The organism is Leptospira neocaledonica, assembly GCF_002812205.1.
Taxonomy (GTDB): Bacteria; Spirochaetota; Leptospiria; order Leptospirales; family Leptospiraceae; genus Leptospira_B; species Leptospira_B neocaledonica.
Map to the genome: position 1 here is coordinate 125,105 of NZ_NPEA01000008.1, position 115,343 is coordinate 240,447.

Consider the following 115,343-nt stretch of genomic DNA (forward strand, 5'->3'; position numbering starts at 1 on the left):
TTTCGATCATTTGTATCGGACCTTCCAATTTTTGGTTTTAGGTATACTCTCCTTTTTAGTATCCTTTCTCATCCTGATCGGATATCTAATTTTCTGGAGACCTTTACAATTCGTTTTCGGATCTAAAAACCAAGAATAGACCGGTGAAAAAGTTCAAAATATACTGCGACGGTGCTTCTAAAGGAAATCCGGGACCTTCTTCGATTGGGGTGGCGATTTACGAAGGAGACACGGAAGTCCACTCCATCTCACGTAGGATCTCCGACGGAACCAATAATGTGGCCGAATGGGCGGCACTGGAAGCTGGTATAGAATATTGCCTCTCCCAAGATGCGGACGAGGTTACGGCATATCTAGACTCCGAATTAGTAGTAAAACAACTGAAAGGGGAATATAAGGTCAAATCCCCTCACCTGCAAGTTTCTAAAGAAAAAGTCAAAGGCCTCACTTCTAAACTCAAACTGTTCTCTATCCATCATGTCCCCAGGGAGAAAAATAAAAGAGCAGATAAACTAGCCAATCTAGCTTTTGAATCTTAAACTGACCTCCTTGTTAGAGTTCAAACACCTGATACTCTTTGGGCTCCGTGAACTCCCTGCGAAAAAAAAGGTTTTCCTCTTGGGATTCCTCTTGAAAAATTCCATGCATGGGCCGTACGAAAATCCTAATTCTGTTCCTACTCTTATTCCAAACCTGTAAGGCCAGTATCTTGGACAAAATGAAAGAACTACAAAAAGAAGGAAAGTATTTAGAACTTGCAATCCTCTGTAACGAACATGCTGACGAAGAATACAAGGAGATCTGCAATACGGCTTGGGATGAAACAGGAAGAAGAATAGATCAAATCCTTTCCCAACAAGCAGACCTTCCCTTCTTAAGAGTTTCTGTAGACGAAAAAACCAAAAAGCAGGTAGAAGAGATTTTTTCTAAGAATCCTGCGCTCAAAGACCGTTATCTACCGATTTGGAAGAAGATCGTCCAGGAATGATGAACCCTGATCCGAAACAACTCATCTCACAAATCCCTTCTCCTTTTCTAGAGGATCTATTAGAGATCAGTAGTACCATACGAAATCACGGAGGAGAAGCATACGTAGTTGGGGGAAGTGTCCGCGACCTGATCTTAAACAAAGTGCCTCATGAATACGATCTTGCAGTTTCCGTTTCACCGGAAGAAGTGCAGAAAATTTTCAAAAGAACTGTCCCTACCGGGATCAAACATGGAACCATCACAGTATTATTTCAAGATAGATCATACGAATTAACTACATTCAGAAAAGACGAAGACTATATAGACGGAAGACGACCTGAGACAGTACAATTCGGCGTAAGCCTAAGCGAAGATCTAAAAAGGAGGGACTTCACCATGAACGCCCTTGCCTTGGATCTTCAAAAGAAGATCTTAGTAGATGAACATTCCGGATTAGAAGACATTCAAAATTCTTTAATTAAGACCATCGGAAATCCGGTCTCCAGATTTACGGAAGACGGACTTAGGCCGGTTAGAGCAATTCGATTCGTTTCCACGCTCGGATTTAAAATCCATCCGGAAACTGCAAATGCGATAGAAACATGCAAATTAGTCACAGCGAAGGTTTCCCCGGAAAGAATACATGATGAATTTTTAAAAATACTCAAAAGTAAAAATCCAATCGGAGGATTAGATCTATTAAGAAAATATAAAACTTTAGAATTATTCACCAAAACAAAATTGTATTCGGCAGACTGGGAAAAACATAAAAACGGATTTTCCAAATTAGTCCAAACGACTGAAAAAGTAAAACTGGCCTATTTCCTAACTTCTTGTTTTTCGGAACAAACATGGCTCGGCGACTCGAATGTATTTTTTAAAGAACTTAGATTTTCCAACCAAAGGACAAAAGATTCTCAGTTTCTTGTAAAAACCTTGTTTTTGCTCATCCAGCAAAGAGAAGGATTAAAAACTTCAGCAGGACTCCGTACCCACTTACTTCATCCGGTCGCACAATATGCAGGCAAAAAAGAACTTTGGGATTGGTGTTTAGAACTTTCACAACTTTGGTCCGCTTTTTTAACCGAAGAAGCATTTTGGCTCACTCAAGCGGAACAAGAATGGACGAAGAATCCTCCACTTCTGCTCTCTGATCTGGTCATAGATGGAAATCTAATCCGGGAGAAATTTCCGGACCTTCCAGCGCCCAAACTAGGAGAAGTACTACGCTCTTCCTTACTTTCCGTGCTCCAAGATCCGAATCTAAATTCAGAGAAACTTCTTCTGGAACTGATCCGTAAATCTTTGTAAATTAAGATAACGGTCGAAGTTACTACAAGACCCACCTCAATTTTCCCTGCCAAAACCTCGCCTCATTCAAAATATCTTCTACTTTGCCTAGTCTTTCAGCATCCAAACTTATGCTTATTTTTTAAGCACTATGCCGATATAGAAAAAATAGCCCGAAATATATATAAACTCTAAACATCAAATATTGGATTTAGAATCGTTTTTAAGCCTTATTTAGTCTCTTTGCCTATTTTTATCGTATTGGCACGCTAGTTGCATAGTTAGGAGCATAGGAGATTTAGGAGAATGATGAGAAAAAAAACAGTCAACCTCATTGCTACCTTTACTCTGGTGACCGCCTCTTCGGTTTTTGCCCAACCGAAAAAGGATACACCGGACCCGAAGGCAGCTCCGGCTGCGGCGGTAAAAGCCGAGCCAGTAGAAAAGAAATGGTACGACGCGGTGGATTTTTCCGGATTCGTGGATGTGTACTACATGTACAACAACAACCCGTTACAAGGAAATGATATCGATTCTACCAGAGCTTTCGAGACCAACAACAAGAACTTCGCAGTGAACGCAGCTGCCTTAGCGGTTCAGAAAACTGCCGAGAAGGGAAGCCCTTGGGGATTCCGAGTGGATTTCCAAAACGGTTTGAATAACCCGTACCAAGAAGGTCTTTATAGCACTGTTAACGGTGTATATAACTACAACCTATTAAAGCAAGCATACATCAGTATGTATTTCCCTGTATTGAAAGGGATGACACTGGATATAGGAAAGATGGCAACTCATATTGGATATGAGGTGATCGAGTCAATGGGTAACCCTAACTACTCGATAGGGGCCATCTTCCAAAACACGATCCCGTTCATTCATACCGGTGCTCGCTTAACCACACAATTTACAGACAAATGGGCTGGAACCTTTTATCTGTACAACAGTGGTGGTGGTACTGGTTATTTATCTCCTACCGAAGCAAATTTGACCACATCAGGAAAAAATACCTTCGTAGAAGGAGCTACTCAGCATAAAGCGGTTGGAACTCAGTTAAAAGGACAGATTATCGAAGATAAACTTTCCATTACCTGGAACACATTGTACTCTCAAGATGGAAGCCAAGGTGTAATTAATCCATGGGAAGGTTACTATCTGACTTCCGTTGGAGAAGGTGCTAACATAGCTAACTACGCTCCAAGAGCTAAGTACAATAAAGACTACTGGTTCATGAACCATGCGATCATTTCGATCACCCCGCATGAAAGAATTACAATCGACTTAGACTATACTTGGAGTGAAAAAGCTGGAGGATTTGCAGTTAATAATGCTGTTGCAGGAAACAAAGAAGCTGCTGCTGCAAACGCTGACGGATCAGACCCGTACACTATCGAGAAAATTTTAGGTGGTGCTGTAAATACTAGTAATACTAAAGCTTCCTATAAAGCTTACGGATCCTGGATTAAGGTTAAAATTAATGAAGAGTGGGGAGTTAACTTCCGTTTCGAGTACATCGACGATAGTAAATACAACACTCAGTTGACTACTTTCAACCCTTTCAGAAATGCAAATGCTTACTTGAGCCAATCTCAACAACAGGAAGACGCGGCTTTAGCAGCAGCTGTTAAAGCTTCTACTCCTGCTCTTGCTGGGCTAAGCGACAATGAAGTATTACAGATCTTGAAACCGAAAGATTATACCAACTACGGAGCAACACATTATGGTTCTTATAAGACCTTTACTGTGACTCCAGTTTGGAACTTCACTGAAAATCTTTTGATCAAGCTTGATATGAGAAGAGACTGGGCGAACGGATATCAATTCGTGAACTCATCCGGTGAAAAAAGTAAAGATCAATACGGTTTAACCTTAGGTATCGTAGCTAAGTTCTAATCCAGCTTAGATAACGATCTTTAGAAAAAAAGAGCGTCCGAACCGGGCGCTCTTTTTTTATCTTTATAGAAAATGGAAAAAATCGAAATCAGGAAAGAAGAAGGGTAACTCTCAGAAGTCTAAATCGGATTGCCCTGACATGGCAACCAATTGTCTTCTAAAAGAATGAGGAAGGATATTCCAACAGGATCTAAAAGTTTTTTTCCAAAAGCCTGTATCCGCTTTTTTCAGTTTTGCCTTTAAATGTTCGCTCATCTTCAAGACCCTCTTAAGATTTTTAGAGTGAAAAAACCTGAAAAAAATTTCGAGGTAGAAGGGATTTTTTGATTCGAAATTTCAAAAATCTATCTAAGAAATTGTTGGTCCTGTAGATAGATTTTTATGATTTATACGTCGGATAACAGATCCCTTTTAAAGCCCTGCCCTTCTGCCTTAGCTATTATGCTACTAAAACTCCATAAACGATAATGCCTATCCCAACTAGATTCGCGGTGACACCTATTCCACCTAGGATCTTTCCAAGAGGAGGATTTTCCTTAAATTCGTCTTTGATCCCCTGGAGCCAGTCTACAGTGTCTTTTAAAGCGATAAATCCAGAAGAAACGGCAAAAGAGATCGCCCCGACTAAAGCAGTCGTTTCCGAAAGAGGAGCAAGTTGAAACGCAAATACTAAACCAAGGATCATAGCGCCTTGCATCAATGGTCCGATATGCGCAGCCTGCAAGTATCTGGAAGGGAATTCTGCTTTCATTCTAGCGAATGCATATGCAAATCCTGTCAAACTTCCGTATGCTAAATTTAAAACTCCGGTTAGAATCAAAATTTTTTCGGGTACATTCATGGTCATCACCTGTATCTATATTTTGGTAAAGTGCATATCGTTTAGTCGATTAGAGTCAATTCTGTTTTCATGATTCACGAAAAGAAAATAAAAAAGGCCGCGTGAACAGCGGCCTTTAGATCAGTCGATTTAAATTATGAATTAACGTTTCTTTTTGGTAAGGGCTTTTTTCTTTACCTTCTTACTTCCGTTCCTATGTGCCGGAGGAGCGTCTTGAATATCCTCTTCATCATATAGCGAAACGTATGCTTCCGGATGAAGTTCGAATGTTTCTGCTCCCGCGGCCTCATGTTTTCTATCTCCCACTAAGACTAAATATAGAGAAGGCAGAACCGTCAGTACCAGGAATAAGGCGGAGAATAAGCCTCCTACGATTACCGTAGCCAAAGGCCTCTGAACATCCGAACCGACTCCGGACGCCAAGGTAGCTGGAATTAGTCCGAGTAAAGCGAGTAACATCGTCATTAGCATTGGTCGCAATTGAATCACAGCTGCTTGTGTTACTGCTTCTTTCGTGGTTAAAGTCGGCTCGTCTCTCAAAAGATGATTTGTCCTGGAAACAAAAAGTACTCCCGACATGGTAGCAATCCCGAATAAGGAGATAAAACCTACCCCACTGGATACGTTAAAATAATACCCTCTAAATAGAAGCGCATACATTCCTCCCACTAAGGAGAGAGGCAAACAGGCTAAAGCCACATATACATATTTTAAATTTCTATAAAGTAAGAACAATACTCCAAAAATGATCGCAATAGTTACAGGAATAACGATCGCTAGTTTTTTACCTACCCGAGCAAGGTTCTCATACTGTCCGCCGTAACGAACCTCGTATCCTTCCGGAAGTTTTATTTTCTGCTGCACTTTTTTACGAAGTTCGTTCACGAAACCACCTTGGTCTCGACCTCTTACGTTTGTTCTTACGGTAATGGTCCTTCTACCTTCCTGGCGAAAGATCATAGTAGGTCCGTCTTCTAATGTGATCTTCGCTAATTGAGAAAGAGGCACCCTTTCTCCCTTAGGAGAAATGATCGGCATCGCCTCTATCGCTCTTTTAGAAGCTCTGTAATCCTTGGAAAATCGAACTACGATTCCGAATCGAGCAGGTGTTTTTGGAGGAATATCGGAAGGTCCCTCATACAAGGTGCTGATCCTTTGCATTCCGATGGCAGCTTCTACCATCTGTTGGATATCGCTTACATTGATCCCATAACGGGCCGCTGCTTCCCTATCAATTCGAACAGTTAACTGTGGACTATCCGCCTCTTGCTCTATTCCGAATTCGCTCGCTCCTGGCATATCCTTTACAATATCTAGGATTTCTTCCGCAAGTTTACGCATCACTTTTAAGTCTTGGCCGGATACGAATACCGCAAGGTCCGCAATGGTACCCATAATCGCTTCCGACAAGTTATCCATGATCGGTTGAGAGAAACTGATCCTTGCACCGGGAAGAGTAGCCTCCAGATCGTTTTTCATTCTAAGGAGAAGTTCCTGTTTGGTGATCCTTTCCTTCCAATCGTCGTAATCTTTCAAACTTACGAGAACTTCCAATCTGTTCGGAGGAAGAGGATCCGTTCCATCGTCGTTTCTTCCTAACTGAGAAAGTACAACGCTTACCTGTTCATTTTTATAGATCGTCTCCCGAATTTTAGGCATAAATTTACGAGCTTCAGGGAGAGAAATTCCTACAGGGAAAAAGATCCTTAGGTTAAATCCACCTTCGTCCATCTCAGGGAGGAACTCGGTCCCAAGCTTATATCCGCCTATCCCCAAAAGTATGATCACAACGGTAAAAGCACCGATGACTACCCTTCTAGATCTTTCTACTAAATAATCTATTAAGGTTTTATAACGTTCTTCGATCCATCCATAAACCGGGTTATGCCAAGCGATCGGTCCAGGTTTTTCCGATTCGAAATATTTGCGGAACATAAAAGTCATCAAAACCGGTACAACAGTCATAGAGAAAATTAAAGCTCCGAAGATCGCGAAGGAGATGGTGAAAGCCATAGGTTTAAACAGACGACCTTCAATACGTTCGAATGAAAAAATAGGCAAATACGCAAGTATGATGATCAGAATGGAAAATAAAATTTCAGTCCCGACCTCGGAGCCGGACTCGGCTGTAAGTTTGATGATTCCCTTACTTTTATCACTAGGAGTGGCGTCCCTATATCTTCTCATGATATTCTCTACCATGATCACGGCACCATCTACAACGATCCCGAAGTCGATAGCCCCCAAGGACAATAAACTTGCTGGGATCCCGGTTATATTCATGAGAAGAAAGGCGAATAATAAGGCGAAAGGAATGGTTGCCACTACTACAAGAGAAGCCTTTGCACTTCCGATGAAGAAGATTAGTACCAAGCTTACGACCATCACTCCTTCTAAAAGAGTTCTTCCAATGGTGCGTAACGTATAATTTACAAGATCACTCCTGTCATAGGTTGTCCTGAGTTGTACCCCTTCAGGAAGATAATTCTCATTAATTTCTTTTACTTTTGCACGAATCCGATCTCCCATCTCATTGGGATCCCCCCATCGACGCATGGCCACGAGTCCCTGAACGGAAGAATCTATATCCATGACCTGATTATCTATACGAACAGTGTAACCTAAGACCCCACTCGGAATAGGGTGAGAAATTTCCACTGTAGCCAGGTCCCGAACAAATACGGGGACTCCGTTCACTGTTTTTACTACGATATTTTCTATATGTTCAGCTTCTCGTATTGCGCCCAAAGAACGGATAGGAAAACCTTGCTCACCTTGTAAAAGAAGATTCCCGCCAGTATTTAAGTTATTCACCTGAACCGCTTGGATTACATCGTTTATCGTAAGTTTATAACGTACTAATTTATCGGGAGAAGTTACTATATGAAATTGTTTAGGCAAACCTCCGAATGTAACCACGTCCGCGATTCCAGGAATAGATAACATCTTTGGCATAACAATCCAGTCTTGGATCGTTCTTAATTCCATTTGAGTGTGATTCCCGGATGATTCGACTACATACCTGAAAATTTCTCCTACAGGAGAACTCATAGGTCCTAGAGCTGGTTGGACTTCCTCCGGAATATCCGCATCCGCGACCCGTTCCATAAGTCGCATCCTCGCAAAATAATCGTCTGTCCCGTCTTCGAAAACGAATTGGAATACTACAAGACCATTGATAGTTCTGGAACGACGTACAGCTACTTTGGGAATCGCATTCAATACTCTTTCGATAGGAAGAGTTACTCTTTCTTCTACTTCAACAGCAGCTTTTCCCGGAAATTTTGCAATCAAACGGACTTGAGTATCCGCGATATCCGAGTAGGCTTCTTTTCGAATATCTGTCCAAGCCCAAACTCCTAAAACCGCTACAAAAGCTGAAGCGATAATAGTGGGAACCCTAAACTTGAGTACGGACTCTATGAGTTTATCTATCATTAGTATGACCTCGTATCAAAGAAGTAACCTAATTGAATGAGAAGCTGTGGATTTTTGTAATCTCCACTTCCTACTCCTCCCCCAACTTGTAGAAAGAAATTTCCGAGAAGGAAATCATATGTAAGTCCTACATATCTTTGGTTTAAAGTTACCTTCTGTTTGTCTCTACTCTCATATTCCAGGAAGGTGGCTAAATTCGGATTCTGCTCAGCTATATAAGAGCGAATGATCAGATCTTCAAATGTAGGATTCCTATGTTGGTATCCTGGAAAATCGCTGCCAGTAGGATAAGAAGTTTGTCCGCCTCGTCCTAACTCAGGAGCAAAAGGATCTACTTGGAATTGCCCTATTACTACAGAAACGCTATGTGCAATAACGGAAGTTTTCCAAAAACTAAAACCTAGATCCGCCTGCCATCCCCACCAATGAGGTCCCCAATGACCGCCGGACCCGCGTATTACGATATCTTTATAATAATATCCCAAATTAAAGTTAATACTTCCGGGAGAACCTATACTCGCCCCGTAAACGAAGAAGTTCGTAGATTTAGGAAGAGCTTTCTGAGTAAGCTCGTCTTTCTCTTCCTCTCCGAATTTGGTCTTACGATCGGCATCTGGAGACCATTCGGGAGAAATATCCTCACTCTTATAATCCTTCTTCTTTTCCTCCGAATAAACGGAAGAAACAAAAGAAAATAAGAATATTATAATAATAAAACTTAGTATTCTTTTCATAGAGATTAAAATCCGAAACTAAGTCCTTTCAAGAGAATGGCCCCTTCTACAACCACCTTGTCACCTTTGGTCAAACCTTCCAGAACGTTCACTCTTTCTCTTGTGGAAATCCCGAGCACAACTTCTCTTCTGAAAAATTCATGAGGAGTTTCTTCTACGAAAACGTAATTTTTGCTTTCTACAGTTACTACAGAATTGAAAGGAATAACAACCGAATCGCTTCCTGTTTCTTCTGGGAATCTTACGGTTGCAAACATTCCAGGTTTTAATCTATAACCTTCGTTTTTGATCGCGATCCTGACTTTTACAGTTCTAGTAAAAGGATCCACGTTATCTCCCAATGCTTCGGCAGTTCCGGCCCATTCCTGGTTCGGGAAGGAGTTGAACACCACCTTAACCCTTTTCCCTTTTTGCAGACTGGAAAGTTGGGATTCTGGAACGTCAGAAATAATCCAAGCTGTTTGACCGGCCGCTTTTTTGATCATTGCAGGGTTTAAACCGACTGCCCTCAATTTTCCTTCAAACTCCGCGAATTCGGCCTCGTCGTTGTTTACTTCAGTCTCTGCTTCGATCAGATCTTTTTCAGTCGCTACTCTATGTTTGAACATATCCTTGATACGATCTAAATTTTTACGGGATCTATTCAGACTATTCTTAGCATGAACATAGCCGACATATAGGTCGTTCAATTCCGCAGATTCAAATAATACGATTTGTTCAGAGTCGGATACGGAAGGAGATGTAGTGGCAATCAATCTCGCAGGAGCTTCTACAGTTACAAATTCTCCAGGTTTGCCGATCTCTGCACTTCTAATGATCTCGAGGCCAGGACTATTTTCTTTAAACTCGATCCTTTCACCATGATCATGGACAATTGCCTTTTGAGGTCGAGGCGGAGTCTTCTTCCCACCTTTGTTTAACGTAAAAGAAACGATGGAAACGGAAATAGCCGCCACCAGAACGATTAATAAAATTCTAAGTTTGTTAGATGATGGAATCATTTCGAGCCCCCTTCCTTAGCACCACCGGATTCTCCGTTGGATTTGTAACTTGGGACTATCAGCCCCGTTCCGACCGAGTAATTTACTCCTTCGATCGCTTCCATCCTGTCTGTTTGGAGGCGTAACATTTCCACGATACTAGATCTGTATGTTTCGAAGAAGTCGGCGAATTCTAAAATGGATATATAACGTTTTTCGTAACTAAGGATCATATCCTCCGCTAAATCAGCGTAGTCCTTAGTATAAGTATTTCTGAATTTTCTGTAGAGATCGTCTTTTGCTTTAGCAGTTGCCAAGGCAACGCTTACATCGTTCTCCACTTCCAAGATCAGGTTTTTCAATTCTTGTTTTCTGACTTGGATGGATTTTTCGGCAGCCTTGATATTCCCTTGGTTCCTATCGAAAATTGGAATATTCAACTGAGCAGTAATCCCCCAATAGTTTTGGAAGGCCGTTCCTCCTCTGTTGTACATCGGACCGAACGCAAGATCAGGAATTGCATTTGCATGTTGTAATTCCAGGTTAGCTTCTTCGTATCTTAATGCTTGGACTGCCTTTTTCAGGTCAGGTCTGTATTCCCTGGCCTTAGCAAGCATATTATCTAATTTTAATCCTTCCATGGATGCTTTTTCCACGAAGTCCAGATCTAAAACAGGAACGATTGCTACAGCTTGATTTTTATATGTGTCTTCGTTGAGTAAAACTCTTAGATCCGCTTCCTTCTCCAGGACTTTAATCCTAAGATCTTCTCTTTCTTTTCTTAAAAAGAATAGAAGTGCTTTTAAACGTAAAACTTCAGACTGAAGAACCGCTCTTCTTTTATGGGCGAGTTCCGCTGAATTTACGGTTTTTTCCAAGGCGATCAGACTTTTGTCGTAAAAGGCAATCGCGTCTCTATAATAATGAATAAAGTAGAAGGTCCTACGGAGTTTAGTGATCAGCGCTCTTGCAAGATCGTAAAACTCCTGCTCGCTCATCTTAGCACTTAACTCTGCTACACGAACACGTTTGTCTATCTTACCACCAAGTAAAAATACTTGTTGGATCTGCACCACAGTTTGTCCCGATCTTGTAAAATCGAAATAACGTTGTGTAGGCTCCGCAAAAATACTCTGATCCACGAAAATATTCGGGTTCGCATAGAGACCTGCTTGTTCTATACCCGCTTTTCTCGCGTCGATATTAAATTTAGAAGCAAGTAATAGAAGGTTATTCTTCCAAAGCAGTTCTTCCGCTTTGGCAAGTTCCAAATGAACTTGTGTCCTTTCCTGATCTCCCGAAGCCGCCGCGATCTTTGCATCCGTATACAAAGTTTCACCGATCCCGGGAGCACCACTCGGGGTCGAATCCGGCTGAGAAACGGTCTGATTCGTCGCCCAGACCAAAATTAGAAACGTTAGTATCTTTTTATTCATAGTTGTACGAAGTTATCCCTGAAGATAGCTTTTGCTTATGCAAGACTCCCCTATGGAACGATGCCAATAGACCTATGGCGCGAAAACCGTTCCGAAGTAATATAAAACCGATTAAGACAGGCTAGGTGGAGGGAGATTTGTTAGAGAAAAATGGAGAAGTCGGTCCGATCTGTATTGGCCGCTTACAAATACGATCTTAGAATCAAATGTAGGTGGAGTCCAAGGATAGCTGGATGATGCATCCGCAATAAAGTCAGCAAGCCTGCTGTCTCTTTCTCTTGCTTGTGTGTAAACAAGTCCTTCGGAGTCCGTTAGATCAGATTCAAGGGCGGTGGAAATGTTTTTCTTTGTTTGGGATAAAGAAATAGCACGGCTCTCTAGGTCTTTATCCACCCATTCCAAAGTAGAACAAAAGACTACCAGAGCAATCTGTAAGAAGATCAGCAGAATGTAAGGTATGCGCCGCACTATTATGCCAAATGAATATAGACGGTTATTCCGTCAAGATTTCGAAATTTTTTAGCCTGAAAAGATAGATAGATCGTTTAGTATAAAATAACTACCTAAATTATATATTAACGCATAGGATCCGGAGGAGTATGAGTAACTTTGAGTACCGCCCCTCTCGAAAATAGAATTTTAATTTCTTTATCCGGTCTTGAACCTTCTGCAAATTTAGAAATGGGCCTATAATAAAGCCATTCTTCCATACCAGGGGCCCAGCTATTTACTGTCCTTCTCTCGTCCGGTTCTCCCAGTTTCGTTTTTACAAATAGTTTATTTTGACTCATCAAAGATCGGATTAATTCGGACCGAATAAAAACGTTTGAAGAAGCTTCTAATGCATTCGGGTCTGCATTCTGTCCCAATAAACTTATGTCTGCATCCGGAATGGATTTGAGTACAAATTCCTTACACTTCGTATCATCCGCGAAAGTCTCCATACATTCGGAATATAATTGTTTCGGACTCTTATTTTCTTTATTCGATGCAGGGAAAAAATAAGCGCAGTGAAAAAAAGAGAATAAACAAAATGTGAATACGTATATGGACTTCATTTTCTTTTTCTCCGGCTAGTCTTCCTTTCAGAACCTCCGCCTCCGGAAGTCACAGGCATTGCTTCTGCTGCGGGATTTTTAGGTTTAGCTCCTTGCAATTCTTGGAAGCCTCCTGTTAGTTCCTGTCCTACTTTTTTATACTCTTTTTTCTCTTCAGGCAACTGAGTTTTTTCGGTAACTTCTACACGAAGTAAGAAGCTAACGATCTCATATTTCATGTTCTCGATTGCTTGATCGAATAAACGGAAACCTTGTAGTTTATATTCTACAAGAGGATTTTTTTCTCCGTAACCTACTGTCCAGATACCTTCTCTCAAATGGTCCATGGAGTATAGATGTTCTTTCCAACGATGATCCAGAATATCTAAGAAGATATTCCTTTCTAAAAGTTTCCAAACATCACCGCCAATTCGATCCGCTTTTTCTTGGTAGAAACTTTGAGCAGCATTATTCAAAGAATCGAAAATAGCTAGTTGAGGATTTTTTGATTTTTTAATTTCGTCTTGGTTCACTTTCCAAGGAAGTCCGAGACCTTCGAACCATTCCTTTAGAACGTCCCATTCCCAACCGTTAGGATTTCCGCCTTCACAAGTGGTGACTACTTGGCCTTCGATCATTTCTTCTAAGAAACTTTTTGCCTGTCCGGTTACGTCTCCACCTTCCAGGACCTCGTTTCTCATCTTATAGATAACGATCCTTTGGCGGTTCATCACATCATCGTATTCGAGAAGATGTTTACGAATATCGAAGTTATGGCCTTCTACCCTTTTTTGGGCTCTCGCGATTGCGTTAGACACCATTGGATGCTCGATCTCTTGTCCTTCCGGCATCTTAAGTCTTTCCATGATGCCTGCGATCCGATCCGATCCGAAAATCCGCATTAGATCGTCTTGTAGGGAAAGATAAAATCTACTGGAGCCAGGATCTCCTTGACGACCGGAACGACCCCTTAGCTGATTATCTATCCTTCTTGCCTCATGCCTTTCGGTTCCTAAAATATGAAGACCACCTGCTTCCAGAACTTCTTCGTGGTTTTTTCTCCAAATTTTAGCACTGGTTAAGATATCGTTTGCCTTGGATTTTTTTGTCTGAGAGTCCAATCTTTGAGAAATAGATTCCGCTCTTTCAAAATCTGCGCGAACTACCGCTTCTTTAAACTCGCTGATTACAGGATCTGATTCTTTCCAAGACTCCAGGCTTTCTTTAAATAACTGAGCCCCACCTAGAACGATATCAGTTCCTCTTCCCGCCATATTGGTAGCGATGGTAACCGCTGCAGGTTTTCCCGCGTTTGCGATGATTTCTGCCTCTTTTTCGTGGAACTTTGCGTTTAATACGTTATGCGCAATTCCAGCTTGAGCAAGAAGTCTTGCGAGAACCTCTGATTTTTCGATAGAGATAGTTCCCACAAGCACAGGTTGTTTTTTGTCTCTACAATCCTTGATCTCATTTAAGATAGCAGTGAACTTTTCTTTTTCAGTTCGATATACTCTATCAGCTGCATCCTTTCTTTGAACAGGAACATTTGGAGGAATTACGATCACATCCAAATTATAGATCTTATGGAATTCTTCCGCCTCAGTGTCTGCTGTTCCAGTCATACCGGAAAGTTTTTCATATAATCTGAAATAGTTCTGAAAAGTAATACTTGCAAGTGTTTGCGATTCCCTTGCAATCGGAACTCCTTCTTTTGCTTCCAAAGCCTGGTGAAGTCCGTCGGAATACCTTCGACCAGACATCAAACGACCGGTGAACTCATCTACTATAATCACTTCTCCGTTTTGGACCACATAGTCCACGTCTCTCTGGAAAATTTTATGAGCCTTTAATGCCTGGTGAACGTGATGAACTAAGTCAACGTTTTGAGGAGCGTATAAGTTTTCGATCCCAAGGATTTCTTCCACATGAGCCACGCCCTTTTCTGTCATCAGGGTGTTTTTGGCCTTCTCATCCTTCTCGTAATCCTCACCTTCGATAAGTCTAGGAATGATCTTGTCTATGCGAGTATATTTGTCGGTGGATTCGTCGGAAGGACCGGAGATAATGAGTGGAGTCCTTGCCTCATCGATCAAGATAGAGTCCACCTCGTCCACGATTGCAAAAAAATGAGATCTCTGTACTTTATGATCAATATGAGAGACCATATTATCTCTCAGATAATCGAATCCGTATTCGTTATTTGTTCCGTATGTGATGTCGGAAGAATAAGCATTCTTACGATCATCATGCTCCATATCGTGTTGGATAATCCCAACGGATAATTCCAAGAAATCGTAAATCGGTTTCATCCAATTCGCGTCCCTTCTTGCCAGGTAATCGTTCACTGTTACCACATGAACCCCTTTACCGGCGAGTGCGTTCAGATAAATTGCCAAGGTAGAAGTTAGGGTCTTACCTTCTCCGGTTTTCATCTCGGAGATATTTCCCCAATGAAGAGAAATTCCTCCCATCATCTGCACATCGAAATGGCGCATCCCTAATTTTCTTAAGGCAGCTTCTCTTACGGTAGCAAATGCTTCCGGAAGAATATCATCCAAGGTTTCTCCCTTAGCGAGTCTTTCTCTGAACTTTCTAGTTTGGGAAGAAAGTTCAGAATCGCTGAGAGAACGCATGGACTCTTCCAAAGAATTGATTTGGACTACAATTGGAGTGAGTCTTTTGAGGTCTCTTTCGTATTTACTTCCGAATAAAACCCTGAGTAATTTCTGAATCATGTATGCACCATCAACCGTTTCGTCTTATAAATAGTCCCGGGAACTCGGGACATTGGATAGAATATTATAAATCCAAAATTCCTTCAAAGAGAGCTCTTCCGGCTCTTTCCATCTGAGACCTAAGATCTTCCGTTTCGGGTCCGGGAATCCATCCTGCTTTTTTAATAAACTCAGAATGTATATTCTTCCAGACGCCTAACATATTCTCTGTTACTTCCAGATGACATTGGATACCGAATGCACGATTCTCAAATCCAAACATCTGGTTAGAATAAAAACTTCCTTGTAATAGATGATCCGCACCTTTCGGGATCTCGAATACATCCTCATGCAAATGGAATGCGGGAAAAGTAGAAGTTCCATTCAATTTAGAAAATGCGGGATGAGAAGGATTTACCAATTTCACGTCGGAGAATCCTACTTCCGGCCCCTTCTCCCCTTCATATACCTTAGCACCTAAAACGGTTGCTAAAATTTGAGAACCCAAACAAATCCCGATCACCTTCTTGTCTTTCATAGATACCAAGTGGGATGCGAGCTCCAGCCAAGGTTTAAAAAATTTATGCTGGTTATGATCATGAACCGTTTGAGGTCCGCCTAAAAATACAACAAGATCGAACATTTGATGAGCGGCCGGAACGATATGCACTCTTTCGTCATAAGCGTTATGATAGGTAATCCTATAATTTCTAGCTTGCAAAGAATCTAATAGAGTTCCCGGACCTTCGCAGTCCTTGAACCGAACGATGAGGCATCTCATGATTGGCCGGCCATTCTTTTAAAGAAGATCACTTTCATATTTTTAGGAATTTTATTCGGGTCAGACTCTTCGCTGATCGGCCCAATAAAATTATAATATAAGATCAAAGGTTTTGTTTTGAACAGAAGTGTCTCAGGAGTTCCTGTCACGAGTCCTTCCGTACGATCCACTTTGAAAGGTGGTTTCATAATAATCACCGGAAGTTGTATCCCGAATTTTTTCACTTCTTCTTTCATGAGGACCGCTGCTTCTTTCATTTTTTGTTCCGTAGAAAGAGCTTCCGGATTATCAAAAAATATATCCGGGTCCACGATCATGTATAACTTGATGTGTGGAGTTTTTTTCAGTTCTGCATTCAGATAATTTAAAACAGGGATTTCCTTAACACAGGGAAGACAATTGGGTCCATACACATTCAGTGCGATACGATCTGCAGCAATATCGCCAATGCGAATATTTTCCCCTTCCAAACTGATGCCTTCAAAATCTTGGACACCTAGATTGGATTGTTCTGATGGAGCACAAACAGTAAGAAGGCTCGAAATTAATAAAAGGATTAGGCGGAAGAAAATCCCCTTGAGATAGGGAAAACTAAGCCTGGAATCGGAGTTGGCCTGAGAATCCATGGGCGTTTACCAAAATCGAAGATTCTCCCCAGAATTCAAGGAATAAACGAAAGATATAAGGGATTGACAGACAAGAGAAATTGAGAATGATGGTAGTTTCAAAGGCCTCTATCCCCTCTCAGGAATACAAAATGACCCAGAACCAGAATTCAGAATTCGATATTGTAACTTTGATTGAACTGGCCAAAAAAAACAAGTACGAAAGAGCCGTAGCCGGCTTCCAAATCCTGGATAGAATCGACAGACTCGAATTGCCTAAAAAAATCAAAGGGCGCAAACTTGCCGTCCAGGCGATGTTTGCACTCGCAAACGAAGAAGTTCAGTATAAATACGTAACTAAAGAAGAAAGAGCGATAACTGAAGCAGAAGCTCAAGGAAACGGAGCTACTTACTCCCAATTCAACGGACTATTCGAAGCTCCTCAAGCACCAATCGCAGAAGAAGATATGGAAGAAGATTTTATTCCAGAAGAAGCTGCGAAACCTCTTATGGACATGGAAGATGGTGAAGAGGGAGAATCCTACGACGAAGAGGAAGATGATTCCGATGACGACGAGGATGAAGAAGAGGAAGATGATGATGATTCCGACGACGATGAGGAAGAAGAAGACGAGGATTAAACAATCTTTCAGCTTGTCCGGCAATCCGACGGTTCCCTGAATTTGAAGGAGGAAAATTCCTCCTTTCATCTACATTCCACACAAAATCCAATCAAAGAGGGAGAGAGAATCTCCCTTTCTATTCCTTCCCCCCTACAAAAAGACGAATTCCTGGTGATCATCGGGGTTGGCTGCGGGTATCATACGATTTCTTATTTGAAATCTGTCGAAGATACGACAAAAATCCTACTGCTTGAACCATTTTCCGAACTAGAAGCCCTAGTTGGGGCCGAACTAAAGGAAAAATTAGGTGGGGTCCCTATCTATTACGGCTGGGAGAAGTTTGAGAAATTAAATAGATCCGACTGGATGCCTTCTTCCACCAAGAATCTGCGAATTTTCATTCATCCGAATTATTCTAGACGTTATCCTGAATTGAGCGATAGGATCCTCTCCTTTTTCTCAAAAAAAGAATCCGTTTCTCAAAACAAACTCGCGAAGCAGGAATTCGGAAGACTCTGGGTCAGAAACTTCTTCAAACATATGAAAAAATCTTCTGAAAATCCGAATTTGTATCGTATATTGGGCCGTTCTATCACTCCAAAGTCCGGAAGGATCGGATGTTTTGTAGGAGCTTCGCCAAATCTAGAATCGGAGATCGATTGGATTCGAAAGAATCGAGAAAAATTCTTCCTACTGAGTTCAGACACTGCACTTGGATATTTATTAGAAAATGATATCCAACCTCATGGAGTACTATCTATAGACAGTGGGCTTGGTACTTTCTATCATTTTCCGGAGAATGTTCCGGAGAATATTCCAATCTTCACTTGGTTTGGCGGAGCTTGTCGGATCTTCGACCTGAAAAACCCCAAAATCATCTATCTTTCCACCCACCCATTGGACCAGATCCTAGGAGCCAAATTTTATCCGAGGGCACCGATATTGGAAAACCCTAGTCTGAATGTAGCTGGTCTCGCGATCTCTCTACTCAGAACCTTAGGTGCAGAATCCGTTCTATTAAAAGGATTCGGGTTCGAGAGAGATGCAGGAAAAACTCACTGCAGGTCTACTGGTTACGAAAGATACGATAGATTTTTCATCGATCGTAGAAGAAGCTTATACAATTCGAGATATACGCCTGAATCTCGATGGAAAACAAGAACGAGTGTCCTAGAAATATTACAAAAATGGAGTCCTATCCCGATTCTTTCCGAAATCGATTCGAAACAAGAGACGTTCTCCGGCTGGGAAAATTCTCTAGAAAACTACCCTTCTTCTTTTCCCGGCTCTGGACAAGAATGGAGAAAGCTTTGTTCTGGAATTTCGGAACTTCCGAGTGAGATCCATGTCCTTCTCCCCAGAGAAACCAAACTCTTGGATCCGATAACCTAATTTCCGTCGAAGATACTACAAGAAGAAGATTCTACTACTTGACATTCCGGGAGAATTTTCCAAGACTCTCTAGTTCCGGGAAACCGGCCTACCTTTCGGTCAAGGATTATGAATAAAGGTTATATCATTTGTGTCGATGATGAAGTGTCGGTACTGGAAACTCTCCAGGAACAGCTTCACAACGAGTTCGGAAAAACTCATGAGATCGAAACCGCAAGAAGCGCCGAGGAGGCACTTGCCTTATTGGATGAAATCCAAGGTTCCGGTTATGTGATCGAAGTTATCATTACGGACCAGGTGATGCCCGGTATGAAAGGAGCCGATTTTCTGGAATCGGTCCACAAACGGTCTCCGGATTCGATCAAAATTCTGCTCACCGGTCAGGCCGGTTTGGATTCTGCCATCCACGCGATAAATTTCGGGGGATTGAGCAGATACGTGGAAAAACCATGGAACATAGAGGATCTAACCAGAGACATTCGATCTTTGATCGAAAAGTTCCGACAGAACCTGGAGAATCAACATTTAGTCAATGAGCTTAACAGAAGAATTAAGGAACTCGAAGAAGAAAACCGCAAACTACAGCAAACAGGCGAATAACCAGCTGAAAAATTTCCGCGTTTTTTCCAAAACCAAAAAAGGATTCATTTCCCTCGGAAGCATTTATGCCCTTTCGCTTGCCATTTGTTTTCTTTCCTTCAATCAAATTTCTTCCAAAGAAGCCCCACCTAAGCCTAAATATACGGAAGAACAGATTCGCAAAAAGAAAGAAATTCTCTACCAGATCCTAAAATACGGGACCACAAAAGAAAGAGCTAGTGCCCTAAGAGAACTCGAAGATTTTCCAAAAGAAGAAGCAGGAGAATTATACGATCAGGTTGGAGTGATCCTTTCCAAGGACCCTGATTGGTCTATGAAGATCTATGCACTTCGAATTTCCGGAATTCTAAAACTCACCCAATTCGAAGATAAGATCATCGCATTATTAAAATATGACCAACAAGACGTCCAAAAGGAAGCGGTCTATGTAGTCAAAAAACTCAAATTTGATTCTGGAATTCCTGTTTTGACGGAACTACTCAAAAGCCAGGACTTCACTAAAAATACGAATTTTCTAATCGCACTCATCGAAACCTTGGCAGAATTTCCTCAGGCAAATGAAGCATTCTCCGTATTAGAAGCAAGGTTCCAGGAGAAGTTTAACGATCCGGAAGTAAGAGCCCAGATCGCACTCTATTTCGGAAAAGTCAAAAAGTCATCGATCGAGAATGTCCTGATCGCAACAGTAAAAGACGAAAAAGAACCGATTACACTTCGAGCCTATTCGGTAAATGCTCTAGGAAAAATCAAATCGGAAGCTGCAATCACTCCACTTAGAGAACTTCTGGAAAAAATCCGTGCATTAAAATCCAAAACCGATATCCAGGATTACCAAGCACTGAAGATACATACGATCACTGCCCTCGTTTCCTTAGGCGATAAGGAAATTATAGAAGAATTATATTCGTTTGCAAGAGACGACGATGCAATGGTTCGACTTCGCGCCATCAAACATTTGGCGGAAACGGAAGACCCGGCAGTTATCGAAATTTTAGAATATAAGGCACAAAGGGATCCTAGTGAAAAAGTAAAACGCGCTGCTCAAAACGCGTTAGATCAACTTCGCAAAAAACTAGATCCTAATTTTGTACCTACAAACACAGACAAACCCGCAAAGGATACCAGCACACGAAAAGCTGGTGGATCCAGCTCCAGTTCTTCTTCCAGAAGATCCAGACCGGGTAGCGGAACTAGTGGTGGAGAAGGTTCTAATCCAGTTCCATTAAGCGGAGAAGGTAGCTCTTCTTCTGGTGGTGGAGGATCTTCCAGTTCCGGAGGTTCTTCTGGAGGAGGAAAACCGGGTGGCGGAGAGTCAGAGGACCTGGAAAACGAATAGTATGAAACAAATCCTTCTCCTATCCATAATCCTTTGTTTGATACCTACATCGGATGGGAGAAGATTAGATGCAGAACCTGCAGGAAACACTTACCGAGGCACCATCACTCTACAAGAACCAAGAGCGCTGGATATAAAGGAAACCTTAACAGATTCTTCGCCCAATTATCCGGAAACAATCAAACTATATTACCAAGGTTTAAAGGAAAACTACGTAGTATTCTACGATTGGAACGGACATACTTTATATTATAAATACAGAGATAATAAATTTGATAGAAGATTAAGAAAATATGTTTCTAGATTGGCAGCCGGAGCACCTTACGAGGTCACGGGAGAATACCAAGGAGTATTCGTATTCGAGAATAAAACCATTCGAAGATTCAAAAAAAAAGGAGAAGATACACTTGCTGATAAAAAAGAAAAACAATCGATCCCGGTATTCCAACTAGTCAAATACAGAGAATTGATCTTAGAGGAAATCATCTTTTGATCCGTCTTCCCTTCTCTAAAATTCTTCCGTTCTTATTCATTCTCACCAGCATATCCATAGATTCTGTTCCCTTAGATCCTGACCAAAAAGTCTATCAACCGGGAGAAATATTCGCAGAAGATTTTATCCGAATCGATTTCCCGGAAAAAGCGCTCGTCCGCACCGAATCCAGAAAACGCTGGAGAGCGGTTCCACTCAAAGACAGGCCCTGGCTTGCCGTCTGGAGAAAACTGGACCGAGTCGGAGAGGAAACCCTAGAAACCAAGGTATTGGAAGCAGTCTTTCCGGATACTACACCTGAAAAGTTCAGCATCTATAAGACGGAGATCTTACGCTGGTCCAAAGAAGACAATTCAGGAGGAAACCCGCTCCAACTTTATTTCTTTCTACTCCGAAAAGAGGACAAGGCCTACACATTCTACGTCGCATTTTATAAAGAACGCCAAGATCTGAAAGAATGGTTTTCGAATCCGAACCGTTACCTAAACCCACAATAAAATCGACTTGCTAGGAGGCGAGGTCCTCAAAAAATGGAGCCTCCGGGCCTATAGCTCAGTTGGTTAGAGCAGCAGACTCATAATCTGCGGGTCGAAGGTTCAAGTCCTTCTGGGCCCACATTACTTTCCCCTATTAATGCAATTACAGTTAGATCGGCCCAGAAGGGCTTGAAGCTTTCGAGCGAAAGTGTTTATAGCGACCCATAGGGAGCGTAAATAAACGCGTCCCGAGTCCATGGATGGATGAAGGCGCGAGAAAGACGCCGTGGAGCCAAGTCGAGCAGGATGCGAGACTGGGTAACGGCAAGTCCAATCCTTTTCCTTTGTTTGAGTCTCCGCGGCAGGGATACGCAGGGTATAGTCCGGGCAAAGCCCGGATGAGCGCGAATGCGCGAACCCGAAGTAGCCCAGTCCGAGCTATGCTCGGAGCCGCCCCTAACTTTCTTGTAGGAGCTCCAACACTTGCACAATTTACAAGTCCTACCCTCCTACTCCATGATCTAAATTCGTTCTCAAAAACCAATCTACTCCGAAATATAAAAAGATACTCCCTGCATAAAATAGAAGGAAGAAGACCCATTTCCACCTGGAGCCGTAACCCAAACCAAAGTAGATAAACACAAACACATTCAAAATATGTTGAATTCCAACAACTAGATAAAGCCAAAGAAATGCACGATCCAAATCACTGAGGTGTCCGTCGGGAAAACCAATAAGAGATCGTTCATAAAAGAAATATCCAGCAAGGAAAGTGGAGATACATCCTAGATAGATTGCAGTTGGTAAAATTCGTTTTTGGAATGCGTTCATATTCGTTCCCGAAATTTCGCGTGTAGTATCTTCGACGAGCTCACCAGAAACAAGACATAAACTCTTTTATGAGACAGAATAAGGTAAAGAATTCTTAATATTATGTCGTTAATATTAGTTTTTCCTAAAGCGGAAGCGATTAGAAACCAGTCTAATTTTTTTAGTTTTGCTTGCCCTCTCATTTGGGATAAGGTAAGTTGTGTCATAATCTTGGAATTAGTCAAAACTTTGACACAGTTTACGTTAGGAGATTCGGGATGATCCAAACAGTAGAGAAAATTTTTAGAGAATACTTCCCCATCCCGGAAGAAAGAAAGAAAACCATTCTTCTTGTAGAAGATGAAGCCATCATTGCACTCTCCGAAACTCAAAGATTAAAAAAGAATGGGTTCAGAGTGATCTCCGCTTCTTCCGCGGATGAAGCAGTTCAAATAGCGACTAACGATTATACGATCGATTTAGTTCTCATGGATATAGATCTAGGAAGAGAAGAAGACGGCACGGATGCCGCCGTCCGCATCCTAAAAACAAGGGACATCCCTATCGTATTCCTTTCCAGTCATACTGAACCGGAGATTGTAGACAAAACGGAAAAGATCACTTCTTACGGTTACGTGGTAAAAAATTCAGGAGAAACTGTTCTTATAGCTTCTATCAAGATGGCTTTCAAATTGTATGAGTCTCATCTTCGCCTAAAAAGAAGCGAAGAATCCTTAAAAGAAAACCAAGAACTTCTGAAAGCAACTTTAAGATCCATAGGAGACGGAGTTATTTCTACCGATGAGTTAGGCAATATTACGGATATGAACTATGTTGCAGAGACCTTAACCGGCTGGACTAGATCGGAAGCCATCGGAGAACCTATCGAAAGGGTTTTCAGAATTGTTAACGCGAGAACCAAAAGAAGAATGCGAAATTCTTTGGATATACTTACCCCTAAAGAAAAAAATATGGGCCTCGAAAACCAAGTATTACTTATTTCTAAATCCGGTTCTGAACATAGGGTCGCAGAAAGTTCAGCCCCCATCCTTTCTGAAAAAGGATACACCATTGGTTCCGTTTTGGTATTCAGAGATATCTCAAAAGAATATAGCCTACTGGAGAATATTAAAGAAAGTGAATCTAGATTTAAGATTGTAGCGAATGCTGCACCTGTTATGATCTGGGTTTCCGGACTAGATAAAAAATGTAATTGGTTCAACCAAACCTGGCTAAACTTTACCGGAAGAACCATGGAGCAAGAACTTGGTGATGGCTGGGCAGAAGGTGTACATCCAAACGATTTAGAAGAATGTATACAGATCTATTCCAGTCATTTCGACGAAAGACAACCTTTCAGCATGACCTACCGTATAAAAAACAAAAATGGGGACTGGAGATGGATCCAAGACAATGGTCTCCCGATCACTAACGAATCAGGAATTTTTACCGGCTTTATCGGTTCCTGCGTCGATATCACAGAAGCGAAAGAAGCTTTAGAAACCTTGGCAAAAGACCTTCACGAAAGAGAATATCTTTATAAGGAACTCCAACATAGGGTCAAAAACAGCATGAGTATGATCAGCTCTATCGTAGAGATAGAAGCATCCAGATCTTCAGATGCTAAGTTAGAAAATACTTTAGAAAATTTAGTAAATCGTATCCATTCTGTCGGAAATTTGTATGAGATGTTATATACTTCCGACAATTCCCATTCTGTACGACTAGATCGTTATATCCAAAAGATTACAGAAAATCTATTGAATGCTTTCCAAGAAAAAACGAATGGGATCGCTCTGCAATTGGATCTAAAAGATCTAGAAATAGATGTGAAAAGTGCAATTCCTCTCGGACTTATTTTAAATGAGCTAGTTACTAATATTTTCAAATATGCGTTTCCTAAAAAACAGGAAGGAAAAATTTCCATCCGACTTTTTAAGGAGGACTCTTGGGTAACTCTAGTTGTCTCAGACAATGGAGTGCCTTTTCCTAAAGGATTTCGTATGGATTATTCTCCAGGTTTAGGACTCCAACTTGTGAATATGTTAGTTGATCAGTTGAAAGGAAACATTCAATGGAAATTGAATGGAGAGAAAGAAGTTTCGATCCGATTCTGCAACAAAGAAGAACACTCCGATCAATTTTCATTCGTAAAATCTTAGAAATTTCTTCCAAATTTTTCCGAATTTCCTGCCAAAATTAGTCAGAATTCCAGATTGCCAACCTGCAGGGCGAATTGGAAACTTAAACTATGGACCAGACCCTAGCCCGAAAGGTCAACCCCAAGCCCCGCAGGAAAGGGGGCGGTTATGCGGTAGGTGCCGAAGACATCTATATCTTCCCACTTTCCGAAAGTACGAATTTATTTCTTCAAAAAGTTTGGACTGCATTCGTAAACAAGATGGTCTCCATGACCCTTCCGAATGGAAAACCTGTATTCCAGTATGCAATTTTTGAGGCGATCCAAGATAAAAATCTGAAGATCGTCGCATCTGCCACTCATTTCAGAATGAAACAGGTGACTGATAGAATCGGTCTCCAAAGTATCGAAGATTTTATTCGAAATACAATTCCGATCTCGATCCAGGATCCAGGAAATCTGTCCGCCAAATATTTGAGAGAAGCAATCCTCTCTGTGGAAAAAAAGGCAAGACCCGAAGTCTATTTCCATAGCTTGGACGATGATAGAGTCCATCCCAACTTAAAGCAGCTTCTTACTAAAACAATGAACTATGCCGCGGGAATTCCTTTATTCGTAAAAGGTTTTCCGATCGGTATGTTATGGGGTATCCGCAGGGATAATATGAGTCCCGAGCAGGAAGAAGAAGTCAGACAACAATTGTACAGTCTTTACGATGTAGTGGACTTTGTGATCTCCAAGGAGATGGGCCTAAAAGGAGATCCATATTATGCACGTAAGAATATAGAAAAGTCGGATCTCCATTCCAGGGCAAAACATCTCTTCTATACCAGGGGTTTCGGCCAAGATGAACCCGTCACAACTATAGTATTCGATTCTCATACCTACCAAAGATCTTATAGGCTTGATGCGAGTTTTCTCATTCCTTCCGGAGACGGATACTCTGTTAGTTTGAAACGTTTCGAACCGAAAGATAAGAATGATACCGGTAAAAACCTTCTTCTTATCCCTGGCTTCTTTTGCAGAAGGTCCGTAATGGACAAGGTGGCCAGAGAGTTATCACTCCGCCACGGTTATAGGGTTTTCTCCATGGATATGCGGGGAAGATCCAGAAGGACCCTTCCTCTTTTCGGAATCCGAGAAGGCTGGACTGTGGACGATTTTATCCAAGAGGACTTTCCAGCCGTTCTAAACTGGATCAAAGAGAATTTTCCGAATGAACAATTGGTGGTGGTCGGTCATAGTATGGGGGGAATGATCCCTCGCTTCTACTGCTCCGCATATGAAGAGATCGTAAAAAGAAAAACGAATCCTCTTGTTCCACTCACTCGTCCGGATGAATTTATCTCAGGAATTGTTTCCATCACCTCTCCGAATTTTGTGAGACTCCAGGCACAAATCCCAGGTTTGGACATTCTTAAAATGGGACTGAAGCTTGTTCCTTCTAAAACAATCTCTGATTTTCTTTTCGATCTGACTTCTTTCTCTCTGCAAACAACTCTTCCTACAGTAGACCTGAATAAATTTTTTAAATTTCTCTTAGGACTACATTCTTCTTTGAGAGCTGTATCTTTCGATCTGCATGCGAAAGTTGTAAACCTGAGAGACTTCGTGGGATACAAACAAATATCTCCTCCTGAATGGTATTTTCTGATCGAAGATATTTTCTGCGAAGAATCCACAAAAGTAGTTCTCCAGTTCCTCAGATCTCAATTGAGTCAGGACAGATCTTTTCTTTCCTACGACGGAACTTTGGATTATACCGCGCTCCAAAAAAATTTGCAGATCCCACTTTTTTCCGTTTTAGGTTCGGTGGACAAAGTGGTCCCGAGTGAAACAATCGAGAACGATCTTGCTGCACTTCCTCACAAAAAAAATAAGATTCTTTCTTACGAACAGGGTCACTTAGGTATCGTTTTCCACATGCCGGTCGTGAAGGAAATGTGCTCCGAAATTGACTCCTGGATCAAAGGATTGGACTCGACTTGATCCCTAGGTTTAGAACGCTTGACATTTCGGGAAACGAAAGATAGGTTCAAATACTAGGAAATGGATCTTTTGGAAGCGACCATATATAATATCTCTCTCACGAACGTGGGCTTTGCCGTATTTTTAAAGGCAAAAGACGATTCGGATCAGAGGGTCGTTCCGATTTTTATCGGTCCTCTTGAAACCCATTCCATCACTTCGGTTTTAGAAGGTACCAAACCTCCTAGACCAATGACCCATGATCTGATGACAATTCTACTCACCACTCTGGGAGTGCAGATCGTAAAGATCGCGATCGAAGAGATCATTGATAATACTTTCTACGCAAAAATCACTCTACGCAAAGATGAAGAACTGATCGTGCTCGACGCTAGACCAAGTGATTCTATCGCGCTCGCTCTCCGTGCTAACGCTCCGATTTATCTGGCAAAAAAGGTCATCGAAGAAGCAGGGATCGTAATGAAAGACGACGAGATTCCTGGGGAAACCATCGGAAAAGAAAAAATTTCCCAATTGCCAAAGTCTCAGTTGGAGATCCTACAAGACTCTTTGGACAATGCTCTAAAAGCGGAAGATTATGAAACGGCCGCAAAGATTAGGGACCAGATCCGTAAACTTCTGGAAAACCCCTCCTAATTTCTTTTCAAATTCGTAAAAAATCGAATTTTTCCCTTCGAACATACTGGACCTAAGTCCTTTCCTTCTGTATCCTTGGTTCCCTTGGAGCAGTAAACATGGAAAAATCTCTAATGGACATCCTAAACGCCGGAATCGCATTATTTCAATCCGGAGAAGATAAACTAAAACAAAGCCTTTCCGATCTGGACCATGCCTACCAGGACCTCAAGAGCAAGGGAGCCCAGAACCAATCGGAACAAGCAAATAGGCTTAGGGACCTGATCCAGAAAACTGTGGGCGACGCTCAGGATAAACTGCTGAACGCAAACGAAAGTTCCAAAGTAGTGATCAACCAGCTCAAAGAGAATTTCGAAAAAATTTCGGCACAAATCGATGAGTCTCTGCCGGAAGAATTTAAAGCAAAGGCTAAGTCAGCTATAGAAGAGCTGAAAAAGCTCACTAAAAAATAGAATTCGGAAAACTTGATAAAAGCTGTGGCTTAGAAAAATTCGGGACAAGGAAAGCGGGTCCCGGATACTAGGCCTGATCTTATTCAGGCCACTCGTAATGAGGAAACAATCCTTCATATTAATACTTACAGTCTTCATTGACATGATGGGATTTTCCCTCATCTTTCCTATCTTTCCGGAAACATTAAATCATTTCTTAGCTCAGGCAGGAGATCCTGTCTTAGATCTTTTGGCCGGTTGGACTTCCCGCATTTTGGACGGAAGAACAAGTGACTGGAAACTTTTCGTGGCTCTTTTCGGTGGGATCGTAGCGAGTTTATATTCTATTCTTCAATTTTTGTTCTCTCCTATTTGGGGAAAACTTTCAGACAGCACAGGGAGACGACCAGTTTTAGTTTTTACATGCACTGGAAGTTTTTTAGGATACCTTGTTTGGTTATTCTCCGGAAGTTTTTCCTTATTCGTTCTCTCCAGATTAATTACCGGTCTTATGGGTGGGAACGTTTCGGTGGCAACTGCTGCAATGGCTGACTCCACTTCGGAGCAGGATCGTACAAAAGGAATGGGAATGGTAGGAGCCGGAATCGGTCTTGGATTTATTGCGGGTCCTTCTATCGGGGGAATTTTAGCTCATACGGATCCTTCTTACCTTCTTCCTTTTTTACCCTTGGATAAGATGACAATCTTCCCTTCCGTTGCCTTAATGGCGACCGCTGCATCTTTCGTTAACTTGCTATTAATACTTTTCAGATTCAGAGAAACTCTTCCTCACAATTTGCGTAAAAAACCGGAAGGAAGAATCCATCCTGCTTTAGGAGTTTTTGATCTTGGCTCCAAAGAGATCATGTATTTGGGTTTTTTGAATTTATATTTTCTTCTATTCTTTTCCGGATTCGAATTCTCTTTGAACTTCTATCTGGATCAGTTTTTAGGTTATAAACCGGTAAGTATAGGTTATACTTTCGTTTATATCGGACTGATTATAGTATTCGTACAAGGTGGGATCATTCGCAGGATAAGCGGCAAGGTCGCTGAAAAAAAAGTAGGACTTCTCGCCTCCGTATTTCTGATATTAGGATTTTCTTTCTTATATTTTTCGAGTGCTTCCGTAATCGCTTCCGAACAATCCACATTCTTATTATTCGTGTCTTTGACATTCTTAGCAATGGGGAGCGCATTTTTAAATCCTACAGTCTCATCTATGGTATCCTTATTCTCTTCTCCAAGTGAACAGGGAAAAAATTTGGGAATTTTAAGAAGTTTAGGATCTTTCGGAAGAGGGATTTCGCCTATCTTATTCAGCGTAGTATATTCCCAAAAAGGACCTCAGATCTCTTTCTTGGTTTCAGGGATCTTAAGTTTTATATTCTTAGGTCTATTCCTGTTTGTAAAACAGCCTGTTACTAAGAATTAAAGAACTGCGTTTAACGCTTCTTTTAATCTATTAAAATGTAGGTTTTCGTCCAGTTTGGATCCATTTTCCAATCTAAGTAAAAATGTGTCTCTCACCTGACCTGAATCCGTTACGGCTTTAAAGGAAAGAATATCCACTCCGAATAAAAATAAGATCTGAGAAATCTCAAATAAGATACCGGTTCGGTCTTCCATTCTTAAATCCATCACCGTAGAATCGCTGATCTCAGAGTTGAATAGGAAAATTTCAGGAGCAGTCTCTACCTTGATTCTTAAACTCTCCATCTTTTCAGGGTGATTTGCCAGATAATTCATTACCGACATTCCGCCGTAAAACAACTCGTGAAGATCCGCGTGAATCGCATTTAAATGTTCGTCTGTCATAGGAGAACCATCGATACGTTTCACTATAAAGATGTCCTGGATATAACCATCCATGGAGGTTTCGGCAATGGCTTCTTCTATATTCCAACCATGAACATATAGAACTGCGGTAACCCTATAAATGATCCCTATCTCGTTTTTGGAAATATTGACCTTTAGGGCGTACGCTTCGCCCCTAGGGATACAGGAGAGATGTAGAGGTTTTCCAGGAGTTGTGATCATAGGATACCTTTAATGCTGAATTCCTGAACATTCTTATCCATTGGATTCCAGACTTTTGCATTCTACTGACTATACTGCAAAAGGCGTGCCTTTTTTATATGTTTATAATAAAAATAAGAGAAATGAACAGAGCCCGAGGCCTCCCCGGGCTGTTCATTTTAAGATAAGCTATTATTATACTACAAAGCGAACTTAATACCAATGTTCGCAGAATAGATCTTATCATCTGTAGCCATGGCTTCTGCCAATACTTTGAACATCAATATGTTCAATTCAAAACCACCGATGAAATAATTCATCTGAGTTCTGACATCGGCAGACCCGCTAGTCCGTAAGGATAGTGTACCACCTGCGTTACCATTCAACTGTTGGATAACTTGCGGAGGAAGACCCGAAGCATTTGGATCCAAAGCCAAGTATAGAGGCCCGCTTACGCCTAAATTCAATTTGGTATATCCGGTATTATTCGAGATACCAGCACCTGCAAATAAGGTTAAAAAATAGAAGAGTCTTACCCCTGTCCTAATATCTACAGGGACGGATTGTACCTTAGATTGATAAGCGAAGTTAACATCCGCGTCCCATCTACCCGTAGCAGGACCGAACGCGACCTTGACTGCATCCGATCCACTCGGTTGATAGTTCATATTAATCTCTTCCCATTTTCTGTGGAAGCCTATCCCTAAACTAATCCCAGTAAATCCAAAGAAGTCTAGTCTAGTATATCTTTCCCTTGCAATCTGGAATCTAACGGTCATTCCGAAACTGTTTACATTTCCAGACATGGACAAGTCTTTAGAAGTGGAATCGCTCAGAGATTTTATATCTCCATTGGCGATATTACCTTGGAAACCATGAGCATAAATATTGATTCTATGTAGGAAGGATCTGCCTGAATTTTTATTCTTTTCATCCGGATCCGCTTGGTCCGCAGGCCCCCGCCCAAGAAGCCATCCTAGATTCACACCTGCCATTGCTCCAGGGTTAATCGAAGCTCCTACATTCGGGAACTTAGGAATAGAAATATCACCGTATTGAATATTGATATCGTCCTTCTGGACTCCGGCGACTCCAAGGCCCGCTCCCACTTGGAAACGGTTAATGGTCCCTGGCCCCATCATTGATGAGTTGATATTGGCGAGAACAGAAGCATCCGCCATAGACTTGGTCAATTCATTCAGATATTCTTTACGAATGGTTTCTTCCAAACCATTAAATTGAGATACCGTGGAGGCAGGAATTAGACTACAAACATTGTTTCCGGAGGAAGGAGGAAGACATGTTACCTGCGCCTCTGCCGAGGAAACTGGGATGAAATATAAGGAAGAAGCTAAGATAAGGAAGGCGGCATACCGAATATACCGCCCAATTCTACTCTCTAAAGGAGCCATTCGATCCATTGTACCCTTGGACGATAGCTATTTCGAGTTTATTTCAGAGTCCTAAACTTCCACCAATAATTTCTTTCATGATTTCGGTGGTTCCCGCGTAGATCGTCTGGATCCTTGCATCCAGATACGCTCTTGCTATCGGGTATTCCATCATATAACCGTATCCTCCAAAGAACTGGAGACAAAGGTCAGTATGACGTTTTTGCATTTCGGTGGAATAGTATTTAGCCATAGAAGCCTCTACGGTTAATTTTTTCCCAGCAATATGCTCCGAAACCACTTTGTCGACGAAGGTACGGCACATTTCCAGTTCCGTAGCCATCTCCGCCATTTGAAATTTGATGTGTTGAAAACTTCCGATCTTTTTCCCGAAAGCCATCCTCTCTTTAATATATTTTAGAGTCATTCTCTGAACGAGTGCTGTGGCTTCCACCGCTGCAATCGCCAATACGAGACGCTCTTGTGCGAGTTTCATCATCAAATAACGGAAACCTTGTCCGTCTTTTCCGATTACATTCTCTTTAGGAACTACTACGTCGTTGAAGTATAATTCCGAGGTATCCTGGGCCTTTAGTCCAATCTTCTCGAGATTACGGCCTCTTTCGAAACCTTTCATCCCCTCTTCTATCATAACAAGCGAAATCGTGCCGTTTTCATGTTTCACGGCAGTAATTACTAAATTTGCAAGCTGTCCGTTGGAAATAAATGTTTTTTGGCCGTTGACCACATAATGGTCCCCTTTATCCACGGCAGAAGTCCTAAGACTTTTAAGATCAGAACCTGCTCCAGGTTCCGTCATAGCGACCGCTAAAATGCTATCTCCGCTACAACAACCGGGCAACCATCTCTTTTTCTGTTCTTCGTTTGCGTAAGCGCTAATATAAGGTGCGATCACATCATTATGAAGGGATACGAAAAATCCGCTGTTTCCGGACCTGGATGATTCTTCTATTACAACTACGTTATATAGAAAATCGGCACCGGATCCACCGTATTCTTCTGGAACGTCAGGGCAAAGAAGTCCGCTTGCTCCCGCTTTTTTCCAAAGTTCTTTCGGAACCATTCCGACTTTTTCCCATTCATGGTGATGAGGAGCTACTTCAGTTTCGAAAAACTTACGCGCCATATCACGAAAAGCTTCATGCTCTTCGGTAAATTGTAGGACTCTTTCCATATATATCCCCCGTGTCAGTAGACGGTATTCATTCTCATGTAAACGCCGGGATTCCGTTTAATGTACTGGATGAGTTCGTTCTGAGAAATAGAGAACAATTCCGTTTCTGATTCTGCTTGGAACGTGTAATTAGATGCCAGCTTTTTAGATATCGAGTAGATCTCTCCCACGAAATCCCCGTCGGTCAACTCGGCCAATTTTTTGCCGTGTTGATATACGCTTACTTTTCCATGACGAATGATATACGCTTCGTGGTAAAACGCTTTTTCCGTGATAAGCACTGAACCTTTGTTCACCTTGGAAAGTCTCATGATCATCTCTAATTGAGTGACCTGATGGCTTGTAAGTCCTTTAAAATGACGTGAATCTAACAGTGTTTTCCAAGAGTTACTATCACGAATGCTGTTCAGTCGAATTAAGTTTTGTCTTAGGTCTGTATTTCTGATAAACTGTAGGAACTTGTTCTTTTCTATTGTAAGAGCTACTACATCTGTTTCTGCAAAAACATCCGCAGCTCTAGGAAGATCCAAAACTAAAGAAGCTTCTCCGAAATATTCATACTGCCCGTATCGTTTAATGGGCGCTATATCGGAATCTCCTAGGAGTCCTTCGAACTTTACGTTTCCGGAAGCGATGATATAAAATTTATCACCTGGAGTTCCCTTTTTGATGATCTGGTCTCCACGTTTATACTTTTCTTCGCGGACGATCAGTAGGAATTCCTTCGCCTTTTCAATTGGGAAACCGCTAAATATATCTATTTGGCTTAAGATATCGAGAAGGTTATAAGCCTCCATATGTTTCGGTGGAGTGATTTCCGGATAAACGGTGTTCTCAATCCCGAAACGAGCCAGTTTTAGTTTGGTCCCTGCAGGCATATCCGTTCTTGCGATATGATAGACTGTGATCTTTTCCTGGATCTCAGGAGCTAAACTTGCTAAATAACTGACTCTAGTATGAAGAGGAGGAATTCCAGCTTCATGATAGATAATCCGTCTGTCCCAAGGGAATTCCTTCAAAAATTTCCAACGAGATTCAGGAAGAACTCCCTTCTCGTACATCTTATCGTGAACATCCGGCTCATTTAAGTGATCCGAAGTATACACAAAGGATTGGTCTTGGAAAAAAAACTCGAATCCTACGGAAGGAATAGAATGTAATGCATAATGAAAATTGAATTCTCCACCGTTAATCATCGCAGGTCTTCCTATGATGATTTGTTGGAAATTGAAAAGTTCGAGTAATTCCTTACGCGGGATCTTAGTAAGAGCAGAATATTTACGGATAAAACTTTCCATCACTGTTGCTGTTGCGTGTATTGTGATTTTGGTTTCTTCCATAATTTTTTGGAAGGTACCTGCGTCATGATCTGCATGACAGTGAGTGAGAATCACATGGTTGATCAGTTTAGGATTCACATTGGACATGCGAAGCCACTCTGTAGAATTCACAGGTGGATCCACCATGATACCTTGGTGATTCAACCAGATAATAAATCCGGAAGTATTATCTTCAGGATCGAATCCATGAGAAGGTCCAAGACAAGTAATTCCGAGCAAAGGAGCTTGGAATGGTTCTTTTAATCTATGACCGATTTCATATTTAATATTGAATCCAACTTCTCCAGGAATCTCCGTCTCTTTTGTTCCGTCGGTAATTCTAAAATCACCGGAAGGAAGTTTACGGATCAAAACCTTTCCTAGGTTGACCATATTATCCCGATCGAATACTTGGAAGTCGACTACGTCGTCTAGTCCTTTGTATCCTCTGAAATAAGCCATCTCCGCTTTCATATCAGGGAAACCGAAAGATTCCGCGCCATCTAGATATTCCGATTCCAGATTGATCTCTTCCGGACCCATTAATGATTCTTTAAGTACTGTAATGAGCTGATCTTTTTGTTCAGCCGTACAAATGATCGTGGTCTTTTTTTGTCTTAGAAAGAAGTTAAAATAAATAGGGAATTCAAGCTCTGCAGTGCTTATCCCCTTTTCTACATGGAAAAATTTATTAGGAAGTATAAATACCAGGGGCGTCTTTTTTTCAGCCATCGTGTCTTTGATGGTCTCGGGAGGAGAGCCGATCTGAAAGAAGCCCTCGCTTGTTTCGACTAGATACCCCCCTCTAGGAAGTTCTATATATCCCCTGGTTTGTTCTTTTAGCATGGAAAATTCCGCCGCAGTCGAGATCGAATTTTTATTTATGTCTTTCGATGAAACTTTTGATTTGCGCCTTAGGAAGTGCTCCTATGATCTTATCCACCAATTGTCCGTCTTTAAAAAGTAGAAGGGTCGGCAAAGACTGGATATTTAATTTTTGCGCTGTGTCCTGGTTGTCGTCTACGTTTAATTTTTTAATTTTTAAGATATCATTCATCTCGGACGAAAGCTCTTCCAGAACCGGGGAAACCATTCTACAAGGACCGCACCATTCGGCCCAGCAATCTACTAGAACCATGCCCCCGTTGATCTCGGAACTGAAAGTTGAATCGTTTATTTCGGTCAATGCCATGAGTTAGATTTTCTCCTGTTTTTTTCCCACTCTTTATAACAAATTGGACGGGTCTATTTCTTCTTTTTCTTCTTTTCCTTCTCGGCTTCTATCGCTTCTACCTTTTCTTTTAGGGATTCTATCAGGGTTTTTGTCTTTCCCAGGTCCTCCGTTTCGCCTGTGGTTTGGAGGATTTTACGGTTTACCTCCAAAAGGGATATGGATTTCTTCAGATCCCCGGCGTCCTGGGTGGACAAATCGAATTTGGCCCGATACTCCTGAGCGGCAAAGTTACAAAGTTCCAGGATTAAATTATAGTGTTCCTGTCTTGGGTAATAAAACGGATTCTCTAAGTCTCTTTCCTTCTCAAAAGCCCGAAAGTCAAAAAGATTCTTACTAAGTATGGCGATTTTAAAATGTATCTCAGGAAAACTCCATTTCCATTTGGAGTTAGAGCCAAATGCCTCGATCGTATTCGAAGTACAGGTCCGAAGTCCCTTTACGTAATTCAGTCTTTGGAGAGGATTAAATTCCAGGATTTTAGCGAGAAGGTCCTTATTTTCCCCCAGACCAGACTCAAAGTCGGTTCCTACTACTTTCTCCATAAAGGAGATCGCGCTATAAATTTCTTTCCTCCCTTGATTGAGGTAGGTATCCGATTTCAGATCCAAGATCGCTACGGAGATCTCATTGATAAGAAGGCAGGTATTTATGTTTTTGATAGAATTTAAGGAAAGAGCCACATTGAAGTAAGCTTCCATTTTAGGATCTTTTCTGGATTGGGCTTTTAGAAGATTTCCTTCCTTCTTCAAATCTTCTAAAAATGCGCGAAAATCCGCCAGTTTCTCCTGAAATTCTTGCTTCTGTTCCTTAGTAAGAGCCATTCTAATTATACCTGCACATTTATCAGACTTCCGACAGAAAGGGCGTACATATAATCGGAATTGGGAGTATTCTCCGCTTTTTTCCGATCTTCTTCTTTTTCTTCCTCTCCACCAGGTTCTCGAACTGGAAGCGGAACGGAGATGGAATCTAAGGGGCTGGATTCTATTCTCATAAACTCGTCCGTTTGCCGTTCTATCTGAACCGAAGTCCCAATAGAATTATCGGCTTGTTCCTACTAACTATTTGACATATATTACAGAGGCAAAATCCTAACTAAGGAGATAGTATATGTACGCACCACTCGCATTTTTAAATTTAGGCCCTTGGGAAATCTTTTTCATACTAGGTTTAGCTCTCCTGCTTTTCGGGGGCAAGCGACTTCCCTCTTTAGCTAAGGATTTAGGAGACGGAATCCGCCAATTCCGCAAGTCTCTTTCTGGAGATTCCGAATCTGAATCCGCTAAAATCCAGGAACCTGAAACTAAACCGACGGCTCCGACTTCTTCCCCTAAAAAATCCAAAAAATCCGCTTAATAACACGATTTCGCACTGAGAACACAAAGTTCGCTGAGATAGTTTTAGGAGAAAGTTCTCCGTATTTTAACCTCTGTGTTCTCCGTGAACTCTGTGCGAAACCTTATGTTAATTCCAACCTTTCGATATGCCTTCTAAAAAAAAGAGCCTTTCAAGTAGCGAAACCAAGCAACCTTCCATCTCCGCATCTGAGGAAAGTCTTCCTCATGACAGAGAAAAGTTTATGACTTTGGGGGAACATTTAGAGGAACTTCGTTCCGTTCTGATACGTTCCATTCTGGTATTTACAGTTTTTTTCGTGGCAGCTTTGTATTTCGGAGAAGAACTACATAAGATAGTCATTAAACCATACAAGAATATTTTGGGAGAATCCGCGACATTCTACCAAATCAAACTCATGGCTCCTTTCATGGTTTATCTAAGAACAGGATTTATGGTTTCTATCCTGATCACCTTTCCTTTCGCATTAGCGTTTTTATGGGGATTTGTTTCTCCTGCATTAGAACCAAGGGCTGCCAGGCTCGGAAAAGCACTTATCGCATTCTCGACTGTTCTATTTTGGCTGGGAGTCTGGTTATGCTGGGCCCAAGCATTTGAAAGTTTCCTGAAAATATTTTTAGTCACTGTTCGCCCTTTAGATATAGAAACTAGGCTCCCGATAGACGAGTACTATGATGTATTCTTTAATATGCATCTGATCTTCGGATTGTCTTTCCAGCTTCCGGTGATCATGGTTTTACTCGCGGCCGTTGGAATATTAAAACTTTCTTTTTTACTCAAACATTGGAGAGAAGCATTCATAGGAATCGCATTTGCAGCGGCAGTCTTGTCCCCTGGACCGGACGTAATCTCCATGTTGATGTTATTCGTTCCACTACTTGTCTTGTTTGCGATTTCGTTGGTGCTCATCGCAATCATAGAGAGGAAATGAGTTGTTTCCGAATATCCAGTCCAAGCATAAATTAGCATTCGCTTCTTTTACTGCTTCTTTCGTATTATTTTTATCTTATCTACTTTTAGATGATTTTCTTTTTGGAGAAGAGATCAGAAAAGAATTAAGAGCATTCGTTTGGATCCGCCTAAGTGTCGGACTTTTCTTTTCTGTTATACTTGGAATACTCACCTATTATCTTTTAAATTTAAGTTTTAAATCTCTCAAATCTATTTCCCAACTTTTACAGAACTGGACGCAAGATGTGTATGAGGATTCGGGAGAAATTGAAAGAGAAGACGAATTAGGTGAACTTGCTAGACATTTCCGGATCGCTCTTTATCAGAAAAAGACCAAAGAAGAAACCGTTTCCCAGGAATCCTTAAACAAAAAGGAAAGAGAGCTCTCCGACCAGATCCAGAAATTTTTCCATAAGATTAGGCTTCATAAGATCAAAAATCTGGACATTACCGTATTTCCTCGCTCTAGCGACAGTGGGGATTCAGATTATGCAAATATCATTCCCACCGCTGACGGCTGTTTTGGAGTATTAGCAGGTTTCCCGAACCATGGAGCAATTGAGTCTTCTCTTAAGGCAAGATTAGAAGGTATGATCTCTCTCGCTCAAGAAACCACCGGCTTAAGAGGAGAAGATCTACTCTATAAAATGGATCGTGCACTCAGATCCACGCCGATCTCTTATCTAAACCTAACACTTTTCTATTTAGAGACCAGGAACGGAGAAGCCGGTATTTTACAGTTCCAAAAACTTCCTGCTCTCGTCCACCAGAGCGGTAAAACGACCACATTACCGATCTCTAAACAAGTATTTTATGATTTTAGAAGTACTACAAGGGATGTTAAAAAGATAAAAGTCAGACCTGGAGAATATTTAGTATTCCTAAGCGATAGACTGACTGAACTAACAAGCTCCGCTGGTGTAGCCCCACTTCTCATCCAACTCCAAAACTGGAGTTCGGGAAGAGAATATAAGAACTCCAGAGAACTCACTTTGGACTTCGGTAGATTTTTAGAAATGGAATCGGGCAAAAAGGGACTTTCTAAGGCGGCTATTTTGACCGTTGGCAGAGTCAGGGATTAAAGACACAAAGGAAAAAAGAGATACAGTGTTTTTGTCACACAGAGGCACAAAGCCTCTGAGATTATAAATCTCGGCTAAAATAGACTTTAAAATTTGAAAACTCTCTGTGACTCCCGTGTCTCTGTGTGAAAACCGCTCCGTGGCTCAAAGTAAACTTCGTGATCTCTATGTGAACCTTGCGATCGACCACAGACTAATATTCATTTTTCAGAATAGATCTAAAAATATAAAACAAAGCGTATCCTTTCTTGTCTAACTAGGGAAATTTTCAGACTGAAAATTTCCGAATTTCCTTCCACTTGAAGTTCATACAATATTTAATCCAAAACGAGGAACAAAATGATCCCATCAAAAGGTTATGCTGCCGCCGTTTCAAAGGCTCCTTTGGCACCTTTTCAATTTGATAGAAGAGACGCTAAAGACGAAGATGTAGTCATCGATATTCAATACTGTGGTATTTGTCATTCGGATATACACCAAGCAAGAGACGAATGGGGAGGATCCATTTTCCCCATGGTCCCAGGACATGAGATAACAGGTGTTGTATCGAAAGTCGGCGCAAAAGTTACAAAGTTTAAAGTAGGTGATAAGGTAGGAGTCGGATGTTTCGTAGACTCTTGCAGAGAATGCGAACAATGCAAAGCAGGTTTGGAACAATTCTGCGAAACAGGAATGAGCGCCACTTATAATGGAAGAGAACAGGATAGAAAGACTCCAACGTATGGCGGATATTCTAATAAGATCGTAGTGGATCAGAACTATGTATTAAGAATTCCTGATAATCTTCCTCTCGATGCAGCGGCTCCCCTACTTTGCGCCGGGATTACTTTATATTCACCTCTTGCTCATTGGAAAGCAGGCCCAGGTAAAAAAGTAGCGATCATCGGTCTTGGTGGACTTGGCCATATGGGTGTTAAGATCGCTCACGCATTAGGTGCAGAAGTTACTGTACTCAGCCAATCCAATAAAAAGGAAGCAGATGCAAAACGTTTAGGCGCAGATCATTTTTATGCTACTTCAGAAAAAAGCACATTCGCCAAGTTAAGAGGACGTTTTGATCTGATCATCAATACCGTTTCTATGCCTATGGACTGGAACGCTTATCTCAGTTTATTGAGAATAGATGGTTCTATGGTAGTTGTAGGTGTTCCGGATGAGCAAGTGCCAATCGGAGCATTCTCTCTGATTGCCGGTCGTAAAAGTCTTGCCGGCTCTCTAATCGGTGGAATCGCAGAAACCCAAGAGATGTTGGATTTTTGCGGAAAGCATAATATCACCAGCGATATTGAATTGATCCCGATCCAAAAAGTAAATGAGGCTTATGAAAGAGTCGTTAAAAGCGATGTGCGTTACAGATTTGTGATAGATATCGCTAGTTTGAATTAAAGGGTACTGAAAACTAGAGGAAAAGATTTATAGAATTCTTTGCTCATAAAAAAATCTATGTGCAAAGAATTCTGATCAAATTATAAAAGAATTAGGATTAAATCTCCTAATCCCCTATACATTTTAATGCTGTTCTACAGCGATGATTTCTTGGCTCAATTTATTAGCTATAAATTTGCCGTAAGCTTGGCCATAGTTTCTAAATAGATCACCTTGGATATCATCATCAAAAGAAGTATAGAAAAAGCCTGCGATTAAGGAGGTTACTCCTAATGTTAAGAGCCAGTCTACTCCTTCTACCCAGGTTCTACCTATATCCGATTGGTTAATCTTATAGTTAACTGGAATGACTCCTTGTTTTAATACCTGATTATTCGATTTTTTGATACTGTAATTGGTATCTAAATTTGCATAATACTTATAACCATTCCAACCTGGCATAAAGATATATACACCCGGCCAGCTAATGAAGTAGTTCGCAATTGAACCGTCGTATTTTACAATCGGGGAAACTTCTATTATTAAATCCGCTTTTGTTGCCGGATTATATGGGAATAATATTTCGAAATTACCGGTCGCGCGAAGTGCGATTACGACTTCCTCGATGTGTTTTTCTTCTATCTGATTCCTAGCTTGTACTTGAATTCCGATGCGGTGTTTTTTTACGCCTGCAGAATAGCTAGCATAATAATCGTTTATATTCTGGACTTTTAACGCATAAGTACATGAGCTAAATGCCCACAATAATAGTAATAGTAAACTTGCTTTTTTCATAGTCTCCTGTCTGTGATATAAAAGAACGCAAAAATAGGCACATTTTCGAATTCTTGTTTAGCCTGAATTATTTCCATCAAGCATTCATCCAACATGCCATAAATTGCATGAAGTGACTCTGTAATGACGGATTTTTCAAACATAAAAATAGACACGTTATGAGCAATGATTATATATACGAGAGTATGGAATTTTAATTATAGAAGATATCCCTATGGGGACAAACCGGACAAATATCCGGAGAATCCCTCAAAATAGTAGTGAAGTTAAGTGTCTTTTAAGCGATTTTTGGTTCTTTTTTCAGAACTAATTTTGGAGGTTTGGTTCCACTGACCGCATCTTCTGTAATAATCACTTCTTCTACGTCTTTGCGAGAAGGAATTTCATACATCAGATCCAGCATCAGATTTTCTACGATAGCACGTAGTCCTCTGGCACCGGACTCTCTTTCGATAGCAAGCTGAGCGATTTTGTCAATCGCACCTTCTTCGAAAGAAAGTTTTACATTTTCCATTTCTAGGATCTTAGTGTATTGGCGTAAAATTGCATTTTTAGGCTCTCTGAAAATACGTTTGAGCATTTCTACACTCAAATCTTGTAGAGTTGCGATCACAGGCATACGACCTATAAATTCAGGGATCAATCCGAATTTCATCAAGTCTTCTGGGATTACTCGAGCTAGAATCTCACCTTTGCTCTCATCTCTTAAGATCTTGCCGTCTTTTTCGTCGCTGCCGAATCCGATCGTTTTTACACCGGTTCTGGTTTTGATGATATTATCCAGGTCAACGAATGCTCCACCTAGAATGAATAGAATATTTTTCGTATCTACTTGCAGATATTCTTGGTGAGGATGTTTTCTTCCACCCTGAGGAGGAACGTTTGCAACGGTTCCTTCTATAATTTTTAAAAGAGCTTGTTGTACACCTTCTCCGCTCACGTCTCTTGTGATGGATGCGCTGTCCGATTTGCGAGCGATCTTATCTACTTCGTCTATGTAGATGATCCCGATCTCGGCCTTTTTGATATCATTGTCCGCATTCTGGATCAATTTGAGGATGATATTTTCCACATCCTCCCCTACGTATCCGGCCTCGGTGAGCGCGGTTGCGTCTACGATCGCAAACGGAACTTTAATAATCTTTGCAAGTGTTTGAGCTAATAAAGTTTTTCCGGAACCTGTAGGTCCTATCAGAAGAATATTCGATTTTTCTAATTCGATATCTGCTTTTTTGTCTTTGAGATAAATTCTTTTGTAGTGATTATAAACCGCAACGGACAAAGCTTTTTTAGCATGGTCTTGTCCGATTACGTATTGGTCTAGGATCGCTTTGATAGCGGCAGGATTAGGGACTTCTCCCAAAAGTTCTGTGCGTTCTTTTTCCTGCTCAGGTTCTTCTGCAATGATCTCATTACAGAGAGAGATACACTCGTCGCAAATATAAACACCTGGACCAGCAACCAGTCGTTTTACGGAGTCTTGTTCCTTTCCGCAGAACGAACAAAATAATTTTTGTTTATTATTGGTTCCGGTCGGTTTTTTTGCCACGGGATCCCCCTATCAGTTCTTTTGACGCTCTATAGAAATTACGGAATCAATGATCCCGTATTTTTGGGCTTCTTCCGGAGTCATGTAAAGATCCCTTTCGGTATCTTTTTGAACTTCTTCGATTGTTTTGCCCGTATGTTTAGAGTACAACCCGTTCAGCACTTGTTTCAGTTTCAGAACTTCCTTCGCTTGGATAGCGATATCGGAAGCCTGGCCTGTTGCTCCGCCTGTGGGTTGGTGCATCATGATCCTAGAATGAGGAAGAGCTGATCTTTTGCCCTTTGCCCCGCCTGCCAGAAGAAGTGCCGCCATAGAAGAAGCCTGACCAATACAAAGTGTACGAACGTCGGCCTTAATATACTGCATAGTATCATAAATGGCAAGCCCGGAAGATACATATCCGCCCGGGGAATTTAGATATAAATAGATGTCTCTGTCCGGATTTTCCGCGTCCAGGAACAGTAGTTGGGCGATGATTACGTTCGCGTAATCGTCAGAAATTGCGTCACCTAGAAAGATAATTCTGTCCTTTAAGAGGCGGGAAAATACGTCATACCGCATTTCTCCGCGACCGGTTTGCTCTATAACTGTAGGAATTATTGCCATACTTCTCCAGTTTCCTTATTAGAAAGGAATTCCTTTAGCTGACGGATACTCATCTTCTCGTTGTATTTCTTTTCTACAAGCTGGAAGAGGGTATCGTCTATCTTTTTTGCTAAAAAATTGTCCCGGTAAGATTCCAGAAGTTTACCTTTTTCCAATTCTTTTTTAAAATCGGCGTCTGGCATACCGTATCTTGAGGCAAGGGTAGAGATTTCCCGGTCGAAATCCTCGTCCGTCAAAACAATATTTTCGGTGGAAGCGAGTTTCTGTCTGGAGAAATACCCTTTCAGTCTATTTTCGGCTATGGTTTTAAAGGAATCCCGTACTTCTTCTAAAGGTTTTCCTACCATTTCTGCGTATTTTTCGATACTTGGGATCTGTTCTTTAGGAATTCTGGCCTGGCCCCTTCCTAAAACATCTTGCATCATATTCTGATACACATGCTCTGATTCTTCGGTAAGATAAGAGTCAGGGAAAATAAACTTGGAATCTGCAACCAGTTCCTTATAGATCTCTTCCATCTTCTTGGATTTTACCGCTTCGGTATAATTCTTTTGTAGATCGGTTTTGACCTTATCTTTCAAAACTTGTAAAGAAGAAGAACCATCGTATTCGCTGGCAAGATCATCGTCCAATTCAGGAAGAACTTCTTTATAAATCGCCTTTAAGGTCATGGCGAATTCCATCTTCTTGCCGGCCAGATCTTCTCTAGGATAATCGCTTGGATACGTATAGAAGAAGTTCTTAGTTTCTCCGGTCTTGATCCCGAACAGATTATCGTCGAAACCAGGAAGATTATTCGGTTCTCCTAATTTATAATCGCTTGAACCGTTTTTAGCGTTCTTAGGCTCCTGCCCTTCTTCCTTCACTTCGAATTCCATATCTACGATATCGCCGTTCTCGGCTCCTTCGACTGGTTCTCTAAGAAGTTTTCTGGCAAGTTGTTTACGAACGAACTGAAGTTCTTCGGTGATATCCTCGTCGGTCACCTGTACTTCAGGAAGTTTAATCTTGATCTTTTTGTATTTCCCTAAGGAAACTTCCGGATCAGTATCATAGACCGCAGTTGCCACTAAACTTTTTTCGGGAACATAGTCCTCGACTGTAAATTTAGGGAAACGGACAATCTTGTGTTCCAGTTTTCCTGCAAGTTCGCTGACGGTCTCTAATAGTAGAAGATTGATTGCGTCGTTTGCTACCGAGTCTCCCAAATGGCGTTTTACCATTTCGATCGGTGCCTTGCCGGGACGGAAGCCCGGGATTTTGAGATCCTTTTGTTTTTCTTTATAAGTCTTTTCGAACGCCTTTTCCAGATCGTTCTTATCAAAGGTTAACTTAAGGTCTACGGATGCGTTTTGATTTTTTTTTGTCTTGAATTCCATGGTCTCAGAAGACAGAAGGCGGAGGACTTCTGTAAGCGGGAAACGGGATTCGAACCCGCGACCCCCTCCTTGGCAAGGAGGTGCTCTACCACTGAGCTATTCCCGCATGGTTGGTAGAACCATGATTTCTCTCTCAGGGCCCATGTAAATCGGTTTTTGACCTGAAACTTAGGACTTTGGAGCCCTCAGATCCTCTGGAGAATTCAGGTTAATAAATGAAAATTTTTCATCTTCCGAAACTTCCAAAAGGTAAGGATTTCCCCTTTCGATCAGAACTTTAGGAGAAAAGGAATTTAAGGCCCCTTTTTCGAATTCTTGGAATAAAAACCTGAGATACTCGGAAGAATAAAGACCGCATAACGGTTCAATTCCTTCTTCGGTTCGGTAAAAAATCCCCGAACCGACCATTTCTTTTTTAGAATATAACCTAGCTAAGGTTTTGATCCTCATGTAGGGAATATCAACGGCTAAAACCAAAAAGTTTCGAATATTAGGATCGTCTTGGAAAAGAAGAAAAGAACTAAAAATCCCCTGAAGAGGACCTTGCAGATTTGAGATAGAGTCAGATATCAGGTATTCATTTTCTATATGTTTAGAATATTCTTCTCTTTGCTCTTCTCGAATGGAAACACGTACATTTTTGCATAAGAATTTTAGTTTTTTATAAGATTCTAATAGAAAGAACTTTTGGCTTTTTAAGGATAAGAAGGATTTATCCCTTCCCATTCTGGAACTTTTTCCACCTGCAAGTACGATCCCTACCGTATCAATGGCTCTCATGTACGCAGCCCTTCGACCACTGGGAAGAACCGTCACTATAAAATTCCTTTTTCCAGATCGGAACCTCGTGTTTTACCCTATCTATGATATAACGATTGGACTCGTAAGCCTCTGCCCTATGCATGGATCCGGTTTCGACTATAACCGCGATCTCTGATATTTCCAGTTTTCCGATTCTATGTATGCAGTTTGCATGAAGAAGGTCCCATTTTTTGCGAGCGTCAGCAAGAATACTCGAAATCATCTCGTTTGCCATAGGAGCATACGCCTCATATTCTAAGTGAGTGACCTTCTTCCCCTCGTTTAGATTTCGTACAATCCCAGAAAATACAACAAAACCTCCTATCTCAGGAATATCAGGCATCTGGGAAGAAACAAAAATAGGAGAAGAGGAAATATGAGAATACGTTTCTAATACGGACATATCAACCGCCACTGGAAGGAGGAAGTACTGCGACTACCGAACCTTCCCTCAGAACAAAATTATCACCTACGATAGTTTGGTTCACTGCAAATCTGCTGACTTTCAAAATGGATTCAGAACCTGGATTCGTATGAGTAAGAATATTACGTAGATGTAAAATAGAATCTCCTTCAGAGACTTCTATTTTTTTAAGATCCGGAAAATGATCTTTGACTGCGGCAAAAAACAAAAGTTGAATATCCATCTATCCGCCTATGTATTTCATTGAGAGTTCACTTCCGGTAAACTCGTTTTTTTTGGTTTTCATTGCCTGATCTAAGGAATGTTCTAACTCGGATTCATTTTCCGAAACCGGAAAAGAACGGAAATCGCTCAAACAACCGTAAATTTTTCCCAAATGGTCCATTCTCAGTCGATTACAACCGTCACAAAATGGTTCCGTATGATTTGCGATGATCCCGAATCTATAATTTTCAGAAGTGCGATAATATTTTGCAGTGGACTCGATAGGAGTATTCTCCGATTCAAAATCGAATTCTTGGCCAAGTTCCTCTTTGATCTTTGCTGCGGAGAAAAATAACTCGGAATGTTTTGCCCTAAGAGGTCCCATCTTCATAAGTTCCAAGTACCGGATCGGAAGATTTCTTTCACCTGCCCAGCGGAGAATAGGACGGATCTGTTCTTCATTATAACCTTTTAATACAGTACAATTCAGTTTTACTTCCAATCCTTCTCCGATTGCTTCTTCTATCCTATTTAATAAACGAATTACCGGAAGATTTTTGCCTGAGATCAAAGAGAAGGATTCCTGGGAAAGTGAATCCAAGGAAAAATTCATTCTGTCTAGACCTGCAAGTTTTAGATCTCGGATAAGACCGTCTCTAAAAAATCCATTAGAGGTAAGTGCGATGTTCGGGATCTTCTCCTCTTTTGCGACTTGGACCAATTTTGGAAGATCTTTATGAAGAGTCGGCTCTCCACCGGTCAAATGGATCTCTTTAAGTAAAATTTTACGAGAAAGAAGAAGAATGTTTTTACGAAGAAGTTCCGCGCTTAAAAAAGAACCATGCGCACCTTCTCCATTTAAGGCTGTACCAGGAGCGCAGTACACGCAGCCGAATCCGCAAGAGGATGTAACACTCACTCTAAGTACCTCGAATTTTCGACCGTAGGCGTCCACGATGTCCAAGCTTACCATACCCGGACACTTATGAAAGCCAATTAAAAAGTCTTGTCGGACCTGCGAAAATATAAGATCCTTTCCTTAGATGAGTCCGGAACAGAAGAAGTATTTTTCCAGACAAACTAAATTGCCATTTTTAGGAGAATCCGGTCAAAAGGCACTTCTCCAAAAATCAGCATTGGTAATCGGTCTCGGAGGTCTAGGCTCCCCTGCTTCTTTGCATTTAGCAACAGCCGGTGTGGGAAAACTAGGTCTTTGGGATTTTGATACTGTAGAACTGAGTAATCTACATAGACAAACCGCATTCACTCTTTCCGATATCGGTAAGAAAAAAACGGATACAACCAAGGAATATATACAAGCTCGGGTCCCGGGCATCCAAATAGAGACATTCACTGAAATTTTTTCAGAAAAGATCGATCCGAGTATATTCGAAAATTGGGATATTATTCTGGATTGTACAGACCAGATCCAGGCTAAATATACGATCAATCGATTCTGCATCCAAACCCAAAGACCTTTAGTCACTGCTTCCGTTTTTAGGACAAGCGCACAAGTAGCGATCTTCTCTCCTCAAGGAAAACCTTGTTATAAATGTTTGTATCCAAATTTAGAAGGATCCGAACTTCTTTCCTGCGAAGACGGAGGAGTTTTAGGAGTCCAGACTGCGATTGCAGGATTATACCAGGCATCCTTCGCTATTCAATACTTACTTTTTCCGGAAAAATCCCCCACTCATTCTACATTCCAATTAGAATGGGAGTCCCCATTATTGTATGAAACATTTCTGAAAGCGGATCCGAATTGTACTGAATGTGGTTCCGGCAAAAGAGAAGAACTGACATTTCAAGACGAAATCGATCTTTCTTATTGGAAAGAATGGAAGAAGGACCCGAAATATATTTTGTTAGATGTAAGAGAATCGGAAGAGAGAAAAGAAAGTCCGATCGAAAATTCGATCTTCTCTCCACTTTCTGAACTTTCTTTAGATACCGCATTCGGTTTTTCTAAAGAAAAGATCTATATTACAATTTGTGAATCAGGAATACGATCCAAAAAGGCGGTAAAAATTCTCAAAGAAGCAGGGCTTACTGCATATTCTCTACAAGGTGGAAGAAAAATTTTGGCCTTAGAAGAGATTCTTTAAAAATAAGATCCCGGGACTCATACTTATACATTACCTTTGCTTTAAGATGGAAGGTACGAATCAAATTCCATTCTTCTTGCTGTAAATTCTGAAATCTTCTTTCCCACTAATTTTTCCACCAGATATAAGGACATCAAAATCCCTCTGGAAACTCCGCCAGAAGTCAAAATATGTCCATGGTCTATAAATTTTTCATTGGCTACTTTTTTAATCTTAGGATAATTTTTACGAAGAGTATCTTGGTCCATCCAATGAGTGGTGACTTCCAGTCCATCCAGAATACCAGCCTCTGCTAATAAAAATGCGCCTGTGCAAATAGAAGCTAAGATCTTTACCTTAGGCTCCATTTCCTTGATCCATCCCAGTAATTTTTTATTATGGATTTCGATTTCTTCTGCTCCGTATCCTCCGGGGATCACTAAAATATCCGGCACGCCTGCCTCTTCCAAAGTCAGATGAGGAAATACAGGAAAACGGTTCCTTGCATATAGGAGTTCCTTCTTCTCCGCAACTATGGAAACTTTGAATAATTTCTCCTTATTCTCATTCTCTGTAATGGAAAACACCTCGTAAGGACCGGAAAGATCCAAAACTTCCACTTCGTTAAATGCCAATATATGAACTTCAATCTGCTCCATAGTTCCTCTTCCGTCACATTCTTAACTACAAACGATTTCGAAAATAATTTCCTAAAAAAGTACTTGCTTATTTTGAATATATAACCATATGGTTATATAAAATATGAATCATGCACTTAGTCATTCGAATCGATTAGATGCGACTTTTGCCGCCCTCTCAGACCCAACCAGAAGGGCGATCCTGGCACGTTTAGCCAACGGAGAGGTTTCCGTAATGGATCTGGCTAAACCGTTCTCCATGAGCCAACCAGCAATTTCTAAACATCTAAAAGTTTTGGAAAGAGCGGGACTCATCTCCGGGATCAAAGACGCACAAAAAAGATTACGCAAAATAGAAGCTAAACCTTTGGCAGAAGCCACCGAATGGTTGGAAAATTATAGAAAGTTCTGGGAAGGAAGATTCAATCAATTGGATTCACTGATAGAAGAATTAAAACTTTCTAAACAAACTTCCCCTAAACGTAAAAATAAAAAAGGAGAATAGAATGAGCTTTATTGGAACCTTAAAGGTAGAAGCGAAAGGAGACAGAGAACTAGTAATGACTCGGGAGTTCGATGCCGAGAAAAATCTGGTATTCGACTGTTTTACAAAGCCTGAATTAATCAAACGTTGGTTATACGGTCCTGACGGCTGGACCTTAGATGTATGCGAAGTAGATCTAAGAGTCGGCGGAAAATATAGATATGTTTGGATGTTTCTAAAAGACGGATCTACAATGGGAGCAGGAGGAACCTATAAGGAAATTTCCGGACCAGACAAACTAGTCCATACCGAATCTTTCGATGAACCTTGGTATCCTGGCGAAGCTTTACTCACGACAACATTTGTCGAAAAATCCGGCAGGACATATGTTACTATCAATGTTCTTTATGAAACCAAAGAAGGAAGAGATCTAGTTATTAAATCCCCGATGGAAGGGGGAGCTTCCCAAAGTTATAATCGTTTGGAAACTTTACTCAATACTATTACCTTAGAAGGAAAAAAATAATCATGAATGCAAAAACTATTTCGATCTTAAAAAGTATTGGAGCCGTTTTTACGGGAATTTTGATCAACGTTATACCTGCAATAGCGATCGATGCAGTATTACATGTTACCAATTGTTATCCTCCGATGGGAGAAAGAATGTCCGATGGCTTATTCCTTCTTGCGAGCTCCTACCGTTTGGCTCTTGCAATTTTAGGTGGATATTTTACTGCAAAACTTGCTCCTCATAATCCGATTGGGCACGTAATCACATTAGGTGTGATAGGAACAATCGCAAGCACCTTGGGTCATATACAAATGGGAGACCAAGGCCCGGCTTGGTATTCTATCGGGTTGATCGTAATTTCTATTCCTTTGTCTTTATTAGGTGGATTCATTTACCTAAAGCGTAGAGGATAAGAATATGCAAAAGGCCACTCCATTTTTAATGTTCGATAAGGGTTTGGAAGAAGCTCTTCAATTCTATTCTGGTATATTCAAAAATATGAAAATAGAAAATCTCACAAAACTAGGGGGAGGAATGGTTTCCGCCAGTTTTGTGATAGAAGGCCAGAAGTTTTTGGCTTTCACTGGAGGCCCTCATTTCCAATTTACGGAGGCATTTTCAGTTTATATCAGTGCGGAAACCCAAGAAGAAATAGATGATCTGTATGAAAAACTTGCCTCGGGTGGAATTAAACAACCATGTGGTTGGGTAAAAGATAAGTTCGGTCTATCTTGGCAGATCATTCCTCCAATCCTGGAGAAATATCTATATGATAAAAACCAAGAAAAAGCGCAAAGAGTTATGCAGGCAATGTTACAAATGCATAAGATAGATATTTCTAAACTACAGGAAGCTTACGACAAAAATTAATTTTTAAGACCGCCCGAATTCCCGGGCGGATTTGTTTCAGGCCTAAGCGGATCTTTTACTTAAAAACACTGGAATGCCGCTAAAGGCCGCATTTCCGGATAGTTCATCCAAAACCTGATCATCAGTCAGATCGTTGATACTGGATCCCGCAAATTTAGAAGCAACTTGTAAAGAAACTCCTTCCTTAGCATGTCCGAATCCGTGAGGAATACTTACGACACCTCTCATCATTTCTTCTGTAATTTCAGCAGGTAGTCCGATCTTACCAACTCTGGATTCTACAAAAACTTCCTCTTCTTCTTTGATTCCGAGTAAATTTGCATCTTCCGGATGGATCATCAGCGTGCAGCGATCTTTTCCGGTCATCAGTTTGGGAAGATTATGCATCCATGAATTATTATTTCGTAAATGTCTTCTTCCTATCAGCAAGAAAGAGCCGTTTTCCTTTTTGTCTGCGAGAAGTTTTTGTCCGTACTTGGCCAATCGATCCAGATCGGAAACTACTTCTTTCGGAGTAAGTCTTATCATCTTATCTTCTGTCCAAAGTCTTTCCGGAAAACAAGGTTTCAATGCTCCCAGGTCCACTCCATGAGGACTGTTTTTCAGAAGTTCCAAACTCATTCCGACGGAAGATCCAGATTTTTCTCCGTATGGGCCAGACTTCAAAGCGTGATCTATGATTGCAGAAGGAGTGATCTTGGTTTTGATCAATTCTTTAGGTAAAGGTTTTTCGGATTTTAACAGCTCTATTCTTTTGGTTAGATCCGAAAAAATTTCCCAATCATGCAACATCCCTTCTTCCGGTTCGAATGCAGGTTGGTTATATCTTACAGTATTTCGTACCGCAAAAACATTAAACACCAAATCGTAATGGTCATGTTCCAAAGCCGAGCTCGGTGGAAGAATATAATGAGCGTGTTTTGTAGTCTCATTTAGATAAAAGTCCACGCTTACCATAAATTCCAGATTCGAGACTGCCTTCTCCAATTGAGAACCATTTGGAGTAGAAAGTACAGGATTTCCTGCAGAAGTTACGAGCGCCTTGACTTGACCTTGTCCCGGGGTCAAAATTTCTTCTGCAAGTGCAGCAACTGGTAATTCTTCGTTAAATTCAGGTAAGTCTCTGACTCGAGAACCGTAGGTATGAAAACTTCCGGGAGAACTTTTCATCACTCCTTTAGGATCGATCATATCCACCGCAGGGAGTGTGAACATTGCACCTCCTACAGAGTCCATATTTCCTGTAATACAATTGATAGAATTAATCAGCCATTGGCAAAGTGCACCGAAAGCCTGTGTAGAAACTCCAACACGACCATAACATACTGCACCGTTCGCTTTGGAAAATTCGAGTGCAATCCGTTCCACAGTTTCTGTGGAAATACCTGTCAGCTTTTCAGTTTCGGAGGCAGGATATTTTGCAGCGATCGATCTGAGTTTTTCTAGATCTTCTTCCTTAATGAAAGAATTTTTCTTTGTTAATTTTTTCTTAAATAACACATCTATAATGGAAAGTAAGAAGAATGCATCGGTCCCAGGTAGAATAAAATGATGTTCGTCTGCGTGCACTGCAGTTTCAGTTTTTCTAGGATCTATAACTACGTATTTTCCTCCTCTTTCTTGGATCTCTTTGAGTCTCTTTTTTACATCCGGAACAGTCATTAAACTTCCGTTAGATGCAAATGGATTTCCGCCTAAGATTAAAAAGAAATTTGTCCTGTCTATATCCGGAATCGGGACCAGAAGTTGATGGCCGAACATCCAATAGGAAAGTAATTGATGAGGAAGTTGGTCTACAGAAGTTGCAGAATAATTATTTTTAGTTCTTAAACGTCCGATAAACCTTTGGCCGAATAACATAGAACCGTAATTATGAACACTCGGGTTTCCGCTATAAACTGCGATGGAATCATTTCCATATTTATTTTGGATCTCTACAAGTTTTGCAGCGATATCACTGAGAGCTGTGACCCAGTCTACCTTCTCCCATCCGTTTTCTGTACGTTTTAAAGGAAATTTTAGTCGGTCCGGATCCTCATATAAATTTTTAAGTTCAGGTCCTTTGGCGCATAAATGGCCTCTACTGAACTTATCCTCTTTATCCCCTCTGACTGCGACTACTACATTGTCCTCTATCTCTAGTCTCAGTCCGCACATAGCTTCGCATAAAGTGCATGATCTATAATGTTGGCGTACCATTTCTTGTTCCTGTCCCCGGGTGAGTTATCTCCCATCTGAAATTAGAAAGCAAGCATTTACGAAGTTTATAGGACTTTATATGATTGGAGGCTCGAACTATTTCAATAGTTTATTCAAATAAGGAACTAGATGTTTGGAAAGGATCTTATGACCTTCTGCAGTGGGATGGATCCCATCATCTTGGTTTAACCTTCTGTCTCCGGCAACTCCTTCCAGCAAGAATGGCATAAACTCGGTCTTTTCCTTTTTAGAGATCCTTGGAAAGAGAGCCGCAAATTCTTTCGCGTACTGAGGTCCCATATTCGGAAGTGTTCTCATCCCGATTAACAAAATTTTAATGGAAGGATATTTTGATCTGGCTTCTCGGATAATCCGTGTAAGATTTTCCTCCGTCATCTTTGTAGGCAGTCCTCTTAAAGAATCGTTTGCACCGAGCTCCAGGACGAATACATCGTACTTTGTATTCAATACCCAGTCCAGTCTTGCAAGTCCTCCGGATGTCGTATCTCCGCTCACTCCTGCGTTTACATATTGCAGATCCGGATATTTTTTTTGAAGTTCCAAGGCAGCTAGGTGAACAAAGGATTCTTCAGGCCCATTCAACCCATAACCCGCAGTCAAACTATCTCCGAAAAATAGGATTTTTTTACCGTTTGTTTTTGTTTCCATTTTAAGAGAAGTCTGCTGTTCTTGTTCTGATCCTTCTTTATTGCAAGAAGCAACCAAAGAGAAGAGTATTAAAATACTAAAAAATCTATAATACGATAAACGGCTCATTTTTTCTCCTATCTCCAATCCGACCCATCAGATCCAGCCAAGGTCCCAAAAACTAGGGCTTTAAGTTCTGCTTTACGAATACACAACCGATTGGGATCTAGTAAGTATGTTCAAACGGTTTTTAGTCGCAGGCATTTCTGCCGCTTTCTTAATCTTCTTATTTTTTTGGTTGGGCCAATTCAGAAGTGAACTCCAAGCCCAGGAAATCCAAGAAGGAATGCTCCGTCAAGCCGAGGAGATCAGTTCCAAACTCAGCCCGGAAGAATTAGTTGGTCAGGTGATCCATGTTGCCATCCCTGGAACCGTTTTAGATCCAATCGCTAAAAAAGAAATCGAGACAATCAAACCCGGTGGAGTTATCTTATTCGGAAGAAACTTAGGTTCCAAGTCCGAGATCAAATCCTTGAACAAAGACCTACAAACAAGTGCATTAGAAAATACTGGATTACCATTGCTTATCTCCGTAGACCAAGAAGGCGGAAGAGTGATCCGTGTGAAAGACGGAGTAACTCAATTCCCTGGAGCAATGGCACTCGGCCAGACCAAGGACAAGGACATGGCCAAAAAAGTGGGCTTTGTTACTTCATACCAATTGAGAAAACTGGGATTAAACTTTTTATTCGCTCCTGATATGGATATAAACAATAATCCATTCAATCCGGTTATCAATACCAGATCTCTAGGAAGTAATCTAGAAACCGTATTAAATGCGGGAGTTTCCTATGAAGAAGGAGCAAGACTCGGCGGTTCCATTCCTGTAATCAAACATTTCCCAGGTCATGGGGACACCAATGTAGATAGCCATTTAGGACTTCCTAAAATAGAAAAAACATTGGAAGAATTGAAAAGTTTCGAGCTCATTCCATTCCAAACTGCAATCCAAAATGGTGCGGATGCGATCATGAGTGCCCATATCGTATATCCTAAGATCGATCCGAATTTTCCTGCTACACTCTCTTCTAAAATTTTAGGAGATCTACTTCGTAAAGAATTCCAATACCAAGGATTGATCATTACTGATGCAATGGAAATGGACGCAATAGACGAACATTACCAAAAAGAAGATCCAGGAGTACTAGCTCTAATCGCAGGTGCGGATATTATTTTAATGACTAGCTGGGGTCCGACTACTCAATCCATGAGAGACCAGATCTTAAAGGCTTACAAAAAAGGAACTCTAGTACGAGAAGGAAAAGATCTTCTTAAAGAAGCAGTCAAAAGACAAATTTATTATAAATTAAAATACGGGATCATTTCTGAGTTTGGAGAAGTGGCTAAAACTGGAAAAGCTAACTCTATTTTCCCGAAAGAACTTCCGGAAGTATTAAAAAATCATTTTATCGAACAGGATAAAAATAGAGAAAATTTATTCTCACAATATTACCAAGATTCTCTAAATAGAGATGTAAGCAGAAAGGCAATCGTTTCCTTTCCTAAAACATTCTTCCCCGAACAAATATCCGTTGAGAATACCGTATTCTATTTAAAAGGAGAAGAATTTGTCTCCGATCTAAGAACTCGCACTATTACCAATTCGGATCTTGCCGGCCTTCGCAAGAAGTTAGAAAAGAAAGAAGCGAAACGTGCAGTCTTAAATTCATTTACTCAAACTGAATTGGATCTGGCACTTTCTCTTGCTCAAAAATTTCCGGAAGCTGAAATCGTATGTTTACATTACGGAACTCCATTCTTGGATCTTCCGGATGCAGCAAATCTAAAAATCTTATTTTCCTTCTCGCCTACTTTGGAATCCAAAAGGGCTTTATTATATTCCGTCTTGGACAGAAAAAATGAGATCCCTCTAGTAGATCTGATCTTAAAGCCGAATCCCAAAAAAGCTTCCGCGTCTACAGAAATTGAAGAAGATTCGGTAAGTAAGAATACTAAATAATTTGGAAACAAGACTCCCGGTCATACAAAAAACAAATAGACCGGGAATCTATGTACATTACCCATTCTGCGTTCATAAATGTAGTTACTGCGATTTTTATTCGGAAGGGATAGGATTAGAACCTTCTCCCTTAGAAGAAAATTTATTTTCCAAATATAAAGAAGAAGTTTCACTAAGACTGAAAAACTTTCCGAACTATCAGGATCATATATTTGATAGTTTATTTTTCGGCGGAGGAACTCCTTCCAAGGCTTCCTACGCACGATATGCTGATTTTATAAAATTCTTAAAAGACAATCTAAATTTTTCTCCCGATTCCGAAATCACATTAGAATGTAATCCTGAGGATGTAACTCCTGAATATCTGCAAGGACTCTATGATGCTGGAATCAACAGAGTTCATGTTGGAATACAATCCTTTCTCCCCAAAAATCTGAAATTTTTAGACAGATATTTCGATCCAGAAACCTATTCCAGAACTTTAGAAGCATTACAAACTTCTAAAATAAAAAACTACGGTGCGGATCTGATGTTCGGAGTTCCAGGACAATCAGAAAAAGAATTTTATGAGGATGCAAATTCAGTTTTAGCCTCAGGAGTTTCTCATATCAGTATTTATGCTCTCACTGTGGAAAAAGGAACGGAATACAGTAGAAAAGTTTCCGCAGGAATGATGGCACCACCTGCTGAGGAAGTTCAGGAAAAAATCCTACATGATCTTCCTGATTTTTTAAAATCCAAAGGATTTGTTCAATACGAGGTTTCTAATTATTCCAAGCCTGGACTTTTTTCCAGGCATAATATGAAATATTGGACCTACGAATATTATTTAGGGATTGGTCCGGGTGCCCATGGATTTTTACCTGCTGGCAGGTATTCCAACCCTAGAAATACTTCCGCTTATATTAACGGAACAGGAAAAAATTCCTCCTCTTACGAGCCTTCTGATACATTTGAAGAAATCCTAATATCCGTTTTTAGAATATTTCTTCCGGTAGATCTAAAAGATTTTCTGGATTATTTTCCGGACAAAAAAGAAAGGATACTTTCTAAATTAAAACAAAAAGTGTCTGAAGGAAAATGCAGCTTGGACGGCACCATTTTTCAATGGAATTCCAGTTCGGTTCTATTTTTGGATTCCGAAATTTTAGATCTAGCCGATCAGGAACCTTAATCCACTTTAAACTTTTCGATCAGTTTGGAAAGTTGTTCCGCTAACATTTGGGTCTCGCCAGAGAACGTAGTAAGATCATCTGCGCCACCCGCAATTTCCTGGGTCCCTTCCGAAATACTGATGATCGTTTTAGTGATCTCATTCGTAGCATTTTTTTGTTCGATAACTGCTTCTTCGATCTGCATACTGAAAGAAGTTAAAGTATTGGAACTAGTTTGGATCCTGCCGGTATTGGCCTCTTGGTCTTTCACGGAGACTAAAACCTTATTCGCGGAGATCTCGAACTCGTTCACACTTTGTTTCAATTTTTTTAATATTTGAGAAGCCTCTTCGACTTTCGAGTTACCGTTCATCACTGCATCATTTGTGGATTCTACAAGTTCTCCGATTTCCTGTACAGAGCTAGACGTTTGAGAGGCAAGTTTACCTATCTCTTCCGCAACGACAGCAAATCCTTTTCCGGCTTCTCCGGCCCTGGCTGCTTCTATTGCCGCGTTTAATGCAAGAAGATTCGTTTTTTCAGAAATTTCGGTGATAATAGATAAGATTTCCGTAATTCTAGAGGCACTTTCTCCGATCTCCCCCATTGCATTCGTGGAAGCAAACATTGCGTTCTCGCCTGTTACTGCCTGTCTTTTGGATTCTACGGCAAGATTAACAAGGCCTTGCATCTCTTGGTTAATACTTACGATTTGCTCTTTCAATCGCATAGAGTTACCATCTATCTCTTTGGTATTCTCTACTGCTTTTTCCATGGACTTGCCCACGTTTTGAGCAGAGGCGGCGAGTTCTTCTACTGCCGCGGAAGATTCTTCTGCAGCAGAAGCTTGTGTCTGCGCGATATCTGCAAAGTTTCTAGAAGAAACAGCCATCTCTTCTGATTTAGAGCCCAATTTTTCGGAAGAGGATCTCATCTCCTTGACCACGTTTAGGAGATTTTCCCTCATCTGATCCATAGACATGAATAATGTGCCTATCTCGTCTTTTACAAGATAATCGTTCTTAACAGTCAGATTTCCCTTAGCGATCTCATCTGAGAAACCGATCGCTTTCAAAAGACCTGAGCTCACCAATCGATCGAATATTAAATTTAAAGAAAGTAATACGACGATCAAGATGAGAAAAGAAGAAAGAGCCGCTTTTAAAATGATATCTCCGATACTTTCATAATATACCGAATTTGGAATACTTACCATCAAAGTCCAAAACTTTGGATCTTTGCCTATATGGAATGGAAAATAATAGGCAGTATTTCCACCCGACTCATATACGAATCTTTTTCCTTCTTTTACATTTTCTAAATATTGTTTTAATTCATTTTCGTCGGGAATTTTTTTGCCGAGTAGTTCAGGATTTTCCCCGTTGATTGCATACAAACCGGCAGGAGAAATAAAAGCGATATGCCCTTTGTTCCTAAAAGGTTTTTTGTTCCCGATCTTTTCCTGAAGATATTTTAGATCTATGTCCATACCTGCGGCGCCGTAAAAATGATCAGGCACGCTGATCGGAACCACAAGAGAGATCATCAGAATGTCTTTGCCGCTGACAGTATAAGAATAAGGGCCGACTACCGTAGGTTTATCCGTCTTTTTAGTGACCTGATAAAAATCTCCAGTACCATCCGTATTATTATAATCTCGCAAAGGTTCCAGATCCACGATATCTTTGGCACGAGCGCGATTTAAATATGGAATAAAACGGCCTGATTCATCATGTCCAAGCTTATTCTTATATAAAGCATCCTTGCCGTCATACGCATTTGGTTCATAACAAATCCACATCCCGAAATAATCATCGTTACGTTTCATGATCTCGCGAAGAGTTTGGATCACCTGTTCTCTAGGAGGGGAAGCGTAAATTAAAGGGAATCGAAGACCACGAATCAAACCCATGAGAGTATTCAGCTGCTCCATGATCTCAAAGGTCCATCTTTCCGCGGTAACATCGGAACTTTGTTCCACCTCTTCTCTTAGATTCTGGTAAGAAGAATAGGAATTATAAGCCGCAAGCAAAGAGAATGCGGTAAAAAGAACGATGGAAATATATAAAGAAATTCGGAGCCGAATACTCATAAGGGCTCCATTCTTAAATTGGAAAGAAATTTTGGAACGCTTTTTCTTTCTAACCGACTTTGAATTTTCCGATCAAATTGGACAATTGCTCGGATTGTCCGTGCATATCACCGGAGAATGTAGTTAAATCGTCGGCGCCGCTTGCAATTTCTTGGGTTCCTTCGGAGATATTTACGATGGTTTTGGTAATTTCTTCCGTTGCTCTCCTTTGCTCGGTCACTGCTTCCTCGATTTGAAGACTGAAAGTCATCAAAGAATTCGCACTTTCTGCAATCTCTTTTGTATTGGATTCCTGGGTCTTCACTGAACTCAAAACTGCTTTTGCAGATTTATCAAATTCGTCCACCCTCTCCTTAATCCTTTGTAGGATCTGAGACGCTTCACCCATTTTATTATTTCCGTCCAAAACGGCATTGTTTGTAGAATTTACGAGTCCGCCGATTTCCTGCACAGAGCTGGAAGTTTGGGATGCAAGTTTTCCGATCTCTTCTGCAACCACTGCAAATCCTTTTCCTGCTTCTCCGGCCCTGGCCGCTTCTATCGCTGCGTTTAACGCGAGAAGGTTCGTTTTTTCAGAAATTTCGGTGATGAGAGAAAGTATCTCATTGATCCTCGAAGCACTGTCCCCAATCGCACCCATCGCACGGTTAGAAGTGCTCATCGCAGATTCTCCGGTAACAGCCTCTTCCTTGGAAGAAGCAGCCAAACTTACTAAACCTTGCATCTCCGCATTGATACTTGCGATCTGTTCTTTTAATAAAATCACGTTACCGTCAATCTCTCTCATACTAGAGACAGCTTTTTGCATGGACTTACCCACGTTTTGGGCAGAGGCAGCCAACTCTTCCACCGCAGCAGAACATTCCTCCGCTGCAGACGCTTGTGTCTGGGCCACGTCGGAGAAGTTTCTGGAAGAAACAGCCATCTTCTCAGCTGTTCCGGCTAACTTGTTAGTGGATACACCTATCTCTTTCACTACGCCGAATAGATGTTCTCTCATCGTATTCATCGCAGCTAATAATGCGCCAATCTCGTCCTTACGATGATAATCGGAAGAAGCGAGTAAATTTCCTTTTGCGATTTCTTCTGAAAATCCAATCGCCTTCAGTAATCCGGTGGAGATCAATTTTTGGAATATAAAATGAAGAACAACGACAATCAAACTCACAATGAGTAAAGAAGAGATGGCATTTTGAAAAAGTACACTAAGAAGTTCTTTTGTAAAAATGGAATCCGGAATGCTGATCTGCATGATCCATTGTTTCTGCCCTTTTCCGATCTTGAATGGAAAGAAATGATGAGTATGACCGTCAGACTCATAGGTAAAACGTTCATGCTCTTCCGATTTGGATTGTACTAGTTTTAATTCTTCGCCGTCAGGAATTACCTTGCCCACTAAATCAGGATTACCACCGTTAGCTGCATAAATTCCTTTAGGAGAAATAAGAGCGAGATATCCTAAGGCACGAAAAGGTCTTATACTTCCCATTGTTTCTTGCAGTTGAGCAGTCGTGATGTCTAGTCCAAGCACTCCCCAAAATTTTCCCCCATTACTCACAGGAACACAAAGGGAGATCATCTGCACTTGTTTTCCACCTGCATTGTATGAGTAAGGATCCGTTACCAAAGGTTCCATTGTCTTTTTAGGGATCTGATAGAAGTCTGCAGTCCCATCAGTTGCCTCATAATTGGTAGAAGGTTCTATCACCGCATCTGTTACCGATTTTACGGAATGAACATACGTCACAAATCTTCCTGTGGAATCATGTCCTTTCGTATTTTTATACTTAGCATCCTGGCCATCGAATGCGTTCGGCTCGTACACCGCCCACATTCCGAACCATCTCGGATTTCGATGTAGGATCTCCAACATGGTATTTACTACTTCTTCTCTCTTAGGATTGGAGAAAATGAGAAGCATTCTAAAACCTCTGGCCATTCCCATAGCGGAATCCAGGTAATCTTTTACTTCAAAAGTGTATCTTTCCGCACTTAATGCCGAACCGGATTCGATCTCGGAATGCAAACTACGGTAGGAGATCACCGAATTGATCGCGGTGAGTACTGCGAAACCTAAAAATAAAACTAAGGAAAGGTATAATGAAATTCTGGCCCTGATACTCATAGGAGGGAATTAGAATGGGGAAACTGAAAATATGGAACAAAAAAAATTCTTTCCGATACGAAATTGTAAAAAAGAAAAACGATCCGAAGAAATAGATCGTTCGTTTTGATGAAACGTTTGTTCTTCTTAGGAAATTAATTTCCAGAGCCAAATTTATTTGTAATCAAATTGTAATAATTTTGTAACAATCAATTTGGCAGCCAAAAACTGCGATATGTAAGCGATTTAATTAGATCTGTATTTTAAAGCAATCTGGCCAGTACGGGCGATTTCTTGGATTCCATACTTCTGCATCATTTCCATAAAATGTTCCACCTGTCTGGTATTTCCGGAAAACTCTACAGTCATAGTGGTCTTGGTCAAATCAGCGATCTTAGCTTGGAAAACTTCGCAGATAGAAATGATTTCGGTACGATTCGAATCCTCTACTTTTACGACAACAAGCACAAGCTCCCTGCTAATGCAGTCATGGTATGCAAGATCCTCTACATCGATCACATCAGGAAGTTTCAGAAGTTGGCGTTTCACCTGCTCAACAACAGAATCGTCACCCTTGACTACGATCACCATATTTGAAATTTCAGGATCCTGGGTAACACCTACCGCGATAGAATCTATATTATAACTTCTTCTGGTAAATAGACCGGACACATGGCTCATCACTCCGGGATGATTGTTTACCAAAATTTTCAGTATATGTTTCATTTTTTACCGGCCCGAACTGTGTCGGAAAATTCGATCATGTCTTTTTGGGATTTACCCGCAGGGATCATTGGGAATACTTTTTCTTCCGCTGGAATCATTACTTCTAAGATCCTCGCATCCTCATCTTCTAAGAAAAATTCCAATGCCTTGTCGATCTCGGATTTATTAGAAATTCTTAATCCTTTGATAGAATAAGCCTCTCCTAATTTTACGAAATCAGGATTATAATTCCATTCAGACTCGGAAAATCTTTCCTCATAGAATAGTTCCTGCCATTGGCGAACCATTCCCAAGAAATTATTATTAAAGATCAGGATCTTGACCCCTTTCTTATACATTGCGATGGTCGCCAATTCCTGGATATTCATCTGGATGGATCCGTCTCCGGAAACGCAGATCACCGTTTTATCAGGATTACCGAATTTAGCTCCGATGGCTGCGGGAAGACCATAACCCATAGTACCCAATCCTCCCGAAGTCAGCCAACGATTCGCTTCTTCAAAAAGATAGTACTGAGCGGCCCACATTTGGTGTTGTCCCACATCCGTGGAAACGATCGCCTTTCCCTTACTTTTTTCGTACAATTTCTGTAAAAAACCTTGGGGCTTAATTGTATCGGAAGAATCATCAAATTCTAATGGATGGTTTTTCTTTAATGTATCTAAAAATCCGACCCAATCAGGACGATCTACCTTATTCACTTTTGGAATAAGTGCTTTTAAAACTTCTTTCAAGTCTCCGTGCAAAAGATAATCTACGGAAACTCTTTTGTTAAATTCTGCGGTGTCTATATCTATATGAGCGCGAATAGCATTCTCCGCAAATTCACCGGGTTTGGCAACTCGGTCATCAAACCTAGCTCCCAAGTTTAGAATATAATCACATTCTAATACAGCCTTGTTTGCATAAGCTGTCCCGTGCATCCCTAACATTCCGACGGAAAGTTGGTGAGTGCCCGGAAAAGCTCCGATCCCCATAAGAGTTGTGGTAACAGGGATATTCCCCTTCTCCGCAAGCTCCCTGATTTCTTTGGAAGCATTTGCATTGATCGCTCCTCCTCCCACATAAAGAAGAGGACGTTTTGCCTTATTCAATGCCGCCGCGAAAGAATCCAGATCTCCTCCGATCGGAGGTTTTTGATAATGTCTAGAATCTATTTTAAGTTTATCCACTTTACGAACCGAAGTCAGTTCCGTTTGGACATCCTTAGGAAAATCCAAAAGAACAGGACCAGGTCTTCCGCCTAAAGCGACCAGGGTCGCCTCTTGGAAATGTCTAGCGATATCATCCGCAGACTTGATCAGTGCGTTATATTTTGTGATGGGGATCGTGATCCCATAAATATCCGCTTCTTGGAAAGCATCTGTTCCGATCGCGTTGGTCGCCACCTGTCCGGTAATTGCAAGTATAGGAACCGAGTCTAATTTCGCGTCTGTAAGTCCGGTTACGAGGTTCGTAGCGCCCGGACCAGAAGTAGCGATACATACTCCCAGCTTTCCAGTAGAACGTGCATACCCTTCTGCCATATGAATGGCACCTTGTTCGTGGCGGACTAGGATATGTTTGATTTTAGTACTTTTATATAATTCGTCGTAAAATGGCAGAATTGCTCCGCCAGGATATCCGAAGACGATATCCACTCCGTATTCTTCCAGGAGTTCGACCATCAAACGGGCACCGGAGATTTTTGCTTCGGTTTTCGGCATCTTTCCCTCGTTAGAATCCATTCCATGCGAAGTAAGGGCCCTGTCAAGAAGGAAGAATGGACTATGACTTTCACATTAGTTTATGCACTGCAAACCGAGATTTCTCTCTTTTTTTCCAATTTCAAATTTTCTTTACGGATTTAGTACCAAGGAAAACCTTTACTCATCCGTCAAAGTAATATTAAATAAAAAATTGAATGAAGAATCTTACGGATCTTCCTTCTAAATTTAAAAAGGAACTTCGGTCCTATGAACGAGCCTATTGAAAAACCCCAAGCAGGAAAGGAAGAAGAAGATTCACATTTTGCTCAAATCAAAAGTTTAGCAAAAGAAGCCTACCGTTTTCTGGATAGCAGACAATGGGACAAGGCCGAATCTAAATTGAAGGAACTTCTGGCTAAAGAACCGAGTAATACTTACGGTTTAGTCGGGATGGGAGATCTTCATTTTAAACGAAAGGAATTCAGACAGGCTCTGGATTTTTATAACAGATGTATCAAAGAAGATTCATCCAATAAGTTTTCCCTCATGGGACTTATGAACTGTTATAGAGAGATGAACTTGCTCAATCGGGTCATCGAAGTAGCAGAAGAATATAGACATATTACTATCACGGACGCATCCATCTTAAGTCGAGTTGCGGACGCTCATAGAAAACTCAAAAACTTCAAAGAATCAGAAGTATATTATATGCAGGCATTGCAGATCAATCCTAAAGATCAATATGTGATCGTAGGTTTGGGGCATTTATTTTTTGCCTGCCAAAGATACAAAGACGCAATCAGCTGGTGGGAAAAACTTTTGGTGATCCAACCGGATAATATCAAGATCCTGACCGAGATCGGCAACAGTTATCGTAAGATCAAAGATTTTGATGAAGCGATCCGTTATTATCGCAGAGCAGCAGACCTAGATCCAAGGAATTTTTTCGCGCTGTACGGTTTGGCGGAATCTTATCGTGGTAAAAAAGATTTCCGCAAAGCAAACGAGTTCTGGGAAAGAATTTTGGAATTCGATCCGGACAATAAACTTATCATCAACAGATATGCGGATAGTTTAAGAGGTATGGGAGAATTCGATAAAGCATTAGAATGTTTTAATAGAATTCTTTCCGAAGGTGAGGACTATTTTGCACTTCTTGGAAAAGCTTCTTCTTTGAAGATGAAAGGTGCAAGAGACAAGGCAGAGGAAATTTATGTGGATCTTCACAAAAAGTTCCCGATGGATCCTCGTCCTGTGGTAGAACTTTCGGAACTCTATTCCGATATGGGAAAAAGAGACGAGGCTCTCAAATTATTAAACGACTTCCACAAAAAGCAGCCTTTAAACGAGGAAGTAAAACAAAAGCTGGATTCTTTCTCGGAATAATTCAGTCTTTTATTTCTATCCGATTTTTCTCCCTCTCTAAAAACTCAGGGAGGGGAAAAATTTCCTCCGTTCCATTCTTCAAATATTTCGCTTCTGCATTCCAGACCCCGTTCTTTCTAGTCAACTCCACATGATGGTGCCAGATATTTCCTCGCTTGTCTGAAAAGATACGAGGGACTCGCGCAGGATTGAGGTATAGTATACCTTCTTCTTTCTTTTTCCAAATTCGAGTCTTTACTCTTAATTTTCTAGAAGAATGGTGCATATGCCCTGCGATCACTACCTTTGGCCTTTTACCTTTGCCGGAGAGTTTCCGGATAAAATCGCTAAGATCCTTATCTCCGAAGTCCCCTTCTTCTTTTTTGAAATCGCAACCCCAGATATCAGATGCCCTGTTTCCCAAACCGGAAGGACCATTATGAGCGAGTATGATCAGATCCTGTTTTTGAAAGTCCAGACCTTGGACTAACTCCAAAAGTTTCTTTTCAGACTCTTCGTACGAAGAGATCCCAAATACAGACTTAAGGAATATCTGAAAATTAAATCTAGCCCCCATAGAAAGAGGTCTAGCTCCTAAAATGGAAAGCCCCTCCCCAATTTTAGAAAGATTGTATTGGCAGATATTGGTATCTCCCAGATCTTTTATAAGTTTTTTGTATCGTCCAAGATGAAATGTATGACTTAAGTAACCTATGTTAGGTGAAGCATTGGTAATTTCCATGAGCAACTGAGGGATAGAAGTAGTATCATGATTTCCTAAAATGATATACTTTGGTTTCCGAACTTTAGAGATCAATTGTGCGATCTTATTTGTATTCCTTGGGAGATTATTTCCAAGATCACCGGTGAATATCACGGAATCATAATTGCTTTTGGAGAAGTATTCTGTATCGACCCAAGTCCAGAACCCATGTATATCGCCCACTACAGCGATTCGTTTATCAGAAGAATCAAATATCAATTTTTGCTTCCTAAATTTTAGGTTTTGTTCCTAAGACTTTTTTAAACAAACTTTTTCAGATCATACTAGGTCGAAAAAAAAATCAACCAGGATCGCGCATGAAAAACATAAACAAAGAAATTTCCGTATTCTCTGCAAGGTTCCTATTCTTAACAGAAGGTCTAGGATATCTGATCGGAACTCCATTTGCGATCGTATTTCTGATCTATTTTATGGACTTGGATCTGAAAGAAACAAATTCTCTTTGGTTCGTCATGGGAACGATCTTCATTCTAGGACTCGTCACCAGTTCAGTTTCTTCTTTTTACAAATTAAGACCATTACGAAAATATTCCAAACAATTTGCAGAAGGTGCAGTAACTCGAGAAACGGTCATGAGAGCTCAAAAGGCAGCGTTTCGTCTTCCTGCTCTTCATGCACTCGATATTCTGGTGAGGATCTGGATAGGAGGAGGGATTTTTGTAGTTTCACTCGGGATCTTTTTACCTATCAGTAAAACGGATTATTCCATCCTCTTAGGACTAATCATATTCGGCGGACTTGCGAGTGCGGTTTATTTTTATCTCATCACCGATTGGCTAAAGGACAACTTAGCTAGAACGGATCTATTCGGTTCAATTTCTTTGGAATCCTTGGTCAAACTCAATCTGACAAGATCCTTGGCCTTAATTTTCTTTTCCATCGTCTTAGTTTTAGCGATCGGTGTCTCTTTAGTAGTTTATAAGCTCAATTACGAATCTCTAAAGAGTGCTTATACCAACCAAATGTTGAATGTGGCTCAAACATTGGACCTTCTCACCCAAAGTATCTATGAAGATACGGAAGAAGAGGCAGAACTTATCATCCGAAACAAAACCTTAGGATATTTGGTCTCCCAAAAGAAATGGAAAGAGGCGGAGGGCTTTCTAAACAATTTTTTAGGATCCAGCCAAAGATTTGAAGGAATAGCAGTCTGGAAAGAAGCAGGAGACTGGTTCTCCCATTCCGTTGGAACTGGAACTTTAGCAAGTAGTACGATAGTTCCCTTAACTTCCGCATTCCAACTTCCAGGAGCGGATGAAATCAGAAATATAAATAAGGAAAAAACATTCTTCTTTAGTGAACCTTCTAATTCTACTCTGAACGGTTCTCCGGTCATTTTGTATATTAGAGAATTTGAATTGAATGACGGCTCCAAGGCTTTCTTGGTATTCTCCGTTCGGATAGGAGATCTGACAAATAATATCATCCAATCCATCAAGATCGGAAAAACAGGTTATCCAGGACTTCTAACTCCTAAGATGACTTTCCTAAATCATATCAGCGAAAGTATGAGATTAAAAAAAATGGAAGATCTACCTTTCGCCAAATTTTTTGTAAACGCACAAGACGGAGTTCCAATCAAGTATGTGATGGACGGCGCCTATAAATCTATGGTCGTTCATACGAACAAAAAATATGGATTCAGATCTTTTGTAGCCATCGTAAACGAAGAAGTTTCCAAAGAAGCGATTTCTACAATCTTCTATATGTTGACCATCTCCTTTTGTGGATTGTTTATCATTGGCTTCATCATCTACTTCATTTTAGCCAAAAGTTTGAAACCGTTAAGAGATAGCCAAAATCTGATCGAAAAAATGTCAGAAGGTGACCTAACCCATAAACTTACGGTTCTTTCCAGAGATGAAATCGGAGAGATGGCAATCAGTATCAATGAGTTCAATCGTAAGGTAAAAGCGGTACTTCATAAAATTTTCGATGCTTCTCATAGTCTTGCAAATTCTTCCGAAGAAATGTCAGGAACCTTAAAGTCTATTTCTGACAATGCACAAAGCCAGGCTGCAGCCTCCGAGGAAATTTCCGCTTCTATCGAGGAAATCTCTGCGGGAATGGATTCGATCTCTTATAGAACAAAAGAACAAGTCAGTCTTTTGAATTCTTTGGATTCAGAGATGGAAGAATTTTCTACTTCTATCCAAAACACTTCTGAAAATTTGGAAAACACTCTTTCTCATGTAAAAGAGATCACCGACGAGGCCAGAAAAGGTGGAAAATCTTTGGAATTAACTGACCAAAGTATCAGAAAAATTTCCCAGAGCTCGGACCAGATCACAGGTGTGATCGAGATCATCACAACAATTTCGGAACAGATCCATCTTCTTGCTTTGAACGCAGCTATCGAGGCCGCGAGAGCCGGAAACGCAGGAAAAGGATTCGCGGTAGTCGCCGATGAAATTTCCAAACTCGCGGACAAAACTTCTGACAGTATGAAAGAGATAGAAAATATCATCCAAGCAAACGAAACGGAAATTGGAATCGGAGTCAGCAATATCCGGGACACGGTAAGCGTGATCGGGGGGATCATCCAAAGAATAGAAACAATCTATATTCGAATGAACGAGGTATCTTCCGTAATGGGAGAGCAGCTGGTCCGAAATCGAATCGTGAACAAAAAGGGCCAGGAAGTAAAGGAAAGATCGGAAGGTATCCAAACTGCGATCCAGGAGCAAAAACTGGCCGTAGAAGAAATTTCGAAAACAATTTCGAGTATCAATGATTTGACCCAATCTAACGCGTCCTCTACAGAAGAATTGAGTTCCGGTTCTGTGGGACTTGCCCATTTGTCCGAGGATCTGAAAAACCAAGCGGAGTATTTTCATTTTTAAAACTATTCTCCCGAAATTTCAGGAGAATAAGAAGATTCCGAAACTTAGTTGCATTTTAGAGAATTTATTCTAATTTGCGCTTATATGGAATGGGAAAAGATCTTAAGGGACTCTGTACGGGACGGTTCAATCAAGGAATTGTATCTCCGGAGAGTTCCCACCCTGAAAACCTGTGATGATTGGAATAAGGTAAAAGAAATAGGTCTGATCGATCACAAAACCAAATACGCCCATTATAAGGGTGGATTGGTTAAATTCGGGGAAGGTCTCTTTTTCGTGAGCGAAGAAAGGCTCCAAGCCTTGGCTCCATTCCGCAAATGGGAATTCAAAACCAAGATCAAAGTCACTCCGGACTAAATAGGTGCGGAGCTCCGAAGAAAAGAGTTAAATTGCCGGCGAGAGGCAAGAGTAACTTAAGCGGCGGCTATTTTAGTTGCCTGATTTCCTGTTTTTTTCTTTAGAAATATATTCCGCGTTGAATAATGTTATCAGTGGTCCCTGGTGTAAAAAAGAGACTGCTTCAATATCGAATTCTTCAAATATCTCGTATTCGATTATCTCACCATCTGCGGTAAGTAATTCAATCTTGCATCTATTCAGCATATCAGAATAGAGATTGTATAAATCTTTAGAATCTATTTCTTTCAGTTTATTGTCCATCAGGTATTATATTGGCCTTATCATTCGGCAATGGCTTATAATCAGAGATAACAATTTTGTTTTTACCAAGTTTAATACCTTTGTAAGAATTTGATTTATTGATTAAATAAATCAAATTTCTCTAACCACTCAACTGTCCATTGAGCTTCAGCAAAATATTTTGGCAGGTATTCGAACTTCTCAACCCAGCCATCAAATGCGTTATTCATTTCAGGATTATCTGCCGTAAAGATCAAATATCCCCCCGTATTTTTTTCATCATTATAGATCCATACGTAGTCGCCTTCTTTTTCTCCCGAAAGAATTTTTCCTTTAATACCAATCTTGATTTCCATAGTGAATCATCCTTATTTGTCAATAGTCACATGGTTATCCACTCTTCAATATTAGCGAGTATTGCCAAAATTTCTTGCACGTATGCCAACAAAATCTAGGGCATAATAGAAGGACCAATCCAATGTGAAATTCGATCACCTTGCTTTTTTACTAAAAAATCTTTAGCGTCTTCATAACTTAAATTAGCTTCTAATTCCACTATCTCTCCCTGAATAGAGCCGTAAATAGACCATTTATCTTCTAATGCACTTAAATACTCTGGTCGAAATAACCTATCTAAGATCCAATTCACATATGTTACAGCATGTTCACCAGGGATATCTAAATCCTGCCAGAACATTGCGTAAACCATAGGCTCAATTCTTTTTCTGGCTTCTTCCCATCTTTCTTCGTACGAATATCTCATCATTCAAAGTATTCCCATTAAGGTTTTTGGAACATTCAAAATTTATTATAACGTATAGTAATCCATTGATAAAGATCCTATAGAGAAGACAAGATCGTATTTCGATAAGTTTTTGATTGATGACGGAAAAATAACTTTCACTTTATAGTGATCTCTCCAGTTCATACGAAAGAAAGTTGAAGTTATCCGTATGCCCATTTTAGCAAAGTAATAAGGGCCAATTCTTTCTAAGGAAGCAAATTCGGAGGAACTAACAACAACTTCACCTCTTTCAGATTCCACGACAAACTTAATCAATCTTGCAATATTGGTTAGCTCGTTAGTAAGCTCTTCTCTCGCATCTTCGATATCTTTAAAACTTATTATTACCACGTATTGGTCGGATGGGGCCGTACAAGTAAAGTTATGTTCAATTTGCAAATTTTTAATAGTAGCTAACGGAATCAAAACCTGAGTATTCGCTAATCCATATGTATCTATCCGTTCGCCAAAAGTAAAATAAAAGATTGTTGCACAGGAGTTTATGCAAAAATAGAGGAAAAGCAGTATTAACTTTTTGACATGATGCTCAATCATAAGTCCCTGCTCTAGGGATTTTCTGGTAACTCAACTTTAATTCCGCTCCTTCCTAAATTTTGATAAACGGACTCTTTTTCGATCTGCCAATATACATCTCATCTTCGAATGTGTGATTAAAACACCATGAAACATCTTTATCAATAACATACGAATGCTGAGGAACTGCAAATAGGCGATCGCTTATTGAATAAAAACAAGTCAAAGAGATCTCAAAGGCAATATCAATTGCATCCCCAAAGTATATAACTGGTCCGTTCCTTGTAAGATTATTTTTTTTTAGGAAATCCGAGACAAAATAAATAAGCTTCTCCTTAAAATCATTTCCTGGAAGAATACTATCAAAATTGTGAGGAATCTTACTCCAATCTATCCGGTTAAATCCTTGCGGAAACCCTTCTCGTATTTCAGAGAAAAATACGGCATTATCATCGATCACTCGAATTTCCCCACCCTTTATCCGTTCACCTAATTCAACCAATAATGTCTCTTGAAAATAACTCAAAATTTATACCTAACTCATATTGTTATTTGCACCACTAGTGAAACGGAACTACCAGAAACAAAAGAAGAAAACTTGTTAGGATAGTTCAGATGGGATATCGGCCACACCTTGTATAACTCTGGGAAGTGAGGTTTCAGTCAAATCCCGAAGGGGATGGATTCGTGTAAATTTCCTTCGAAAAGGTAGGCCTTGCGTATTATATAAAGGAATCGCAATTTCTACAATGGCTATTTCTTTTTATTGGATGGCTTTTATCGTATTCAGAATATTTACTCCAAAATCTTAATTTAGATCCTGAGTAATTTCCTTCAGGCAGAATAGAGAGCATTAATTTCTCTTTAGAAGCTGAAGGTGATATCCAATATTTGGAAGTGGATCTTGATAGTTCTTTTTCTGATTGTCCAGTTTTGACAAAAAGTAAAAGTGAAAACTAACCCCATGATAACGACTAGTAACAATCGCCGAAATCCTCTTAAGAAAAGCATTTGTGATATCCTCCCTTTTGGCACGGATTTCCGTGTTCTTAAATTGGATACACGAAATTTCGTGTGTTAAAAATGTCAAGGAGGACACATAATTTCGTGCGTGGAGTACGAAGAATTTATCCGGAAAGTTGGATTAAAAATAAAAGAAATCCGGGTAGAAAAGGGTATAACTCAGGAACAAATGGAAGAGGGAGACCATGGTGTTTCCTATAGAACTGTTCAAGATATAGAAAATGGACAATCTCACCCGTCCGTTAGATCAATTTTTAAGATTTCGAAGCGGCTTAAAGTAAAGCCTAAAGATTTATTGGATGTTTAAAATTAATCGAGGGATGCGGAATTACATCCCTCTTCATTTGTTTAATTGTTAGCTGATACGGCTGCTGCTGCAAGAATACAAATAGAATCCTTCTGAGCTTGAGTTGCTGTCTGGTCCTGTAAAGCGGCAAGACATTGGAAAGTTGCCTGGGTTTTTACATCATCCTTTACTTTATCAGTAACACAATTCGTTCCAAACAAAGCGAAGATTGTAAATGGTATATATATAAATTTAACTTTCATTATTTTTTCCCTTTAAGACCAGCAGTAGCTTTGATATTTTCCATTTTCTATAACCCAAAACTTCAATTGGATCAATTTTAGGTACGCAGCATATAAAGCAAACGGATTCCACCATTGAGATAATAGAGCCTGAATTTCAGTCCCTAATTTATATTCCATATATAAAGCATAAATTGAATATAGGCAGAGAGGATCATTCAAATCTTGAGTATTGACTAAACCGTTCCCGCTTGTTGGTTCACTTTCACTCGTTCCTTCTAAGTTTTGCCAGTCATTGGAAAGACTAATAACTCCAGACAAAACAATAGTATCGGAAGCCTCAGATGCCTTCTTTTGATTTGTACTACTATCTTCTAAAGTTCCAGGCTCTTGGTTTGAAATCTTGGTCAATGTACAATCTGAAATAGTTACAGACGGTAATCCTTCTTTACTGCTAAAATAATTACAAACTTCCTTTGCTACGTAAAGATCAGAATTCTTAGAAAGCATAATCTCAGAACCTGTAACAGAATCCGAAGAAGGATTTGTTCTAATTACAAGTTGCCATCCTTCTTCAGTAACTCCTTGTAAAAGATCAATAGTGTTTGATTCATTTTCGAGATCTAATGAAGTATCTGTATTCTCGGAATCGGTAGCTTTAAGAGTGGGTTTAGCTTTATAAGACGTAACGGGGAAAGATGTTTTAAATCTGTAAGCTGAACCATGAGAAAGATTTGAGGTTTCCCCACTGGCTAACTTTAACTGACCCGAAGCTGCGTTACTACCTAAGAACGATAATATTTGACTAAACGGAGGTGAGGAACCCTTACTACAACTAAAAATAGCCGGAAATAGGGTTATTATTAAAATCTGTCTTTTCATGGCAAAAATATGTTAAAGCAGGCATAACGGTCAAATTAATTTTTTATTTACAATATTACAATAGAATGTTATTAATCTTCCCTTTAACACTTATTAATAAATTACGAAGCAATATTATATGCTAAACGAAAAACCGAAAAGCTCAAGTTTACCGAACAAGGAACCTGTAGATAAAGTATCTCATATTAATAAAATCATAAAATTAATAACTGATTTAGTAATAACTCCGGAGACTCTTTTGGAAATAAAGCTGACGAATGGCTCTATAAAAAGTGGGCGTTATCGAAATCATTCTATTTCAAACCCATTTTTGGGACTTCTTACCACAAAAGCCATTTTAAATTTCGAGCTACCAAATAATGTTTTGGTAGATATCAATTTCTTAGAAATTAGTGAGCTTAAGAAAATTAATTCTGATTAATTAGAATACGCTATCTCTTAATATAATTTCACTTAAAGCGAATATAGTTTCCTTATTCTTATCTGAAAAAGGAGATCCATTGTATTTGATACAGATATTAACATAAAATCCTTCTGCATTAATATCATGAATATATCCCTTTAATGAAATATCGTTTTCATTAAGTAATTCAATTATTTCATTTTTCACAGATAATTAGTATACTTGATGATACTAATTTTGGTTAAAATAACTAACTAATTCAATGTCCTATTCGGGATAATTGGGTTAAGAATTAGTTGATTAAGCTAAATTAAAAAAGTTATCTAGTCAAATTAATGATCAGGTTCAATTTTTCAGCGACTGTGATCACATCTTGGACTCTAGTTTTATCCACAAGCACTGCGGTTGGTCCAATCTCGTCCAGAACGATCTTCTTCCCTTTGATCTGACCAAGTAGAAGTTCCATCACGTTCTGATCTTTGGTTCGGACAAGTACACAATCTTCTGCAACTTCTACTACAGGCAGGTTTCCACCCCAATCTTCTAATAAGAATAAAAGGTTTTGGGCCAGTTCCGCTTTACTAGAAGCTTTTAAGAAGTCTACGAACTCATTCGTTTTGTATCCCAGAAGAATTCCTAATTGGTAGGCTTCCTTGGTCAGAACGAAAGTATAAACCCTGTCGTAATCTTTGAGTTCTGTGAACGCTTTTAAAAGATGAATTCCGTAAATAGAAACTTTTTCCGGGAATGCGATCACGGAGAAGTCCGGGTTGATTGTAATACCACCCTTCTCCGTAACTCCCGCGAGTTCTCCCGTCTGGAAGAAGTATTCTCCCAGCTTGGAAAGAGTCAGGAATCGGTTCGGATATTCTACTTCTAATAATCCGAATAAATGCAGATAGAAGATCGCACTCATGATCTCCTTACGAAGATCTGCCAGATCCGTCTGGAAATTTTTAGTGCGGAAGCCCGGGCTAAAGATCAGATGTTCTCTGATAATATTGGAGAAAATAACGGAAAGATGGATACGTTTGGACTTGATGATCAAGTTCACACATTTGTCCAAGATCATCTTATCATAAAAAGGCATTTCCGTAGGTTGGAAAACTTCCGGAGGGTTAACACGTTTCATTCTAGCCTCGTTCACCTCATGGATGACGAGTTTCATGATCTCGAAAATATCTTTGCTAAGAAAACCGTCTAGGTCTCCTCTCAGGATAATATTTTCCCCTTTGATATCTGCCAGATTCAAAAGTTTCAGGATAGGAAGAATGAGTTCCATCTGATAGATCTGGCTTTTTTCCGGGAAAATACTGATATCCGGATTTAATAATTCCTGTTCTGTTCTTTTATGATCCGCTTGTTTTACTTTGCCGGATTTTGCCAGAACCAAACCTTTTCTACTAATATAAGAAAGTAACTTTTTAGTATTTAAGAAGAAGTCCAACTCGTTCGTTGCGAGTTTTTCCTGTCTTTGGCGAGTTCCTTTTTTAACGGAAGGAAGAATCGGATTGTTTTGGATATATTTAAGAAGTTCTTCCGGAAGAGCGAAAATTCTTACGAACTTCTCCTCTACGAAACAAACGTCCGCAATCATTCCCTTTTCGACCAATGCAGGAATAATGGTCTCGTACTTGCCTCTGCTCATTACGATAAAACTTCTGATATCGTCCGCGTCAGCCGCACCACCACTCAAATAGATCCTAACTACAGTATCTCTCTCCAATTCGGATAAGGATACGATAGCCGCCTCATACGCCTCGTCAGAAGTCGCGTGAGTAATAAACTTACGAATACTGTCTATCTTTGCAGGAGCCTTAACTGCTTTTTTCCATTCATTGGAAATATCAGTCAGCTTCTTACGATCTAGAAGTTTTTCGACGGAGACTTTGTATTTGTCTCCTTTCAGATTTTGGTCTAAAGAAACTAAGGCTGCCAGCTCGTCGAAAGCATGGTACTTATCCAGGTTATTGGTAAGTCTTTCTCTGTTTTTTCTTTGGTATACGAGTTGGTATTTGCGGAGAAGGTTAAGTTCCATCTCCACGTTGATTGGTGGAATGTTTACTTTTCGGGAAATCTCTCCCAAAGTGAGAACATTCTTATTTTTTAAGATAGAAGTATAAATATTAACTTGGAGTACAGTGAGTTTTTCCAGTACACCTTTGAGGTAGAACTCATCTAGAAAACTGTCGAAAAGGAACTTAACGTTCTTATTCTTTTCTTTGAACGGAAGTTTTGGAATGTTCCAAAGAGCGGCTGTCTTCTTTAGGTCGTTCAGTTCGAGTTTTTCTAATTCTTGCAATAAAACCGATTCGCCACTCATACCACTGACCGAAAGTATCGTTCGAGAGCCATACTCTAATTCTCGCCGCTCCCGTAAACTAAAATACGGTCTTCTCGGCGGAACATGGCAAATAGACCCGAGTTCTTTTCTCTAGGTTCCTTTATCCCGAACGGAGGTTCTTTTCTCCCTGATTTGGATTGTGTTCCTCTCAAGTTATCTTAATCTGGAGCTGAAATGCCCGGATTCTTAGAACAACTTCTCCAAGGGGTAAACAGCGCTAGTCGTATAGTGACCAGTAGTTATGTTTTTTCCACCAAAACCATCCTACTTTTAAAGGATTTGGCTACAGGAGGAAGCGGATCCCGTAATATTCCGGTCCGATTGAGAGAAGCGTTTGAAGAATTAGGCGCAACGTATATTAAATTAGGCCAATTCATCGCATCGGCGCCTTCTCTCTTCCCTGAAGAGATCGTAACGGAGATGCAAAAATGTTTGGATTCCGTACGACCTCTCTCCTTCTCAGAGATCCAAAAAGTATTAAAAAAAGAATTGGGTAGGAATTACCAAAACTTATTCCAAAGTATAGATCCAGTTCCGATGGCATCTGCCTCCATCGCACAAGTCCATTCAGCAGTGACAAAAGACGGTTTGGACGTGGTGATAAAGGTGCAAAGGCCTGATATAGAAGGCGCATTAGGAGCAGATCTCAACCTTCTATTCTTAGCATCTAAATTATTCGAAGTATTCGTACCGGGCTTGAACAAATCAGGACTTTCCGAAATGGTCGGAATGTTTCAATCCTCTATTTTAGAAGAAATTGATTTTATAAAAGAAGCAAATAATTGTGAAGAATTCGAAAGATACCTTCTTTCTTCCGGAGAAACCAGAGCAAGAGTTCCCAAAATTTACAGAGAACTTAGCACCAAAAGAGTTCTGGTTATGGAAAAATTCTATGGGGCTCCTATTATAGACGAAACTTCTCTTCGTAAATTCAGTAAGGATCCTTCTAAAACACTTTCGGACGCTTTGGAGATCTGGTTTTCCACACTTTCCAAGTCCGGTTTCTTTCATGCGGACGTACATGCAGGAAATCTAATGATCTTAAGAGATGGAACAGTAGGCTTTATTGATTTCGGGATCGTAGGAAGAATTTCTTCAAAAGTCTGGGAAGGCCTAATGATCTTTTTAGAAGGCCTTGCGTTGAATAGAACGGATAGGATCGCAAGCGGTCTTGTTCGTATGGACGGAACCGCTAAAGGTGTTGATGAGAAAAAATTAGCCAAGGACCTAGAGACAGTCTTTGATCAAATGAGTAAGATGGTCTTAGATATACAAATGGGAGAACTGGATGCTCTCGACGAACGGAAGATGAATGCTATCCTTTTCGAATTCAGAGATATTTCTGACAGGAACGGATTAAAAATCCCGAAAGAATTCGGACTTCTAGTGAAACAAATCTTATACTTTGACAGATATATCAAATCATTCGCACCGGAGTTAGATCTGATCCGGGACAGGGAAAAATTTATCAGATGAAATCCAAACTTTTCGAATTAGAAGAGGGAGAATCCGGAAAAATTACCGGAATTAAAAACGAATCCGGAAAAACGGGACTGGTCCGAAACCTATTAGATATGGGTTTTCTTCCTGGAACAAAAATCACTGTGGTCCGAAAATTCCAAGACCAAGATAAGATGATCGTAAAATTGGGGCTTGTTCGATTGGCCATTCGGAAATTAGAAGCGGATCTTCTGGAATTGAACTAGTTTATGAAATTATTAAATACTGAAATACAAAATCCGGAGCCTAAAACGGAGACGTTCCGGGTATTACTGACTGGAAATCCGAACTGTGGCAAGTCTACACTATTCAATAGGCTTACAGGCCTCCGACAAAAAACGGGAAATTATCACGGGGTCACGGTAGAAAAAGCGGAAGGAACAATCAGTAAGGAAGACAGAACTGCCTATCTAGTAGATCTTCCTGGCGCTTATAGTTTAGGCGGAGAATCGGAAGACAAACAAGTAACGACCCGTATTCTTCTTTCCAGGGAATCGGAAGACAAATTGATCTTCGTATTGGATGCAGTTGCGATAGAAAGAGGACTTCAATTTTTAATGCAGGTATCTTCTCTCAAGATTCCTATGATAGTCGCTGTCACAATGAACGATACCTTGGAAAAGAAAGGGGTTCATTTAGATCTGAAAGTTTTATCCAAGGCATTCGGAGTTTCTTTTTATTTCGTAAACCCCAGATCAGGAGAGGGTGTAGAATTTTTGGAAAAAGTTTTAACTGATCCTTCTTCTTACCAGATCCCAAATCCTAATTTTTCCTGGGACAAAAAAAGAACGGCACTCATTGAATCCGTACTTTCTAAACTTTCCGTAAATGATCCTGACTCGGTCAGATTCGTATTAGAAAACAGTTTTAAAGAATTCAGCGGAGAAACTCTACAAACTGGACTTCCTTCCGCCGAGTTTTTCCCCGAAAAAACCCGGGAATTCATTCACTCCGAATGGCAGAAATCTAAATTAGAATTTTCTTATGGAGAAGAATTGGTCCAAAGATCCATCTGGATCAAAAAACTTTTGTCCAAATCTGTTTCGGGTTCGGAAATTGCCGAAAAAGGGATCTTAGGATTTGCTGATAAAATACTTCTCCACCCCATCTGGGGACTTACGATTTTTTTAGGAATCATGGCTCTTGTATTCCAATTCTTATTCACATGGTCAGAAGTGCCCATGGATTGGATAGAAGCAAGAATAGGAGATCTAGCGGATCTTGTAGGGAATTATTTGCCGGAAGGACCGGTGCGTTCCCTAATCCAAGAAGGAATGATTGGAGGGGTCGGAGCAGTTTTAGTTTTCATTCCTCAAATTAGTCTATTATTCCTATTCATAGGAATAATGGAAGAAAGTGGTTATATCGCTAGAGCTTCCTTTCTAATGGATAGATTGATGGGAAGATTCGGTCTTTCAGGAAAATCTTTTATTCCATTACTATCCAGTGCTGCATGCGCAGTGCCTGCAATCATGGGGACAAGAACCATCGAGAACAAAGCAGACAGACTTACTACAATTTTAGTATCACCTTTGATCACCTGCTCTGCCAGATACCCGGTTTACATTTTAGTAATAGGGACAGTTTTTTCTGCAGAGCCAGTGTTCGGGATCTTCTCCCCAAAAGTTCTAGCATTATTCGGTCTTTTCTTATTGGGAATGTTTGCTTCGATGGGAGCGGCCTTTTTATTTAAAAAAACGTTTTTCAGATCGGAACCAGCTTACTTTTTGATGGAACTACCTAGATACCAGTGGCCTTCTCTCAAAAGTTTATTTTTTACAGTTTATAAAAAGATCAAAGCATTCATAGAGAACGCAGGAAAAGTAATTCTATTCATTTCAGTCATTCTATGGTTCTTAGCAAATTATCCAAGGGTAGAAGGTTCCAAAACGGAGAATTTAAGTCCGCCACAAGCAAAGTCCCTACAAATCTCAGAATCATATGCGGGAAGAATGGGAAAAATGATGGAGCCTATCTTAGAACCGATCGGTTTCGGGTGGAAAATGGGACTTGGGATCATTACTTCATTTGCAGCTAGAGAAGTAATGGTATCCACATTGTCCATCGTATACGGAGTCCAAGGAGAAGATTCCGAAGACGAAAATCTTAAGGAAGCCCTCAGAAAAGACAAGGATCCGGAAACCGGAAAACCTGTTTGGACAATTGCAAGTGCCTTAAGTTTACTCGTGTTTTTTGCATTCGCTTGCCAATGTATGTCTACTCTTGCCGTAGTGAAAAAGGAAACAAACTCTTTATTCTGGCCGTTTTTTATGTTTACATACATGACAATTCTTGCATATACTTCCTCTCTTTTAGTTTTCCATTTTTCTAAATTTTTAGGCTGGAATTAATAATGATAAAAAGGCTGCCGACAAACCTTAGGATAATTTTATTTTACTCCATTAGTTTTTTGATCCTTTTAACTGTTTTTAGATTTGTATTACTCTTCATCTACTTCTCAAAATTGGGAAACTCCCCTATTAGCGAAGTAATTTCCTCCTTTTGGATCGGAATTCGGTTCGATCTATGTGTGATTTCGATAGTGATCGGGCCATCCTGGATCTTATCTTCTTTATATTATCCAAATCGTTGGAAGTTCTATCGGTATATTTGGGGAATTCTTCCTATTCCATTATTCTTATGGATGACAGGGCATTTGATCGGAGACACGATCTATTTTGGAGAAGCCGACAAACATTTAGGATACGAAGGATTTGTATTTTTAGGAAAAGATCTGATCATACTAATAGAAGCCGGGATCAAGAATGACACATTAAAAGTGATCTTGGGACTGATTGGAATATTCACAGGGCTCCCCGCATTAATTTATCTTTTTATAAAATACAACGGATATCAGTATTCTTCGCAAAACAGAACCAAGGAATTGGCCCAAATCCCGATTTCGATCATTTTATTACTGCTTTTGTTTAGAGGAGGAGTCCAGCCCAGACCATTACGATCCACGGAAGCAATTCATTCGGAAAATCCTTTTTTGAACCAACTTCCTTTGAATGGTGTGTTTACCACGATCATGGATCTAAAATCCAAATCAATTCTTCCTGAATTACAAATGTCTAATAGTGAATCGATCCGGATCGTACAAACAGAAATCGATTACCCTGGTGCAAAATTTATAGATCCTGAATATCCACTTTTAAGGGAAACATTAGAGACCAGAAAAGAAACTCCTCCGAATATAGTGCTTATTCTTCTGGAAAGCTGGACAGGAAAATTCCTGAAGCCGAACGGGGATGGAATTGTAGGAGGCAAAGAACTCGCTCCTAATTTTAACTCCTTAGCAAAAGAAGGAAGATACTTTCCTAGATTTTTTGCCACTGGCGGAAGGACAGTAAACGGTCTCATGTCCGTTCTCACGGGAATTCCAGATCGTCCAGGAATCACAGTGGTGAGAACCCATCAGGTTTTAGGAAATTTCGGTGGTCTTGGGTCTTTATTAAAAACATTGGGATATTCTACATATTTCGTACATGGTGGAGATGTAGGATTTGATAATATGAGTTTTCTTTTTCCTCATTGGGGGTTTGACAATATCATAGGAAAAGAAGAAATCGAAAAAACAGGAAAATATAAATCTGGGGCCTGGGGATTTTACGATGGAGATGTACTACAAGAACTCCATGAAACGTTATCAAAAGCAAAACAACCTTTTGCTGCGGTCAGCCTAACTCTTACCACGCATTATCCCTATCAAGTACCGGAAACAGGGCAGAGTCCTTATCCGGAAACGCTCAAAGATTCGGATTATTTTAATACTTACTCCTATTCGGACGAATCCATAGGGAAATTTATGGAGAAGGCAAAAAAATCCTCCTATTTCCAAAATACCATTTTTGTATTTGTGGCGGATCATACTCATCATAGAGACTTGAATCCATTCGAAGATCGTAATATTCCCTTCCTCATATATTCACCTAAATACGTAAAGCCGGGACTGGATCCGACGATCTCTTCTCAGTTGGATGTTATCCCAACAATCTTAGGACTAGTAGGCAAGAAGGTAAAATTTTCTTCTTTTGGCAAGGACTTACTTTCGAATTCTTCTCAGCCAAAGGCAGGCGGTTCTTATTTTGCGTTTTCCAGCGTGATCGGTTGGATAGAGAATGAATACGCTCTTTATAGATCCACGGAAGGGGAACTCAGAGAAGCCTATCCAATGCCTTGGAGCGAGAACAAATCCAAGTGCGCCAAAATAAAGGAGACCTGCGATGAATATGAACAGAAGGCAAAAGCATTTCTAAATCTGAGCTATGAACTTTTAAATAAGAACCGGATCTTCCCGGAGAAGTAAAAGGGTCTCCCCACCCTTCCTGGGTGGGGGCCGGTGCGGTGGTACCCGCCATCTCACGAAATCGGATATTTTTCCATCATTTTCTCTCCGAAGATTTGTTGGAGCTCCTACAAACTCATTTGCTTTTAATTTCTTGCCTTCCAACTCAATCTTAATTCGCAGAGAAATTCTTCCCTTTCCGGCCGGGTATTCCGATCTTAGTCTTAAGGGTACTCACCCCTGCACTTCAGGAGAAAGAATGTCTTTTTCGAAAAGTTTTCGTTTGGAAGAAAAATGGGAGGTTGGCCCAGATTCTTCCCCATTTATAATCGCTGAGATCGGATTGAATCATAACGCAGATCCGGAATTAGGAAAAAAAACTATCCAGGCGGCAAAAAAGGCCGGAGCGGACGCGGTAAAATTCCAAACCTATAAGACCGAAAATTTTTTAGACATTAAAAATCCTAAAGCGAAAGTTCTGGTCGATATTTTCCAAACTTACGAACTTTCCGAAAAACTACATATTGAATTCCAAAAAACGGCAAAAGAAGAAGGCCTTTTCTTTTTCTCTACTCCTTTGGATCCAGGAAGTGTGGACCTTTTGGTAAACATAGGAGTAAAGGCTCTTAAGATCGCTAGTGGAGATATAGTTAATAAACAACTTCTGCAAAAATGTGCAAATACTGGATTACCTTTATTCTTATCCAGCGGTGCTGCAGAAGGTTTCGAAGTCATTCGTGCACTAGAGTTTTTGGAATCCGAAAAAGTTAAAGATCTGGTATTATTCCATTGTGTTTCTCTTTACCCTACCCCTCCCGAAAAAGCGAATTTGCGAACTATTGAATATTATAAAAATATATTTAATGGTCCTCTAGGTTTTTCAGACCATACTGCAGGGAGTATCGCAGGCGCGTTGGCTGTGTCCTTAGGTGCGAGCGTATTGGAGAAACATTTTACCTTAGATAAAACTCTCCCAGGCCCGGACCATACCATATCTGTGGATCCTTCCGAACTAAAATTGTATGTAGAAAATGCAAAACTTGCATTTCAAATGAGAGGAGAAAAGAAGAAGATCGTGCAACCCCAGGAAGCTGGCGGCAGATTTTTTGGAAGAAGAGGATTATACGCAGATACGAACGGAAATCCTATCGCACTTCGTCCCGATCTAAGCCAAGAAGATAAAAGACATTTTGATTCCTGGAAATTGGATGAGGCGAATTCTCTCGTCAAACAAGGTAAAGGACCAAAACCGGGAGAATCTTTTATCTCTTAATATGATTCGAAAAATCTGTCTTTTATTTACGGCTCTTTCTTTCGGTATATCCGCAGCTCCCAAGTCCTACGGCTCCTTGGGTTCCGAAGTGGATTTTTTGGATTTCGGAAAAGTGACGGTGGCACCCTTTTCCTATTCTGTATCTTCTTCTTACGATGAAGAATACGGTGCATTTAATCTATTCGATTCTAATCCTAAATCCTATTGGTATTCTTCCGGAGAAAATAAACCTGAATGGATCATCGTGGATTTCGGTTCCAAAAGATTGATCAACTCCATCGAAGTATTAGTGCCTATGTTCCGAGGAAAAAGAGCCACGGATGAATACGAGATTCAAGTTCTTCATCAAGAAAACTGGAAAACCATTTTTAAAAATGATAAAGTGGATTTAGTGAATCAACATAATCTTCCTCCGATTGATGCATCGATTCTTAGATTATATTTTCCTAAAAAAGAAGAAAAGAGTATAGTGATCGGTGAATTTAAGATCCTGCTCAATGGGACAGTCCTAAATTCGGTATCCAATCGATTCACTGGATACCAATACCCAGTTCCAGATGGACTTCTTCCGGAAAAAGACTACCAACTTCCGGGCGCACCTAGGGAATATAGGAATGGGGTCCATAAAGGATTAGATATTTATTATAAACGAGAGAAGATCGGTCCGCCCAGACGATTGACCTTTTCTGATGTTTTGGTATCTCCTGCTGACGGAACGATAATCCGTGCGGATCTAGATTATTCTCCTATGACACTTTCCGAATTCCAAAAATATTCTACTTTAGCCCAGAAAAACGGGGTTACTTATGTGGAAAAAGATTTTGGAGGCAGGCAGGTTTGGATCGATCATGGGAACGGGGTTATGACCTCTTTCAACCATCTTTCTTCCATCAAGAAAGGGATTAAACTGGGTACAAAAGTAAAGGCCGGTGATGAGATCGGTAACGTGGGCAATTCGGGCCTAATGGGAGAAGCAAAAGGAAACGATGAAAACATCCATTTACATTTCGAGATCTGGGTGGACGGAGAATATCTAGGCGCCGGAGTTCCTACCAGCCAGATCCGAAAACTTCTACAGTTTTTCTTTTCTAAATCAAATTTGAATTGAGAGACAGAGACTCTGAGTTTTAAAGAGTCGCAGGGATTTTTCACACAGAGGCACAGAGCCGCGGAGATTCATTTGTAGGAGCTCCAACATGTGGAATCTCTGATCTTGTAGGAATTCCTACATCAAGTCCTTTGTGTTCTCAGTGAACTCTGTGCGAAATACTAAATTTACAGTATCCCTTTCGTTCTGAGATAAGATAAAATTTTCACTCCAAAAAACCAAGTGATCCATCCGCCTACAGCTGCAAATGTGTATAGGAAAGAGAATAGCAGGCCGTATTTGATTGTCCATTCTAGAGATATTTTACATTTTTTTAAAAAAGTAATAAATCCGCCTGAAACGGCACCGGTTTCCTTTAAAGTAAATTTGATCGTACAGAATTCGTTCTCCTGATCGAATTCGCCTAACTTTACTCCTAAGTCTTGTATCTTACCTTCTATCTCTAAAATTTCTTTTTCTAGAGAGATCAATTCTTCTATCTTACCATTTTTCCCCTTTAAACCCAAAAGCCCCGCTTTGGATTTTTCCAAGGAAATACGAGTGGCTGTGATATTTTTGTACTCGTTTGTTTTGTCCGTCTTATTTACAGAAATAGAATCTATAACGCCGATGGTTTGGATGGATTCCACCACGGAATCGAACTTGTCCGGATTCACGCCTATACCTAGCTGCAATGTCCTTTTGCCAGGAAGTCCTGATCTTTGTTCGTATTGGATAACACCTTTTACGTCTTCTACCATCTTTCGGGTTTTCTTTTCGTTTTCATCAAACTCGGAAGTTTTGGAAGAAACTGCTGCTACCTTCTCATACTTTTGAGAAGATGCAGAAATTGGAGCCTTGTCTTGGGGAGTATAAAACTTTTCAGAGGCGTAGTTTTTGCGTCCATAATCGAAATTGATAGAAGAACCTTGTTCTTGGTTTACAATATTTGTTTCCGGACCTACCGCATAACTGTATATGAGTCGAACTATAAATAGAAATAAAAAGATCCCCGCAAATACTAAAGAAAACTTTTTAACAAACTTAGAAACGCCGCTGAATTGTTCCATCGTAACCTACTTTCTAACTGAAGTGATTTATTGGACCCTTGTGGCTTCCGATCTGATCCTTTGTAATAGATCAGATTCCACAAGATTTCCGTTATGAAGGCATTTTTTATAATAAGAATTTCGGATATGAACCCTTTCCTCTTCCGTTAAAGCCCAATTTTGGACTTCTTTCCTCGTTCTAAACCCTAAATGAGAGAGCACTATCGCCACCGTTACCGAAATATTATAACTTTCAGTGAAACCGTACATCGGAAGTTTTAGAAATACGTCCGCTTCTCCCATAGCAAAAGAAGATAATCCTCTTTCTTCCGAGCCGAATAAGACGGCGCAGGGTTTATCTAATGGCAGAGTATCTAATTCGTAAGAATTTTCTAATGTATGAGGAGAAGTTGCTACGATCCTGTAACCCTTCTCTCTTAAACCGCTTATACAATGTCTAGTATTATCGAAATTCGGCTTTTGGTATTTATGGATCTGAATCCATTTTTGCGCGCCTAGAGAAATACCTTCATTCGGTTTATAGGAGTTTCGATTTTCTATTACATACATCTCGGTTAAGCCTAAACATTCAGAAGTTCTAACCGGAGCACTAGCATTATAAGGTTGGAATATATCTTCCATTACAATTGTTAAGTACTTTGTACGAAAAGAGGCTACTTCCTGGATCTTCGAAACCTTCTCCGATGATATAAGAGTTTTGAAATATTCCTCTAACTGGATAGCTTCTTCTAGATTTATAAAATTTGAATGTTCTTGTGAGAGTTTCATGTTCAAAATGTTTGATTTCCTAGACAAATTTTCAGCGAAAATTGTAAGCAGTCAAAATTCCACTAAACATATATAAAGCAAATATGTACAGTTAGTTTTATTTTTCGCTTCGATGTACCTTTCAAAAGAGATAATATAAAAAATCCGGATAAAATAAAAAAATTCTAAAGTTTTTTTAAAAAGGGATTGTACTTTGTTTCCGAAAATCTATTATGTCCCCTATCTTGTCGGTGGTGAAGGAAAATGCCCGAGCAATTACAAAAGATTCTGAATAATATCAAAGAGTTCTTCAATTCTTTAGATACGACAAAGAAACTGATTTTAGGTGGAGTGGCGATCACTGTGGTCGTTGCCTTAGGGCTTCTGACAACCGTTTCCTCTCAAAAGAACAAGACTATCTTGTTCCAAAACATGACTGCGAAGGATTTCGCAGAGGTTACTAAAAAATTGGACTCCATGGGCTATTCATATAGCACTGGGGACACCAGTATTGTGAGTGTGGATCCGGAGCAAAGGCAAGAAATTATCACAAAACTTGCCCAAGAGAACCTGATCCCTGCAGGCGTGCAAGGATGGGAACTCTTCAACGTGGAGAAATTCACTGAGACCCAATTCGACAAGGACATCAAAAAATATAGAGCCTTAAAAGGAGCCATCGAGCAATCCTTGATGACATTAAGACCTGTAGACAAAGCATTCGTGAACATCGCAATACCGGAAGATGAACTGTTTAACTCGAATGCTTCTCCAGTAAAAGCCTCAGTCATTTTACATTTTATCCCTGGAGTCGAAGGGATTTCCAAAAAAGAAGTTAAAGGTATCGTAAACTTGGTTTCCAGAGCGGTTCCTAAACTCAAACCGGAAAACGTAGTAGTCGCAGATGCAGACGGCAAGATCATCTCCGACTTCGAAGAAGATTTAGAAAAAGAAAGATTAGAACTCAGAGTTGTCCAAGAGAAATTAAGGATACAAGAAGAACAAAGGATCCAAAGATTAATCGACGTAAGAAACACTCTTCGTTGGTTTTTAGGCGGAGAAGACAGAGTAGATATCACTCGTTTTGAGTACATGTTAAACTGGGACAAGGAATCTTATAAAGATAACCAAGTTTCGCCAGTAATCGAAAGACCGGACGATCCGAATACTCCTTACTCTGAATTAAAAATCGTGGACGGTTATAGTTTAAAAGTTTCTTCCAAAGAAACCAGCGAACAATTCACAGGAAGAGGTTTCACTCCAGACGGACCTGCAGGAACAGAACCTAACCTTCCTCCTGGTTATAAAGACACCGACTATCAAAAAGCAGATTATAAGAAAACTGAGAATATCAATAACTTCGAATTTAACAGAAGAGTAAGCGAAGTCCAAAAACAACCTTGGAAGATCGAAAAAGTAAATCTCTCCGTGGTAGTTGACGGCCAGTGGACCAAAAAGGAAAACGCAGACGGAACTGGTTACGACAGAACTTATATCCCGGTTTCTGACGAAGACATCCGAACCGTTCGTAAAAACTTAGAAGCAGCAGTAGGTATAGACAAAGCGAGAGGAGACCAAATCTCCGTAATCAGCATCGCTAAAGACCGCTCTGCTCAATTCGCCGCAGAAGACGAAGAATTAAGAAAACAGAAAGCGATCCGCCAAATGGTAATCGCATCGTTAGTCATAGTATTATTCTTAATACTCACTATCCTCATCTACAGAGCGATCAAAAAAGAAATCGCAAGACGCCGCAGACTACGCGAAGAAGAACTCGCAGCAATGCAGCAGATGATGAGAGAAGCAGCTCTCCGAGTCATGGACGACGGAAGCGCAGAAGTCGAACTCTCTCTGGACGAAAAACTCAGAAGAGAACTTCTCGAAAACGCGATCAATCTCGCCAGGGAAAAACCGGAAGAAGTGGCACAACTTCTACGCACCTGGTTATCTGAAGAGGAAGCAACCTAATGAGTATCCTGTCCGGAAAAAGAAACCGGGCGGGACAGCTCCTCCGAATCCTGGGGGAGCATCTTCCCCCGGAAGTGTTTCGCCACCTTGGGCCCCAAGACACGTCCAAACTTTTAGAAAGTTTTCACAAGTCCGGCAAAATAGAAGCGAAACAAGAAAGAGAACTTTTAGGTTCCTTCTTAGAAGGACTTTCAACCGTCCCGAAAGAAGGGATCGATCGAGACACCTTGGCTTTGATCCAAGAACTCGAGACAATCTTAAAAGAGGATTTGAATACCGAGCCGGAATGGTCCGAGGAACTCAAATCTTATACAAAGGAAGAACTTTCCAAGATCGTAGCGGGAGAATCTGCAGACAGAATAGCACTCATATTCTGTTACGCGGATCCGGATACTTCTGCCAGAGTATTGGAAGAATTCCCGGAAGATACCCAGGAGGAGATCCTACTTTCTATCCGAAATTTGGACCTATCTTCTGCTGGACTTCTGGACTCTTTGGAGAGGTTTTTACGCTTCAAAAAAGAAGTCCTGAAATCTCCCGGGTCTGGAGTTCCTACCAAGGACAAGGGTGGCAAAAGGGCCGCAGAACTTTTGGGCAAATTAGACCCCCAAGATTCCCAGAAATTATTCTCCCGGATACGCGAAAAGAGCCAGTCATTTGCCGAAAATATAAATAAGCATTTCTTCCGAATGGAAGACCTGATGGATCTGAGCCGTGACGCTCTAAATAAGTTCATGTGGGAGATCCATCCAATCGTAACCGCAACCGCTTTTAAAGGCACAGAACCGGAAACGAAACAGGTCTTGCTGGAAAGGTTGGATCCAAGTCTCGCCTCCTCCATCCGATTGGAAGAAGATTCTATGGGACCGGTTTCCCTTGCTGAGATCGAAACGGCCCAGAATGGACTACTTGAAATTTTTAAGGAATCCGTAGAATCAGGAAGAATCAAGTTCCGGAGAAAGAACTAATATGGCGAAACTAGTCTTCAAACCTATCCAAATTTCGGACATGCAGGACCAGGTAGAGCTGCAGATCCCTGATAAATATAAAAAATTTCATAGGGACGAAGACGCCGAAGAGTTCGAAGTCGACCAAGAAGGAAATATTATAGAGCAATACCAAGGTCCTTCCATCGAAGAGATAGAGGCCGAGCTCAATCGTTATAAAGAAGAAACAGAAGAAAATATCAAAACAATGCTCGAGGACTCCCGCCGTAAGTCGGAGGAAATCGAGGAAGAAGGTCGTAAAAAAGCCTTCCAAATGATCCAGGATTCCAAAGAGAAGATCAAACTCGAAGAGGATTCAGGTAAGGCCAAAGCGGAACAGATCTTGGAAAGAGCCAAGATGGAAGCCGAAAGAATGATCAAAGAAGCCGAAATGAAAACGGCAGAGATCGAGCATGAAGCTTACCTAAAAGGATTCGAGGCAGGACGAGAAGTAGGTTTTAGAAAAGGACAGGGAGAAGTCCGACGCCTTATCGACCGTCTCGGAACCATCGTTGGTAAAGCGATCGATATCCGTGCAGAACTCATCCAAGCTTCCGAAAAACAGATGGTGGAAATGATCTTAATCATTGCTCGTAAGATCATAAAAGATGAGATCATCGAACGTAAGGAAATCGTACTCAATAATATTAGAGAAGCCCTGAAACGTATCAAGGACAGGGACCGTGTGGATATCCGAGTCAACTTTGCAGACTTGGAAATCACTACTGCTCACAAAGACGAACTTATCAAACTTATGGAGTCCCTTCGTAAGGTCAATATCTACGAAGACTCTCGCGTCGACAGAGGAGGAGTCATCATCGAAACAGATGTTGGTGCCATCGATGCAAGGATCTCCACTCAGCTCAAAGAAATCGAAGAAGCTATTCGAAATGCGGAGCCGATCTAATCCACCATTCACGTCCAAACTTAGTCTCCTACCCGGCCGCCCTTACAGGCGGTCGGGTCAGGGGGGTTTTCTTTCTTTTGGATTGGGATTCTGTAGTAACTTCGACAGACCTTCTAATATAACCCTATGTGACATAATTCCGTTATATTCTCATTATCACTTGACTCCGGGTAAAATCCCAGGGACAGTATCCGGTATCTAAGAGCTAAGATCATGATAGAGAAGAAGTTTCACGAAAAGGTAGACGTCATCTCCAAGTATTTCCTGATCTTGGATCGCACAGAAACCATCCGCAAATCCGGAAGAGTTGTTCGTGTTTCCGGGAACGTAATTTATTCGGAAGGACCTCCGGATTCCAAGATCGGAGAGATCATGGAAGTCCAAAAAGCAGGAACAGAAGGCTACCTGCAATGCGAGATTGTAGGTTTCGAAAATCATGTATATACACTAATGCCTTTAGGTCCTGTAGAAGGTGTATATCCTGATGCATTCGTATTTTCTTCAGGAAGAAGTTTGAATGTCCCTGTGGGAAGAGAACTTCTTGGCCGTGTCCTAAATGGTGTAGGACGTCCAATCGATAAAAAGGGACTTATTATCACTTCGGAAGAAAAATCTCCGGAAGGAGAAAGTATCAATCCGCTGGATCGACCTGTAATCCGGGACATTCTTCTTACTGGCGTAAGGGCGATCGATGGAATTTTAACCGTAGGTAGAGGACAAAGATTAGGGATCTTCTCCGGATCCGGTGTGGGAAAATCCAGCTTACTAGGTATGATCGCTAGATTCACGAACGCAGATGTAAACGTGATCGCACTCGTTGGAGAACGAGGCAGAGAAGTGAACGAATTTTTGGAAAGAGATCTTGGAAAAGAAGGTCTTGCAAAATCGGTGGTATTTGCCGCTACCTCGGACGCACCTAAAATGGAGCAGGTCAACTGCGCCCTACTCGCCACCTCCGTTGCGGAGTATTTCAGAGAACAAGGTCTTCATGTAAACTTAATGATGGACTCCTTGACCAGGTTCGCGCATGCAAACCGAGAGATCTCAGTTTCAAATCATGAACCGCCTATCACCAGAGGATTTAGTTCATCCGTTTTTACTAAATTAGCAAAACTTGTTGAACGTTCTGGAACTTCTAAATCAGGCGGAAGTATCACCGGGTTTTATACAATTTTAACTGACACAGATGAGATGGAAGATCCGATCGCAGATGCTGTCCGTGGTTATATCGACGGGCACATTATCCTTTCCCGTAAACTTGCGGAAAGAAACCATTATCCTGCAATTGATATCCCTGCTTCCCTATCCAGGGTAATGCAATCTATAGTCGAAGAAGACCAGTTCATGAGAGCCGGAATGATCCGTGAGCTTATTTCCACCTATAATTCTGTGGAAGAATTAATTCTTCTAAATGCTTACGTAAGGGGATCCGACCCAAAAGTGGATCTTTCCATTCGTAAAAAAGATAAGATAGATTCGTATCTAAAACAGAGACTTATGGAAAGAAGTCTTTTCCCACAAACAATTAGCGGTCTAAGAGATATTTTAAAAGAAGAAAGAGAAGAAGAGGAATTTTAATCTATGAAAAGATTCCAATTCAGACTCGAACCCGTACTCCGCTTAAAGAAGATCAAAGAGGACCAAAAACTTAAGGAACTTTCGGAATTGGTGGCAGAAGTCAACCAACGTAAATCCGAAATAGATTCCAATGAGACAAGGATACGCTCCTTATCTTCCACAGAACTTTCAGGAAGTACGGACCTACGAGAATATTCTTATTTGCAAACTTATATGAGACAACTTCTGACTCGAAATACTGAGTTAGAAACGGAGATCCGTTCCTTTGACGAACCTGTAGAGAAAAAAAGAACGGAAGTATCAGAGGCAAGAAAAGAGAAGAAGGTACTGGAACTTCTAAAAGAAAACCGTTTCAAGGAGTATATGCGCTCCTATAGAAAAGCGGAAAAAATCCAGGCAGAAGAGCAATTTTTAGCAGATCTTTATAGGAAGACTAGGGAGGAAACATATGGGGATGATAGATCTAAACGGGATCCGAAAGTATTTACCTATGATACGGGAGGCGTCGAGCGCACCGGTACAGAAGATGCGGGACTTTCTGAACTCAGAAAACTTTACGAGCGTTATAAAAAGTGACCTCCCCTTTTTAGAAGTACGTAAAACAGTAGAATCTTCCGATCCTTTAATCGGGAGCATGGCAAATCTTCAAGATAAGATTTCTCATTTGGAAAATAAGGCCGGAGAATTGGAAAAAAGAATTTCAGGATCCAGGCTGGACATTCGGGTATAAGAAGTGGCAAGTTTAACCGACAAAGCAAGAGCAGTATATTTAGTACTTCTGATCTTCTTCTTAGTGTTGATCGGATTTTTTGCGTTTCACTATTTTCAAATCATAGACGCTGCAGAAATTTTTCCTTTTTTAAGGACGGAGCCCGGTTTAGTAAATGCGGACTCTGAATCTCCTTCCGAGTTGGAAAAGTTGGAATTCCGTAAAGAAATGGAAAGACTCGCCAAAGATAGGGACGAGATCTCTCAAAAAGAAGACGAATTAAAAAAAGAAAAAGAACGTTTGGAAGCCGAATTGGAAAAGATTGAGGAACTCAAGAGAGGTCTCACTTCCAAGGAGAATGAGCTTAAATCTTCCGAATCCGAGAGAAACAGCAGAGGTAAATTGGTTAAGGTTATGGCGGAGAAGGTAGCAAATATGCCTCCGGACAATGCAGTACAAATGTTAACCAATTGGCCAGATAAAGACATCATAGATGTTTTCATCCAAATGGACAAGGACGCAGAACAGGATGGTAGACAAACAATCACTACCTATCTTCTTACCTTGTTCCCGGCAGAACGTAGGGCGAATATTACGAATAAATGGTTGTCCAGATCGGATGTGATCAAAGCTCCCGAATCCAATTCTGAATCAGAAGAACTTTAAAATTTTATGAAAAAGAAAACGATCCTCTTTTTTTCTATACTATTATTATGCACAGGTGCCATCTACTCTAAGAGCAAAAAAAATGCCGCTCCTGCAAAGCCTAAATATGTTTCCGGCGAAGAATTGGTCAATAACCCAGGCAAGGCAGTAGGAGAAACTGTCCGAGTTGCCGGGACAGTAACTCATGTACTCTATAAAGGAAATTCTATCAGGTTTGTGGTTCACTTCTCCGGAAAACCTGTAGTCCTAGATTCCGACGATTACGGCCTAATGAACCGTGTATCTGTAGGTTCCTACGTAGAAGTCTGCGGATTTTATCTAAAGAATAAAAAGCTGGAGCTGGACGGAAAGAGAACGGACATGCCTTCAATCGTTATAGAACAGACTTACTGTACGAACTAGCGATTCTTTAAAAATACTTCCGTTCTTTCTTTTGCGTTTTTTCTAATATTCGAGTAGAAAAAATGGAAATCTCCAGTATGTAGATTTCCATCCTTTCCTAAATTGGGAGTCCTAGTGATTTCGGGTTCATGTATCCATAAAACACCCGAATGACATTTAGCATCAGCGGCCCCAGGGATCAATTGATCAAAGCTTCTGTTCACACTTCCTAAATTTTCGGATTTAGCTGAATATTCCTCGTCGTGTTTCCAACTCAAAGGATTCACACAAACTGTATCCTTTCCATATCGATCCAATAATCTACCCGGAGAATTTCCCCAAATATAGGAATTCCAACCCACCACACATCCTGTTTCATTAGGACTGGAACAAACAGGCAAACCTGTTTCCTCTTGCTTAAATGGAAATCCGATTGAATAAGATACAATTAGGTTTTTCCTATATTCCGGATTAGAAGAGATCACTTCTTTGAGCAAACGGACAGAATGTCTAGTGCCTTGGCTGTGAGAAGCTATAATATAAGGCCTCCCATTATTCCAATGTTTCATATAATAAAGAAAGGAAGCCTTCACATCCTCGTAAGCCAAATCCAATGCGGCGAGTCCTTCCGGAGTATCTTTTACAAAAACATAAAATGCGGCTTGTCTATATCTTGGAGCAAACACTTTACAACACTCATTAAATGCGCTCGCTTGAGTTCGAAGAGGATGTTCATCAGTTCTTTGGTTTAAGCTCTCGTCCTTTAGGTCCCCATTCCAGTATTTAGGCCGAAGAAGTAATGTAGTCGGATGGATATAAAAAGTGTCCACCTTTGCAAGGGATTGATTTTCTTTTAAGCCGGAATTTTCAGGAACCAGATCCGCGTTATCTTTTTTATCTGGAAGTGCGGCCCAAAACTCGGACTTAGAATAATCAGGAACCGTTAAATTCTTACTCTCTTCAAAATCTTTTCTGGGTTTGATGAGAAACATACATTGGAAACTAAAAATAGAAAGTATAGAAACTAAAAGAAAATTGCGTAAGAATTTCATATTACCTAATCCTTGGTTTAAAATAAGAAAGTTCAGAACGGCTTAGGTTTCCGAATTTAGCGGAAATTTTTAAAATAATATCTCTTCCAAACGGGACAATGCAAGCTCCAGTTTATCATTCACGATGATATGATCGAACTCGTCCTTATGTGCCAGTTCTTCTTTTCCGTTCTTGATTCTTTTTTGGATACTTTCTTCCGAATCGGTTCCTCTACCGCGTAGTCTTTTTTCCCATTCTTCTTCATTGGGAGGAAGAATGAAAATTGTGATCGCTTCTTTTCCCAATTTTTGTTTTACCTGAGCGGCCCCTTGCACATCCAAATCCATGATCACTGACTTGCCCGCGGACATACATTGGTTTACGAATATTGCAGGAGTTCCGTAATAATTATCATGGACCTTGGCCCATTCTAAAAATTCTCCCTTCTCAATTCCGGATTCGAATTCTTCTTTGTTTAGAAAAAAATACGTTACACCTTCCTTGTCTCCCGGGCGCGGAGGCCTAGTCGTACAAGAAACTGAAAAAGCCAAATCTGGATGTTTGGCTCTTATCATTTGGATGAGTGTGGATTTGCCTCCTCCTGCTACGGAGGATAGAACGATGAGCTTGGGAGATTTCAGTCCTTTTCTTCCTCTTCTTCTGCAATGGAATTGTCCCTGCTTTCTATCCTTCTTGTGAGGGCTTCCACTCTTAAGTTGGAAAGGATCAAATGATTGGAGTCCGTGATTATGATGGACCTGGTTTTTTTTCCCTGGGTCGCGTCTACCAAACTGTTATTACTTTTGGCTTCGTTTCGGATTCTTTTTGCGGAAGCCGAATCCGAATGAATGATACCCACAATTTTGGAAACCATAACTATATTTCCAAAACCAACGTTCAAGACGCTAAATTGGGACATTAGGTCCTCCTATTTCTCTCCAACCTAAATCTTTCGATAATGTCCACCTCACCGGTGGCGAGATCCAAGGCTTCTGAGATTTCTTCATGGGAATAGCCTTTTTTCAAGAGGAAAACTACCTTCTCAATTTTACTCGCCCCGTCTCCCAGGTCTTTTAGCGCAGTTTCAGAAGAAATTTTTACCGAATCCGGTTTCTGAGGAACGTAACCTGTCATTTTCCTTTCGAGAATTTTTCCAAAATTCTCTTCCAAAGGAATTTTATTGTCCGTCCTTTTGGATTTAGAACTCGTTTTTTTAGGACCTAATTCAGGAGTATAATCCGACTCCGCTTTTAAAGAGCCGCCGCTAATATCTTCCGGAAATTCAATTTTGTTCTCTTCAAATGGATCCCCATCTAAAGAAATATCGAATGTAGAACTTGGATTATACATTGGCTGAGGAGTTCTTGTTGGAGAAATTTCGGACATCAATTCGTGGGAATCTTTCCAACCCATTACGTCTTTGATCTTCTTGCCGAAGTTTTTCAGAATTCCCAAAGTTCCCGAATCTTCTTCGACGGAAGAGACAGTTTCTTTTTTAAGATTTTTTCTTTCCGGATCCAAGAATGGTTTAGGATTTTCCGGAGAATAATTTTCTCTCAAATTCTGTTTATAGAGCCTACCTACACCTTCTCCCGCTTTTGCCGCAAGTTCTTGTTTCCTAGACTCCAAGGATTCAATCGGATTCGATTTTAATTCTTTTTGTTTTTCCCGAATTAAAGTCAGATATTCGTTCTTAAATTTTTCCTCATCTGAAATTTGAACTGTTTCCCTATGAGTAAGGATAGAAGGTTCTTCAGTTTCTAACTCTTCCTCTACGCTCTCGAATTCCAATATTGGTTCGGAAGAAATATTCTGTTTTTCTAATTTTGTCCCGTCGGTCGAAATTATTCTTTCTGGGAGAGATTCCAATTTTTGGAGGATGGATTTGTATTTATCCTCCAAGGAATCGGAACGTTGTACCAAAATTTTATAAGCTTGGATCTTGGAATTTAGAAGTTCTATCTGGCTTTCCGTTTCCGTTTGGATCTCGTCTACTAGAGTCCGGATCTCTTCGTTGATACGGCGGATCATATGAGAACGGATCCTCTTCGTCACTTGCGCGGATATACCTATGTACAAGCCTGCGGCTATGATAATATTTAAAAATAGGACCGTGAATAGTTCCATCGCGCGAGCTTCCTTTTCGAGGATTTCCAACAACATCCCTCGGAAAGCCGGTGCGAGTTTTTATTAAGCTATATAGTCCACTGTAGAACGAGTAGGCGTCCGAATTTCGGTTTTTCTACCGCTCTTATCATAGGAGAAAATTCTCTCCTTTCCACCCTCGGGTTTTGGCCCTTTAAAAGAACGGATTTCCTTTTCTATTTCTCCGATCCTTTGGGTGTATGAGTTACGAAGTCTTTCTCTATATTCCGGAGATAATGAAAAAGTTTCGGTGTACATCTGCACCGCATACTTTTTATCTATGGAATACTCTCGGACCGATTTTTCGTTCTGAGCGATCACGTTCGAAAGAGTATGTGGGTTCTCCACCATAGTCCTTCGGACCAGATCGTTCGCGGCGCCGTATCCGGAAAGAGGTTCGTTCAGCCTCATATCCTTTATTTTCCTCTAGATCTGTTTTTTCTCCAGTCTTTTTTATCCGGTTCAGGATCTTGGTACGGCAATTGTCGGATGACCCCATTCTCTTCCACGAAGGTCTTATGTTTGATTTCGTTGCGGGTCTTAAAGTCCGCACTTTTGATCTTAATGGTGACCCCTCCGAATAGGGTCTTTTCAACGCTGATCTTACCGTTTGCAGCTCTTTCTTCAATATAAGCCTTGAGGTTCTGGATCTCGTTTTCGTATTCCCTTACACGGACCTCCAGTTTTTCTGTAGCCTTACTGGTTTTGATCAGCTGTTGTTCATGGTCCTGGGTAAAAGAAGCAGGGTCATTTTCCTTTCTGGCCTTAAGTGTCTTAAGACTTTTAGAGATTTGTTCGAACTTGTCCTGGTTTTCGGCCAGTTTTTCTTCGTATTCAGAGATCTGTTTTAATACCTTAGGATCTGTTCCTACAATAAGTTCGGTAGCAGGGTTGGCAGAAGATCCGATAACCTTGGCTGCGATCGTATCGGAAGCACGGATCGTACCTCCTACAATCTGTCCCCTCTTACCGTTGGAGATTACTTTTCCACCGGCACTCACAAAACAATGTAGAATTCCCTCTTGGACCACCACGTCTTTTTCCGTGACGACAGTTGCATTCTGGATAAACTTTGCGATTACGTTTCCACCTGTGGATTCTATACGAGCCTCGTCTCTTCCGGACACCCCTTGGCGAATGATAATATCTCCATCGGCTTCCACATTTGCTTTTTGAACTGTACCGTAGATTTCAATATTTCCAGCTGCCTTAACCGAATAATTGTCCTCTACGTTTCCGGTGATGATCACCGAGCCTAAGAATGTAACATTACCTGTTTTGATACCGACATCTCCGTTGACTCTATAAACCGTTTCGACGGAGAGCCTACCGCTTGCATAGACAACTTGTCCGTTCACCTCTGCGGTAAGTTTGGTCCTGTCTTCGGAAAGGATCGTTCCTTTTCCTTGTTTGAGTTCCGTATCTAGTCCGTCTTTTGCAGGTAGAAGTTCGTTGAATAATGTGCGTCCGTATTTCCCTCTTTCTGCAGGGATTTTTTCGGCCAGAAGTTGTCCCACCACTACGTTCTCGATCAGATCCATGTCCTTGTAGTCCACTTTTCCGGATTCGTCTTCTCGGAAGACTACCTTCTTACTGATGCGAACATGATAGATGACCTGTGCGTTCTTTCCGTTTATAGGAGGATCTCCTTCTGCTGCTGTGAAAGGTTGGTTATAGAATTCGTCCTCCAACCTTTTTTGGATCTCTTCCTCTTTTACTCCGTATTTGATTCCGGCATTCTTGAGATAATTGACTACGTCTTTTACTTCTAGATCTCTTCCCGCAGGTTTTGGAGGGATGAAAGTGATCTTTGCTTTCATCTTATCAGGAGCAATATCCAATACCATTTTGCCCTCGGCTCCTTGCCTTGGTTTCATATTGGAAATATAGATAGGTTCTCCCTTGGTTTCTTTGACTATCTTACGGATCTGGTTATCATCTACCTCGTTGATTCCTCGGACAGAAAGCCTGCGAGAAACTTCTGAAAGTTCGATCGCTTTTCCTTCTCCAGAAGGTGGATAGATTGTGAGGTAAGTTCCATTCCTGAAAATTTGAACGACTGCTCTTCCGTCTCTGTCTTTAGGTTGTAAGAACTCCTTAAGATCTTTAGAGACTAGTTTGCCTGATCCGCCTGTTAATTTTTTATCCAGCTCGGAGAGTTCGTCTAAGAATGTATCTTCCGGTAGAATAGATGCTCTGATATGCCAAGGCTCAGAGCCGAAAAATTTTCTCTTTCCGCGTTTAATTACTATATAATCGAGTTCGTGTGATTTTCTTTTGAGATGAGCGGCTGCCAGCTGCAGACATTTTTCCAATGTAGGAGCTATAACTTCTACCTGCTCATTTTGGAGCTTGTCTAGTTCTTTGGTTTGGTCTTTTAGAAAGGATGTAAGACTCAAGAACCTTTGCCCCCGTTCAGTATATTATTTTTTACTAATAACCGATTTCACCTTTCCTAATTTACTACGAAGCCTTGCGACAGCTCTCGTATGAAGTTGGGAAATCCTAGATTCGGTTACTTCCAATACTTCTCCGATCTCTTTTAAGGTTAGATCTTCGTAATAATAAAGAACGATTACTTTTTTTTCTTTGTCCGGAAGGGTCTTGATCGCTTCCACGATCACGTTTTTAATCTCTTCTTTTTCGATGATTGTGTCCGGGTTCATATTCATCGGAGATTCTAATGTCTCCATGAAAGAAACCTCGTCGTTCTCATCACCAAGGAACCAAATATCATTTAAAGAGACGAGTGACGTGCCGCTGATCTTAGTAAGAAGTGAGTTAAATTCCTCGACGGAGATTCCCATTTCTTTTGCGATCGCCTCATCTTCTACATGAGCGCCTTCTTTGTTCTCGAGCATCCCGATAATTTGCTCCAACTGTTTCGCTTTTTGGCGAATGGAGCGAGGAATCCAGTCGATGGATCGAAGTTCATCGAAGATAGAACCTCTGATACGAGTCATCGCATAGGTTTTAAATTTGATCTGTCTATCCGGATCGAATTTTTCGATCGCATCTAAAAGACCAAACACACCGTAGGAAACTAGATCATCGAACTCAACGTTCTGAGGCATACCGATCGCGATACGACCAGCCACATGTTTGACTAGAGGAGAATATTTTTCTACAAGATAACTGCGAATATTCTGGTCTTTAGTTGCCCTATAGGACTTCCAAAGCTCGGTTTCATCCGTATTATTGTATTTTTCGAAAAGTTTGGACATAACAACGGAATAGAATGGTCCTCTGCTTAAGAGTGTCGTGGACCAAACCGATTTGCAATAGCATTTTTTGTCTCAAAAACGGGAAATCAAGCAGTTTTTTGTCTCATTGGGTTTCTGGGCAGATTTAGGCTAAAATCTCCAGACAAACTGCATGTTGGAGTTCCTACATTCCGGGAATTTGATACTCTTAGGATGAAATTCTCAAAGTCGGAATTCCGACAAATCAGGAATCCTGTCGGAAAGATTTTTACTATTTTTCCTGGTTGCCGTCGTCTTTCGCGAGCATGGTCCGGATCGCTTCCGCCATCAACTTAGGCTCATTTTTGATCGCAATATTTTCCACAATGATATGATCTCCGAATTTATCCGCTTTTTTACGCGGGATTCCGCTCGCAGCTGCCCGGATTTCGTCCGCGCTACTTGGAGAATCAAAATGAACGGTAGAAGTGTCCATATCCGCATGTTCCGAATGGGAATGGCGCCCCCCGCCTTCCAGACCGTCTTCGTCTCCGCCGACATAAGCTCCGGTGAAATTGCGCAGAAGGTCCAAAAACTCGGGGACCTTCATTTCTAAAATGGTATATACTCCGAATCCGAAAACGGCCATACCGACCGTGGACAAAAAGGTAATGAATGCAATATGGCCGAAGTAATTTCCGACCATGATTCCGCAGACCAGACTTATGATGAGCCCTAAAAGGGAAAAAAGTACGAGAAAACCGATCTGTAGGTTCACTCTTCCTCGCTCTGTTGTTTTTCTCTAACGTCCACGAAATTGAAGAATTTTTTGAAGAAGCCGGTGATTCCGGAATCATCTCCACCATCCATTTCTTGGTTTAGTAGAGAATATGTGATCCGATTCAAACAAGCTGCAGCTTTACTCTTAGGCGAATGGATAATATACGGCTTTTGTTCCCGGATACTTTTTTCGACCTCGTCGTCTTGGAAGATAAATCCTAAATTTTCGACTCGTACTTCTAAGAATTGGCCAGAAATATCGATCACACGATCGGCAACCTTCTTCCCTTCGATAGCGGAACGTACACGGTTCACTACCATCTTGAGATTTTTGTCCCTACTTTGGGAAACAATTGCTTTGATCAATCCGTAAGAATCTGTGATTGCAGTAGGCTCAGGTGTAGTAACTACGATCACATCGTCCGCAGGAAGTGTAAGCCCGATTACGTTAGAGCTGATTCCCGCTCCGGTATCTATGATCATATAATCATAGGAATCCAGATCAGCGAATCCTTTGATCAAATTATTTCTTTGGGTATCGTTCAGGTTCGCAAGTTGAGAATACCCGCTAGCACCCGCGATGATATCTACTCCTTCCGGAGCTTGGATGATAATGTCCTTTAAACTTTTATGTCCCTTGACTACGTGATATAAATTGTATTTAGGGATGATCCCTAAGATCACATTCACGTTAGCAAGTCCTAGATCTCCGTCGAATACAAGGACCTTCTGTCCCGCCTTAGCCATTGAAATGGCTAGGTTTACGGAGATAGTACTTTTACCGACCCCACCCTTTCCGGAAGCGATCGCTATAATCTTAGTCATAGGTTTGGTTGAAGACACGAGTTTCAAACTCGTATTACCCTCGGTAAGTTTCCGCAACTGAGTCGCTTGGTCCATCCTAACCTCTTTCTCTGGGACTTAGGTTTTCTACCGAAACCTTAGGCGGAGAATACTTCTCCACGGATCTCGATGATTTTTTCCGGATTTACTGCGCATTCAGCGAGTTGGTGTTTTTCCGCTGGGATCATATCGAAGGGAACTTCTTGGCCAACACTTAAATGGGTAAAACCCTTATTAAGTGTATCGGCTAGTTCCAGAAATCCACCCAAAAATTCCGCTTCGTCCAGTTTAGTTAATAAAATTCTACGGAATCCAAGGGGTTCGTAGGCTTTCATTACGGAGTGGGTGTGATGATACGAAGATGTGGCGGATAATACAAGGATATTTTCAACGTTGTCCCTTTCTCCGAATGCGGACAAGTATCCGTACATTTTGCTAAGCTGGTCCACATTACGATGGCTATAACCCGCAGTATCTATCAAGATCAGTTCCGATCCGTCTCTTGCTAGGGTCTCCTGAAAACGTTTCAGATCTTTTACTGCATAAAAAGGCATTTCCATGGTATCCGCGTAGCGTTTTAGCTGCTCGATTGCCGCGATCCTGTAGTTATCAGTCGTGTACAAGGACACTGTTTTCCCCATATGAAGATGGTACTTAGCGGCTAGTTTTGCGATACTTGTTGTCTTTCCGCTGCCGGTAGGTCCCACAAAGAAGACTACTTTTCTCTGTCCTCTTCTGGTTCCTTTAAAAATATCCGGCTCCACCTGCACTCTTTCAGAAAGAACTTCTACAATTTTTTCCTGAACTGCAACTGTACGGGAGCGATCCAAAGGAGAAAGTCTCTGTTCTGCTTGGGAAATAATTTCTTCCGAATATGCCTCGCTCATTCCTTCTCGAACAAGCTTATCCCTCATTTTAAGGATATTAGAATCTTGCTCTTTACGGACCGATCTGGAAAATTTTGGTTCGAATTCTTTCGAGAAAGAAAGTCCTAAATTTTCCTCCGATTCGATGGCTTCCGAAGTGACTTCTATCAGTTCCTTTGGCAAGGAGGAAACTCTAGGGCGAGAAGTTCTTTCTTCCCAGCTAGGCAATTCTTCCAGGCTTCTTCTTTTTTCGGAACCCAAAGTGGATTTCTGTTTTAATAGTTCTTTTAGGTCTTGGAGTTTTTTCTCCACCTTCTCTCTGGAACTTGCCTTTTCAGGGATACCAACTTGGATCTCCACGATCTTGCGAGCCATGAGTCCAGTTCCAAACACCCCTCCTTCGGTCAAAATTCTATGTTCGATGACATGGGCTTCAGGGCCATACTTCATCTTCATCTGCATTAGGCAATCCTGTAGATCCTTGCCCCTAATCTTTGCGAAATCCATGCTATCCTCCTATTTTTCGATTAAAATATTACGTTTTTTTAAACCACTTCTGCGGGTTCGGCCGCCTGGGCCTGTGCTATTCTTAGTTCACCGGCGATTACCGTAGGAACGGAAGAATGTACTTCTTCTAATGCAAGAACCGCAAAATTCCTAGGTGGGAATTCCTTCGCTAAGAAATAGGCGAAAGGCATTCTTACTTCTCTATTCACCACATAGATCGGGAACCCCCTTCCTTCTTGGACCCTACGATTCATATCTGCGACGGATTCTAAAAGTCTTCTTTGGAAATCCGGAGGAAGTACCAAAATATCCCTTCCTTCCAAACGATCTTGTGCGAGAGACTTGTTCAATCTGTCGAGCACTCGACCTTCTACCACAATGACCTGAAGTTTTCCATCCACCATATAATCTTTTACGATCGTATTGGAAATTGCCTGTCTTACGAATTCCGTAAGAACATAAGGATTCGGATATTTGCTCATCTTGTTTGCGACAGTTTCCAAAATTGGGACCAGGTTGCGAATTCCCAGACCCTCTCTGAGAAGATTTTGAAGAACCTGTTGTAACATTCCCAAATTTCCAGGCTTGTCCGCTTCCAATTCTTGGATAAGTGTTGGATATTGAGATCTGTAATGATCCAGAAGTTTTTTGACTTCTTCTCTTCCGAGTAAACTGGAAGCGTGAGTCGCAAGTAATTCTCTTAGATATGTGATGATAACTGTGGAAGAATCCACCACGATAAATCCTTTGGACTCCGCGTCTCCTTTGGAATCTGCGGAGATCCATTTTGCGGTTCTTCCGTAAGCAGGCTCTAGGAAAGATTCTCCTTCGATAGAAGAAAGATCCTGGCTTTCTGCGGAAGGCATTGCCATGAGTTTTTCAGGACGGATTGTGCTGGAACCGACTTCCACTCCATTGATCTTAATTGTGAATTGATCCGGAGGTATTTCTAAATTATCTAATATACGAATCGGAGGAATGACGATCCCACTTTCACGCGCAAACTTTCCTCTTAAATTGGAAATTTGGTCCATCAATGTTCCACCTTGAGAAGCATCCACCAATGGTACCAGATGATATCCGAATTCGATCTCGATAGGCTCGATCCTAAGTTCGTCGTAATAGTCCCGAGGTTTGCGATCTCCAACCGCTTCTTTTTCCTTCTTCTCCAAAACCTCGAGCTGTTCTTGTACAGTTCTTTCAAGAGAATATGCAAGATATGCAAGTCCGCCAGAAAGAAGTACCATCGGAATAAAAGGTAAACCGGGAATAAATGCGCCAAGCCCCATGGAGGCCGCGACCACATACAAAACCTTGGAGTTTGCGAATAGCTGGGTCTTAAATTGTTTTGCCAGATCACTTTCCGATCCGGAGCGAGTAACGATTATACCTGTAGCAACAGTAGTAAGAAGTGCCGGGATCTGAGAAACAAGTCCGTCACCTATGGTGAACTTTCCGTAGGTTTCGATCGCAGATATAAAGGATTCTCCCCGAATACTTGCACCGATGATAACACCACCGATCAAATTGATTGCAGTAATAATAAGTCCTGCTCTCACGTCCCCTTGAACGAATTTACTCGCTCCATCCATGGAACCGTAAAAGTCCACTTCGGCTTCTATCTTCTTTCTTCTGCTTCTTGCTTCCGCTTCATTTATATTTCCTGTGGAAAGTTCCATATCGATTGCCATCTGTTTACCAGGCAATGCATCCAATGTGAACCTTGCTGCCACTTCGGAGATACGGGTCGCACCTTTAGTGATCACGAGTACTTGAACGATCACTAAAATTAAGAAGATGATAAATCCGACTACATACTTACTTAAACCGGATTCACTTCCTACGATGAAGGAACCAAACGCATCAATGATCGCACTGTTTACCGCAGGACCTTTAGATAAAATTTGTCTCGTAGTAGAAACGTTCAGTGCCAATCGATAGATCGTTGTGATGAGTAATAAGCTTGGAAAAATGGAAAACTCGGACGGTTCCTTGATAGACAAAGAAGTCAGAACAATCAGCAAACTTAAGGCCAAGCTGAACAAAATCAGAATGTCTAAAATAAATCCTGGTAGAGGAACGACTAACATTCCGACGACCGCAACTGCTCCCGCACCCAGGATGAAGTCGGATTGTGTATACCATTTCTTATCCATAATATTCTCCTAGGTTTAAGAAGCGTTTCGGAACGCTTTCCGGAAAGATTCGAGTTTTGTAAAGATCACACTAAGTGCAGTATAGAATTTAGCAGGAACTTCCTGGCCAATTTCCACCTCATCATAGAGTGTTCTTGCCATAGGTCGATCCTCGACTGTAACGATATCATTCGCTTTTGCTACCCGAATAATACGTAATGCGAAATCATCCACGCCCTTTGCGATCACAACAGGTGCTCTGTGTTTGTTGGGCTTATATTCCAATGCTACAGCAAAGTGAGTCGGGTTCGTAATGACCACGTCTGCCTTGGGAACTTCTGCCAGCATTTTGCTTTTTTTGATCTGGTCTCTAGCCATCTGCCTTCTTCTTGCTTGTAAAGAAGGATCCCCATCTTGTTCCTTCATTTCTCTTTTGGATTCGGAAGGAGTCATTTTGAGCGCTTCTTCATATTCGTATCTTTGGAAGAAGTAATCCCCGATGCTGATCGCGAGTAATAATATCCCTACTACTATAAAAATTTTGAATGCTGTATAAGTGATCAATGCCACGGATTCTTCAAGACCCATATTCCCAAGCATTAAGATCTTAAAGAAGTCCTTCTCAATTACAAAGTAGGAAACCCAGGCAATAGCAGCTACTTTAACTAGAGATTTAGCCAACCCGAATAAGGTCTGTCGGTTCGGAAGTACCTTTTTGAAATTCGGGCGTATCCTTCCGAAATTGAATGCAAGAGCTCTAGGCGCGAATAAAAATCCTGTTTGGACAACATTACCTACAATCGCAGCCACCACAGTAATTCCCATTAAAGGAAGGAGTAGCTGAGTAATATCCACAAGCGCATTATTCAAAAGTGCACTTACTGTTTCAGAACTAATCACATTCGCAGAACGTATTCCGAAAAAATATTTTCTCAAAAGATAATAAGATCTCATGAAAAAATATTCTCCCATGAGATACATGAGTATGATCCCTGCAAGTAGCACGATGGAAGATGCAACTTCGGGACTTTTAGGAACATTCCCTTTTTCTCTTTCTTCCCTTCTTCTTCTTTCGCTAGCGGGTTGTGTACGACCTTCGTCTTCTGCGGCGAATAATTGGAGGTCGATGCGGAAAGGAACGGTCGCAGGAATTGGCTGAGTGTACGCAATCGTATGTTGGAATTCCAACTTACGCACATGAAGTCTATGTTGAAGCTCCAACATGACAGTCTTAGAGAAAAATTCCCGTATCTTCCTCCAAAAGGATCCCATTAGTTTGGCCATCCTTTCAACATTAGGTTCATCTTCTCAAAAGAAAGTTGGAATGCATTGTCCATCTGAGTGATCAAAAATGGAACAATTAGAATCATTACCACAAGACCGATCGCAATCTTGATCGGAAAACTCAACTGTAAGATATTCAATTGAGGAGCTGCCTTACCCATCAAGGCTTCTGACACTGTGACTAAGAATAGAACTCCGAGTATCGGTAGGGAAATTTTGAAAGCGACGAGGAACATAGCACCGATCGCTTCTTCCATCGCTTTGTAAAGCCCGTCTTGGATCTCTGGCACAAGTTTTAAAACTTGTACCTTCTCAAAAGAATATACCAAACTTTCGAAAAGAAAACGGTAAGCTCCCAAAGACAAAAACAAAAGCATACCTAACATATTCTTTAAAGTACTGATCACAGGAAGACTTGTTTGGGAAATCGGATCTAAGATCTCCGCATACCCGAAACCAAGCTGAACGTTAAAAAATTCTCCCGCCATCTGGAATGAGGAAAATACCAAACTTACCAAAAATCCCATGAGGACTCCGATCAGAACCTCAGCCATCACAACTAGACCGTAATCAGTCATATTGCCTGGAATCGGAGGAACAAATGAGGCACTTACAGGAAATAGAATCACGGAGATCAAAAAACCAAGAGTCATCCTTTGAGGAAAACTAATCGAGGCAAAGGAGAACACAGGAGCCACCGATAGAAGCCCCACGATCCTTGCCAGGATCAGAAGAAACACTTGGAAATTTCCGATAAAGTATTCCATTTTTCTAATCTAAAACTTCTCTATCATTAGGAAAAGATCCCTGGTATAATCTGTCATAGTTTGGAGCATCCAACCTGCAAAGATCACGATCACTGCAAAAATGGATAATAACTTAGGAACAAAAGCGATTGTTGGCTCCTGTATTGAAGTTGTGGTTTGTAAAATACCGATAATAAGTCCAACCACCATCGCAGTCAGCAAAATGGGAGAAGAAAGTTTGAGAGTCACAAACAATGCGTCTCGTATCAGAGTAATTGCATCTACTTCCGTCATTTATAACTCCTTACGAGCTCGTAGACGATTAAATTCCAACCATCCACAAGAACGAATAAGATCAATTTAAACGGCAAACTCACCATCACAGGAGGAAGCATATTCAAACCCATAGAAAGAAGTGCGGAAGCTACTACAAGGTCCACTACGATAAACGGAATAAATATGATAATCCCGATCCAAAAGGCCTTCTTGATCTCAGAAAGCATAAACGCGGGAATGAGAACGTAATTCGGAACATCGTCGAAGGATTCCACATTCTCCACTTTTCCGATCTTTAAGAACAAAGCCACATCCTTGGCACCGCTTGTCCCGATTTGTCTCATCATAAATTCTCTAAGTGGGACCATAGACTTATCGAAAAATTCGTTTGTGTCTATCTTACCTTCCATGTACGGATTCAGACCTTTCTCGTACACGATATTCAAGGTAGGCGCCATGATGAAAAAGGTCATAAATAATGCGAGCCCCACCATCACCTGGTTAGGCGGAAGGTTCTGGATAGAAAGTGCTCTTCTTACAAAATCCAAAACGATAACTATCTTAGTGAAAGAAGTCAAAGACATCACGATGGCAGGAGCCAAAGAAAGAATGGTCACTAAAAACAGGATCATGAGAGAAAGACTTGTTTCTCTCGGGCCTTTAGCCTCATTCACATTGATATTCAGATTTGGAATAGGAATCCTAGGTGCGTTTGCCTGAGCAAAAGTTTCCTCGGGAATCGCCAAGATCAAAACGGCAAAAAGAAGCACTCCAGAAAGTATCTTCCACATAACCGATTTATGTCTCATACTTTCGGAAAACTTTTTCCCTGCCTTTATAGCAAACCCCTCTCCCACTTTTCCCCCTAGTTCAAATCGAATAATCCGTTCTCCAGATTATTCCTTTCCTTCTTAATTTCGTCTAACTTCTCTTTGAGTTTTCTCTGTTTCTCTTTTCTTTCACCCGGAGTTTGGCGAAGAGTCTGTTCTTCATCTTCCGATTTTCCAGTCAGACGAATATTCAAATCCTTTAATTGTTCCAAAGCAGTGACCAAAAATCCACCTTCAGGAGGTTTAAATTCGTCTCTCATTCTCTGAAGCCTTGACTTAGTCTCCGTGTCCGTAATTTCGGAAATAAGATTAATACCGTTATCCGCCACACCTAGTACGAAAATTTGCCCCGTTACTTCTACGATCTGCAATTGTTTGTTCGTGCCCAGGTTCAGACTTCCGAGAAGGTTCATTTCTCCTCGAACAGGAAGAGAACCTTCTCTGGATTTTGCAAGAGTCCTTAAAACCCAATAAGCGGCTCCACAAAGAATTCCGAGTACTAGAACGATCCGAAAAAGAATCCCGGCAAGACTTGGCCCATCCGAAACAGGCTTGTATCTTTCTTCCACAGGGTTCGGCGCAGACTCAGTAGCCGCTTCCTTCTTCTCCTCTTGTTTAGGAGCAGAAGTTGCCGAAGATTCAGGAGCTTTTTTATCAGCAGTACCCAATTCTCGTTTGAGAACTTCGTCCATTTGTTCTCTTTCGGAACCTTGAGAATACAAACCCCCGGTGATACCCGATAAAATACAAAAGACTCCGAACGCCAAAGCGAGGGAGCCGAATCCTGAAAAAAACGAATGGATCGTTTGAAAAATTCGGCTCATCCGCCTCCCGACTCCGGCTTGATCCTATCGGCTGGACTTACGATATCCGTTACACGCACACCGAAGTTTTCGTCGATGACCACGACCTCTCCCTTTGCAATCAACTTACCGTTTACTAAAAGATCCACAGGTTCACCTGCCAACTTGTCCAACTCGATGATGGAACCTTCTCCCAAACCTAAGATATCTTTAATATACATCTTAGTTCTTCCGAGTTCCACAGTCACGGACATCTGCACGTCCATAAGAAGGTTCAGGTTCGGAGTGCCTTGGGCACCGCTTGCAGTAGCAAGGTTCGGAAAAGAAACTCCCTTCATTCCTACTTGGGAAATTCCGCCGCCGCCCATTCCACCTTGGTAGCCACCGCCACCATAATCGCCTCCCCCTCCTCCTCCGGACCTTTTAGAAAGAGAGAGAATATCATTCGCCATAGATAAAGAAAGAATGAACTGAACTCTGAAAGAAGGAAGTCCTTCTATCGCTAAATTGAAGAAGGTCCGCACGAGTGGATCACCTTCTGGAAGCACCAATGCAGCCGGCGAAGTTACATGTCTTGTCTCTGCAGGAGAACCATTTACTCCACCACCGGTTTTGGCAGCGATCTGGGATTGCAAAGCTCCCATAATAGGAGTCAAACTATCTCTTAAAGTTTGGAGTTGTCCTTCGTCCAGACCACCTGAATCGAAGCCACCCATCATCATATTCGCGATACGAGCAGCATTGTCCGCGCCCATCGCAAGCACTACTCTACCGTTCAGATTTCCCGAATAGGTAGAATATAATAAAAACGTGTTGGACTTAAGTTCCGCTTCCACGTCCTTCCGGGATTTCGCCTCAGAAGTGGGATTCATGAAGTTAGAAGTTTTGGAAAGAATAGCTGCTAGGGTATTTCCCGCAGTCATAAAACAATGGGAGAGAAAATCGGACAGGAGGTCCCTATCTACCGGAGAAAGACCGGCAGCTTCTTTGGATCCGCCTCCGGCAGCCATGCTGCTGCCTGGATCGAATGAATCATTTGCACCCGCTAAAAGGGCGTCTATTTCTTCCTGGGAAAGGGATCCTTCACCCATCTTGCGGCACTCTCTCTTAGTTTTGGATTAGGAGACATAATAAAAAGAAATTTGTCGACCCTTTTTTTTCTTGCTCAGAAAATCGGTAGGAAATGGGCCGGGAATTAGTAGATCAAAACCCATTTAGAGGCAAAAACAAGTATAATTTCGGAAGAACGTCCTTAGGTTTCTAATGTTTCGATCTGAAAAGAAGAAAGGTCTACGTATTGAGATGCATTTCCATGGATATCGATCCCTACAAGCTTCCCTTCTGCATCTAAATCTATATTTAGATCCGTATTAACTTCCCTCGTTTCAGCAGAAGGACGATTAGCTAAATCTATATAGATAGAATCAGTTTCAGGGTAATGGGTAATGGGTAATTTTCATTTTTTAAACCTCCTGTCAAAAAAGGCATTATGAACGGTTTCTCGGTCCTCTAAGGTAATAACACGAAGATATTTTTCGGCTTCGTCAATCCATTTCCAATAGCGAAATCTTTTGTCAATTTGAATGACTGTATAATCCGGATCGGAAATCGTTTTCATCACCCATTCTAACCGAATCTCCGGTCGCCTACGTAATACCTTAGCAAAATAACGTGTATATTTCACGCCATTCCGTTTCTAAACTTTCAATGGATCCGCGCGGAAAATTCATTTCCCGTGCCCTCTCCGCCCAACCCAGATCAGTTTCCGAGGATAACTTTTTCGAAATTTTTACGTAGATTGGGCTTGACTGGCGATCGGAAGTCTTGTATTTTACCAAATGGTAAATTAACTAAATGGTTAAATACGACACAGAATCCGATCGATTAAGTAATACTTTCGCTGCTCTTGCGGACCCCACCAGGAGGGAGATCCTTCTCTATTTGGTCTCCGGAGAAGCAACTGTGAAGGAATTAGCAGAACCTTTTAATATGAGTCTGCCCGGAATTTCCAAACATCTAAAGGTATTGGAAAAAGCCGGGCTGATTGAAAGGGGAAGAGAGGCGCAATGGAGACCTTGTAAGATTCGGCCGGACGGTCTAAAAGAAGCTTCCGGTTGGTTAGATCATTACCGTCATTTCTGGGAAGAAAGTTTGGATCGTTTAGATGCATATCTACAACAACTCCAAGCCAAAAACAAAGAGTCGGAAAAATAGATCGGTTATTTCGGGAATTTGTCCCGGTACTATATTAGAATTATATAAAAAGGTAACATTCAGAATGTCTGAAACAAAAACTGAAAACATCCCAAAGGCCACTAGGAAAGAGTGGATCGGCCTGGCAGTAATTGCATTGCCCTGCCTGCTATATGCGATGGATTTAACGGTTCTATATCTTGCGGCTCCTCAATTGTCTGCAGATTTGAACCCTACGCCTTCTCAACAATTATGGATCATGGATATCTACGGCTTCTTGGTCGCCGGCTTTCTTGTGATTATGGGAAACTTAGGAGATAGAATCGGTCGTCGTAAACTTCTTCTTTATGGAGCAGCAGCATTCGGAGTAGCTTCCGTTCTTGCGGCTTTCTCCCCTAGTTCCGAAATTTTGATCCTGACCCGTGCGATCCTTGGAATCACTGCGGCAACTTTAGCCCCTTCTACTCTATCATTAATTCGTAATATGTTTTTAGATCCGAAAGAAAGGACTTTTGCTATCGGTATCTGGGGAATGAGTTTTTCTCTTGGCGGGGCAATCGGTCCGCTTGTGGGCGGGGTTTTACTGGAATATTTCTGGTGGGGGTCGGTTTTCTTGATGAGTGTTCCGATCATGATCCTTCTTCTTATCGTTGGTCCTAAACTTCTTCCTGAATTTAAGGATCCAAATTCCGGTAAGATGGATATTCCAAGTGCAATCCTCTCCTTAGTATCCGTACTTTCCATTATCTACGGCCTAAAACAAATTGCGGAGAATGGTTGGGGGATGATTCCAATTCTTACCATACTCATAGGATTAACAGTCGGAGTCGTCTTTATCAGAAGGCAAACCACTCTGACTGATCCAATGATAGATCTTCAATTATTTAAACTTCCGGTATTCACAGCGGCGGTCATAGGAAATACGATGACAATTTTTGTAGGTTTGGGAGCCTTCTTGTTCATTTCCCAATATTTACAATTGGTTTTAGGACTTTCTCCTTTGGAAGCAGGTCTCTGGACTCTTCCTGGAGCATTGGGCAACATAATCGGTTCTCTTACGATCCATATGATCGTTCGTATTATGCGCCCGTTATATGTGATGTTAGGCGGCCTAGTATTACTCGCAATCGGAATGTATTTATACTCTCTGATCAATACCGAAAACGGGATTTGGATGATTATTGCAGGATCTCTGATCATGTCTTTCGGAATTTGTACCGTTGTGATCTTAGGAACGGATATCATCGTTAGTTCCGCGCCTCCGGAAAGAGCAGGAGCTGCCGCCTCCATATCGGAAACGGCCGCAGAATTCGGCGGGGTTTTGGGAATTGCGGTCCTTGGAAGTATAGGAGTTGCGATTTTTAAATCCAGGATAAACTCAATCGATCTTCCCGGGTTGACTCCGGAACAATTCGAAAGTTCTCATAATACATTAGCTTCTGCGGTAGCTGTTGCGAAAGAACTCCCTGAACCAAGTAGACAAATTTTACTTAACACTGCCCAAGGCGCTTTCACCGATTCGTTACATTTTATTTCTCTATTGGGCGTGGGTATCTCCATCGCCTTGGCATTTGCGATCTTTTCCATTTTAAGAAACAAAAAAGAACCGGAAAGCATTGCAGAACCCGTGGAGTTGGATAAGGCACCTAGATAAAATTAGAAGAACATAAATAAGGAAAAAAGAATGAAGGCAGAAATTTCAGTCGTTGGAAAAGAAATCATAGGCGTTAAGATCCTTGATGCCCCAAGAGAATTAGTTTGGGAAGTTTGGACTGATCCGAAACAAGTAGCTATTTGGTGGGGACCAAACGGTTTTACAAATACCATCCATGAGATGAGTGTAAAACCGGGAGGGATTTGGAGATTCATGATGCATGGTCCGGACGGGACGGATTATCCGAACCATATCCAATTCATAGAAGTGGTTAAACCTGAAAAACTGGTCTACGACCATGGAGATGATGTTAATCCAAAACAATTCCACGTGATCGTTCTTTTTGAAGAAGAAGGTTCTAAAACCAAACTTACCATGAGGACCATTTTCTCGAGCGAAGAAGAGGCTAAAAACATCGGCAAATACGCGGTCGATGGACTTAGCCAGACTCTGGGACGTCTACAAGAATTTTTGGAAAAGAAATAAGGGCTTCGGACTTATTCATAAGTAGTTTCGAATATAATAATTTTTTAAAAAGTGGAGAAGAATCTTATGAGCGATACCAAACAATCTGAATTTAAGGAAATGATACTCACGAGGACTCTCAATGCTCCAAGAGATCTAGTCTGGAAGGCTTGGACGGATCCGAATATGGTATCACAATGGTGGGGACCACATGGGTTTACTGCCCCTCTTTGCCAATTAGATCTTCGTCCAGGTGGTGAGATACTCATTCATATGAAGGATCCGGAAGGCGGGATCAATCCGATGAATGGAACCTATAAAGAGATCGTTCCTTTGGAAAAAATCGTATTCTCCTCTTATATCGCCTTCGAAATGGACGGCAAAAAACCGGCGGCAGAGATCCTAATTACTATTCTATTCGCAGACAAGGGTTCACAAACCGAGATACAAGTGCGTGCACTTCCTATCAAGGTGGATCCGGAACTTATCCCTGCTGTGGAAGGTATGGAAGAAGGTTGGACTCAAACTCTGGAAAAACTTACAGCGATTTTTGCGTAATCGATCTTAAGGAGAAATATATGAGCCAAGACAACCCTAAAGAAATCGTAAGCACAAGAGTTGTAAATTTTCCAAGAGAGAAGGTTTTTCAAGCCTGGACAGACCCGGACCAATTAAAGAATTGGTGGGGACCAAAAGGTTTTAAGAATACTTTCGAGGTTTTCGATCAAAGACCTGGCGGAGAATGGAAATTTATCATGCACGGGCCAGATGGAACAGACTATCCGAATCGAAGTGTATTTCAGGAAATTGTAAAACCCGAAAAGATAGTATTCGATCATCTTTCGGGCCCGATTTTCAAAGTGACTACTACATTCGAATCAATCGGAGAAAAGACAAAATTGGTTTTCAGAATGTTATTCGAAACTGCTGAAGAATGTGAGCAGATCAAAGTTTATGCCGTGGATGGGAATGAACAGAATTTTGATCGTTTAGAAGAACTTCTGGCAAAGGTTTAATTACCCTGGATGGGAAACAAAATAACAAAAAAATATTAAGGAAACAGAATATGAAAGTAAATCCGTTGCAAATACTAAGTTTTTGGATCATCATCTTTCCTTTCCAAAAAAGGAAAAGAGCCGGAGCTTAAAATGGACTCAAAAGTGGGAGGCTACTCCCACTATTTTCATAAATCTCCCGATAAGGAAAACATCCGGACTAAAAAATCTCAAAATGACATTTTTTATAAGAAAAAGATCTTCTTTACGGCTCTCTTTTCAATTCCTGAAGAAAAACAAGAGATAAGCAGCTTTTGGGAAGAGGCTTTTGAAAGATTAGCGGAACTTCTCCGCAAAATCCAAGGATCTTGATATTGGAATATTATTAAAATTTAAAGGAAACTATTGGATGAATTTGGACTTTTTTAAAAACGAAACTTTGAATCTCAAAGCGGATATCGCTATTTTAGTGGCCAGAATGATCTGCGGTTACGCGTTTATACTCCACGGCTGGGGAAAGATCCAGGATCCTTTTCATTGGATGGGCCCCGATTCTTCCGTGCCTTCTATTTTCCAATTTTTAGCGGCTCTTTCCGAATTCGGCGGAGGAATTGCCTGGGTGATTGGTCTTCTAACGAGGCTGGCATCTTTCGGAATCGTATGTACAATGATCGTGGCGGCGTATTTCCATTCTATAATTTTAGGGGATTCTTTTATCAACCTAACAGGTGGGAGATCCTACGAATTGGCAGGAGTATTTTTTACGATCTCCTTGGTATTTTTGACGGTAGGTGCCGGAAGATTCTCCTTGGATCAAAAAATCTTTGGAAGTAAATCCGAGTAGGTTAAATTCTATCCCTAAGAGCGGTTTTTGCTCTTGGGGATTTTTTAGTGATAGATTATATCCGTAAAATTTTAGACGCGAGAGTATACGACGTCGCGGTCCATACTCCCTTGGACCCTATGATCCGAATGAGCCAAAGATTAAGTTCTTCGGTTCTTTTAAAAAGAGAAGATCTACAACCAATATTCTCCTTTAAGATCAGAGGAGCATACAATCTAATTTCCAGACTTTCGCCTGAGGAAAAAAGATCCGGTGTGATTTGCGCTTCCGCAGGAAATCATGCACAAGGAGTTGCGCTCTCTGCTCAAAAATTAGGGATCAAGGCAATCATAGTCATGCCTGTCACTACCCCATCCATCAAAATAGAAGCAGTACAATATTTCGGAGCAGAAATTATTCTTCATGGAGATACTTTCGATGAAGCTTACTCCTATGCTAGAAAATTAGAAAAGGAGAAGGGCCTAAAATTCATTCATCCTTACGATGATCCTGATGTGATCGCCGGACAAGGCACAGTAGGTTTAGAAATTTTGCAGCAGTATCCCGATCCGATCGAAGCGGTTTTTATTCCTATAGGAGGCGGAGGTTTAGCGGCAGGCGTTGCTTCTTATATTAAATTTTTAAGACCCGAGATCAAACTAATCGGAGTAGAACCTATGGATGCGGCTTCTATGAAAGAAGCAATGGCTGCAGGAAAAAGAGTGATCTTAGACAGAGTCGGACTATTTGCGGATGGAGTTGCAGTCAGACAAGCCGGGGAAGAAACATTCAAAGTTTGTAAAGAACTCTTGGATGATATATTAGTAGCAAACACGGATGAAATCTGTGCAGCCGTAAAAGATATATTCGAAGATATGAGAGTAATCGCAGAACCGGCTGGAGCCCTATCTCTCGCAGGATTAAAATCTTATGCGAGCCAAAATCCGAACAGGAAAGGTGCGCTGATCGCTATAAATAGCGGAGCGAATATGAATTTTGATAGGCTCAGGCATGTTGCAGAAAGAGCAGAGATCGGCGAGGCAAGAGAAATTTTACTCGGAGTCACTATTCCGGAAAAAACAGGAAGTTATCTAAAATTCGTCCAGACCTTAGGAAATAAGATTATCACTGAATTCAATTATAGATACGCTACGGATCAACGTGCACATGTATTCGTAGGTTTAAAACTGAAAGGTTCTCATTCCGAAAAAGAAAAAGTTATTTCGGAATTGGAATCATTAGGTTATGAGGTTTTAGATATCAGTGCGAACGAAACCGCTAAGATCCATATTCGTTATATGGTGGGCGGAAGAGTTTCCGAACTCAAGGATGAAATCATCTTACGATGCGAATTTCCGGAACGACCAGGTGCATTACTGAAATTTTTAGAATCGTTAGGAACCAATTGGAATATTACATTATTCCATTACAGGAATCATGGAGCGGATTACGGGCGAGTCCTGGTTGGATTTCAGGTACCTTCTTCCGATAGAGATAACTTTAGAGAAAGACTGAAAAGTTTAGGATATCCTTATGAAGAAGAAACGGATAATCCTGCCTACAAAATGTTTCTGCATAACGTTTGATTTGAAATCGAGGAGAGGGATCTAAACTTAGGTATCTATCCGAAAATAGGCTTTTTTGACCATTTTCTGGACATCGAATCTTTGCCCAGGATCTTCTCCTAAACAAAAAAACATGATCCCATACATTATGTTTTCTTTAAATACAGTAATATGCAGAATGTGGAGATTACTCCCCTTGTCCTTGTAATAAACTCTAAAGGCAGGACGACTTGCTACTTCCAATTCTCCAAATTCAAGAATTCTGCCATTCCCTTTTTTTATGGATTCTATAATCCCCATTTGGAATGCCCGATTGAAAGCACCATGATCCACTGCTTCCGTTAATTCTTTTCGAGTGATCAAAACACTTGCCGATTCGTTATAATCTTTTGCCGCAAAAATCC

116 protein-coding genes and 2 tRNA genes (2 of these 118 running past the window's edge) are annotated in these 115,343 nt (G+C 40.9%); 53 read left to right on the top strand and 65 right to left on the bottom strand.

Annotated elements, in window-relative coordinates; genetic code table 11:
• The 5 genes from CH365_RS15130 to CH365_RS15150 all read left to right on the top strand — a co-directional run.
• Positions 1 to 139: the 3' portion of a hypothetical protein gene (locus tag CH365_RS15130; protein ID WP_100769404.1), read on the top strand. Its footprint begins 173 nt before the window's first position; only the last 139 of its 312 coding nucleotides appear in the window; its start codon lies off the left edge, out of view; it ends in the stop codon at positions 137 to 139.
• A gap of 4 nt (positions 140 to 143) precedes the next feature.
• Entirely contained in the window at positions 144 to 539 is a 396-nt protein-coding gene (locus CH365_RS15135; protein ID WP_100769405.1) for a ribonuclease HI family protein, read from the top strand.
• A 107-nt stretch (positions 540 to 646) separates the two neighbouring features.
• Complete coding sequence (locus tag CH365_RS15140; RefSeq protein ID WP_100769406.1) at positions 647 to 988, top strand: hypothetical protein; 342 nt, start codon at positions 647 to 649, stop codon at positions 986 to 988.
• On the top strand, positions 985 to 2,280 hold the full coding sequence (locus tag CH365_RS15145; protein ID WP_100769407.1) for a CCA tRNA nucleotidyltransferase: 1,296 nt from the start codon (positions 985 to 987) through the stop codon (positions 2,278 to 2,280). Before CH365_RS15140 ends, CH365_RS15145 begins: the two co-directional genes overlap by 4 nt.
• 288 nt (positions 2,281 to 2,568) lie before the next feature.
• Positions 2,569 to 4,149, top strand: a complete 1,581-nt coding sequence (locus tag CH365_RS15150) for an outer membrane beta-barrel protein (RefSeq protein WP_100769408.1) — start codon at positions 2,569 to 2,571, stop codon at positions 4,147 to 4,149.
• A gap of 111 nt (positions 4,150 to 4,260) precedes the next feature.
• On the opposite strand, the gene CH365_RS20020 is transcribed toward CH365_RS15150, so the two are convergent.
• From CH365_RS20020 to CH365_RS15200, 11 genes are all read right to left on the bottom strand, one after another.
• A complete protein-coding gene (locus CH365_RS20020; RefSeq protein WP_165782617.1) occupies positions 4,261 to 4,404 on the bottom strand; it encodes a hypothetical protein in 144 nt (47 codons plus the stop codon).
• Between the two features lie 184 nt (positions 4,405 to 4,588).
• Positions 4,589 to 4,990 carry a hypothetical protein gene (locus CH365_RS15155; RefSeq protein ID WP_100769409.1) on the bottom strand — a complete coding sequence of 134 codons (402 nt, stop codon included), beginning with the start codon at positions 4,988 to 4,990 and terminating at the stop codon, positions 4,589 to 4,591.
• 141 nt (positions 4,991 to 5,131) lie between these two features.
• Positions 5,132 to 8,428: an efflux RND transporter permease subunit gene (locus CH365_RS15160; RefSeq protein WP_100769410.1), complete on the bottom strand. Its 3,297-nt coding sequence runs from the start codon at positions 8,426 to 8,428 to the stop codon at positions 5,132 to 5,134.
• Positions 8,428 to 9,162, bottom strand: a complete 735-nt coding sequence (locus CH365_RS15165; protein WP_100769411.1) for a hypothetical protein — start codon at positions 9,160 to 9,162, stop codon at positions 8,428 to 8,430. The genes CH365_RS15160 and CH365_RS15165 overlap by 1 nt, the downstream gene beginning before the upstream one ends.
• 5 nt (positions 9,163 to 9,167) lie before the next feature.
• Complete coding sequence (locus tag CH365_RS15170; protein ID WP_100769412.1) at positions 9,168 to 10,163, bottom strand: efflux RND transporter periplasmic adaptor subunit; 996 nt, start codon at positions 10,161 to 10,163, stop codon at positions 9,168 to 9,170.
• Complete coding sequence (locus CH365_RS15175) at positions 10,160 to 11,578, bottom strand: TolC family protein (protein WP_100769413.1); 1,419 nt, start codon at positions 11,576 to 11,578, stop codon at positions 10,160 to 10,162. Before CH365_RS15175 ends, CH365_RS15170 begins: the two co-directional genes overlap by 4 nt.
• A gap of 111 nt (positions 11,579 to 11,689) precedes the next feature.
• The gene (locus CH365_RS15180) at positions 11,690 to 12,046 is read right to left on the bottom strand and encodes a hypothetical protein (protein ID WP_244283224.1); all 357 of its coding nucleotides are present in this window, start codon (positions 12,044 to 12,046) and stop codon (positions 11,690 to 11,692) included.
• 107 nt (positions 12,047 to 12,153) lie between these two features.
• Complete coding sequence (locus CH365_RS15185; RefSeq protein ID WP_100769414.1) at positions 12,154 to 12,636, bottom strand: hypothetical protein; 483 nt, start codon at positions 12,634 to 12,636, stop codon at positions 12,154 to 12,156.
• Positions 12,633 to 15,350 (bottom strand): preprotein translocase subunit SecA, encoded by a 2,718-nt coding sequence (gene secA / locus CH365_RS15190; RefSeq protein WP_100769415.1) that lies wholly within the window; start codon positions 15,348 to 15,350, stop codon positions 12,633 to 12,635. The genes CH365_RS15185 and secA overlap by 4 nt, the downstream gene beginning before the upstream one ends.
• Before the next feature lie 64 nt (positions 15,351 to 15,414).
• A complete protein-coding gene (locus CH365_RS15195; protein ID WP_100769416.1) occupies positions 15,415 to 16,110 on the bottom strand; it encodes a type 1 glutamine amidotransferase in 696 nt (231 codons plus the stop codon).
• Positions 16,107 to 16,736 carry a TlpA family protein disulfide reductase gene (locus tag CH365_RS15200; RefSeq protein ID WP_100769417.1) on the bottom strand — a complete coding sequence of 210 codons (630 nt, stop codon included), beginning with the start codon at positions 16,734 to 16,736 and terminating at the stop codon, positions 16,107 to 16,109. Before CH365_RS15200 ends, CH365_RS15195 begins: the two co-directional genes overlap by 4 nt.
• A 131-nt stretch (positions 16,737 to 16,867) precedes the next feature.
• On the opposite strand from CH365_RS15200, the gene CH365_RS15205 reads away from it, so the two are divergent.
• From CH365_RS15205 to CH365_RS15235, 7 genes are all read left to right on the top strand, one after another.
• A complete protein-coding gene (locus tag CH365_RS15205) occupies positions 16,868 to 17,356 on the top strand; it encodes a DNA primase (protein ID WP_165782618.1) in 489 nt (162 codons plus the stop codon).
• A gap of 42 nt (positions 17,357 to 17,398) precedes the next feature.
• A complete protein-coding gene (locus CH365_RS15210) occupies positions 17,399 to 18,730 on the top strand; it encodes a 6-hydroxymethylpterin diphosphokinase MptE-like protein (RefSeq protein WP_100769419.1) in 1,332 nt (443 codons plus the stop codon).
• 108 nt (positions 18,731 to 18,838) lie between these two features.
• The gene (locus CH365_RS15215; RefSeq protein WP_100769420.1) at positions 18,839 to 19,330 is read left to right on the top strand and encodes a response regulator; all 492 of its coding nucleotides are present in this window, start codon (positions 18,839 to 18,841) and stop codon (positions 19,328 to 19,330) included.
• Entirely contained in the window at positions 19,263 to 20,666 is a 1,404-nt protein-coding gene (locus tag CH365_RS15220; protein ID WP_244283225.1) for a HEAT repeat domain-containing protein, read from the top strand. The genes CH365_RS15215 and CH365_RS15220 overlap by 68 nt, the downstream gene beginning before the upstream one ends.
• 1 nt (position 20,667) lies before the next feature.
• Positions 20,668 to 21,159, top strand: a complete 492-nt coding sequence (locus CH365_RS15225) for an LIC_11959 family protein (protein WP_100769421.1) — start codon at positions 20,668 to 20,670, stop codon at positions 21,157 to 21,159.
• Entirely contained in the window at positions 21,156 to 21,656 is a 501-nt protein-coding gene (locus CH365_RS15230) for a hypothetical protein (RefSeq protein WP_100769422.1), read from the top strand. The genes CH365_RS15225 and CH365_RS15230 overlap by 4 nt, the downstream gene beginning before the upstream one ends.
• Before the next feature lie 44 nt (positions 21,657 to 21,700).
• Positions 21,701 to 21,774, top strand: a tRNA-Ile gene (locus CH365_RS15235).
• Between the two features lie 362 nt (positions 21,775 to 22,136).
• Here CH365_RS15235 and CH365_RS15240 read toward each other — a convergent pair.
• Positions 22,137 to 22,466 (bottom strand): hypothetical protein, encoded by a 330-nt coding sequence (locus CH365_RS15240; RefSeq protein WP_100769423.1) that lies wholly within the window; start codon positions 22,464 to 22,466, stop codon positions 22,137 to 22,139.
• A gap of 257 nt (positions 22,467 to 22,723) precedes the next feature.
• Between CH365_RS15240 and CH365_RS15250 the strand changes: the two genes are divergently transcribed.
• The 5 genes from CH365_RS15250 (at position 22,724) to CH365_RS15270 (ending at position 29,076) form a co-directional block, all read left to right on the top strand.
• Positions 22,724 to 24,607 (top strand): PAS domain S-box protein, encoded by a 1,884-nt coding sequence (locus tag CH365_RS15250; RefSeq protein ID WP_100769425.1) that lies wholly within the window; start codon positions 22,724 to 22,726, stop codon positions 24,605 to 24,607.
• An 89-nt stretch (positions 24,608 to 24,696) separates the two neighbouring features.
• Positions 24,697 to 26,574, top strand: coding sequence for an alpha/beta fold hydrolase (locus CH365_RS15255; protein ID WP_100769426.1), 1,878 nt, complete (start codon positions 24,697 to 24,699; stop codon positions 26,572 to 26,574).
• A 60-nt stretch (positions 26,575 to 26,634) separates the two neighbouring features.
• Complete coding sequence (locus CH365_RS15260) at positions 26,635 to 27,210, top strand: bifunctional nuclease domain-containing protein (protein ID WP_008592198.1); 576 nt, start codon at positions 26,635 to 26,637, stop codon at positions 27,208 to 27,210.
• A gap of 98 nt (positions 27,211 to 27,308) precedes the next feature.
• Positions 27,309 to 27,662, top strand: coding sequence for a phasin-related domain-containing protein (locus CH365_RS15265; RefSeq protein ID WP_100769427.1), 354 nt, complete (start codon positions 27,309 to 27,311; stop codon positions 27,660 to 27,662).
• Between the two features lie 97 nt (positions 27,663 to 27,759).
• Positions 27,760 to 29,076 carry an MFS transporter gene (locus CH365_RS15270; protein WP_100769428.1) on the top strand — a complete coding sequence of 439 codons (1,317 nt, stop codon included), beginning with the start codon at positions 27,760 to 27,762 and terminating at the stop codon, positions 29,074 to 29,076.
• On the opposite strand, the gene CH365_RS15275 is transcribed toward CH365_RS15270, so the two are convergent.
• The 7 genes from CH365_RS15275 to CH365_RS20025 all read right to left on the bottom strand — a co-directional run bounded on the left by CH365_RS15275 (position 29,073) and on the right by CH365_RS20025 (position 35,793).
• Positions 29,073 to 29,681, bottom strand: coding sequence for a hypothetical protein (locus CH365_RS15275; protein ID WP_100769429.1), 609 nt, complete (start codon positions 29,679 to 29,681; stop codon positions 29,073 to 29,075). The genes CH365_RS15270 and CH365_RS15275 overlap by 4 nt on opposite strands.
• A gap of 179 nt (positions 29,682 to 29,860) precedes the next feature.
• Entirely contained in the window at positions 29,861 to 31,081 is a 1,221-nt protein-coding gene (locus CH365_RS15280; protein ID WP_100769430.1) for an Lsa36 family surface (lipo)protein, read from the bottom strand.
• Positions 31,082 to 31,115: 34 nt separating this feature from the next.
• Positions 31,116 to 32,246 carry an acyl-CoA dehydrogenase family protein gene (locus CH365_RS15285; protein ID WP_100769431.1) on the bottom strand — a complete coding sequence of 377 codons (1,131 nt, stop codon included), beginning with the start codon at positions 32,244 to 32,246 and terminating at the stop codon, positions 31,116 to 31,118.
• Between the two features lie 14 nt (positions 32,247 to 32,260).
• Entirely contained in the window at positions 32,261 to 34,411 is a 2,151-nt protein-coding gene (locus CH365_RS15290; protein WP_100769432.1) for a cAMP/cGMP-dependent 3',5'-cyclic-AMP/GMP phosphodiesterase, read from the bottom strand.
• A gap of 31 nt (positions 34,412 to 34,442) precedes the next feature.
• Positions 34,443 to 34,757, bottom strand: a complete 315-nt coding sequence (gene trxA, locus CH365_RS15295) for a thioredoxin (protein WP_008592903.1) — start codon at positions 34,755 to 34,757, stop codon at positions 34,443 to 34,445.
• A 53-nt stretch (positions 34,758 to 34,810) separates the two neighbouring features.
• Positions 34,811 to 35,620: a hypothetical protein gene (locus CH365_RS15300; RefSeq protein WP_100769433.1), complete on the bottom strand. Its 810-nt coding sequence runs from the start codon at positions 35,618 to 35,620 to the stop codon at positions 34,811 to 34,813.
• A gap of 5 nt (positions 35,621 to 35,625) precedes the next feature.
• On the bottom strand, positions 35,626 to 35,793 hold the full coding sequence (locus CH365_RS20025; RefSeq protein ID WP_165782619.1) for a hypothetical protein: 168 nt from the start codon (positions 35,791 to 35,793) through the stop codon (positions 35,626 to 35,628).
• Between the two features lie 116 nt (positions 35,794 to 35,909).
• On the opposite strand from CH365_RS20025, the gene CH365_RS15305 reads away from it, so the two are divergent.
• The 4 genes from CH365_RS15305 to CH365_RS15320 all read left to right on the top strand — a co-directional run bounded on the left by CH365_RS15305 (position 35,910) and on the right by CH365_RS15320 (position 39,574).
• On the top strand, positions 35,910 to 36,155 hold the full coding sequence (locus tag CH365_RS15305; protein WP_100769434.1) for a Sec-independent protein translocase subunit TatA/TatB: 246 nt from the start codon (positions 35,910 to 35,912) through the stop codon (positions 36,153 to 36,155).
• A 127-nt stretch (positions 36,156 to 36,282) separates the two neighbouring features.
• A complete protein-coding gene (tatC, locus tag CH365_RS15310; protein WP_100769435.1) occupies positions 36,283 to 37,086 on the top strand; it encodes a twin-arginine translocase subunit TatC in 804 nt (267 codons plus the stop codon).
• A 1-nt stretch (position 37,087) separates the two neighbouring features.
• Positions 37,088 to 38,188 (top strand): Arg-Lys translocation region protein phosphatase RktP, encoded by a 1,101-nt coding sequence (gene rktP / locus CH365_RS15315; RefSeq protein WP_100769436.1) that lies wholly within the window; start codon positions 37,088 to 37,090, stop codon positions 38,186 to 38,188.
• Positions 38,189 to 38,527: 339 nt separating this feature from the next.
• Positions 38,528 to 39,574 (top strand): NAD(P)-dependent alcohol dehydrogenase, encoded by a 1,047-nt coding sequence (locus tag CH365_RS15320; protein ID WP_100769437.1) that lies wholly within the window; start codon positions 38,528 to 38,530, stop codon positions 39,572 to 39,574.
• Between the two features lie 123 nt (positions 39,575 to 39,697).
• On the opposite strand, the gene CH365_RS15325 is transcribed toward CH365_RS15320, so the two are convergent.
• The 9 genes from CH365_RS15325 to CH365_RS15365 all read right to left on the bottom strand — a co-directional run bounded on the left by CH365_RS15325 (position 39,698) and on the right by CH365_RS15365 (position 46,275).
• Entirely contained in the window at positions 39,698 to 40,348 is a 651-nt protein-coding gene (locus CH365_RS15325) for a hypothetical protein (RefSeq protein WP_100769438.1), read from the bottom strand.
• 277 nt (positions 40,349 to 40,625) lie between these two features.
• Positions 40,626 to 41,897 carry an ATP-dependent Clp protease ATP-binding subunit ClpX gene (gene clpX / locus CH365_RS15330; protein WP_100769439.1) on the bottom strand — a complete coding sequence of 424 codons (1,272 nt, stop codon included), beginning with the start codon at positions 41,895 to 41,897 and terminating at the stop codon, positions 40,626 to 40,628.
• A gap of 12 nt (positions 41,898 to 41,909) precedes the next feature.
• A complete protein-coding gene (gene clpP / locus CH365_RS15335; protein ID WP_100769440.1) occupies positions 41,910 to 42,503 on the bottom strand; it encodes an ATP-dependent Clp endopeptidase proteolytic subunit ClpP in 594 nt (197 codons plus the stop codon).
• Positions 42,494 to 43,882: a trigger factor gene (tig, locus tag CH365_RS15340; protein ID WP_100769441.1), complete on the bottom strand. Its 1,389-nt coding sequence runs from the start codon at positions 43,880 to 43,882 to the stop codon at positions 42,494 to 42,496. Before tig ends, clpP begins: the two co-directional genes overlap by 10 nt.
• Positions 43,883 to 43,916: 34 nt before the next feature.
• Positions 43,917 to 43,988 (bottom strand) — tRNA-Gly (locus CH365_RS15345).
• Between the two features lie 62 nt (positions 43,989 to 44,050).
• Positions 44,051 to 44,662 carry a molybdenum cofactor guanylyltransferase gene (locus CH365_RS15350; protein WP_100769442.1) on the bottom strand — a complete coding sequence of 204 codons (612 nt, stop codon included), beginning with the start codon at positions 44,660 to 44,662 and terminating at the stop codon, positions 44,051 to 44,053.
• The gene (locus tag CH365_RS15355; protein ID WP_100769443.1) at positions 44,649 to 45,086 is read right to left on the bottom strand and encodes a molybdenum cofactor biosynthesis protein MoaE; all 438 of its coding nucleotides are present in this window, start codon (positions 45,084 to 45,086) and stop codon (positions 44,649 to 44,651) included. The genes CH365_RS15350 and CH365_RS15355 overlap by 14 nt, the downstream gene beginning before the upstream one ends.
• Position 45,087: 1 nt before the next feature.
• Positions 45,088 to 45,330 (bottom strand): MoaD/ThiS family protein, encoded by a 243-nt coding sequence (locus CH365_RS15360; protein WP_100769444.1) that lies wholly within the window; start codon positions 45,328 to 45,330, stop codon positions 45,088 to 45,090.
• Positions 45,331 to 46,275 carry a radical SAM protein gene (locus CH365_RS15365; protein ID WP_100769521.1) on the bottom strand — a complete coding sequence of 315 codons (945 nt, stop codon included), beginning with the start codon at positions 46,273 to 46,275 and terminating at the stop codon, positions 45,331 to 45,333.
• 79 nt (positions 46,276 to 46,354) lie between these two features.
• On the opposite strand from CH365_RS15365, the gene CH365_RS15370 reads away from it, so the two are divergent.
• Positions 46,355 to 47,416 (top strand): HesA/MoeB/ThiF family protein, encoded by a 1,062-nt coding sequence (locus CH365_RS15370; protein ID WP_100769445.1) that lies wholly within the window; start codon positions 46,355 to 46,357, stop codon positions 47,414 to 47,416.
• A gap of 41 nt (positions 47,417 to 47,457) precedes the next feature.
• On the opposite strand, the gene CH365_RS15375 is transcribed toward CH365_RS15370, so the two are convergent.
• A complete protein-coding gene (locus CH365_RS15375; protein ID WP_100769446.1) occupies positions 47,458 to 48,054 on the bottom strand; it encodes a DJ-1/PfpI family protein in 597 nt (198 codons plus the stop codon).
• A gap of 103 nt (positions 48,055 to 48,157) precedes the next feature.
• Between CH365_RS15375 and CH365_RS15380 the strand changes: the two genes are divergently transcribed.
• Genes CH365_RS15380 through CH365_RS15395 form a run of 4 tightly spaced genes read left to right on the top strand, consistent with a single transcriptional unit; the run spans position 48,158 to position 49,898 of the window.
• A complete protein-coding gene (locus tag CH365_RS15380) occupies positions 48,158 to 48,538 on the top strand; it encodes an ArsR/SmtB family transcription factor (RefSeq protein ID WP_100769447.1) in 381 nt (126 codons plus the stop codon).
• Position 48,539: 1 nt separating this feature from the next.
• On the top strand, positions 48,540 to 49,043 hold the full coding sequence (locus CH365_RS15385) for an SRPBCC family protein (protein WP_100769448.1): 504 nt from the start codon (positions 48,540 to 48,542) through the stop codon (positions 49,041 to 49,043).
• A 2-nt stretch (positions 49,044 to 49,045) separates the two neighbouring features.
• Positions 49,046 to 49,441, top strand: a complete 396-nt coding sequence (locus tag CH365_RS15390; RefSeq protein ID WP_100769449.1) for a hypothetical protein — start codon at positions 49,046 to 49,048, stop codon at positions 49,439 to 49,441.
• Positions 49,442 to 49,445: 4 nt separating this feature from the next.
• Positions 49,446 to 49,898 (top strand): VOC family protein, encoded by a 453-nt coding sequence (locus tag CH365_RS15395; RefSeq protein WP_100769450.1) that lies wholly within the window; start codon positions 49,446 to 49,448, stop codon positions 49,896 to 49,898.
• A gap of 42 nt (positions 49,899 to 49,940) precedes the next feature.
• Here CH365_RS15395 and CH365_RS15400 read toward each other — a convergent pair whose 3' ends face one another.
• Both CH365_RS15400 and CH365_RS15405 read right to left on the bottom strand, forming a co-directional pair.
• Positions 49,941 to 52,055 carry a molybdopterin-dependent oxidoreductase gene (locus tag CH365_RS15400; protein WP_425268563.1) on the bottom strand — a complete coding sequence of 705 codons (2,115 nt, stop codon included), beginning with the start codon at positions 52,053 to 52,055 and terminating at the stop codon, positions 49,941 to 49,943.
• A 138-nt stretch (positions 52,056 to 52,193) separates the two neighbouring features.
• Complete coding sequence (locus tag CH365_RS15405) at positions 52,194 to 52,874, bottom strand: arylesterase (protein WP_100769452.1); 681 nt, start codon at positions 52,872 to 52,874, stop codon at positions 52,194 to 52,196.
• A gap of 106 nt (positions 52,875 to 52,980) precedes the next feature.
• Here CH365_RS15405 and CH365_RS15410 point away from each other — a divergent pair, with 106 nt between their 5' ends.
• Positions 52,981 to 54,765 (top strand): glycoside hydrolase family 3 protein, encoded by a 1,785-nt coding sequence (locus CH365_RS15410; RefSeq protein WP_100769453.1) that lies wholly within the window; start codon positions 52,981 to 52,983, stop codon positions 54,763 to 54,765.
• Between the two features lies 1 nt (position 54,766).
• Positions 54,767 to 55,939 (top strand): radical SAM family heme chaperone HemW, encoded by a 1,173-nt coding sequence (hemW, locus tag CH365_RS15415; protein WP_100769454.1) that lies wholly within the window; start codon positions 54,767 to 54,769, stop codon positions 55,937 to 55,939.
• Here hemW and CH365_RS15420 read toward each other — a convergent pair.
• The 4 genes from CH365_RS15420 to ilvB form a co-directional block, all read right to left on the bottom strand.
• Entirely contained in the window at positions 55,936 to 58,011 is a 2,076-nt protein-coding gene (locus CH365_RS15420) for a methyl-accepting chemotaxis protein (RefSeq protein ID WP_100769455.1), read from the bottom strand. The two genes, hemW and CH365_RS15420, sit on opposite strands and share 4 nt — an antisense overlap.
• 49 nt (positions 58,012 to 58,060) lie before the next feature.
• Positions 58,061 to 60,136, bottom strand: coding sequence for a methyl-accepting chemotaxis protein (locus CH365_RS15425; RefSeq protein WP_100769456.1), 2,076 nt, complete (start codon positions 60,134 to 60,136; stop codon positions 58,061 to 58,063).
• A 225-nt stretch (positions 60,137 to 60,361) separates the two neighbouring features.
• Entirely contained in the window at positions 60,362 to 60,841 is a 480-nt protein-coding gene (gene ilvN, locus CH365_RS15430) for an acetolactate synthase small subunit (protein ID WP_100769457.1), read from the bottom strand.
• Positions 60,838 to 62,547 carry a biosynthetic-type acetolactate synthase large subunit gene (gene ilvB, locus CH365_RS15435; protein WP_208861222.1) on the bottom strand — a complete coding sequence of 570 codons (1,710 nt, stop codon included), beginning with the start codon at positions 62,545 to 62,547 and terminating at the stop codon, positions 60,838 to 60,840. The genes ilvN and ilvB overlap by 4 nt, the downstream gene beginning before the upstream one ends.
• A 249-nt stretch (positions 62,548 to 62,796) precedes the next feature.
• Here ilvB and CH365_RS15440 point away from each other — a divergent pair, with 249 nt between their 5' ends.
• Positions 62,797 to 63,915 (top strand): tetratricopeptide repeat protein, encoded by a 1,119-nt coding sequence (locus CH365_RS15440; protein WP_020770630.1) that lies wholly within the window; start codon positions 62,797 to 62,799, stop codon positions 63,913 to 63,915.
• Between the two features lies 1 nt (position 63,916).
• Here the strand turns inward: CH365_RS15440 and CH365_RS15445 are convergent, their stop codons facing one another.
• Positions 63,917 to 64,876 (bottom strand): metallophosphoesterase, encoded by a 960-nt coding sequence (locus tag CH365_RS15445; protein WP_100769459.1) that lies wholly within the window; start codon positions 64,874 to 64,876, stop codon positions 63,917 to 63,919.
• Positions 64,877 to 64,974: 98 nt separating this feature from the next.
• Here CH365_RS15445 and CH365_RS15450 point away from each other — a divergent pair, with 98 nt between their 5' ends.
• Positions 64,975 to 67,521: a methyl-accepting chemotaxis protein gene (locus CH365_RS15450; protein WP_100769460.1), complete on the top strand. Its 2,547-nt coding sequence runs from the start codon at positions 64,975 to 64,977 to the stop codon at positions 67,519 to 67,521.
• A gap of 84 nt (positions 67,522 to 67,605) precedes the next feature.
• Entirely contained in the window at positions 67,606 to 67,878 is a 273-nt protein-coding gene (locus CH365_RS15455; RefSeq protein ID WP_010515454.1) for a hypothetical protein, read from the top strand.
• Between the two features lie 72 nt (positions 67,879 to 67,950).
• On the opposite strand, the gene CH365_RS15460 is transcribed toward CH365_RS15455, so the two are convergent.
• The 5 genes from CH365_RS15460 to CH365_RS15480 form a co-directional block, all read right to left on the bottom strand.
• Complete coding sequence (locus CH365_RS15460) at positions 67,951 to 68,181, bottom strand: hypothetical protein (protein ID WP_100769461.1); 231 nt, start codon at positions 68,179 to 68,181, stop codon at positions 67,951 to 67,953.
• A 95-nt stretch (positions 68,182 to 68,276) separates the two neighbouring features.
• Positions 68,277 to 68,516, bottom strand: a complete 240-nt coding sequence (locus CH365_RS15465; protein WP_100769462.1) for a hypothetical protein — start codon at positions 68,514 to 68,516, stop codon at positions 68,277 to 68,279.
• Positions 68,517 to 68,611: 95 nt separating this feature from the next.
• Positions 68,612 to 68,926: a hypothetical protein gene (locus tag CH365_RS15470; protein WP_125226326.1), complete on the bottom strand. Its 315-nt coding sequence runs from the start codon at positions 68,924 to 68,926 to the stop codon at positions 68,612 to 68,614.
• A gap of 42 nt (positions 68,927 to 68,968) precedes the next feature.
• Positions 68,969 to 69,499: a hypothetical protein gene (locus CH365_RS15475; RefSeq protein ID WP_100769464.1), complete on the bottom strand. Its 531-nt coding sequence runs from the start codon at positions 69,497 to 69,499 to the stop codon at positions 68,969 to 68,971.
• Positions 69,500 to 69,551: 52 nt separating this feature from the next.
• Complete coding sequence (locus CH365_RS15480; RefSeq protein WP_125226327.1) at positions 69,552 to 70,004, bottom strand: hypothetical protein; 453 nt, start codon at positions 70,002 to 70,004, stop codon at positions 69,552 to 69,554.
• A 585-nt stretch (positions 70,005 to 70,589) separates the two neighbouring features.
• Here CH365_RS15480 and CH365_RS15485 point away from each other — a divergent pair.
• Positions 70,590 to 70,808, top strand: a complete 219-nt coding sequence (locus CH365_RS15485; protein WP_100769466.1) for a helix-turn-helix domain-containing protein — start codon at positions 70,590 to 70,592, stop codon at positions 70,806 to 70,808.
• Positions 70,809 to 70,849: 41 nt separating this feature from the next.
• Here CH365_RS15485 and CH365_RS15490 read toward each other — a convergent pair whose 3' ends face one another.
• Positions 70,850 to 71,050: a hypothetical protein gene (locus tag CH365_RS15490; protein ID WP_100769467.1), complete on the bottom strand. Its 201-nt coding sequence runs from the start codon at positions 71,048 to 71,050 to the stop codon at positions 70,850 to 70,852.
• A gap of 12 nt (positions 71,051 to 71,062) precedes the next feature.
• A complete protein-coding gene (locus CH365_RS15495) occupies positions 71,063 to 71,911 on the bottom strand; it encodes a hypothetical protein (protein ID WP_100769468.1) in 849 nt (282 codons plus the stop codon).
• Between the two features lie 118 nt (positions 71,912 to 72,029).
• Here CH365_RS15495 and CH365_RS15500 point away from each other — a divergent pair, with 118 nt between their 5' ends.
• The gene (locus CH365_RS15500; protein WP_100769469.1) at positions 72,030 to 72,332 is read left to right on the top strand and encodes a hypothetical protein; all 303 of its coding nucleotides are present in this window, start codon (positions 72,030 to 72,032) and stop codon (positions 72,330 to 72,332) included.
• Between the two features lie 301 nt (positions 72,333 to 72,633).
• On the opposite strand, the gene CH365_RS15510 is transcribed toward CH365_RS15500, so the two are convergent.
• Entirely contained in the window at positions 72,634 to 74,637 is a 2,004-nt protein-coding gene (locus tag CH365_RS15510) for a phenylalanine--tRNA ligase subunit alpha (RefSeq protein ID WP_100769471.1), read from the bottom strand.
• A gap of 195 nt (positions 74,638 to 74,832) precedes the next feature.
• Between CH365_RS15510 and CH365_RS15515 the strand changes: the two genes are divergently transcribed.
• The 6 genes from CH365_RS15515 (at position 74,833) to CH365_RS15540 (ending at position 82,827) form a co-directional block, all read left to right on the top strand.
• On the top strand, positions 74,833 to 76,134 hold the full coding sequence (locus CH365_RS15515; RefSeq protein ID WP_100769472.1) for an ABC1 kinase family protein: 1,302 nt from the start codon (positions 74,833 to 74,835) through the stop codon (positions 76,132 to 76,134).
• On the top strand, positions 76,131 to 76,364 hold the full coding sequence (locus CH365_RS15520) for a FeoA family protein (RefSeq protein ID WP_008592751.1): 234 nt from the start codon (positions 76,131 to 76,133) through the stop codon (positions 76,362 to 76,364). The genes CH365_RS15515 and CH365_RS15520 overlap by 4 nt, the downstream gene beginning before the upstream one ends.
• A 3-nt stretch (positions 76,365 to 76,367) precedes the next feature.
• Positions 76,368 to 78,509, top strand: coding sequence for a ferrous iron transport protein B (feoB, locus tag CH365_RS15525; RefSeq protein WP_100769473.1), 2,142 nt, complete (start codon positions 76,368 to 76,370; stop codon positions 78,507 to 78,509).
• Positions 78,510 to 78,511: 2 nt separating this feature from the next.
• The gene (locus CH365_RS15530) at positions 78,512 to 80,467 is read left to right on the top strand and encodes an LTA synthase family protein (protein ID WP_100769474.1); all 1,956 of its coding nucleotides are present in this window, start codon (positions 78,512 to 78,514) and stop codon (positions 80,465 to 80,467) included.
• Between the two features lie 238 nt (positions 80,468 to 80,705).
• On the top strand, positions 80,706 to 81,719 hold the full coding sequence (locus CH365_RS15535) for an N-acetylneuraminate synthase family protein (protein WP_100769522.1): 1,014 nt from the start codon (positions 80,706 to 80,708) through the stop codon (positions 81,717 to 81,719).
• Position 81,720: 1 nt separating this feature from the next.
• Positions 81,721 to 82,827 (top strand): M23 family metallopeptidase, encoded by a 1,107-nt coding sequence (locus CH365_RS15540; RefSeq protein WP_100769475.1) that lies wholly within the window; start codon positions 81,721 to 81,723, stop codon positions 82,825 to 82,827.
• Positions 82,828 to 82,994: 167 nt separating this feature from the next.
• On the opposite strand, the gene CH365_RS15545 is transcribed toward CH365_RS15540, so the two are convergent.
• Both CH365_RS15545 and CH365_RS15550 read right to left on the bottom strand, forming a co-directional pair.
• A complete protein-coding gene (locus CH365_RS15545) occupies positions 82,995 to 83,876 on the bottom strand; it encodes a DUF4349 domain-containing protein (protein WP_100769476.1) in 882 nt (293 codons plus the stop codon).
• A 27-nt stretch (positions 83,877 to 83,903) separates the two neighbouring features.
• On the bottom strand, positions 83,904 to 84,644 hold the full coding sequence (locus tag CH365_RS15550) for a TrmH family RNA methyltransferase (RefSeq protein WP_100769477.1): 741 nt from the start codon (positions 84,642 to 84,644) through the stop codon (positions 83,904 to 83,906).
• Positions 84,645 to 84,887: 243 nt separating this feature from the next.
• Here CH365_RS15550 and fliF point away from each other — a divergent pair, with 243 nt between their 5' ends.
• From fliF to CH365_RS15585, 7 genes are all read left to right on the top strand, one after another.
• A complete protein-coding gene (gene fliF, locus CH365_RS15555) occupies positions 84,888 to 86,588 on the top strand; it encodes a flagellar basal-body MS-ring/collar protein FliF (protein WP_100709587.1) in 1,701 nt (566 codons plus the stop codon).
• Positions 86,588 to 87,556, top strand: coding sequence for a FliG C-terminal domain-containing protein (locus tag CH365_RS15560; RefSeq protein WP_100769478.1), 969 nt, complete (start codon positions 86,588 to 86,590; stop codon positions 87,554 to 87,556). The genes fliF and CH365_RS15560 overlap by 1 nt, the downstream gene beginning before the upstream one ends.
• A 1-nt stretch (position 87,557) precedes the next feature.
• Positions 87,558 to 88,481 carry a flagellar assembly protein FliH gene (gene fliH, locus CH365_RS15565; RefSeq protein WP_100769479.1) on the top strand — a complete coding sequence of 308 codons (924 nt, stop codon included), beginning with the start codon at positions 87,558 to 87,560 and terminating at the stop codon, positions 88,479 to 88,481.
• Positions 88,482 to 88,694: 213 nt separating this feature from the next.
• Positions 88,695 to 90,059 (top strand): FliI/YscN family ATPase, encoded by a 1,365-nt coding sequence (locus CH365_RS15570; RefSeq protein WP_100769480.1) that lies wholly within the window; start codon positions 88,695 to 88,697, stop codon positions 90,057 to 90,059.
• 3 nt (positions 90,060 to 90,062) lie between these two features.
• Positions 90,063 to 90,635, top strand: coding sequence for a flagellar export protein FliJ (fliJ, locus tag CH365_RS15575; protein ID WP_100769481.1), 573 nt, complete (start codon positions 90,063 to 90,065; stop codon positions 90,633 to 90,635).
• Positions 90,636 to 90,792: 157 nt separating this feature from the next.
• Positions 90,793 to 91,434, top strand: a complete 642-nt coding sequence (locus CH365_RS15580) for a periplasmic-type flagellar collar protein FlbB (RefSeq protein WP_100707131.1) — start codon at positions 90,793 to 90,795, stop codon at positions 91,432 to 91,434.
• 6 nt (positions 91,435 to 91,440) lie between these two features.
• Positions 91,441 to 91,836: a TOBE domain-containing protein gene (locus tag CH365_RS15585; RefSeq protein WP_100769482.1), complete on the top strand. Its 396-nt coding sequence runs from the start codon at positions 91,441 to 91,443 to the stop codon at positions 91,834 to 91,836.
• Here CH365_RS15585 and CH365_RS15590 read toward each other — a convergent pair.
• The 18 genes from CH365_RS15590 to CH365_RS15675 all read right to left on the bottom strand — a co-directional run bounded on the left by CH365_RS15590 (position 91,833) and on the right by CH365_RS15675 (position 108,691).
• Positions 91,833 to 92,867: a DUF3089 domain-containing protein gene (locus CH365_RS15590; protein ID WP_100769483.1), complete on the bottom strand. Its 1,035-nt coding sequence runs from the start codon at positions 92,865 to 92,867 to the stop codon at positions 91,833 to 91,835. The genes CH365_RS15585 and CH365_RS15590 overlap by 4 nt on opposite strands.
• 69 nt (positions 92,868 to 92,936) lie before the next feature.
• Complete coding sequence (gene gmk / locus CH365_RS15595; protein ID WP_100769484.1) at positions 92,937 to 93,470, bottom strand: guanylate kinase; 534 nt, start codon at positions 93,468 to 93,470, stop codon at positions 92,937 to 92,939.
• Between the two features lie 14 nt (positions 93,471 to 93,484).
• Entirely contained in the window at positions 93,485 to 93,766 is a 282-nt protein-coding gene (locus tag CH365_RS15600; protein ID WP_008597280.1) for a DUF370 domain-containing protein, read from the bottom strand.
• Positions 93,766 to 94,974: a hypothetical protein gene (locus CH365_RS15605; protein WP_100769523.1), complete on the bottom strand. Its 1,209-nt coding sequence runs from the start codon at positions 94,972 to 94,974 to the stop codon at positions 93,766 to 93,768. The genes CH365_RS15600 and CH365_RS15605 overlap by 1 nt, the downstream gene beginning before the upstream one ends.
• Positions 94,975 to 95,037: 63 nt before the next feature.
• The gene (locus tag CH365_RS15610; protein ID WP_100723639.1) at positions 95,038 to 95,403 is read right to left on the bottom strand and encodes a hypothetical protein; all 366 of its coding nucleotides are present in this window, start codon (positions 95,401 to 95,403) and stop codon (positions 95,038 to 95,040) included.
• 5 nt (positions 95,404 to 95,408) lie between these two features.
• Positions 95,409 to 97,391: a FapA family protein gene (locus CH365_RS15615; RefSeq protein ID WP_100769485.1), complete on the bottom strand. Its 1,983-nt coding sequence runs from the start codon at positions 97,389 to 97,391 to the stop codon at positions 95,409 to 95,411.
• Between the two features lie 24 nt (positions 97,392 to 97,415).
• The gene (whiG, locus tag CH365_RS15620) at positions 97,416 to 98,216 is read right to left on the bottom strand and encodes an RNA polymerase sigma factor WhiG (protein ID WP_086446535.1); all 801 of its coding nucleotides are present in this window, start codon (positions 98,214 to 98,216) and stop codon (positions 97,416 to 97,418) included.
• Between the two features lie 250 nt (positions 98,217 to 98,466).
• Positions 98,467 to 98,952, bottom strand: coding sequence for a hypothetical protein (locus CH365_RS15625; RefSeq protein ID WP_100769486.1), 486 nt, complete (start codon positions 98,950 to 98,952; stop codon positions 98,467 to 98,469).
• Entirely contained in the window at positions 98,949 to 99,854 is a 906-nt protein-coding gene (locus CH365_RS15630; RefSeq protein WP_020770813.1) for a MinD/ParA family protein, read from the bottom strand. Before CH365_RS15630 ends, CH365_RS15625 begins: the two co-directional genes overlap by 4 nt.
• Positions 99,855 to 99,895: 41 nt before the next feature.
• The gene (gene flhF, locus CH365_RS15635) at positions 99,896 to 101,170 is read right to left on the bottom strand and encodes a flagellar biosynthesis GTPase FlhF (RefSeq protein WP_100769487.1); all 1,275 of its coding nucleotides are present in this window, start codon (positions 101,168 to 101,170) and stop codon (positions 99,896 to 99,898) included.
• 38 nt (positions 101,171 to 101,208) lie between these two features.
• Complete coding sequence (locus CH365_RS15640) at positions 101,209 to 103,326, bottom strand: flagellar biosynthesis protein FlhA (protein ID WP_100769488.1); 2,118 nt, start codon at positions 103,324 to 103,326, stop codon at positions 101,209 to 101,211.
• Positions 103,327 to 103,341: 15 nt separating this feature from the next.
• On the bottom strand, positions 103,342 to 104,577 hold the full coding sequence (locus CH365_RS15645; protein WP_100769489.1) for an EscU/YscU/HrcU family type III secretion system export apparatus switch protein: 1,236 nt from the start codon (positions 104,575 to 104,577) through the stop codon (positions 103,342 to 103,344).
• Positions 104,577 to 105,356, bottom strand: a complete 780-nt coding sequence (fliR, locus tag CH365_RS15650; RefSeq protein WP_100769490.1) for a flagellar biosynthetic protein FliR — start codon at positions 105,354 to 105,356, stop codon at positions 104,577 to 104,579. The genes CH365_RS15645 and fliR overlap by 1 nt, the downstream gene beginning before the upstream one ends.
• A 9-nt stretch (positions 105,357 to 105,365) precedes the next feature.
• Positions 105,366 to 105,629, bottom strand: coding sequence for a flagellar biosynthesis protein FliQ (gene fliQ, locus CH365_RS15655; protein WP_100707118.1), 264 nt, complete (start codon positions 105,627 to 105,629; stop codon positions 105,366 to 105,368).
• Positions 105,626 to 106,420, bottom strand: a complete 795-nt coding sequence (gene fliP, locus CH365_RS15660; RefSeq protein ID WP_208861223.1) for a flagellar type III secretion system pore protein FliP — start codon at positions 106,418 to 106,420, stop codon at positions 105,626 to 105,628. The genes fliQ and fliP overlap by 4 nt, the downstream gene beginning before the upstream one ends.
• 56 nt (positions 106,421 to 106,476) lie before the next feature.
• Positions 106,477 to 107,265, bottom strand: coding sequence for a flagellar biosynthetic protein FliO (fliO, locus tag CH365_RS15665; protein ID WP_100769491.1), 789 nt, complete (start codon positions 107,263 to 107,265; stop codon positions 106,477 to 106,479).
• Entirely contained in the window at positions 107,262 to 108,335 is a 1,074-nt protein-coding gene (gene fliN, locus CH365_RS15670) for a flagellar motor switch protein FliN (protein ID WP_100769492.1), read from the bottom strand. The genes fliO and fliN overlap by 4 nt, the downstream gene beginning before the upstream one ends.
• Positions 108,336 to 108,496: 161 nt before the next feature.
• Positions 108,497 to 108,691: a DUF2283 domain-containing protein gene (locus tag CH365_RS15675; protein WP_100769525.1), complete on the bottom strand. Its 195-nt coding sequence runs from the start codon at positions 108,689 to 108,691 to the stop codon at positions 108,497 to 108,499.
• A 407-nt stretch (positions 108,692 to 109,098) separates the two neighbouring features.
• Between CH365_RS15675 and CH365_RS15680 the strand changes: the two genes are divergently transcribed.
• From CH365_RS15680 to ilvA, 7 genes are all read left to right on the top strand, one after another.
• Positions 109,099 to 109,458 (top strand): ArsR/SmtB family transcription factor, encoded by a 360-nt coding sequence (locus tag CH365_RS15680; protein WP_100769493.1) that lies wholly within the window; start codon positions 109,099 to 109,101, stop codon positions 109,456 to 109,458.
• A gap of 64 nt (positions 109,459 to 109,522) precedes the next feature.
• The gene (locus tag CH365_RS15685; RefSeq protein WP_100769494.1) at positions 109,523 to 111,091 is read left to right on the top strand and encodes an MFS transporter; all 1,569 of its coding nucleotides are present in this window, start codon (positions 109,523 to 109,525) and stop codon (positions 111,089 to 111,091) included.
• Between the two features lie 30 nt (positions 111,092 to 111,121).
• The gene (locus CH365_RS15690; protein ID WP_100769495.1) at positions 111,122 to 111,577 is read left to right on the top strand and encodes an SRPBCC family protein; all 456 of its coding nucleotides are present in this window, start codon (positions 111,122 to 111,124) and stop codon (positions 111,575 to 111,577) included.
• A gap of 66 nt (positions 111,578 to 111,643) precedes the next feature.
• Positions 111,644 to 112,114, top strand: coding sequence for an SRPBCC family protein (locus CH365_RS15695; RefSeq protein ID WP_100769496.1), 471 nt, complete (start codon positions 111,644 to 111,646; stop codon positions 112,112 to 112,114).
• Positions 112,115 to 112,134: 20 nt separating this feature from the next.
• On the top strand, positions 112,135 to 112,572 hold the full coding sequence (locus CH365_RS15700; RefSeq protein WP_100769497.1) for an SRPBCC family protein: 438 nt from the start codon (positions 112,135 to 112,137) through the stop codon (positions 112,570 to 112,572).
• Positions 112,573 to 112,960: 388 nt separating this feature from the next.
• Positions 112,961 to 113,395: a DoxX family protein gene (locus tag CH365_RS15710; protein WP_100769499.1), complete on the top strand. Its 435-nt coding sequence runs from the start codon at positions 112,961 to 112,963 to the stop codon at positions 113,393 to 113,395.
• Positions 113,396 to 113,442: 47 nt separating this feature from the next.
• Positions 113,443 to 114,960, top strand: a complete 1,518-nt coding sequence (gene ilvA, locus CH365_RS15715; RefSeq protein WP_100769500.1) for a threonine ammonia-lyase, biosynthetic — start codon at positions 113,443 to 113,445, stop codon at positions 114,958 to 114,960.
• Between the two features lie 27 nt (positions 114,961 to 114,987).
• Here ilvA and CH365_RS15720 read toward each other — a convergent pair whose 3' ends face one another.
• Positions 114,988 to 115,343, bottom strand: partial view of a hypothetical protein gene (locus tag CH365_RS15720; RefSeq protein ID WP_100769501.1) — the 3' portion only. The gene runs 136 nt beyond the window's last position; 356 of the gene's 492 nt are visible here — the last part of the coding sequence; its start codon lies beyond the right edge, outside the window — the gene reads right to left on this strand; its stop codon occupies positions 114,988 to 114,990.

What these genes read in the sequence shown, in the direction of transcription:
- CH365_RS15185 (WP_100769414.1), bottom strand. Translation starts at nt 12,636, where the DNA reads ATGAAGTCCATATACGTATTCACATTTTGTTTATTCTCTTTTTTTCAC.
- fliQ (WP_100707118.1), bottom strand. Translation starts at nt 105,629, where the DNA reads ATGACGGAAGTAGATGCAATTACTCTGATACGAGACGCATTGTTTGTG.
- CH365_RS15205 (WP_165782618.1), top strand. Translation starts at nt 16,868, where the DNA reads ATGACCCAGAACCAGAATTCAGAATTCGATATTGTAACTTTGATTGAA.
- CH365_RS15460 (WP_100769461.1), bottom strand. Translation starts at nt 68,181, where the DNA reads ATGGACAATAAACTGAAAGAAATAGATTCTAAAGATTTATACAATCTC.
- CH365_RS15475 (WP_100769464.1), bottom strand. Translation starts at nt 69,499, where the DNA reads ATGATTGAGCATCATGTCAAAAAGTTAATACTGCTTTTCCTCTATTTT.
- CH365_RS15170 (WP_100769412.1), bottom strand. Translation starts at nt 10,163, where the DNA reads ATGATTCCATCATCTAACAAACTTAGAATTTTATTAATCGTTCTGGTG.
- feoB (WP_100769473.1), top strand. Translation starts at nt 76,368, where the DNA reads ATGAAATTATTAAATACTGAAATACAAAATCCGGAGCCTAAAACGGAG.
- CH365_RS15350 (WP_100769442.1), bottom strand. Translation starts at nt 44,662, where the DNA reads ATGAGAGCCATTGATACGGTAGGGATCGTACTTGCAGGTGGAAAAAGT.
- fliP (WP_208861223.1), bottom strand. Translation starts at nt 106,420, where the DNA reads ATGAGACATAAATCGGTTATGTGGAAGATACTTTCTGGAGTGCTTCTT.
- CH365_RS15195 (WP_100769416.1), bottom strand. Translation starts at nt 16,110, where the DNA reads ATGAGATGCCTCATCGTTCGGTTCAAGGACTGCGAAGGTCCGGGAACT.
- CH365_RS15355 (WP_100769443.1), bottom strand. Translation starts at nt 45,086, where the DNA reads ATGTCCGTATTAGAAACGTATTCTCATATTTCCTCTTCTCCTATTTTT.
- CH365_RS15470 (WP_125226326.1), bottom strand. Translation starts at nt 68,926, where the DNA reads ATGATGAGATATTCGTACGAAGAAAGATGGGAAGAAGCCAGAAAAAGA.
- CH365_RS20025 (WP_165782619.1), bottom strand. Translation starts at nt 35,793, where the DNA reads ATGAGAATAGAATCCAGCCCCTTAGATTCCATCTCCGTTCCGCTTCCA.
- CH365_RS15700 (WP_100769497.1), top strand. Translation starts at nt 112,135, where the DNA reads ATGAGCCAAGACAACCCTAAAGAAATCGTAAGCACAAGAGTTGTAAAT.
- CH365_RS15540 (WP_100769475.1), top strand. Translation starts at nt 81,721, where the DNA reads ATGATTCGAAAAATCTGTCTTTTATTTACGGCTCTTTCTTTCGGTATA.
- CH365_RS15530 (WP_100769474.1), top strand. Translation starts at nt 78,512, where the DNA reads ATGATAAAAAGGCTGCCGACAAACCTTAGGATAATTTTATTTTACTCC.
- CH365_RS15515 (WP_100769472.1), top strand. Translation starts at nt 74,833, where the DNA reads ATGCCCGGATTCTTAGAACAACTTCTCCAAGGGGTAAACAGCGCTAGT.
- CH365_RS15140 (WP_100769406.1), top strand. Translation starts at nt 647, where the DNA reads ATGGGCCGTACGAAAATCCTAATTCTGTTCCTACTCTTATTCCAAACC.
- CH365_RS15640 (WP_100769488.1), bottom strand. Translation starts at nt 103,326, where the DNA reads ATGGATAAGAAATGGTATACACAATCCGACTTCATCCTGGGTGCGGGA.
- CH365_RS15610 (WP_100723639.1), bottom strand. Translation starts at nt 95,403, where the DNA reads ATGAGGCTGAACGAACCTCTTTCCGGATACGGCGCCGCGAACGATCTG.
- CH365_RS15510 (WP_100769471.1), bottom strand. Translation starts at nt 74,637, where the DNA reads ATGAGTGGCGAATCGGTTTTATTGCAAGAATTAGAAAAACTCGAACTG.
- CH365_RS15150 (WP_100769408.1), top strand. Translation starts at nt 2,569, where the DNA reads ATGAGAAAAAAAACAGTCAACCTCATTGCTACCTTTACTCTGGTGACC.
- CH365_RS15215 (WP_100769420.1), top strand. Translation starts at nt 18,839, where the DNA reads ATGAATAAAGGTTATATCATTTGTGTCGATGATGAAGTGTCGGTACTG.
- CH365_RS15585 (WP_100769482.1), top strand. Translation starts at nt 91,441, where the DNA reads ATGAAAAAGAAAACGATCCTCTTTTTTTCTATACTATTATTATGCACA.
- CH365_RS15535 (WP_100769522.1), top strand. Translation starts at nt 80,706, where the DNA reads ATGTCTTTTTCGAAAAGTTTTCGTTTGGAAGAAAAATGGGAGGTTGGC.
- CH365_RS15550 (WP_100769477.1), bottom strand. Translation starts at nt 84,644, where the DNA reads ATGAAACTCTCACAAGAACATTCAAATTTTATAAATCTAGAAGAAGCT.
- CH365_RS15465 (WP_100769462.1), bottom strand. Translation starts at nt 68,516, where the DNA reads ATGGAAATCAAGATTGGTATTAAAGGAAAAATTCTTTCGGGAGAAAAA.
- CH365_RS15440 (WP_020770630.1), top strand. Translation starts at nt 62,797, where the DNA reads ATGAACGAGCCTATTGAAAAACCCCAAGCAGGAAAGGAAGAAGAAGAT.
- CH365_RS15285 (WP_100769431.1), bottom strand. Translation starts at nt 32,246, where the DNA reads ATGGAAAGAGTCCTACAATTTACCGAAGAGCATGAAGCTTTTCGTGAT.
- CH365_RS15280 (WP_100769430.1), bottom strand. Translation starts at nt 31,081, where the DNA reads ATGGATCGAATGGCTCCTTTAGAGAGTAGAATTGGGCGGTATATTCGG.
- CH365_RS15500 (WP_100769469.1), top strand. Translation starts at nt 72,030, where the DNA reads ATGCTAAACGAAAAACCGAAAAGCTCAAGTTTACCGAACAAGGAACCT.
- fliH (WP_100769479.1), top strand. Translation starts at nt 87,558, where the DNA reads ATGGCGAAACTAGTCTTCAAACCTATCCAAATTTCGGACATGCAGGAC.
- clpP (WP_100769440.1), bottom strand. Translation starts at nt 42,503, where the DNA reads ATGGCAATAATTCCTACAGTTATAGAGCAAACCGGTCGCGGAGAAATG.
- CH365_RS15600 (WP_008597280.1), bottom strand. Translation starts at nt 93,766, where the DNA reads ATGTCCCAATTTAGCGTCTTGAACGTTGGTTTTGGAAATATAGTTATG.
- fliO (WP_100769491.1), bottom strand. Translation starts at nt 107,265, where the DNA reads ATGAGCCGAATTTTTCAAACGATCCATTCGTTTTTTTCAGGATTCGGC.
- fliF (WP_100709587.1), top strand. Translation starts at nt 84,888, where the DNA reads ATGCCCGAGCAATTACAAAAGATTCTGAATAATATCAAAGAGTTCTTC.
- CH365_RS15290 (WP_100769432.1), bottom strand. Translation starts at nt 34,411, where the DNA reads ATGCTAAAAGAACAAACCAGGGGATATATAGAACTTCCTAGAGGGGGG.
- CH365_RS15155 (WP_100769409.1), bottom strand. Translation starts at nt 4,990, where the DNA reads ATGAATGTACCCGAAAAAATTTTGATTCTAACCGGAGTTTTAAATTTA.
- secA (WP_100769415.1), bottom strand. Translation starts at nt 15,350, where the DNA reads ATGATTCAGAAATTACTCAGGGTTTTATTCGGAAGTAAATACGAAAGA.
- CH365_RS15270 (WP_100769428.1), top strand. Translation starts at nt 27,760, where the DNA reads ATGAGGAAACAATCCTTCATATTAATACTTACAGTCTTCATTGACATG.
- CH365_RS15250 (WP_100769425.1), top strand. Translation starts at nt 22,724, where the DNA reads ATGATCCAAACAGTAGAGAAAATTTTTAGAGAATACTTCCCCATCCCG.
- CH365_RS15160 (WP_100769410.1), bottom strand. Translation starts at nt 8,428, where the DNA reads ATGATAGATAAACTCATAGAGTCCGTACTCAAGTTTAGGGTTCCCACT.
- tig (WP_100769441.1), bottom strand. Translation starts at nt 43,882, where the DNA reads ATGGAATTCAAGACAAAAAAAAATCAAAACGCATCCGTAGACCTTAAG.
- CH365_RS15685 (WP_100769494.1), top strand. Translation starts at nt 109,523, where the DNA reads ATGTCTGAAACAAAAACTGAAAACATCCCAAAGGCCACTAGGAAAGAG.
- flhF (WP_100769487.1), bottom strand. Translation starts at nt 101,170, where the DNA reads ATGGATTTCGCAAAGATTAGGGGCAAGGATCTACAGGATTGCCTAATG.
- CH365_RS15680 (WP_100769493.1), top strand. Translation starts at nt 109,099, where the DNA reads ATGGTTAAATACGACACAGAATCCGATCGATTAAGTAATACTTTCGCT.
- CH365_RS15260 (WP_008592198.1), top strand. Translation starts at nt 26,635, where the DNA reads ATGGATCTTTTGGAAGCGACCATATATAATATCTCTCTCACGAACGTG.
- CH365_RS15405 (WP_100769452.1), bottom strand. Translation starts at nt 52,874, where the DNA reads ATGAGCCGTTTATCGTATTATAGATTTTTTAGTATTTTAATACTCTTC.
- CH365_RS15570 (WP_100769480.1), top strand. Translation starts at nt 88,695, where the DNA reads ATGATAGAGAAGAAGTTTCACGAAAAGGTAGACGTCATCTCCAAGTAT.
- CH365_RS15240 (WP_100769423.1), bottom strand. Translation starts at nt 22,466, where the DNA reads ATGAACGCATTCCAAAAACGAATTTTACCAACTGCAATCTATCTAGGA.
- whiG (WP_086446535.1), bottom strand. Translation starts at nt 98,216, where the DNA reads ATGTCCAAACTTTTCGAAAAATACAATAATACGGATGAAACCGAGCTT.
- CH365_RS15395 (WP_100769450.1), top strand. Translation starts at nt 49,446, where the DNA reads ATGCAAAAGGCCACTCCATTTTTAATGTTCGATAAGGGTTTGGAAGAA.
- CH365_RS15450 (WP_100769460.1), top strand. Translation starts at nt 64,975, where the DNA reads ATGAAAAACATAAACAAAGAAATTTCCGTATTCTCTGCAAGGTTCCTA.
- CH365_RS15385 (WP_100769448.1), top strand. Translation starts at nt 48,540, where the DNA reads ATGAGCTTTATTGGAACCTTAAAGGTAGAAGCGAAAGGAGACAGAGAA.
- ilvN (WP_100769457.1), bottom strand. Translation starts at nt 60,841, where the DNA reads ATGAAACATATACTGAAAATTTTGGTAAACAATCATCCCGGAGTGATG.
- CH365_RS15420 (WP_100769455.1), bottom strand. Translation starts at nt 58,011, where the DNA reads ATGAGTATTCGGCTCCGAATTTCTTTATATATTTCCATCGTTCTTTTT.
- fliN (WP_100769492.1), bottom strand. Translation starts at nt 108,335, where the DNA reads ATGGGTGAAGGATCCCTTTCCCAGGAAGAAATAGACGCCCTTTTAGCG.
- ilvB (WP_208861222.1), bottom strand. Translation starts at nt 62,547, where the DNA reads ATGCCGAAAACCGAAGCAAAAATCTCCGGTGCCCGTTTGATGGTCGAA.
- CH365_RS15425 (WP_100769456.1), bottom strand. Translation starts at nt 60,136, where the DNA reads ATGAGTATCAGGGCCAGAATTTCATTATACCTTTCCTTAGTTTTATTT.
- CH365_RS15710 (WP_100769499.1), top strand. Translation starts at nt 112,961, where the DNA reads ATGAATTTGGACTTTTTTAAAAACGAAACTTTGAATCTCAAAGCGGAT.
- tatC (WP_100769435.1), top strand. Translation starts at nt 36,283, where the DNA reads ATGCCTTCTAAAAAAAAGAGCCTTTCAAGTAGCGAAACCAAGCAACCT.
- CH365_RS15495 (WP_100769468.1), bottom strand. Translation starts at nt 71,911, where the DNA reads ATGAAAAGACAGATTTTAATAATAACCCTATTTCCGGCTATTTTTAGT.
- CH365_RS15630 (WP_020770813.1), bottom strand. Translation starts at nt 99,854, where the DNA reads ATGGACCAAGCGACTCAGTTGCGGAAACTTACCGAGGGTAATACGAGT.
- CH365_RS15645 (WP_100769489.1), bottom strand. Translation starts at nt 104,577, where the DNA reads ATGGGATCCTTTTGGAGGAAGATACGGGAATTTTTCTCTAAGACTGTC.
- CH365_RS15165 (WP_100769411.1), bottom strand. Translation starts at nt 9,162, where the DNA reads ATGAAAAGAATACTAAGTTTTATTATTATAATATTCTTATTTTCTTTT.
- CH365_RS15380 (WP_100769447.1), top strand. Translation starts at nt 48,158, where the DNA reads ATGAATCATGCACTTAGTCATTCGAATCGATTAGATGCGACTTTTGCC.
- fliR (WP_100769490.1), bottom strand. Translation starts at nt 105,356, where the DNA reads ATGGAATACTTTATCGGAAATTTCCAAGTGTTTCTTCTGATCCTGGCA.
- CH365_RS15265 (WP_100769427.1), top strand. Translation starts at nt 27,309, where the DNA reads ATGGAAAAATCTCTAATGGACATCCTAAACGCCGGAATCGCATTATTT.
- CH365_RS15175 (WP_100769413.1), bottom strand. Translation starts at nt 11,578, where the DNA reads ATGAATAAAAAGATACTAACGTTTCTAATTTTGGTCTGGGCGACGAAT.
- CH365_RS15225 (WP_100769421.1), top strand. Translation starts at nt 20,668, where the DNA reads ATGAAACAAATCCTTCTCCTATCCATAATCCTTTGTTTGATACCTACA.
- CH365_RS15255 (WP_100769426.1), top strand. Translation starts at nt 24,697, where the DNA reads ATGGACCAGACCCTAGCCCGAAAGGTCAACCCCAAGCCCCGCAGGAAA.
- CH365_RS15690 (WP_100769495.1), top strand. Translation starts at nt 111,122, where the DNA reads ATGAAGGCAGAAATTTCAGTCGTTGGAAAAGAAATCATAGGCGTTAAG.
- CH365_RS15360 (WP_100769444.1), bottom strand. Translation starts at nt 45,330, where the DNA reads ATGGATATTCAACTTTTGTTTTTTGCCGCAGTCAAAGATCATTTTCCG.
- CH365_RS15200 (WP_100769417.1), bottom strand. Translation starts at nt 16,736, where the DNA reads ATGGATTCTCAGGCCAACTCCGATTCCAGGCTTAGTTTTCCCTATCTC.
- CH365_RS15695 (WP_100769496.1), top strand. Translation starts at nt 111,644, where the DNA reads ATGAGCGATACCAAACAATCTGAATTTAAGGAAATGATACTCACGAGG.
- CH365_RS15305 (WP_100769434.1), top strand. Translation starts at nt 35,910, where the DNA reads ATGTACGCACCACTCGCATTTTTAAATTTAGGCCCTTGGGAAATCTTT.
- CH365_RS15590 (WP_100769483.1), bottom strand. Translation starts at nt 92,867, where the DNA reads ATGAAATTCTTACGCAATTTTCTTTTAGTTTCTATACTTTCTATTTTT.
- CH365_RS15320 (WP_100769437.1), top strand. Translation starts at nt 38,528, where the DNA reads ATGATCCCATCAAAAGGTTATGCTGCCGCCGTTTCAAAGGCTCCTTTG.
- CH365_RS15455 (WP_010515454.1), top strand. Translation starts at nt 67,606, where the DNA reads ATGGAATGGGAAAAGATCTTAAGGGACTCTGTACGGGACGGTTCAATC.
- CH365_RS15300 (WP_100769433.1), bottom strand. Translation starts at nt 35,620, where the DNA reads ATGGCTCTTACTAAGGAACAGAAGCAAGAATTTCAGGAGAAACTGGCG.
- CH365_RS15410 (WP_100769453.1), top strand. Translation starts at nt 52,981, where the DNA reads ATGTTCAAACGGTTTTTAGTCGCAGGCATTTCTGCCGCTTTCTTAATC.
- CH365_RS15400 (WP_425268563.1), bottom strand. Translation starts at nt 52,055, where the DNA reads ATGTGCGGACTGAGACTAGAGATAGAGGACAATGTAGTAGTCGCAGTC.
- CH365_RS15220 (WP_244283225.1), top strand. Translation starts at nt 19,263, where the DNA reads ATGAGCTTAACAGAAGAATTAAGGAACTCGAAGAAGAAAACCGCAAAC.
- CH365_RS15275 (WP_100769429.1), bottom strand. Translation starts at nt 29,681, where the DNA reads ATGATCACAACTCCTGGAAAACCTCTACATCTCTCCTGTATCCCTAGG.
- CH365_RS15605 (WP_100769523.1), bottom strand. Translation starts at nt 94,974, where the DNA reads ATGGAACTATTCACGGTCCTATTTTTAAATATTATCATAGCCGCAGGC.
- CH365_RS15370 (WP_100769445.1), top strand. Translation starts at nt 46,355, where the DNA reads ATGAGTCCGGAACAGAAGAAGTATTTTTCCAGACAAACTAAATTGCCA.
- CH365_RS15560 (WP_100769478.1), top strand. Translation starts at nt 86,588, where the DNA reads ATGAGTATCCTGTCCGGAAAAAGAAACCGGGCGGGACAGCTCCTCCGA.
- CH365_RS20020 (WP_165782617.1), bottom strand. Translation starts at nt 4,404, where the DNA reads ATGAGCGAACATTTAAAGGCAAAACTGAAAAAAGCGGATACAGGCTTT.
- CH365_RS15520 (WP_008592751.1), top strand. Translation starts at nt 76,131, where the DNA reads ATGAAATCCAAACTTTTCGAATTAGAAGAGGGAGAATCCGGAAAAATT.
- CH365_RS15490 (WP_100769467.1), bottom strand. Translation starts at nt 71,050, where the DNA reads ATGAAAGTTAAATTTATATATATACCATTTACAATCTTCGCTTTGTTT.
- trxA (WP_008592903.1), bottom strand. Translation starts at nt 34,757, where the DNA reads ATGGCATTGACCGAAATAAACGATTCAACTTTCAGTTCCGAGATCAAC.
- CH365_RS15145 (WP_100769407.1), top strand. Translation starts at nt 985, where the DNA reads ATGATGAACCCTGATCCGAAACAACTCATCTCACAAATCCCTTCTCCT.
- CH365_RS15325 (WP_100769438.1), bottom strand. Translation starts at nt 40,348, where the DNA reads ATGAAAAAAGCAAGTTTACTATTACTATTATTGTGGGCATTTAGCTCA.
- fliJ (WP_100769481.1), top strand. Translation starts at nt 90,063, where the DNA reads ATGAAAAGATTCCAATTCAGACTCGAACCCGTACTCCGCTTAAAGAAG.
- CH365_RS15375 (WP_100769446.1), bottom strand. Translation starts at nt 48,054, where the DNA reads ATGGAGCAGATTGAAGTTCATATATTGGCATTTAACGAAGTGGAAGTT.
- CH365_RS15390 (WP_100769449.1), top strand. Translation starts at nt 49,046, where the DNA reads ATGAATGCAAAAACTATTTCGATCTTAAAAAGTATTGGAGCCGTTTTT.
- CH365_RS15545 (WP_100769476.1), bottom strand. Translation starts at nt 83,876, where the DNA reads ATGGAACAATTCAGCGGCGTTTCTAAGTTTGTTAAAAAGTTTTCTTTA.